This is a genomic window from Variovorax jilinensis (assembly GCF_030316885.1).
Taxonomy (GTDB): domain Bacteria; phylum Pseudomonadota; class Gammaproteobacteria; order Burkholderiales; family Burkholderiaceae_C; genus Variovorax; species Variovorax jilinensis.
In genome coordinates, this window is record NZ_JASZYQ010000002.1 from 1 (window position 1) to 115,343 (window position 115,343).

General features: G+C 67.5%; 94 protein-coding genes, 4 tRNA genes, 3 rRNA genes and 1 riboswitch (1 of these 102 running past the window's edge). Of the genes, 69 read left to right on the plus strand and 32 right to left on the minus strand.

Annotated elements, in window-relative coordinates; translation table 11 throughout:
- The 16 genes from QTH87_RS07095 to QTH87_RS07170 form a co-directional block, all read left to right on the plus strand.
- Nucleotides 1-113 (plus strand): EF-Tu C-terminal domain-related protein (locus QTH87_RS07095; protein ID WP_475539803.1); only part of this gene is annotated, 113 nt, incomplete at its 5' end.
- Nucleotides 114-129: 16 nt separating this feature from the next.
- A tRNA-Trp gene (locus QTH87_RS07100) sits at nt 130-205 on the plus strand.
- Nucleotides 206-344: 139 nt separating this feature from the next.
- Nucleotides 345-728: a preprotein translocase subunit SecE gene (secE, locus tag QTH87_RS07105; RefSeq protein WP_286608071.1), complete on the plus strand. Its 384-nt coding sequence runs from the start codon at nt 345-347 to the stop codon at nt 726-728.
- A complete protein-coding gene (gene nusG, locus QTH87_RS07110) occupies nt 728-1,330 on the plus strand; it encodes a transcription termination/antitermination protein NusG (RefSeq protein WP_286608073.1) in 603 nt (200 codons plus the stop codon). Before secE ends, nusG begins: the two co-directional genes overlap by 1 nt.
- Before the next feature lie 158 nt (nt 1,331-1,488).
- Nucleotides 1,489-1,920 (plus strand): 50S ribosomal protein L11, encoded by a 432-nt coding sequence (gene rplK / locus QTH87_RS07115; RefSeq protein WP_286608075.1) that lies wholly within the window; start codon nt 1,489-1,491, stop codon nt 1,918-1,920.
- Nucleotides 1,921-2,619 carry a 50S ribosomal protein L1 gene (gene rplA / locus QTH87_RS07120; protein WP_286608076.1) on the plus strand — a complete coding sequence of 233 codons (699 nt, stop codon included), beginning with the start codon at nt 1,921-1,923 and terminating at the stop codon, nt 2,617-2,619. It begins immediately after the preceding gene.
- A gap of 245 nt (nt 2,620-2,864) precedes the next feature.
- On the plus strand, nt 2,865-3,398 hold the full coding sequence (rplJ, locus tag QTH87_RS07125; RefSeq protein WP_286608079.1) for a 50S ribosomal protein L10: 534 nt from the start codon (nt 2,865-2,867) through the stop codon (nt 3,396-3,398).
- A 43-nt stretch (nt 3,399-3,441) separates the two neighbouring features.
- Nucleotides 3,442-3,816 (plus strand): 50S ribosomal protein L7/L12, encoded by a 375-nt coding sequence (gene rplL, locus QTH87_RS07130; protein ID WP_286608081.1) that lies wholly within the window; start codon nt 3,442-3,444, stop codon nt 3,814-3,816.
- A gap of 251 nt (nt 3,817-4,067) precedes the next feature.
- A complete protein-coding gene (rpoB, locus tag QTH87_RS07135) occupies nt 4,068-8,192 on the plus strand; it encodes a DNA-directed RNA polymerase subunit beta (RefSeq protein ID WP_286608084.1) in 4,125 nt (1,374 codons plus the stop codon).
- A 22-nt stretch (nt 8,193-8,214) separates the two neighbouring features.
- Nucleotides 8,215-12,453, plus strand: coding sequence for a DNA-directed RNA polymerase subunit beta' (gene rpoC, locus QTH87_RS07140; RefSeq protein WP_286608085.1), 4,239 nt, complete (start codon nt 8,215-8,217; stop codon nt 12,451-12,453).
- Between the two features lie 108 nt (nt 12,454-12,561).
- Entirely contained in the window at nt 12,562-13,176 is a 615-nt protein-coding gene (locus QTH87_RS07145; protein ID WP_286608087.1) for a LemA family protein, read from the plus strand.
- A 51-nt stretch (nt 13,177-13,227) separates the two neighbouring features.
- Entirely contained in the window at nt 13,228-14,574 is a 1,347-nt protein-coding gene (gene rsmB, locus QTH87_RS07150; RefSeq protein ID WP_286608090.1) for a 16S rRNA (cytosine(967)-C(5))-methyltransferase RsmB, read from the plus strand.
- Between the two features lie 25 nt (nt 14,575-14,599).
- On the plus strand, nt 14,600-15,193 hold the full coding sequence (locus tag QTH87_RS07155; protein WP_286608091.1) for a DUF4390 domain-containing protein: 594 nt from the start codon (nt 14,600-14,602) through the stop codon (nt 15,191-15,193).
- Nucleotides 15,190-17,517, plus strand: a complete 2,328-nt coding sequence (locus tag QTH87_RS07160) for a sensor histidine kinase (RefSeq protein WP_286608093.1) — start codon at nt 15,190-15,192, stop codon at nt 17,515-17,517. Before QTH87_RS07155 ends, QTH87_RS07160 begins: the two co-directional genes overlap by 4 nt.
- Before the next feature lie 76 nt (nt 17,518-17,593).
- Entirely contained in the window at nt 17,594-18,289 is a 696-nt protein-coding gene (locus tag QTH87_RS07165) for a response regulator (protein WP_286608095.1), read from the plus strand.
- Nucleotides 18,290-18,307: 18 nt separating this feature from the next.
- Nucleotides 18,308-18,383 (plus strand) — tRNA-Phe (locus tag QTH87_RS07170).
- Between the two features lie 67 nt (nt 18,384-18,450).
- Here QTH87_RS07170 and QTH87_RS07175 read toward each other — a convergent pair.
- The 4 genes from QTH87_RS07175 to QTH87_RS07190 all read right to left on the minus strand — a co-directional run bounded on the left by QTH87_RS07175 (nt 18,451) and on the right by QTH87_RS07190 (nt 22,979).
- Nucleotides 18,451-19,143 (minus strand): YceH family protein, encoded by a 693-nt coding sequence (locus QTH87_RS07175; RefSeq protein ID WP_286608096.1) that lies wholly within the window; start codon nt 19,141-19,143, stop codon nt 18,451-18,453.
- A gap of 104 nt (nt 19,144-19,247) precedes the next feature.
- Nucleotides 19,248-20,381, minus strand: a complete 1,134-nt coding sequence (locus QTH87_RS07180) for a phospholipase A (RefSeq protein ID WP_286608098.1) — start codon at nt 20,379-20,381, stop codon at nt 19,248-19,250.
- A gap of 7 nt (nt 20,382-20,388) precedes the next feature.
- On the minus strand, nt 20,389-20,880 hold the full coding sequence (locus QTH87_RS07185) for a hypothetical protein (RefSeq protein ID WP_286608099.1): 492 nt from the start codon (nt 20,878-20,880) through the stop codon (nt 20,389-20,391).
- The gene (locus QTH87_RS07190) at nt 20,877-22,979 is read right to left on the minus strand and encodes an ATP-dependent helicase (RefSeq protein ID WP_286608100.1); all 2,103 of its coding nucleotides are present in this window, start codon (nt 22,977-22,979) and stop codon (nt 20,877-20,879) included. The genes QTH87_RS07185 and QTH87_RS07190 overlap by 4 nt, the downstream gene beginning before the upstream one ends.
- A gap of 130 nt (nt 22,980-23,109) precedes the next feature.
- Here QTH87_RS07190 and QTH87_RS07195 point away from each other — a divergent pair, with 130 nt between their 5' ends.
- Entirely contained in the window at nt 23,110-24,135 is a 1,026-nt protein-coding gene (locus QTH87_RS07195; RefSeq protein WP_286609045.1) for an AEC family transporter, read from the plus strand.
- Nucleotides 24,136-24,165: 30 nt separating this feature from the next.
- Here QTH87_RS07195 and QTH87_RS07200 read toward each other — a convergent pair whose 3' ends face one another.
- Nucleotides 24,166-24,846: a hypothetical protein gene (locus QTH87_RS07200; RefSeq protein ID WP_286608101.1), complete on the minus strand. Its 681-nt coding sequence runs from the start codon at nt 24,844-24,846 to the stop codon at nt 24,166-24,168.
- 256 nt (nt 24,847-25,102) lie between these two features.
- Between QTH87_RS07200 and QTH87_RS07205 the strand changes: the two genes are divergently transcribed.
- Nucleotides 25,103-25,285, plus strand: coding sequence for a hypothetical protein (locus QTH87_RS07205; protein WP_286608102.1), 183 nt, complete (start codon nt 25,103-25,105; stop codon nt 25,283-25,285).
- 31 nt (nt 25,286-25,316) lie between these two features.
- Here QTH87_RS07205 and priA read toward each other — a convergent pair whose 3' ends face one another.
- The 5 genes from priA to QTH87_RS07230 all read right to left on the minus strand — a co-directional run bounded on the left by priA (nt 25,317) and on the right by QTH87_RS07230 (nt 32,792).
- Complete coding sequence (gene priA / locus QTH87_RS07210) at nt 25,317-27,446, minus strand: replication restart helicase PriA (protein WP_286608104.1); 2,130 nt, start codon at nt 27,444-27,446, stop codon at nt 25,317-25,319.
- A gap of 374 nt (nt 27,447-27,820) precedes the next feature.
- Nucleotides 27,821-28,924 carry a uroporphyrinogen decarboxylase gene (hemE, locus tag QTH87_RS07215; protein WP_286608105.1) on the minus strand — a complete coding sequence of 368 codons (1,104 nt, stop codon included), beginning with the start codon at nt 28,922-28,924 and terminating at the stop codon, nt 27,821-27,823.
- Nucleotides 28,925-29,051: 127 nt separating this feature from the next.
- Complete coding sequence (locus QTH87_RS07220) at nt 29,052-29,744, minus strand: thioredoxin family protein (RefSeq protein WP_286608106.1); 693 nt, start codon at nt 29,742-29,744, stop codon at nt 29,052-29,054.
- A 94-nt stretch (nt 29,745-29,838) separates the two neighbouring features.
- On the minus strand, nt 29,839-32,040 hold the full coding sequence (locus QTH87_RS07225) for a protein-disulfide reductase DsbD family protein (protein ID WP_286608107.1): 2,202 nt from the start codon (nt 32,038-32,040) through the stop codon (nt 29,839-29,841).
- Nucleotides 32,037-32,792, minus strand: a complete 756-nt coding sequence (locus tag QTH87_RS07230) for an alanyl-tRNA editing protein (protein WP_286608109.1) — start codon at nt 32,790-32,792, stop codon at nt 32,037-32,039. Before QTH87_RS07230 ends, QTH87_RS07225 begins: the two co-directional genes overlap by 4 nt.
- Before the next feature lie 157 nt (nt 32,793-32,949).
- Here QTH87_RS07230 and QTH87_RS07235 point away from each other — a divergent pair, with 157 nt between their 5' ends.
- Nucleotides 32,950-34,359 carry a PQQ-dependent sugar dehydrogenase gene (locus tag QTH87_RS07235; RefSeq protein WP_286608111.1) on the plus strand — a complete coding sequence of 470 codons (1,410 nt, stop codon included), beginning with the start codon at nt 32,950-32,952 and terminating at the stop codon, nt 34,357-34,359.
- Between the two features lie 49 nt (nt 34,360-34,408).
- On the opposite strand, the gene QTH87_RS07240 is transcribed toward QTH87_RS07235, so the two are convergent.
- Entirely contained in the window at nt 34,409-35,419 is a 1,011-nt protein-coding gene (locus tag QTH87_RS07240; RefSeq protein ID WP_286608114.1) for a zinc-binding alcohol dehydrogenase family protein, read from the minus strand.
- Between the two features lie 92 nt (nt 35,420-35,511).
- On the opposite strand from QTH87_RS07240, the gene QTH87_RS07245 reads away from it, so the two are divergent.
- Together QTH87_RS07245 and QTH87_RS07250 are read left to right on the plus strand one after the other, a co-directional pair.
- Nucleotides 35,512-36,441 (plus strand): LysR family transcriptional regulator, encoded by a 930-nt coding sequence (locus QTH87_RS07245; protein ID WP_286608115.1) that lies wholly within the window; start codon nt 35,512-35,514, stop codon nt 36,439-36,441.
- Complete coding sequence (locus QTH87_RS07250) at nt 36,438-37,256, plus strand: creatininase family protein (protein ID WP_286608116.1); 819 nt, start codon at nt 36,438-36,440, stop codon at nt 37,254-37,256. Before QTH87_RS07245 ends, QTH87_RS07250 begins: the two co-directional genes overlap by 4 nt.
- A gap of 9 nt (nt 37,257-37,265) precedes the next feature.
- Here QTH87_RS07250 and QTH87_RS07255 read toward each other — a convergent pair whose 3' ends face one another.
- On the minus strand, nt 37,266-37,895 hold the full coding sequence (locus QTH87_RS07255) for a YbhB/YbcL family Raf kinase inhibitor-like protein (protein ID WP_286608117.1): 630 nt from the start codon (nt 37,893-37,895) through the stop codon (nt 37,266-37,268).
- 130 nt (nt 37,896-38,025) lie between these two features.
- On the opposite strand from QTH87_RS07255, the gene QTH87_RS07260 reads away from it, so the two are divergent.
- Nucleotides 38,026-38,274: a GlsB/YeaQ/YmgE family stress response membrane protein gene (locus QTH87_RS07260; RefSeq protein ID WP_286608118.1), complete on the plus strand. Its 249-nt coding sequence runs from the start codon at nt 38,026-38,028 to the stop codon at nt 38,272-38,274.
- A 28-nt stretch (nt 38,275-38,302) separates the two neighbouring features.
- Nucleotides 38,303-38,644 (plus strand): hypothetical protein, encoded by a 342-nt coding sequence (locus QTH87_RS07265; protein ID WP_286608119.1) that lies wholly within the window; start codon nt 38,303-38,305, stop codon nt 38,642-38,644.
- Between the two features lie 49 nt (nt 38,645-38,693).
- Here QTH87_RS07265 and QTH87_RS07270 read toward each other — a convergent pair whose 3' ends face one another.
- Nucleotides 38,694-39,239, minus strand: coding sequence for a MarR family winged helix-turn-helix transcriptional regulator (locus tag QTH87_RS07270; RefSeq protein WP_286608121.1), 546 nt, complete (start codon nt 39,237-39,239; stop codon nt 38,694-38,696).
- Nucleotides 39,240-39,368: 129 nt separating this feature from the next.
- Nucleotides 39,369-40,043, minus strand: coding sequence for a histidine phosphatase family protein (locus QTH87_RS07275; protein WP_286608122.1), 675 nt, complete (start codon nt 40,041-40,043; stop codon nt 39,369-39,371).
- 286 nt (nt 40,044-40,329) lie between these two features.
- Here QTH87_RS07275 and QTH87_RS07280 point away from each other — a divergent pair, with 286 nt between their 5' ends.
- Nucleotides 40,330-41,196 carry a hypothetical protein gene (locus QTH87_RS07280; protein WP_286608124.1) on the plus strand — a complete coding sequence of 289 codons (867 nt, stop codon included), beginning with the start codon at nt 40,330-40,332 and terminating at the stop codon, nt 41,194-41,196.
- Nucleotides 41,197-41,249: 53 nt separating this feature from the next.
- Here the strand turns inward: QTH87_RS07280 and QTH87_RS07285 are convergent, their stop codons facing one another.
- Nucleotides 41,250-42,095: a response regulator gene (locus QTH87_RS07285; RefSeq protein ID WP_286608127.1), complete on the minus strand. Its 846-nt coding sequence runs from the start codon at nt 42,093-42,095 to the stop codon at nt 41,250-41,252.
- Nucleotides 42,096-42,124: 29 nt separating this feature from the next.
- On the opposite strand from QTH87_RS07285, the gene QTH87_RS07290 reads away from it, so the two are divergent.
- A complete protein-coding gene (locus tag QTH87_RS07290) occupies nt 42,125-45,166 on the plus strand; it encodes an ATP-binding protein (protein WP_286608129.1) in 3,042 nt (1,013 codons plus the stop codon).
- A 15-nt stretch (nt 45,167-45,181) separates the two neighbouring features.
- On the opposite strand, the gene QTH87_RS07295 is transcribed toward QTH87_RS07290, so the two are convergent.
- From QTH87_RS07295 to QTH87_RS07325, 7 genes are all read right to left on the minus strand, one after another.
- Nucleotides 45,182-45,850, minus strand: coding sequence for a response regulator (locus tag QTH87_RS07295; RefSeq protein WP_286608131.1), 669 nt, complete (start codon nt 45,848-45,850; stop codon nt 45,182-45,184).
- A gap of 35 nt (nt 45,851-45,885) precedes the next feature.
- Nucleotides 45,886-46,791, minus strand: coding sequence for a PhzF family phenazine biosynthesis protein (locus tag QTH87_RS07300; RefSeq protein ID WP_286608132.1), 906 nt, complete (start codon nt 46,789-46,791; stop codon nt 45,886-45,888).
- Between the two features lie 5 nt (nt 46,792-46,796).
- Nucleotides 46,797-47,438: a glutathione S-transferase family protein gene (locus QTH87_RS07305; RefSeq protein WP_286608133.1), complete on the minus strand. Its 642-nt coding sequence runs from the start codon at nt 47,436-47,438 to the stop codon at nt 46,797-46,799.
- A gap of 107 nt (nt 47,439-47,545) precedes the next feature.
- Complete coding sequence (locus QTH87_RS07310) at nt 47,546-48,181, minus strand: LysE family translocator (protein WP_286608135.1); 636 nt, start codon at nt 48,179-48,181, stop codon at nt 47,546-47,548.
- A 16-nt stretch (nt 48,182-48,197) separates the two neighbouring features.
- Nucleotides 48,198-49,412 carry an aminotransferase-like domain-containing protein gene (locus tag QTH87_RS07315; RefSeq protein WP_286608137.1) on the minus strand — a complete coding sequence of 405 codons (1,215 nt, stop codon included), beginning with the start codon at nt 49,410-49,412 and terminating at the stop codon, nt 48,198-48,200.
- Nucleotides 49,413-49,441: 29 nt separating this feature from the next.
- Entirely contained in the window at nt 49,442-50,371 is a 930-nt protein-coding gene (locus tag QTH87_RS07320) for a DMT family transporter (RefSeq protein ID WP_286608138.1), read from the minus strand.
- Nucleotides 50,368-50,967: a LysE family translocator gene (locus QTH87_RS07325; RefSeq protein WP_286608140.1), complete on the minus strand. Its 600-nt coding sequence runs from the start codon at nt 50,965-50,967 to the stop codon at nt 50,368-50,370. The genes QTH87_RS07320 and QTH87_RS07325 overlap by 4 nt, the downstream gene beginning before the upstream one ends.
- 103 nt (nt 50,968-51,070) lie before the next feature.
- On the opposite strand from QTH87_RS07325, the gene QTH87_RS07330 reads away from it, so the two are divergent.
- Nucleotides 51,071-52,501: an aminotransferase-like domain-containing protein gene (locus QTH87_RS07330; RefSeq protein ID WP_286608142.1), complete on the plus strand. Its 1,431-nt coding sequence runs from the start codon at nt 51,071-51,073 to the stop codon at nt 52,499-52,501.
- Between the two features lie 25 nt (nt 52,502-52,526).
- Here the strand turns inward: QTH87_RS07330 and QTH87_RS07335 are convergent, their stop codons facing one another.
- Nucleotides 52,527-54,290 (minus strand): phospholipase D family protein, encoded by a 1,764-nt coding sequence (locus QTH87_RS07335; RefSeq protein ID WP_286608144.1) that lies wholly within the window; start codon nt 54,288-54,290, stop codon nt 52,527-52,529.
- A gap of 70 nt (nt 54,291-54,360) precedes the next feature.
- The gene (locus tag QTH87_RS07340) at nt 54,361-56,274 is read right to left on the minus strand and encodes an ATP-binding cassette domain-containing protein (RefSeq protein WP_286608146.1); all 1,914 of its coding nucleotides are present in this window, start codon (nt 56,272-56,274) and stop codon (nt 54,361-54,363) included.
- Between the two features lie 694 nt (nt 56,275-56,968).
- Between QTH87_RS07340 and QTH87_RS07345 the strand changes: the two genes are divergently transcribed.
- From QTH87_RS07345 to rrf, 5 genes are all read left to right on the plus strand, one after another.
- A 16S ribosomal RNA gene (locus QTH87_RS07345) occupies nt 56,969-58,503 on the plus strand.
- Nucleotides 58,504-58,573: 70 nt separating this feature from the next.
- Nucleotides 58,574-58,650 (plus strand) — tRNA-Ile (locus tag QTH87_RS07350).
- 49 nt (nt 58,651-58,699) lie between these two features.
- Nucleotides 58,700-58,775 (plus strand) — tRNA-Ala (locus QTH87_RS07355).
- A gap of 323 nt (nt 58,776-59,098) precedes the next feature.
- Nucleotides 59,099-61,973: ribosomal RNA gene (locus QTH87_RS07360) — 23S ribosomal RNA — on the plus strand.
- 117 nt (nt 61,974-62,090) lie between these two features.
- Nucleotides 62,091-62,203 (plus strand): 5S ribosomal RNA (rrf, locus tag QTH87_RS07365).
- The 16S, 23S and 5S rRNA genes sit together here with 2 tRNA genes alongside, the layout of an rRNA operon.
- Nucleotides 62,204-62,312: 109 nt before the next feature.
- Here the strand turns inward: rrf and QTH87_RS07370 are convergent.
- On the minus strand, nt 62,313-63,239 hold the full coding sequence (locus QTH87_RS07370) for an MBL fold metallo-hydrolase (RefSeq protein ID WP_286608148.1): 927 nt from the start codon (nt 63,237-63,239) through the stop codon (nt 62,313-62,315).
- Nucleotides 63,236-64,927 carry an AMP-binding protein gene (locus QTH87_RS07375; protein ID WP_286608151.1) on the minus strand — a complete coding sequence of 564 codons (1,692 nt, stop codon included), beginning with the start codon at nt 64,925-64,927 and terminating at the stop codon, nt 63,236-63,238. Before QTH87_RS07375 ends, QTH87_RS07370 begins: the two co-directional genes overlap by 4 nt.
- Before the next feature lie 102 nt (nt 64,928-65,029).
- Here QTH87_RS07375 and QTH87_RS07380 point away from each other — a divergent pair, with 102 nt between their 5' ends.
- A complete protein-coding gene (locus QTH87_RS07380) occupies nt 65,030-65,914 on the plus strand; it encodes an esterase/lipase family protein (RefSeq protein ID WP_286608154.1) in 885 nt (294 codons plus the stop codon).
- A 45-nt stretch (nt 65,915-65,959) separates the two neighbouring features.
- On the opposite strand, the gene hppD is transcribed toward QTH87_RS07380, so the two are convergent.
- On the minus strand, nt 65,960-67,087 hold the full coding sequence (hppD, locus tag QTH87_RS07385) for a 4-hydroxyphenylpyruvate dioxygenase (protein WP_286608156.1): 1,128 nt from the start codon (nt 67,085-67,087) through the stop codon (nt 65,960-65,962).
- A gap of 153 nt (nt 67,088-67,240) precedes the next feature.
- Between hppD and QTH87_RS07390 the strand changes: the two genes are divergently transcribed.
- The 10 genes from QTH87_RS07390 to QTH87_RS07435 all read left to right on the plus strand — a co-directional run bounded on the left by QTH87_RS07390 (nt 67,241) and on the right by QTH87_RS07435 (nt 77,905).
- Nucleotides 67,241-67,714: an Lrp/AsnC family transcriptional regulator gene (locus QTH87_RS07390; protein WP_286608158.1), complete on the plus strand. Its 474-nt coding sequence runs from the start codon at nt 67,241-67,243 to the stop codon at nt 67,712-67,714.
- A gap of 109 nt (nt 67,715-67,823) precedes the next feature.
- A complete protein-coding gene (locus QTH87_RS07395) occupies nt 67,824-68,549 on the plus strand; it encodes a GNAT family N-acetyltransferase (protein WP_286608160.1) in 726 nt (241 codons plus the stop codon).
- 86 nt (nt 68,550-68,635) lie between these two features.
- Nucleotides 68,636-69,514, plus strand: a complete 879-nt coding sequence (locus tag QTH87_RS07400) for a CorC family transporter (RefSeq protein ID WP_286608162.1) — start codon at nt 68,636-68,638, stop codon at nt 69,512-69,514.
- On the plus strand, nt 69,511-71,091 hold the full coding sequence (gene lnt / locus QTH87_RS07405) for an apolipoprotein N-acyltransferase (RefSeq protein WP_286608164.1): 1,581 nt from the start codon (nt 69,511-69,513) through the stop codon (nt 71,089-71,091). Before QTH87_RS07400 ends, lnt begins: the two co-directional genes overlap by 4 nt.
- Before the next feature lie 156 nt (nt 71,092-71,247).
- Entirely contained in the window at nt 71,248-72,315 is a 1,068-nt protein-coding gene (locus tag QTH87_RS07410) for a type II asparaginase (protein WP_286608166.1), read from the plus strand.
- Nucleotides 72,316-72,542: 227 nt separating this feature from the next.
- A complete protein-coding gene (gene glyQ, locus QTH87_RS07415) occupies nt 72,543-73,448 on the plus strand; it encodes a glycine--tRNA ligase subunit alpha (RefSeq protein WP_286608167.1) in 906 nt (301 codons plus the stop codon).
- Nucleotides 73,449-73,453: 5 nt separating this feature from the next.
- Nucleotides 73,454-75,601: a glycine--tRNA ligase subunit beta gene (gene glyS / locus QTH87_RS07420; RefSeq protein WP_286608171.1), complete on the plus strand. Its 2,148-nt coding sequence runs from the start codon at nt 73,454-73,456 to the stop codon at nt 75,599-75,601.
- Nucleotides 75,602-75,614: 13 nt separating this feature from the next.
- Nucleotides 75,615-76,193, plus strand: a complete 579-nt coding sequence (gmhB, locus tag QTH87_RS07425) for a D-glycero-beta-D-manno-heptose 1,7-bisphosphate 7-phosphatase (RefSeq protein WP_286608173.1) — start codon at nt 75,615-75,617, stop codon at nt 76,191-76,193.
- A complete protein-coding gene (locus QTH87_RS07430; RefSeq protein WP_286608175.1) occupies nt 76,193-76,966 on the plus strand; it encodes a lysophospholipid acyltransferase family protein in 774 nt (257 codons plus the stop codon). The genes gmhB and QTH87_RS07430 overlap by 1 nt, the downstream gene beginning before the upstream one ends.
- Nucleotides 76,967-76,978: 12 nt before the next feature.
- A complete protein-coding gene (locus tag QTH87_RS07435) occupies nt 76,979-77,905 on the plus strand; it encodes a M48 family metallopeptidase (protein WP_286608177.1) in 927 nt (308 codons plus the stop codon).
- Nucleotides 77,906-77,917: 12 nt separating this feature from the next.
- On the opposite strand, the gene QTH87_RS07440 is transcribed toward QTH87_RS07435, so the two are convergent.
- The 4 genes from QTH87_RS07440 to QTH87_RS07455 are packed head-to-tail and all read right to left on the minus strand — an operon-like array spanning nt 77,918 to nt 82,100.
- Complete coding sequence (locus tag QTH87_RS07440; RefSeq protein ID WP_286608179.1) at nt 77,918-78,688, minus strand: SDR family oxidoreductase; 771 nt, start codon at nt 78,686-78,688, stop codon at nt 77,918-77,920.
- 58 nt (nt 78,689-78,746) lie between these two features.
- Entirely contained in the window at nt 78,747-79,649 is a 903-nt protein-coding gene (locus QTH87_RS07445) for a pseudouridine synthase (protein WP_286608181.1), read from the minus strand.
- 11 nt (nt 79,650-79,660) lie between these two features.
- On the minus strand, nt 79,661-80,983 hold the full coding sequence (locus QTH87_RS07450; RefSeq protein ID WP_286608183.1) for a leucine-rich repeat-containing protein kinase family protein: 1,323 nt from the start codon (nt 80,981-80,983) through the stop codon (nt 79,661-79,663).
- A gap of 55 nt (nt 80,984-81,038) precedes the next feature.
- Entirely contained in the window at nt 81,039-82,100 is a 1,062-nt protein-coding gene (locus QTH87_RS07455; RefSeq protein ID WP_286608185.1) for an MBL fold metallo-hydrolase, read from the minus strand.
- A gap of 95 nt (nt 82,101-82,195) precedes the next feature.
- Here QTH87_RS07455 and QTH87_RS07460 point away from each other — a divergent pair, with 95 nt between their 5' ends.
- The 12 genes from QTH87_RS07460 (at nt 82,196) to QTH87_RS07515 (ending at nt 95,633) form a co-directional block, all read left to right on the plus strand.
- Nucleotides 82,196-82,603, plus strand: a complete 408-nt coding sequence (locus QTH87_RS07460) for a MerR family transcriptional regulator (protein ID WP_286608186.1) — start codon at nt 82,196-82,198, stop codon at nt 82,601-82,603.
- 28 nt (nt 82,604-82,631) lie between these two features.
- Nucleotides 82,632-83,348, plus strand: a complete 717-nt coding sequence (gene can / locus QTH87_RS07465) for a carbonate dehydratase (RefSeq protein WP_286608188.1) — start codon at nt 82,632-82,634, stop codon at nt 83,346-83,348.
- Between the two features lie 18 nt (nt 83,349-83,366).
- The gene (aceK, locus tag QTH87_RS07470) at nt 83,367-85,178 is read left to right on the plus strand and encodes a bifunctional isocitrate dehydrogenase kinase/phosphatase (protein ID WP_286608191.1); all 1,812 of its coding nucleotides are present in this window, start codon (nt 83,367-83,369) and stop codon (nt 85,176-85,178) included.
- A gap of 34 nt (nt 85,179-85,212) precedes the next feature.
- Nucleotides 85,213-86,397: an acetyl-CoA C-acyltransferase gene (locus QTH87_RS07475; protein ID WP_286608193.1), complete on the plus strand. Its 1,185-nt coding sequence runs from the start codon at nt 85,213-85,215 to the stop codon at nt 86,395-86,397.
- A 43-nt stretch (nt 86,398-86,440) separates the two neighbouring features.
- A complete protein-coding gene (locus tag QTH87_RS07480; protein WP_286608195.1) occupies nt 86,441-87,688 on the plus strand; it encodes a glutamate carboxypeptidase in 1,248 nt (415 codons plus the stop codon).
- 25 nt (nt 87,689-87,713) lie between these two features.
- Nucleotides 87,714-88,844, plus strand: coding sequence for an acyl-CoA dehydrogenase family protein (locus QTH87_RS07485; RefSeq protein ID WP_286608197.1), 1,131 nt, complete (start codon nt 87,714-87,716; stop codon nt 88,842-88,844).
- A 79-nt stretch (nt 88,845-88,923) separates the two neighbouring features.
- Nucleotides 88,924-89,361 carry a YchJ family protein gene (locus QTH87_RS07490; RefSeq protein WP_286608199.1) on the plus strand — a complete coding sequence of 146 codons (438 nt, stop codon included), beginning with the start codon at nt 88,924-88,926 and terminating at the stop codon, nt 89,359-89,361.
- Between the two features lie 218 nt (nt 89,362-89,579).
- A complete protein-coding gene (locus tag QTH87_RS07495) occupies nt 89,580-90,410 on the plus strand; it encodes a DUF3047 domain-containing protein (protein WP_286608201.1) in 831 nt (276 codons plus the stop codon).
- A 9-nt stretch (nt 90,411-90,419) separates the two neighbouring features.
- Complete coding sequence (locus QTH87_RS07500) at nt 90,420-91,418, plus strand: VTT domain-containing protein (RefSeq protein WP_286608203.1); 999 nt, start codon at nt 90,420-90,422, stop codon at nt 91,416-91,418.
- A gap of 27 nt (nt 91,419-91,445) precedes the next feature.
- Nucleotides 91,446-91,551, plus strand: a riboswitch (TPP riboswitch).
- 85 nt (nt 91,552-91,636) lie between these two features.
- Nucleotides 91,637-93,517 (plus strand): phosphomethylpyrimidine synthase ThiC, encoded by a 1,881-nt coding sequence (thiC, locus tag QTH87_RS07505; RefSeq protein ID WP_286608205.1) that lies wholly within the window; start codon nt 91,637-91,639, stop codon nt 93,515-93,517.
- Nucleotides 93,518-93,553: 36 nt separating this feature from the next.
- The gene (locus QTH87_RS07510) at nt 93,554-94,246 is read left to right on the plus strand and encodes an HAD family hydrolase (protein WP_286608207.1); all 693 of its coding nucleotides are present in this window, start codon (nt 93,554-93,556) and stop codon (nt 94,244-94,246) included.
- A 10-nt stretch (nt 94,247-94,256) separates the two neighbouring features.
- On the plus strand, nt 94,257-95,633 hold the full coding sequence (locus tag QTH87_RS07515; RefSeq protein WP_286608209.1) for a patatin-like phospholipase family protein: 1,377 nt from the start codon (nt 94,257-94,259) through the stop codon (nt 95,631-95,633).
- On the opposite strand, the gene QTH87_RS07520 is transcribed toward QTH87_RS07515, so the two are convergent.
- A complete protein-coding gene (locus tag QTH87_RS07520) occupies nt 95,630-96,676 on the minus strand; it encodes an AraC family transcriptional regulator (protein ID WP_286608210.1) in 1,047 nt (348 codons plus the stop codon). The genes QTH87_RS07515 and QTH87_RS07520 overlap by 4 nt on opposite strands.
- A 125-nt stretch (nt 96,677-96,801) precedes the next feature.
- Here QTH87_RS07520 and QTH87_RS07525 point away from each other — a divergent pair, with 125 nt between their 5' ends.
- The 15 genes from QTH87_RS07525 to uvrA all read left to right on the plus strand — a co-directional run.
- Nucleotides 96,802-97,974: an isovaleryl-CoA dehydrogenase gene (locus tag QTH87_RS07525; protein WP_286608213.1), complete on the plus strand. Its 1,173-nt coding sequence runs from the start codon at nt 96,802-96,804 to the stop codon at nt 97,972-97,974.
- A 10-nt stretch (nt 97,975-97,984) separates the two neighbouring features.
- Nucleotides 97,985-99,688, plus strand: coding sequence for an AMP-binding protein (locus QTH87_RS07530; protein WP_286608215.1), 1,704 nt, complete (start codon nt 97,985-97,987; stop codon nt 99,686-99,688).
- Between the two features lie 82 nt (nt 99,689-99,770).
- Nucleotides 99,771-101,375, plus strand: coding sequence for a carboxyl transferase domain-containing protein (locus QTH87_RS07535; protein ID WP_286608217.1), 1,605 nt, complete (start codon nt 99,771-99,773; stop codon nt 101,373-101,375).
- Nucleotides 101,376-101,391: 16 nt separating this feature from the next.
- A complete protein-coding gene (locus QTH87_RS07540) occupies nt 101,392-101,904 on the plus strand; it encodes a DinB family protein (RefSeq protein ID WP_286608219.1) in 513 nt (170 codons plus the stop codon).
- Nucleotides 101,901-102,695: an enoyl-CoA hydratase/isomerase family protein gene (locus QTH87_RS07545; protein ID WP_286608220.1), complete on the plus strand. Its 795-nt coding sequence runs from the start codon at nt 101,901-101,903 to the stop codon at nt 102,693-102,695. Before QTH87_RS07540 ends, QTH87_RS07545 begins: the two co-directional genes overlap by 4 nt.
- 18 nt (nt 102,696-102,713) lie before the next feature.
- The gene (locus tag QTH87_RS07550; protein WP_286608221.1) at nt 102,714-103,406 is read left to right on the plus strand and encodes a DUF4126 domain-containing protein; all 693 of its coding nucleotides are present in this window, start codon (nt 102,714-102,716) and stop codon (nt 103,404-103,406) included.
- A complete protein-coding gene (locus tag QTH87_RS07555; protein ID WP_286608222.1) occupies nt 103,378-105,372 on the plus strand; it encodes an acetyl/propionyl/methylcrotonyl-CoA carboxylase subunit alpha in 1,995 nt (664 codons plus the stop codon). The genes QTH87_RS07550 and QTH87_RS07555 overlap by 29 nt, the downstream gene beginning before the upstream one ends.
- Before the next feature lie 13 nt (nt 105,373-105,385).
- Nucleotides 105,386-106,330 (plus strand): 2-hydroxyacid dehydrogenase, encoded by a 945-nt coding sequence (locus QTH87_RS07560; RefSeq protein ID WP_444812755.1) that lies wholly within the window; start codon nt 105,386-105,388, stop codon nt 106,328-106,330.
- 22 nt (nt 106,331-106,352) lie between these two features.
- Nucleotides 106,353-107,273 (plus strand): hydroxymethylglutaryl-CoA lyase, encoded by a 921-nt coding sequence (locus tag QTH87_RS07565; protein ID WP_286608224.1) that lies wholly within the window; start codon nt 106,353-106,355, stop codon nt 107,271-107,273.
- Nucleotide 107,274: 1 nt separating this feature from the next.
- Nucleotides 107,275-107,763 (plus strand): YbaK/EbsC family protein, encoded by a 489-nt coding sequence (locus QTH87_RS07570; RefSeq protein ID WP_286608226.1) that lies wholly within the window; start codon nt 107,275-107,277, stop codon nt 107,761-107,763.
- Nucleotides 107,760-108,038, plus strand: coding sequence for a DUF1289 domain-containing protein (locus tag QTH87_RS07575; RefSeq protein ID WP_444812756.1), 279 nt, complete (start codon nt 107,760-107,762; stop codon nt 108,036-108,038). The genes QTH87_RS07570 and QTH87_RS07575 overlap by 4 nt, the downstream gene beginning before the upstream one ends.
- Nucleotides 108,035-108,679: a 2-hydroxychromene-2-carboxylate isomerase gene (locus QTH87_RS07580; protein ID WP_286608228.1), complete on the plus strand. Its 645-nt coding sequence runs from the start codon at nt 108,035-108,037 to the stop codon at nt 108,677-108,679. Before QTH87_RS07575 ends, QTH87_RS07580 begins: the two co-directional genes overlap by 4 nt.
- Before the next feature lie 143 nt (nt 108,680-108,822).
- Nucleotides 108,823-110,511 (plus strand): MFS transporter, encoded by a 1,689-nt coding sequence (locus tag QTH87_RS07585; RefSeq protein ID WP_286608230.1) that lies wholly within the window; start codon nt 108,823-108,825, stop codon nt 110,509-110,511.
- Nucleotides 110,512-110,614: 103 nt separating this feature from the next.
- Nucleotides 110,615-110,785, plus strand: a complete 171-nt coding sequence (locus QTH87_RS07590) for a hypothetical protein (RefSeq protein WP_286608239.1) — start codon at nt 110,615-110,617, stop codon at nt 110,783-110,785.
- 148 nt (nt 110,786-110,933) lie between these two features.
- Nucleotides 110,934-115,343, plus strand: the 5' portion of a protein-coding gene (gene uvrA / locus QTH87_RS07595; protein ID WP_286608241.1) for an excinuclease ABC subunit UvrA. Its footprint extends 1,401 nt past the window's final position; only the first 4,410 of its 5,811 coding nucleotides appear in the window; its start codon is at nt 110,934-110,936; the stop codon falls past the right edge of the window.

Consider the following 115,343-nt stretch of genomic DNA (forward strand, 5'->3'; position numbering starts at 1 on the left):
TCACCGTGAAGCTGATCAACCCGATCGCGATGGAAGAAGGCCTGCGCTTCGCCATCCGTGAAGGCGGCCGTACCGTGGGTTCGGGCGTCGTGGCCAAGATCCTCGACATCTGAGCCAAGGAATTGACGGAGGGGTATAGCTCAATTGGCAGAGCGTCGGTCTCCAAAACCGAAGGTTGTAGGTTCGATTCCTACTGCCCCTGCCACCCAGGTGGCACCTCCCGAAAGCCGGGTCCGTCGAAGCTGACGGCAAGGCAAAAAAAGCCCGTCACAGCCTGACGGGCTTCGGCGTCTAGAAAGACGCATTGAATTGAAGGCCGCAAGGCCGCAGGAACAAAGCCCAAGATGGCCACTTCTCAAATCGAAACCGTCAGTACCAGCGCCGACAAAGCCAAGTTGGCCGTCGCCGTCGTGCTGGCGGTGGGCGCCATCGTCGCGTTCTACCTGCTCCAGCGTCAGGGCTCGGTGGTGCAGTGGGCTGCGCTGCTGGTCGGCCTCGCGGCTGCCGTGGGCGCCTTCGGAAGCTCCGAGAGTGGTCGCCAGCTCTGGGCCTTCGGCCGCGATTCGTGGCGCGAGGTCAAGAAGGTCGTCTGGCCGACCCGCAAGGAAGCGATCCAGATGACCGCCTACGTCTTCGCCTTCGTGGCGGTGATGTCGATCTTCCTTTGGCTCACCGACAAGACGCTCGAATGGGTGTTTTTCGACCTCATTCTGGGCTGGAGAAAATAATGACTGACCAAGCCGTCGAAGCAGAAGCCACACCGGAAATCAATCCGCTGCTGGCCCCCGCGAGCAACCCCGACCTTCGCTGGTACGTGGTGCACGCGTATTCGGGCATGGAAAAGGCCGTCGAACGCAACATCCTCGAGCGCATCAGCCGCGCGGGCATGCAAGCCAAGTTCGGCCGCATCCTGGTGCCGACCGAAGAAGTGGTCGAGATCAAGAACGGCCAGAAGCGCACGACCGAGCGCCGCTTCTTCCCGGGCTACGTGCTGGTCGAGATGATCATGGACGACGAGAGCTGGCACCTGGTGAAGCACACCAACAAGGTCACCGGCTTCGTCGGCGGCGCCAAGAACCGTCCGGCCCCGATTTCCCAGAAGGAAGTCGAGGACATCGTGAACCAGATGCAGCAGGGCACCGAGAAGCCGCGCCACAAGGTCGAGTTCATCGTCGGCGAGTTCGTGCGCGTCAAGGAAGGCCCGTTCACCGACTTCAACGGCACGGTCGAGGAAGTCAACTACGAGAAGAGCAAGGTGCGCGTCTCGGTCATGATCTTCGGCCGCGCGACGCCGGTGGAGCTCGAATTCAGCCAGGTCGAAAAAACCTGATGCTCTGCGGGGCAGGCCGCGCGAAGCGTGCTCTGTCCTCAACTGATTGGATGTCTTCGCGCTACCCGACTCGGCGCGAAGAGTTGCAGAAAGAGTCGTTCAACCCCGGGGAGCCGCGGCCGAAAAGCCAAGGCGCTATCACCCGCAAGGAGTAAGTCATGGCGAAAAAAATCGTCGGCTTCATCAAGCTGCAAGTGCCAGCTGGTAAGGCCAACCCGTCACCGCCCATCGGTCCCGCCCTGGGCCAGCGCGGTTTGAACATCATGGAATTCTGCAAGGCGTTCAACGCGCAGACCCAAGGCGTCGAGCCGGGCCTGCCGCTGCCGGTGGTCATCACCGCGTTCGCCGACAAGAGCTTCACCTTCATCATCAAGACGCCGCCGGCGATCACGCTGATCAAGAAGGCCATCAAGCTCGAGAAGGGTTCTGCCCGTCCGCACCTGGACAAGGTCGGCAAGATCACGCGCGCACAGCTCGAAGACATCGCCAAGGCCAAGATGAAGGACCTGACCGCTGCCGATCTGGACGCAGCCGTTCGTACCATCGCCGGCTCTGCCCGTTCGATGGGCGTGAATGTGGAGGGCGTGTAAATGGCCAAGATCACCAAGAAGCAAAAGACCCTCGTGGGCAAGGTCGACAGCAACAAGCTGTACGCCCTCGTCGATGCGATCGGTCTCGTGAAGGAAGCCGCTACCGCCAAGTTCGATGAATCGATCGACGTGGCCGTGCAGCTCGGCATCGACGCGAAGAAGTCGGACCAGGTCGTGCGTGGCGCCGTCGTGCTGCCCAACGGCACCGGCAAGACCAAGCGCGTGGCCGTGTTCGCCCAGGGCGCCAAGGCCGAAGAGGCCAAGGCTGCCGGTGCCGACATCGTCGGCATGGACGACCTGGCAGCGATGGTGAAGGCTGGCGACATGCCCTTCGACGTCGTGATCGCCGCACCTGACGCGATGCGCGTCGTCGGTACGCTCGGCCAGATCCTCGGCCCGCGCGGCATGATGCCCAACCCCAAGGTCGGCACCGTGACGCCGGACGTCGCCACCGCCGTCAAGAACGCCAAGGCTGGCCAGGTCCAGTTCCGCGTCGACAAGGCCGGCATCATCCACGGCACGATCGGCCGTCGCTCGTTCGACACCGACAAGCTGCAAGGCAACCTGGCCGCGCTGATCGAAGCGCTGGTCAAGGCCAAGCCGGCCACCAGCAAGGGTGTCTACCTGCGCAAGGTGGCGGTGTCGTCGACCATGGGTCTGGGTGTCCGCGTGGACACGCAAACCATCTCGGCGAGCTGATGAGATTGGCTCTGCCCGCAAGGGTGGGGCGAATGTGGTGGGTTGCGGCAGCCTCGGTTGCCGTGAGCCATCCAAGACCGCTGGTGTGCAGGGTGCCTGCACTTAATCGCCGGACCTTTTGTCCGGCAACCAGCGCAGATGGCGACCCCGCTGCAAGGAATTCGTTTTTGTTCCGAAACAGTTGGTCGCTGCATGAAGCGCGATTCGAGGCATCCGCCGAGAGTCGCATTGAAAAGGAGTAGACCTTGAGTCTGAATCGCAGTGAGAAAGAAGCGGTCATCAGTGATGTGACCAGCCTCGCCGCAAAAGCTCAAACGCTCGTGATGGCGGAATACCGTGGCATCACGGTGGCCGATATGACCAAACTGCGTTCCGAAGCACGCAGCAAGGGTGTGACCCTCAGCGTGTTGAAGAACACGCTGGCACGCCGTGCTGTTGCGGGTAGCGCGTTTGAGATCGTCGGCGACCAGATGACCGGTCCGCTGATCTATGGCTTCTCCGAAGACGCCGTGGCTGCCGCGAAAGTGGTGGCCGATTTCGCGAAGACCAACGACAAGTTGGTGATTCGCGGCGGTGCCTTCGGTGGCAAGGCCCTGGACGTCGACGGCGTGAGGCAACTGGCCAACATCCCTTCCAAGGAAGTGCTGCTGGCCCAGCTGCTGGGCTTGATGCAATCCCCGATCTCTCGTACCGCCCGCGTGCTCGCGGCGCTGGCCGAGAAGCGTGGTGGTGGCGAAGCACCGGCGGAAGCTCCCGCCGCAGAACCGCAGGCCGCCTGAGCCTTGCGTTTGAAACATTCAACCCAATTGTTAGGAAACAAAAATGGCATTCGATAAAGACGCATTTCTGACCGCGCTCGACAGCATGACGGTCCTGGAACTCAACGACCTGGTCAAGGCCATCGAAGAGAAGTTCGGCGTGAGCGCCGCAGCCATGTCGGCTCCCGCAGCCGCCGGTGGCGCCGCTGCTGCCGCAGTGGAAGAGCAGACCGAATTCAACGTCATGCTGATGGATGCTGGCGCGAACAAGGTGTCGGCGATCAAGGCCGTGCGCGAAATCACCGGCCTGGGCCTCAAGGAAGCCAAGGACCTGGTGGAAGCCGCTCCCAAGGCCGTCAAGGAAGGCCTGTCGAAGGCTGACGCCGAAGCCGCCAAGAAGAAGCTGGAAGATGCTGGCGCCAAGGTGGAACTGAAGTAATTCAGTCTCCCTGAAGGGCTGGAGTGTGCCGAAAGGCCCTCCAGCCTTTGCCGCTTTCAGAGCGCACCCAAAAACCGGCCCGCACGCTGTCGTTTTTTGAGTGTCTTCTGACCCCGACTGCAGAAGACCCCTTGGTTCGGGTGATGTGCAACGCATCACCGTCCGCCAGGGCTGGTAGTGGCCAGCCGCCAAGGAGAGTGGTGCTCGCGCACCTCACCACGTCGCTGAAGATCTCAAGCCCCGGAGCTCTCATGGCCCAAACGTCCACGTACAGTTACACCGAACGCAAGCGCATCCGAAAGAATTTCGGCAATCGCGACAGCGTCGTCGAAATCCCCTACCTGCTGCAGATGCAGAAGGACGCGTACACCGCGTTCCTGCAAGCCGGCATCGCCCCCCAGAAACGGACCGTGGAAGGCCTGCAGGCCGCGTTCGACGCCGCTTTCCCGATCGTCTCGCACAACGGTTTCGTCGAGATGAAGTTCCTCGAGTACAACCTCGCGAAGCCGGCCTTCGACGTGCGCGAGTGCCAGACCCGCGGCCTGACCTTCGCCTCGGCCGTGCGCGCCAAGGTGCAGCTCATCATCTATGACCGCGAGTCGTCGACCTCGCAGTCGAAGGTGGTCAAGGAAGTCAAGGAGCAGGAGGTCTACATGGGCGAAGTGCCGCTCATGACCGACAAGGGCTCGTTCATCATCAACGGTACCGAGCGCGTCATCGTGTCGCAGCTGCACCGTTCGCCGGGCGTGTTCTTCGAACACGACAAGGGCAAGACCCACAGTTCGGGCAAGCTCCTGTTCTCGGCCCGCGTGATTCCCTACCGCGGTTCGTGGCTCGACTTCGAGTTCGACCCGAAGGACATGCTGTACTTCCGCGTCGACCGCCGCCGCAAGATGCCGGTGACGATCCTGCTGAAGGCCATCGGCCTGAACCCGGAATCGATCCTCGCGAACTTCTTCGTCAACGACAACTTCCGCCTCATGGACAGCGGCGCGCAGATGGAGTTCGTCTCCGAGCGCCTGCGCGGCGAAGTGGCGCGCTTCGACATCACTGACAAGTCGGGCAAGGTCGTGGTGGCCAAGGACAAGCGGGTCACTGCGCGCCACACGCGCGAGCTCGAGCAGTCGGGCACCACCCACATCAGCGTGCCGGAAGACTTCCTGGTCGGCCGCGTGGTCGCGCGCAACATCGTCGATCCGGACACCGGCGAGATCCTGGCCAAGGCCAACGACGAGCTGACCGAAGCGCTGCTCAAGAAGCTGCGCACGGCCGGTGTGCAGGACGTGCAGGCCATCTACACCAACGAACTCGACCAGGGCGCGTACATCTCGCAGACCCTGCGCATCGACGAGACGGTCGACGAGTTCGCTGCCCGTGTCGCCATCTACCGCATGATGCGCCCCGGCGAGCCGCCGACGGAAGACGCGGTGCAGGCCCTGTTCCAGCGCCTGTTCTACAACCCCGACACCTACGATCTGTCGCGCGTCGGCCGCATGAAGTTCAACGCCAAGGTCGGCCGCGACGAATCGACCGGCCCGATGGTGCTGACCAACGAGGACATCCTGGCCGTGGTCAAGATCCTCGTCGACCTGCGCAACGGCCGCGGCGAAGTCGATGACATCGACCATCTGGGCAACCGCCGCGTGCGTTGCGTCGGCGAACTGGCCGAGAACCAGTACCGCACCGGCCTGGCCCGCATCGAGAAGGCCGTCAAGGAACGTCTGGGTCAGGCCGAGCAGGAGCCGCTGATGCCCCACGACCTGATCAACAGCAAGCCGATCTCGGCCGCGCTGAAGGAATTCTTCGGCGCCTCGCAGCTGTCGCAGTTCATGGACCAGACCAACCCGCTGTCCGAGATCACGCACAAGCGTCGCGTCTCGGCCCTCGGCCCGGGCGGTCTGACCCGCGAACGCGCAGGCTTCGAAGTGCGCGACGTGCACGTGACCCATTACGGCCGCGTCTGCCCGATCGAAACGCCCGAAGGCCCGAACATCGGCCTGATCAATTCGCTGGCCCTGTACGCCCGCCTGAACGAGTACGGCTTCATCGAGACGCCGTACCGTCGCGTGGTCGACGGCAAGGTCACGATGGACATCGACTACCTGTCGGCCATCGAGGAAGGCAAGTACGTCATCGCCCAGGCCAACGCGGCCCTGGACAAGGACGGCAAGCTGACCGGCGACCTGGTCTCGGCGCGTGAAACCGGCGAATCGATCCTGGTCGGTGCCGAGCGCGTGCAATACATGGACGTGTCGCCGGCGCAGATCGTGTCGGTTGCCGCCTCGCTCGTGCCCTTCCTCGAGCACGACGATGCGAACCGCGCGCTGATGGGCGCCAACATGCAGCGCCAGGCCGTGCCCGTGCTGCGCCCCGAGAAGCCCTTTGTCGGTACCGGCATCGAGCGCGTCTCCGCGGTCGACTCGGGCACCGTCGTCACTGCAACCCGCGGCGGCATCGTCGACTACATCGATGCGACCCGCATCGTGGTGCGCGTCAACGACGACGAAGCCACGGCCGGTGAAGTCGGCGTCGACATCTACAACCTGATCAAGTACCAGCGTTCGAACCAGAACACGAACATCCATCAGCGTCCGATCGTCAAGCGCGGCGACAAGATCGCCAAGGGCGATGTGGTGGCCGACGGCGCATCGACCGACCTCGGCGAACTGGCCCTGGGCCAGAACATGCTGATCGCGTTCATGCCCTGGAACGGCTACAACTTCGAAGACTCGATCCTGATCAGCGAACGCGTGGTCGCCGAAGACCGCTACACCTCGATCCACATCGAGGAACTGGTGGTGATGGCCCGCGACACCAAGCTCGGTGCCGAGGAAATCACGCGCGACATCCCGAACCTGGCCGAGCAGCAGCTCAACCGCCTGGACGAATCCGGGATCATCTACGTCGGCGCCGAAGTGCAGCCGGGCGACACGCTGGTGGGCAAGGTCACGCCGAAGGGCGAGACCACGCTGACGCCGGAGGAGAAGCTGCTGCGCGCGATCTTCGGCGAGAAGGCTTCGGACGTGAAGGACACCTCGCTGCGCGTCGACCAGGGCTCGCAGGGCACGGTGATCGACGTCCAGGTGTTCACGCGCGAAGGCATCACTCGCGACAAGCGCGCCCAGCAGATCATCGACGACGAGCTCAAGCGCTTCCGCCTCGACCTGAACGACCAGCTGCGCATCGTCGAGGCCGACGCCTTCGACCGGATCGAGAAGCTGCTGACCGGCCGTGTCGCCAACGGCGGCCCGAACAAGCTGGCCAAGGGCACCAAGCTCGACAAGGCGTACCTCACGTCGATCGAGAAGTTCCACTGGTTCGACATCCGTCCGGCCGAAGACGAAGTCGCGAGCCAGCTCGAGTCGATCAAGAACTCGCTCGAGCAGACCCGCCACAGCTTCGACCTCGCGTTCGAGGAAAAGCGCAAGAAGCTCACGCAGGGCGACGAGCTGCCCGCGGGCGTGCTCAAGATGGTCAAGGTCTACCTGGCCGTCAAGCGCCGCCTGCAACCCGGCGACAAGATGGCCGGCCGCCACGGCAACAAGGGTGTGGTGTCGAAGATCGTTCCGGTCGAGGACATGCCCCACATGGCCGACGGCACGCCGTGCGACATCTGCCTGAACCCGCTGGGCGTGCCTTCGCGGATGAACGTCGGCCAGGTGCTCGAAGTGCATCTGGGCTGGGCCGGCAAGGGCATCGGCCAGCGCATCGGCGACCTGCTGCAGCAAGAGGCCAAGGTGGCCGAAGTGCGCAAGTTCATGGACGAGCTCTACAACGGCTCGGGCCGCAAGGAAGACCTGAGCAAGCTCAGCGACTCCGACGTGCTCGAGATGGCGGCCAACCTGTCGGGCGGCGTGACCTTCGCGACGCCGGTGTTCGACGGTGCCTCGGAAGAGGAGATCCGCGGCATGCTGAAGCTTGCCTACCCGGACGACATCGCCAAGCTCAAGGGCCTGACCGATACCCGCACCCAGGCCTACCTGTACGACGGCCGCACCGGCGACCAGTTCGAGCGTCCGGTCACCGTCGGCTACATGCACTTCCTGAAGCTGCATCACCTGGTGGACGACAAGATGCACGCGCGTTCGACCGGTCCTTACTCGCTCGTCACGCAGCAACCGCTGGGCGGCAAGGCGCAGTTCGGCGGCCAGCGCTTCGGTGAAATGGAAGTGTGGGCACTGGAAGCCTACGGCGCTGCCTACGTGCTGCAGGAAATGCTGACCGTGAAGTCGGACGACGTGGTCGGCCGCACCAAGGTCTACGAGTCGATCGTCAAGGGCGAACACTCGATCGAAGCCGGCATGCCGGAATCGTTCAATGTGCTGGTCAAGGAAATTCGTTCCTTGGGCCTGGACATCGAACTGGAACGCTCTTAAGCAAGAAAAGGGAAAGAGTCTTATGAAATCTCTACTCGACCTGTTCAAGCAATTCACGCCCGATGAGCATTTCGATGCCATCAAGATCGGCATGGCTTCGCCCGAGAAGATCCGTTCGTGGTCCTTCGGCGAGGTGAAGAAGCCCGAGACCATCAACTACCGCACGTTCAAGCCCGAGCGCGACGGCCTGTTCTGCGCCAAGATCTTCGGCCCGATCAAGGACTACGAGTGCCTGTGCGGCAAGTACAAGCGCCTGAAGCACCGCGGCGTGATCTGCGAGAAGTGCGGCGTCGAAGTGACGCAGACCAAGGTGCGTCGCGAGCGCATGGGTCACATCGACCTGGCCGCGCCCTGCGCCCACATCTGGTTCCTGAAGTCGCTGCCGTCGCGCCTGGGCCTGGTGCTCGACATGACGCTGCGCGACATCGAACGCGTGCTGTACTTCGAAGCCTACGTGATCACCGACCCCGGCATGACCCCGCTGAAGAAGCGCGACATCATGTCCGAGGACGACTACGACGCGAAGCGCAAGGAATACGGTGACGAGTTCGTCGCCAAGATGGGCGCCGAAGGCATCAAGGACCTGCTCGAAGGCATCGAACTCGACAGCGAGATCGAGCGCCTGCGCGGCGACCTGACCGGCTCCGAAGTCAAGGTCAAGAAGAACTCCAAGCGCCTCAAGGTGCTCGAGGCCTTCCGCAAGTCGGGCATCAAGCCCAACTGGATGGTGCTCGAAGTGCTGCCCGTGCTGCCACCGGACCTGCGTCCGCTGGTGCCGCTGGATGGTGGCCGCTTCGCCACGTCCGACCTGAACGACCTGTATCGCCGCGTCATCAACCGCAACTCGCGTCTGCGCCGCCTGCTCGAACTGAAGGCGCCGGAAATCATCGCGCGCAACGAGAAGCGGATGCTGCAGGAAGCCGTCGACTCGCTGCTCGACAACGGCCGTCGCGGCAAGGCCATGACGGGCGCCAACAAGCGCGCGCTGAAGTCGCTGGCCGACATGATCAAGGGCAAGAGCGGCCGCTTCCGCCAGAACCTGCTGGGCAAGCGCGTCGACTACTCGGGCCGTTCGGTCATCGTGGTTGGCCCGACGCTCAAGCTGCACCAGTGCGGCCTGCCGAAGCTGATGGCGCTCGAGCTGTTCAAGCCCTTCATCTTCTCGCGCTTGGAAGCCATGGGCATCGCGACCACCATCAAGGCCGCGAAGAAGGAAGTCGAATCCGGCACGCCGGTGGTCTGGGACATCCTCGAAGAGGTGATCAAGGAACACCCGGTGATGCTGAACCGTGCACCCACGCTGCACCGTCTGGGCATCCAGGCCTTCGAGCCGATCCTGATCGAAGGCAAGGCGATCCAGCTGCACCCGCTGGTCTGCGCCGCCTTCAACGCCGACTTCGACGGCGACCAGATGGCCGTCCACGTGCCGCTGTCGGTGGAAGCGCAGATGGAAGCCCGCACGCTGATGCTGGCCTCCAACAACGTGCTGTTCCCGGCTTCGGGCGAACCGTCGATCGTTCCTTCGCAGGACGTGGTGCTGGGTCTGTACTACACGACCCGCGACCGCATCAACGCCAAGGGCGAAGGCCTGGTCTTCTCCGACATCGGCGAAGTCCAGCGCGCGCTCGACGCCAACGTGGTCGAGCTCACCGCGAAGGTCGCGGTCCGCATCACCGAGTACACCAAGGACAAGGAAACGAACGAGTTCGTGCCTTCGACCTCGCTGGTGGACACGACCGTGGGCCGTGCACTGCTGTCCGAGATCCTGCCCAAGGGCCTGCCGTTCTCGAACATCAACAAGGCGCTGAAGAAGAAGGAGATCTCCAAGCTCATCAACGTCTCGTTCCGCAAGTGCGGCCTGAAGGAGACCGTGGTCTTCGCCGACAAGCTGCTGCAGAACGGCTTCCGTCTCGCGACCAAGGCCGGCATCTCGATCGCCATCGACGACATGCTGGTGCCGTCCGAGAAGCACGGCATCATCGACCGCTCGGCCAAGGAAGTGAAGGAGATCGAGCAGCAGTACGTCTCGGGTCTGGTGACCTCGGGCGAGCGCTACAACAAGGTGGTCGACATCTGGGGCAAGGCCGGCGACGAAGTGTCGAAGGTCATGATGTCCAAGCTGTCGAAGGAAAAGGTCGTCGACCGTCACGGCAAGGAAGTGGACCAGGAGTCCTTCAACTCCATCTACATGATGGCCGACTCGGGTGCCCGCGGTTCCGCCGCGCAGATCCGCCAGGTGGCCGGCATGCGGGGCCTGATGGCCAAGCCCGACGGCTCGATCATCGAGACGCCGATCACCGCGAACTTCCGCGAAGGCCTGAACGTGCTGGAGTACTTCATCTCCACCCACGGCGCCCGAAAGGGTCTGGCCGACACGGCGCTCAAGACCGCGAACTCGGGCTACCTGACGCGCCGCCTTGTCGACGTGACGCAGGATCTGGTCGTGATCGAGCAGGATTGCGGCACCCACGACGGCGCCGTGATGCGCGCGATCGTCGAAGGCGGTGAAACGATCGAATCGCTGCGCGACCGTATCCTCGGCCGCACCGCCGCGGAAGACGTGCTGCACCCCGAGACCCGTGCCGTGCTGGTCAAGGCCGGCGACATGCTCGACGAGGACGTGATCGATGCCATCGAGCTCGACGGCGTCGACGAGGTCAAGGTCCGCACCGCGCTGACCTGCGCTACGCGCTTCGGCATCTGCGCCAAGTGCTACGGCCGCGACCTCGGCCGCGGCGGCCTGGTCAACAACGGCGAAGCGGTCGGCGTGATCGCGGCTCAGTCGATCGGCGAACCCGGCACCCAGCTCACGATGCGGACCTTCCACATCGGTGGCGCGGCGTCGCGTGCGGCGGTGGCCTCGAGCGTCGAAGCCAAGTCGAACGGCTCGATCGGCTTCAACGCCACGATGCGCTACGTGACCAACAGCAAGAACGAGCTGGTCGTCATCTCGCGTTCGGGCGAAATCGTGATTCACGACGAGCACGGCCGCGAGCGCGAACGCCACAAGGTGCCATACGGCGCCACGCTGGCAGTCAAGGCCGACCAGACCATCAAGGCCGGCCACGTGCTCGCCAACTGGGACCCGCTGACGCGCCCGATCATCACGGAATTCGCCGGCATGACGAAGTTCGAGAACGTCGAGGAAGGCCTCACGGTCGCCAAGCAGGTGGACGAAGTCACCGGCCTGTCGACCCTGGTCGTGATCGACCCGAAGCGCCGCGGCGCTGCCAAGGTCGTGCGTCCGCAAGTGAAGCTGATCGACGCCTCGGGCGCCGAAGTGAAGATCCCCGGCACCGATCACTCGGTGACGATCGGCTTCCCGATCGGCGCGCTGGTCCAGATCCGCGACGGTCAGGACGTGGGCCCCGGCGAGGTGCTGGCGCGCATCCCGGTCGAAGGTCAGAAGACCCGCGACATCACGGGCGGTCTGCCGCGCGTGGCCGAGCTGTTCGAGGCCCGCTCGCCGAAGGACAAGGGCATGCTGGCCGAGATGACCGGTACCGTGTCGTTCGGCAAGGAAACGAAGGGCAAGATCCGCCTGCAGATCACCGATCCCGAAGGCACGGTCTGGGAAGACCTGGTGCCGAAGGAAAAGAACATCCTGGTGCACGAAGGCCAGGTGGTGAACAAGGGCGAGAGCGTGGTCGACGGCCCGGCGGACCCGCAGGACATCCTGCGCCTGCTGGGTTCCGAAGAGCTCGCCCGCTACATCGTGGACGAGGTCCAGGACGTCTACCGCCTGCAGGGCGTGAAGATCAACGACAAGCACATCGAGGTGATCGTTCGCCAGATGCTGCGCCGCGTCGTTGTCGAGAACATCGGCGATACCAACTACATCGCCGGTGAACAGGTCGAACGCAGCGAGATGCTCAACACCAACGACGCCCTGCGCGCCGCCGGCAAGATCCCCGCCACGTTCACCAACCTGCTGCTCGGCATCACGAAGGCATCGCTTTCGACCGACAGCTTCATCAGCGCCGCATCGTTCCAGGAAACGACGCGCGTGCTGACCGAAGCCGCGATCATGGGCAAGCGCGACGAGCTGCGCGGCCTGAAGGAGAACGTCATCGTCGGCCGCCTGATTCCCGCAGGCACCGGCATGGCCTACCACCAGGCCCGCAAGGTCAAGGATGCGATGGACGAGGCCGAGCGCCGCGCCATCGCCGAAGCCGAAGCTGCCGAACTGAACGGTTCGAGCGCCTCGGCGGAAGAGACCACGACCACGGTCGACGCCAGCGAAGGCGCCGCCACCGAGTGACGCGCCGATGACGCCTTCGTGAGGCGTTAGCATCCCGGTCATGACCGGAACCCGAAGCCCCCTTTCCGCCCGCGGATCGGGGGCTTCGTCATTGGGCGCATGGAGCTCATGAGCGCCTTGCCCGACTCGCTGATGCCCTGGATCGCGCTCGCGCTGGTCCTGTTCTGGTTCGTCGGCGCCTACAACCGCCTGATGCGGCTGCGCACGGCGGCCCTGCAGGCCTACACGACGCTCGACGCCGCGCTGGTCCGCCAGCTCGAGTTCGTCCTGGCGCGCGCCCACGCTGATGCCGCCGAGGGCAGCGCGGACGAGGCGGTGCCGGGCCTGTCGTCGGGCACCTCGCTGCAGGCGGCGGCCGGTCAGCTCGCAACGCTGCTGGCCGCCACCCGGCTGCGCCCGCTGGCGCCGGCCGGCATCGCCGCGCTCGGCACCGCCCTGCACGTGCTGGTGTCGGCCTGGCAGCGGCTGCATCCCGATGCGGTTCTGAGCTTCGATGCCGACGGCACGCTGTCGCGCCCGGTGCCGCTCGGCGGCGTGGCCGAGCCGGTCCCGGCGGTCGAAGGCACCGCGCCGATCGCCTGGCCCGAACCCTCGGCCGCGGCCGAGATCGCGCGCGGCCAGTTCAATCTGGCCGTGCTGCACTACAACGACGCGATCCATCAGTTCCCGGCGCTGCTGGTGGCCTGGATCATGCAGCTTCGCCCGGCCGCTCCGCTGCGCTGACGCCCCCGCCGCGCGGCCCGCGCGCCCCCCTCGCTTACCATCGACCCCAAGTTGTCAGATCTACCAGACCCTCCTTTTGATTCGCCGCCCCTGTGGCGCCAGTTGCAGCTCACGGCCGGCGCGCTCGCTGCCATACGCAGCGGCGTCTCTGGCTCGGTGGCCTTCGACGCCGTCGAGCCGGTGCTCAGGCCCGGCGTGCAGGCCCTCGGCTTCCAGGTGCTGCGCTGGCTGGGCCGGGCCGAGGCACTGCGCCGCCAGCTCGCCAAGCGAACCCCGCCGCCGGCCGCCGATGCCCTTTTGTGCACCGCGCTCGCGCTGGCCTGGGATGCCGAGCGCTCGCCTTACGAGCCCTTCACGCTGGTCGACCAGGCGGTCGAGGCTGCCAAGCGCAACCCCGGCACCCGCGCCCAGGCCAGCTTCATCAACGCCTGCCTGCGCCGCTTCCTGCGGGAGCGCGACGATCTCGTGGCGCTCACCGACCGCGAGCCCGTGGCCCAGTGGAACCACCCGCGCTGGTGGGTCGAGCGGCTCAAGCGCCAGCATCCGCGCGAGTGGCAGCGCGTGCTCGGGGCCGACAACATGCAGGCGCCGATGACCCTGCGCGTTAACCTGCTAAAGACGAGCGTGGCGGCGATGCGCCAGGGACTGGCGGCCGCGGGCATTCCGTCGCGGCCGGTAGGCGCCGGTGGCCTGCAGCTCGAGCGTGCCCGCCCGGTGGGCCAGATCCCGGGCTTCGCCGACGGCGAATGCTCGGTGCAGGACGCCGCCGCCCAGATCGCCGCGCCGCTGCTGCTTTCGGGCCTGGACCTGCGCCCGGCAGCGGCGCTGCGGGTGCTCGATGCCTGCGCCGCGCCGGGCGGCAAGACCGCGCACCTGCTCGAGCTGGCGCCTGCGGCCGAGGTCACGGCGCTCGAGGTCGACGCCACCCGCAGCCGGCGGATCGACGACACGCTGGCGCGCCTCGGGCTGGCCGCCACGGTTCTGGTCGCGGACGCCTCTCGGCCGGCCGAATGGTGGGATGCCCGGCCCTTCGACGCCATCCTGCTCGATGCGCCATGCACCGCTTCGGGCATCGTGCGGCGCCACCCGGACGTGCGCTGGCTGCGCCGCGAGAGCGACATCGAGCAGCTGGCGCTGCAGCAGGCCATGCTGCTGGCCGCACTCTGGCCGCTGGTACGGCCGGGCGGCCGGCTCCTTTATTGCACCTGTTCGGTGTTTGTGGAGGAGGGCGCGCACCAGATCGAGGCGTTCCTTGCACACAACACCGATGCCCGTTTGCTGCCTTCCCCGGGCCATTTGCTGCCCCAAAGCGCCGTGAATGCGCGTGGCGTCCCGGACAATGCCTTGGGTGATCACGACGGATTCTTCTACGCGCTGCTCGAGAAGCTGCCCCGCTGAAAGGCGTTGGGCGGCCCGGCTGGCGTTGCCGTCGCTGCTGCTGGTCCTGGCACTGGTCCTCGGCTGGCTGCCCGGCGCCACGCGGGCGGAAGGGCGCGGCGCCGCGATCACCCAGCTGCGGCTCGAGCAGGCCGACGACGGAATCTATCTCGCAGCCCAGGTGAGCTTCGAGCTGCCGCCGCTGGTCGAGGAAGTTCTCGACAAGGGCATCGCGATCTATTTCGTGGCCGAGGCCGAGCTCTATCGGGAGCGCTGGTACTGGACCGATCTCAAGGTCGCGCAGGCTTCGCGCTACATGCGCCTGGCCTACCAGCCCCTCACGCGCCGCTGGCGACTCAACGTGTCATCCGCCCCGATCACCAACGCCGGCTTCGGCGTTTCGCTGAACCAGAACTTCGACACGCTGGCCGATGCGCTCGAGGTCGTGAGCCGCATCGGTCGCATGCGGCTCGGAGACGTCGCCGAGCTCGGTGACGACGCCACGCACCCGGTCAGCTTCAAGTTCCGGCTCGACACCTCGCAGCTGCCGAGGCCGTTCCAGATCGGCGCCGTCGGTCAGAACGACTGGAACATCTCGGTCGAGAAGAGCGTCCGCCTGCCGGTGGAGAAGACGAAATGAGCACCGATCCGCGGGCGGCGTCGCGGGCGTCGCCGGCGGCGCGGCGTTCGCGCGCCATCCGCTGGGCCATCGGCGTGGTGGCGGCGCTGGTCACCGCAATCGGCCTGGTGCTGATGTTCCTGCTGGCCCAGGCGACCAACAACCGCGACTTCTACGAGCGCAATTACGCGCGCCTGTTCGGGATCAACGTGGTGGTCGCGGCGCTGCTCGTGATCGTCATCGGCTGGGTTGCGTTCCGGCTGCTGCGGCGACTGCGGCAGGGCAAGTTTGGCAGCCGCCTGCTGATCAAGCTGGCGGCCATCTTCGCGCTGGTCGGCGTGGTGCCCGGCGTGCTGGTCTACGTCGTTTCCTACCAGTTCGTCGCGCGCTCGATCGAGAGCTGGTTCGACGTCAAGGTCGAGGGCGCGCTCGATGCCGGCCTCAACCTCGGTCGGGCGACGCTCGACTCGCTGGCCGACGACCTTGCCAACAAGACCCGGACGGCGAGCAGCCAGCTGGCCAACGTGCCCGATGCCCGGGCCGGCCTGGTGCTGGAGCGCATCCGCGACCAGCTCGGCGCCACCGATGTCATCCTCTGGACCGGCACCGGCCAGCTGGTAGCCAGCGCCGGCGCCTCGCGCTTCCAGCTGAGTCCCGAGCGGCCGACCCAGCAGCAGCTGCGCCAGGTGCGCGCCGATCGCGCAGTGGCCCACATCGAGGGCCTCGACGAAACGCCGGCCGGTGGTGCGCCGGCGCCGCCGGCCAGCGTGCGTGCGCTGGCGCTCGTGCAGAGCCAGGGTTTCGAGTTCAACACCGAGCCGCGCTTCCTGCAGGTCACGCAGCCGCTGCCGCCGGCGGTCGTCACCAACGCGCTCGCGGTTCAGGAGGCCAACCGCGAATACCAGGAGCGCGCGCTCGCGCGCGAGGGCCTGCGCCGCATGTACATCGGCACGCTCACGCTGACGCTGTTCCTCGCGGTGTTCGGCGCCGTGCTGCTCGCGGTGCTGTTCGGCACCCAGCTGGCGCGGCCGCTGCTGGTGCTGGCCGATGGCGTGCGCCAGGTGGCGGCCGGCGACCTGCGGCCCACCGCGGTGCTGCAGGGGCGCGACGAGCTCGGCGGCCTCACGCGCTCGTTCGCGGTCATGACGCAGCAGCTCGCGGACGCGCGCGGCGCGGTCGAGAAGACCATGGGCGAACTCGACGCCGCGCGCTCGAACCTGCAGACCATCCTCGACAACCTGACCTCGGGCGTGATCGTGCTCGATGCCGCGGGCTACATCCGCTCGACCAACCCGGGTGCCACGCGCGTGCTGCGTGCGCCGCTGGCGGCGTTCGAGGGCCAGCAGCTGGCCGCGGTGCCGAACCTGGCCACCTTCGCGCAGAACGTGCAGCAGCAGTTCGACGATTTCGAGGTCGAGCGGCTGCAGCATGGCCTCGATCACTGGCAGCATGCCTTCGAGCTGCATCCCGAAGGCGATTCGATCATGGGCCAGGACGCGATCAACATCGTCGCCCGGGGTGCCGAACTGCCGGGCGCCGAACGGCTGCTGGTGTTCGACGACATCTCCGAGATCGTCTCGGCCCAGCGCGCGCAGGCCTGGGGCGAGGTCGCGCGGCGGCTCGCCCACGAGATCAAGAATCCGCTCACGCCGATCCAGCTCTCGGCCGAGCGGCTCGAGATGAAGCTGTCGGGCAAGGTCGCCCAGCCGGAGCAGGCGATCCTCACCAAGTCGGTCAAGACCATCGTCGACCAAGTCGATGCGATGAAGCGGCTGGTCAACGAATTCCGCGACTACGCGCGGCTGCCCGCAGCCGACCTCAGGCCGGTCGATCTCAACGCGCTGGTGGCCGACGTGCTGCACCTGTATCCGGCCGAGAACGCGCGCGTGGCGCTCCATGCCGAGCTCGACGCGCGCTGTCCGCCGATCCGCGGCGACGAGCAGCAGATCCGGCAGGTGATTCACAACCTGTTGCAGAACGCCCAGGACGCCGCCGAGAGCCAGGCGCTGCGCACGGGGCAGCCTGCCGAGGTGACCATCCGCACGCGGCTCGGTGATTCGGGCCAGCGGGTGCGCCTCACGGTGCAGGACAGCGGCACCGGATTCGCCGACAACATCCTCAAGCGGGCCTTCGAGCCCTACGTCACGACCAAGGCCAAGGGCACCGGCCTGGGCCTTGCGGTGGTCAAGAAGATCGCCGATGAGCACGGAGCCCGGATCGAACTTTCGAATCGTGTGGTCGAAGGGGCTGTGGCGGGGGCGCAAGTCTCGTTATCATTCGCGCTTGCAGCGCAGCCGCAGGGAGCGGTCGCTCACACCGAAGATTCGAAGTCATCCATCACCTGAGCGCTCGCGCACGGCAGTGGCGGCCAAGCGAACCGATCACTCCTAACTACAAGCAACGCGCACAACTCAAGCAGACATGGCAAACATCCTCGTGGTCGACGACGAGCTGGGCATCCGGGACCTGCTCTTCGAAATTCTCAATGACGAAGGCCACAACGTGGAGCTGGCGGAGAACGCCGCCGAAGCGCGCGCAGCGCGCCAGCGTGCGCGCCCCGACCTCGTGCTGCTCGACATCTGGATGCCCGACACCGACGGCGTCACGCTGCTGAAGGAGTGGTCCGCTGCCGGCCTCCTGAGCATGCCGGTCGTGATGATGAGCGGCCACGCCACCATCGACACCGCGGTCGACGCCACGCGCATCGGCGCCTTCGCCTTCCTCGAGAAGCCGATCACGCTGCAGAAGCTGCTGAAGGCGGTGGAGCAGGGCCTGGCCCGCGAAAGCGCACGCCGCGCCGCTGCCAGCGTGGTGCCGCCCGCGAGCAGCTTCGCCGCCGTCGTGACCACGGTGGGCGACAGCACGCTGGTTCCGGCAGCGCCTTCCTTGCCGGCTGCCGACCTCGGTCCGCAGTCGACCCAGAGCTTCGATCTCGACCGCCCGCTGCGCGACGCACGCGACGGTTTCGAGAAGGCCTACTTCGAGTTCCATCTCGCGATGGAGAACGGCTCCATGACCCGCGTGGCCGAGAAGACCGGCCTCGAGCGCACCCACCTGTATCGAAAACTCAAGCAACTTGGCGTCGATCTTTCGAGAGGCCGCCGAAGCGCTGTATAATCGCAGGCTGCACACCAAGGCCCGGTAGCTCAGTTGGTAGAGCAGCGGATTGAAAATCCGCGTGTCGGTGGTTCGATTCCGCCCCAGGCCACCAAATCCAGACGCCCCAGCACCTCTTCAGGTCCTGGGGCGTTTTCGTTGGGTCGCGAGATCGAGTCCGCTCAGCGCGAGCCTCCGGCATCGATGCCCAGTTCCGAACAGACGCGCGCGAGCAGCGCATCCAGACGCGCCACTTCGCCTTCGAGTCGGGCCACGTTCGCCTTCAATGCCGCCACTTCACCGAGCGAGAAATCGGCAGCAGCGAGCGGCGTACCCGGGCCCGTCGCCGATGTCGCCGCGTCTTCTGCCGGACCGCCGCTCAGCAGATGTGCCCAGCGGCTCTCGCGCGCACCGGGCAGGCGCGCCAGCTTGACGACCAGGGCGCCGGCCGCCCGTTCCGCCATCTCTTCCAGAAAGCCTTCGACGGCCGAGATGTCCGCGAAGTTGTGCATCCGATCGCAGGCGATCCGCAGCTCGCCCGCGGTCTGCGGCCCCCGCAGCATCAGCACCGTCAGCAGGATGATCGATTGCGAAGGAATGCGCAGCACGCCGTCGATGTTGTGCGCATAGCGGAAGGTGCGCCCGCCGCTGGTTTCCGACACCAGGCTGCGGCCCTTGAGGCTGTCGAGCGTGGCCTGCGCCTCGGCGTCGCTCACCTCGAGAATCGGGTTGCGGCTGGTCTTCTGGTTGCAGCCCGCGAGCAGCGCGTTCAGCGTGAGCGGGTAGCTGTCGGGCACGGTGCGCTGCTTTTCTGCCAGTACGCCGAGGACACGGGTTTCGAGCAGGGATAGCGTGGGAAGCGGAGAGGACGTCATGGCAGCGGTCGGCCGGCACGAGGCCGGTGCGGTCGGGCAAAGCTGCATTGTCGTTGCCCGGGCCGGCCCGGCCCGGCCCGGCCCGGCCCGGCGCCGCCGCGCGACTAGAAGTCGACCAGCGCCAGCCCGATCGTGAACACGGTGCGTTTGCGGTTGTAGTCGACCAGCGTGTCGCCGTAGCCATAGAACAGCTGGGTCTGGAAGCGCAGGTTGCTGCGCACCGGGTCGCCGATGACCTTGAGCCATTCGAGCCGGATCGCGCCCTTGCCGCCGTGCACCTGGACGCCGAGCTGGTTGAAGCGGTCGACCTGCCATGCGGCCTTGACGTCGGCGTTGCCGAGATACTTGGTGATGTCCGGGTTGTCGTCGTTGGCCGCGTTCTCCGAGATGCGCTTCCAGACGCGGCCCGTGATGACGAACTTGTCGCCCATCTCGATGCCACCCATCAGGTAGACCCGGTTCCAGCTGCGCGAGTAGGGCTCGTCCTGGCCGTTCGACTGGTGCACCAGCCCCAGGCCGGTGTAACGCAGGCGCCAGCCCCACGGCAGCTTGTAGTCGAGCGGGTAGCTGTAGATGACTTCGGGCTCGTGGTCGGTGGTGCGGAAGGGCCGCGACAGTTCGCTGTTGAAGACCTGCCAGGTCGAGAACTGCGAATAGGCGAACCACAGGCCGTCCTTCTTGGAGGGGTCGTCGCCCGTGAGGATGCCCTGCGCGAGCTTGGTCCGCAGCGACAGGCCGATGCGCATGTCCTGCGCCTGGTAGGGCCGGTCCTCGCCCGTGTGGTTCGGCGCCGGTGAGGTGGGGGTCTCGGGCTCATTCGCCGCGACACCGAGGCCGACGCTCAGCGGCCGGTAGCCGCGGAAGCCGAAGGTGCCGCAGCTGCTGCCTTCCTCGAGTTCCCAGAAGCGCGACAGGTGTGAATACTGGCGGTCGCGGCAGCCGTCCTCGCTGGTGATCGTCACCACTCGCGTGGCCGGCACCGTGGCGTCCACGGGCGGCATGGTCTCGACCAGCACGGTCGGGCTCGCGGGCACCGCGGTCGCGGGCAGGGTCTGCTGCTGCGCCCAGCGGTCGAAGCAGGCCAGGCGGGCATCGTTGCCTGCGAGCTTCTGGCACTGCTGCCATGTCAGTTGCGATTCGGACAGCGGGCTCGGCGGCTTGTCCGCGGGCTGTGCCCATGCGCCCGTGGCGCCGAGGCCGGCGAAGAAGGCGGCGAGGAAGGAAGCTTGTGTATTCATCAATCTGTCAGGGTGTAGCAGGGCCGGTCTTGTCGAGCACGAAGGGTTTCAGGCTTTCGTCCGCGGCATTGCGCCAGACGCCTTTCCACTGCCGGCCGCACGAGGCGGGCTGCAGCTCGCCGAGCCAGACGCCGCTGATGCCGCGGCCATCGAGCGATTCGTCGAGGCTCAGCATGCCGTCGTCGTCGATGTCGCCAGCGAGCTGGCCCACCGAGTCGGGCTTGCCGGGTACGGCGCGCGTGATTGTGCCCCGGACGCCCGCATAGTCCGGATGTTGGTTGAGCTTGACTTTTGCGACGCCCTCGGTGCCTTCGATCCGGGCCTCCCACTGGCCGAAGAGTCTGGGCAACGGAAGCTCGGTGCCGCGCGCCGGACAGTCGGCGCTTGCCGGGGCCGGCGTCCGCGTCGCCGCGGGGGGCGGTGCGGTCTGGGCTGCTGCGGCGGCGGCCAGCACGCTCGCGGCGGCGGCGATGCCGGCCAGGCGCAGGCGCTTCGTCATGGCGCTGCCGCCGCGGCGGCTGCTGCCGCTGCCGCGTTGTCCTGGACCTTGCGCGCGAACTCGGCGCGCAGCGCCTTGAGCTTCTCGCGCGGGTCTTCCTTGGCGGTCTTCTTGTCGAGCGCCATCTCTGCGATGAAGCGGCTCGGCTGCGCCGCCACCATCTCGCGGCCCTTCTTGCGCCGCTTGGTCCAGCTCACGGCCAGGCTGCGCTGGGCCCGCGTGATGCCCACGTACATGAGCCGGCGTTCTTCCTGCAGCCGGGTCAGCGTGTCGTCGCTGATCTTTTCCTGGCGGCCGTTGTCGTCGTCGAGCTTGAACGGGAGCAGGCCCTCGGTCACGCCGACCAGCATCACGTGCGGCCATTCGAGGCCCTTGGACGCATGCAGCGTCGACAGCGTGACCACGTTCTGGTCCTGCTCGCGCTCGCTGATGGTCGACAGCAGCGAGATGGTCTGCGCCACCTCGAGCAGGCTCTTGCGTTCGCTCTCGACCGTGGCACCCGAGGCGTCGTCGATGGTGCCGCCGCAGCGCTGCGACATCCAGTCGCAGAACTCCATCACGTTGGTCCAGCGGCTGGCCGCGAGCTGCTCGCTGTCCTCGCCGTCGTAGAGGTGCTTCTCGTAGTCGATCTCCTTGAGCCATTCGGCCAGGAAGGCGCGCGCGTCCTCGGCGCCCAGCGTGCGGCGCGCGCGGTACTCGAGGTCGTTGATGTAGCGGCCGAACTCGTGCAGGCCCTCCTGCGCACGCTTGGGCATCACGCTCGGCAGCGAGGGGCTGAACAGCGCCTCGAACAGGCTCAGCTTGTACTGGCTCGCGAAGGTGCCGAGCGCGGCCAGCGTGGTGTGGCCGATGCCGCGCTTGGGCGTGGTCACGGCGCGCAGGAAGGCCGGGTCGTCGTCGTTGTTGACCCACAGCCGGAACCAGCCGCAGAGGTCCTTGATCTCGGCCCGGTCGAAGAAGCTCTGGCCGCCCGACACCTTGTAGGGAATCTGTGCCTTGCGCAGCGCCTGCTCGAACACGCGCGCCTGGTGATTGGCGCGGTAGAGGATGGCGAAGTCGCGGAACTCCTTGTGCTGCGGCCCCTGAGTGGTGGCATCGCCCGCGCGCAGGCTCTGGATGCGTGCCACGGTGCGCTCGGCCTCGTGGGCCTCGCTGTCGGCATCGACGATGCGCACCGGCTCGCCTTCGCCGAGTTCGCTGAACAGCGTCTTCGGGAACAGCTTGGGATTGGGCCCGATCACGTTGTTGGCCGCGCGCAGGATCGCGCTGGTGCTGCGGTAGTTCTGCTCGAGCTTGATGACCTTGAGGTTCGGATAGTCGACCGGCAGCTTCTTCAGGTTGTCGAGCGTGGCGCCGCGCCAGCCGTAGATCGACTGGTCGTCGTCGCCCACCGCGGTGAAGCGGCCGCGCTCGCCGACCAGCGCCTTCAGCACCTCGTACTGGGTAGCGTTGGTGTCCTGGTATTCGTCGACCAGCACGTGGCCGAGCGCGGCCTGCCACTTGGCGCGCACCGCGTCGTGCTGCTGCAGCAGCTTGAGCGGCAGGCCGATCAGGTCGTCGAAGTCGACGCTCTGGTAGGCCGCGAGGCGCTCCTCGTAGCGGCCCATGATGCGGGCCGTGATGCGCTCGTTGTCGTCCACCGCCTGGGCCTCGGCCTGGGCCGCGTCGAGGCCCATGTTCTTCCACTTGCTGATGGTCCACTGCCAGATGCGCGCGGTGGCGGCATCGGTGGTGCCGCCGGCATCCTTGAGGATCTTGGTGACGTCGTCGCTGTCGAGGATGCTGAAGGCCGGCTTCAGGCCCAGCACCGCGCCGTCTTCGCGCATCATGCGCACGCCCAGGGCGTGGAAGGTGCACACCACCACCTTCTTGGCGTCGCGCCCGATCAGTCCCTTGGCGCGCTCGCGCATCTCGGCGGCCGCCTTGTTGGTGAAGGTGATGGCCGCGATGCGGTTCGGCTCGAGCCCGGCCTGGATCAGGCGCGCGATCTTGTGGGTGATCACGCGCGTCTTGCCCGAGCCGGCCCCGGCCAGGACCAGGCAGGGACCGTGCATGTAGTTGACGGCTTCTTGTTGCGCGAGATTGAGACCGGAGGACATGAGGCAGGAGCGAGCGGGAAGCCGGAATGATACGGGGGCACCCGTGCGCGGATGCCACGCCGGGTGTGCTAGGACGCCGGTCGGTGCCGTCGGCGGACAAAGCAAGCGGCGCGCCATGGACAATGGCCGCGTGCTGCAGATCTTCCTCGTCACCGTCCCGTTCTTCGCGCTGATCGCGGCCGGTTATGCGGCGGCCCGCGGCGGCCTGCTGCCGCTGGCGGCGATTCCGGGGCTGAACGCCTTCGTTCTGTACTTCGCGCTGCCCTGCATGCTGTTCCGCTTCGGCGCCCGGGCGCCGATCGGGCAGCTTCTCGACGGCGGCGTCGCCATCGTCTGGAGCCTGGCCGCACTGACGGTGGTCGCGGCCACGGTGGCCCTGAGCCGCAATCCGCGCATCGGCTGGAACGACGCCGCCTTCGGCGCGCTGGTGGCGGCCTTCCCGAACACCGGCTTCATGGGCGTGCCGCTGCTGGTGGCGATCCTCGGCGCGGCCGCGGCCCCGACCACGATCGTCACCATGGCCTTCGACATGGTCGTCACGTCCTCGCTGTGCATCGCGCTGTCGCGGCTCGACGGGGCCGACGGCCAGGGCGCCGCCCGGGCGCTGCGGCAGGCGATGCGCGGCATCCTCTACAACCCGATGCCGTGGTCCATCCTGCTCGGCGTTCTGGCCTCGGCCACGCAGTTCACGCTGCCGGGCCCGATCGACCGCACGGTCGCGATGCTGGCGGAGGCCGCTTCTCCGGTGGCCCTGTTCACGATCGGCGCGGTGCTCGCCCGCTCGGCGCTGCTGGCGCGCGAGCACCGGGCCAGCGCGGCCGTGGCCGCCGCACTGGGCAGCGCGGCGGGCCCTTCTCCGACCGCCGCGAGGGCCCAGGCTCCGCTCGTCGACGTGCTGCCTGCGGTTCTGATCAAGCTCATCGTGCATCCGCTTTTGGTGTGGGCTCTGGCGCACGCCGTCCGCGCGCTCGGCGTGCCGCTGGGCCAGACGGCGATGGTGACGATGGTGCTGGCGGCCGCGCTGCCCAGCGCAAGCAACGTTTCGATGCTGGCCGAGCGCTTCGGCGCCGACAACGGTCGGATCGCGCGGATCATCCTGTGGACCACGGTGGGCGCCTTCTTCAGCTTTCCGCTGGCGGCGCGCTGGGTCGGGTGAGAACTCCGGCAGTCCGAAGGCGCGGGAGCGCTATGGCGTCAGCACCCCGAGCTTGACCGGATCGGCGTCGGACAGCAGCTCGCAGCGCGACAGGTCCCGCCCCTGGGTGCCATCGCAGTAGAAGCTGTTGCTCACGCGGCCGAACAGGGTCGGCGTCGAGGTGAACAGCACGCCCTGGTTGGGTTGCCAGCGATCCCGGGCAGCGGACGGCGTGGCGGCCGGGGTCCCTTCCACGGCGGGCATCAAGGCCGAAGGCGCTGCGCCTTCGCTCATCGGCGCATGCGTGCCGGCCGGCTCGATGAACTCGGCCAGCGTGCGGTTGGCGTCGTCGCCGCGCCAGCGGCTCGCGAGTTCTCCGGGCTGCGGCTTGCCTTGCACCGGGATCAGGAGCGCATGCACCTGGAAGCCATGGCCGAAGCGGTGCTCCTTGCCGGCCAGGAAGGCGAAGGCACAGGCTGCCTGGCACTGTCCCTTGGCTTCGGTGTTGACGCCCGCGTTGCGGATCGCCCGGGCAAAGACCTCGGCCACCTCGGCCGATCCTCCGAGTGCGTTCTCGAAGACGACCGTTCGCACGTGGCCCCCTGCCAGCCGCGCTTCGAATTCCTTGACGGCGCTGCCGTCGAGCACGCCGCTGACGATCAGCCGGCTGCCCTGGAGCTCGAGGTCGGCCGCCCATGCGCCCGTTGCGGCAAAAGCCAGAACGAGGCTCAACAAAGTCCCTGATCGCGTGTTCACGAGATGGCCCTTTCGCAATGCCCTGGGTGAGCCTCGCCGCCCGCATAGCTTGGACAAGGCTCGCGCGCTTCGTCAACTCATGTTGCAGAGTATTTCCTACATCGCATTCACCGCGGTACGGATAGTGTCAACTATTGCTTATTACTAATGCTTCGGTTCTAAAAAGCACTGCTAAAGTAAGTCAACGACGCGGGAGATTGGCATGACGGGCTGGATGCGCGGGGGAATCTGTTTGGTTTGGCTGGTCGCCTTGGGCTGGCTCTGGATGGTCGGTGCGCTCGGCGCCGTGGCCGTAGGCGTGGCTGCCTTGGCGGGCCTCGTCGTGCTGGCGCTGCGCCCCGGCGCCTGGCATCGGCGCCGCCGATCGGGCCTTCGCTACGTCGAGATGGGCAAGGCGCCGGTCGGCCTGCTCTGAGGGCCGTCCAGATGGGCGGCCCCCTGCGCCCTCAGATGCTCTGAGGGTCGACGTCCACCAGCCAACGGATCACGCCCTTGCCCTCGGGCGCCTTGCGCAGCCCGTGCAGCAGTGGCTGCCAGCCCGCCAGCAGCCTTTGCAAGGCCGCACGTGAACTGCTTTCGATCAGCATCTGCGCGCGCTCGACGTTCGCGATGCGTTGAATCGTCAATGGCACCGCGGGATAGCGCGTGACGAGCTCGGCGCCGGGCAGCGAGTCGGCCGCAGCGCTGGCCGCGTTGAGGAAGGCCTGCGCGGCTTCCTGCGTGCGCGCATCGGCCCGCAGCAGCGCCTGGAAAGCGAACGGCGGCATGCCGGCCGCGGCGCGCTCTTCCAGTTCGCCCTGCGCAAAGCCCGCATGGTCGTGGCGCCGCAGGGCCGCGAACAGCGGATGCTGCGGGTGGTGGGTCTGGATCCACATTTCGGCAGTGCTGCCCTGCGCTGCCAGATAGGCGGCATCGCGGCCGGCGCGGCCGGCCGACTGCATGAGCAGCGAGAACAGCCGTTCGGGTGCCCGGAAGTCGCTCGAGAACAGCGCACCGTCCGGGTTGACCGCAGCCACCAGGGTGATGCGCCGGAAGTCGTGGCCCTTGGCGATCATCTGGGTGCCGACCAGCACGTCGACCTCGCCCGCATGCACCGCGGCCAGCTGCGATTCGAGCGCACCCTGCCGCCGCGTGCTGTCGGCGTCGATGCGCGCGATGCGCACCGCGCCGCCGTCTGCATGCCTGACTGCGGCGAACAGTTCGCCCAGGTGCTCCTCGAGGCGCTCGGTGCCGCGGCCCACGGGCGCGATGTCGGGGTTGCCGCAGGCCGGACAGGCGCGTGGCACGCGTTCCGTGAAGCCGCAGTGGTGGCAGCGTAGCGTGCGGTCGATCTTGTGGAACACGCGATAGGCGCTGCAGTGCGGGCATTCGCTCTTCCAGCCGCAGTCGCCGCAGGCCAGCACGGGCGCGTAGCCGCGGCGGTTGAGGAAGATCATGCTCTGCTCGCCGCGCGCGATGCGCTGGCCGATGGCATCGAGCAGCGCGCCCGAGATCACCGTCCGTGGCGGCTGCAGGTTCATGTCGACCAGCCGCACCGCCGGCAATGCGACGGCGCCCACGCGCGAAGGCATCGCGAGTCGCAGGTAGTTGCCGCCGGCGTCGCCGGCCGTGGCGGGCCGGCTGCGGTGCCAGCTCTCGAGCGACGGCGTGGCCGAGCCGAGCACCACCTTCGCGCCTTCGCGCTGGCCGCGCCAGACCGCCAGGTCGCGCGCCGAGTAGCGGGCGCCTTCCTGCTGCTTGTAGCTCGGGTCGTGCTCCTCGTCGACCACGATCAGGCGCAGCGCGGGCATCGAGGCGAACACCGCCATCCGCGTGCCCAGCACGATGCGGGCGCTGCCGCCGTGCGCCGCGATCCAGCTGGCGAGCCGCTGCGGGTTGGTCATGCCGCTGTGCAGCGAGACCACGGCCTCGGCGCCGAAGCGGGCCTTGAAGCGGGCCTCGAGCTGCGGCGTGAGGTTGATTTCCGGCACCATCACGAGCGCCTGGGCGTCGGGTTCGCGCGCCAGCAGCGCCGCCACGCTGCGCAGGTAGACCTCGGTCTTGCCGCTGCCGGTGCTGCCGAACAGCAGGAAGGGGCCGGCCTCGGCCTCGATGCGCGCGAGTGCCTGGGCCTGCTCGGGCGTCAGGGCCACGGGGCCGGCCTCGGGCGCAGCGGCGACGCGGTCGGCGGCGGCGCTTCTGCGCTTCAATCGGCGCCCGAGCTGCACGGCCGACATGTCGCGCAATTGAGGCGGCAGGGCAGCCAGCGCGATCTCTCCGAGCGAGCGCTGGTAGTAGCGCGCAGCGAAGCCGACGAGGTCGCGCCAGGCGTCGCCGAGCGCGGGCAGGGCGTCCAGCACGCCGGCGATCGGCTTGAGATCCGGCATCGCGACGTCCAGGGCGCCTGCGCTCGCCTCGTCGGTTGCCGCTTCCTCGGGCGACCGGGCGGCCCAGACCACGCCGAGAACCTCGCGCCGGCCCAGCGGCACGCGCACCAGTGCCCCCGGCGCGACAGCGCATGGGCTCGTGTAGCTAAGTACATCCCCTAGTGCACTGTGCGCCGGAGTCTGTACGGCGACGTGGATGCACCAATTCAAGGCAGGTTCCCGGTTCGGCGGTTTGTTAAGGACAATTTGAGCAAAACCACTTAAGTCATTGATTCTTCAGTACTTTGCGAGCCATCCAGAGATTCTGTGGATAACTTTGTTGATATCGAGGTCCGGACCCGTCGCCAGCCCTTCAAAATCAAGGCTTCGGCTGGAATGCCCGCAAAAAAAGCAAAGTTCAAAACCTATAAGAATCAATGACTTAGCTTCGCTATCGCTTTGGTAGCAGGGTTTGGCGGCGAAGCGGGGCTTTTGCGCACCGCAGCAGTCGTTTTGTGCATAAGTCAGTCACTCCTTACGCTTCAGGCGCTTGACAAGCGCGTTTCGAGACGATCTCGAATGCTTACAAGTGATAACAAATGGCGTTAGGCACGCAGCATTCTCGACTGCACATGCACTGCTTCGACGAGCGCGGCCACGTGGTCGGGCGGCGTGAACTGGCTGATGCCGTGGCCGAGGTTGAAGATGTGGGTCGGGCCGGTGCCCTCGGGATCGGTGTGCGGTCGCCCGAAGCTCTGCAGCACCTTGGCCACCTCGGCCTCGATCTGCGCCGGCGGCGCGAACAGCACGTTCGGATCGATGTTGCCCTGCAGCGCCTTGCCGCGCGGGCCTTCGCCGACCCGCGTGCGGGCCTGGCCGAGGTTCACGGTCCAGTCGAGGCCCAGCACCTCGCAGTCCAGCGGCTGCATGTCCTCGAGCCACAGGCCGCCGCCCTTGGTGAAGACGATGCGCGGCACGGGCTGGCCGTCGGCCCCGTCGCGCCTGAGCTGCGAGAGCACGCGCTGCGTGTAGGCCAGGCTGAAGGCCTGGAAGGCGCCATCGGCCAGCACACCGCCCCAGCTGTCGAAGATCATCACGGCCTGCGCGCCGGCGTCGATCTGGGCATTGAGGTAGGCCGCCACCGCATCGGCGTTGACTGCCAGCAGTCGGTGCATCAGGTCGGGACGGCTGTAGAGCAGGCTCTTGACCAGCCGGTAGTCGCTCGAACCGGCACCCTCGACCATGTAGCAGGCCAGCGTCCAGGGGCTGCCAGAGAAGCCGATCAGCGGCACCCGGCCATCGAGGGCGCGCCGGATCGACGCAACCGCATCGAAGACGTAGCGCAGCTTGTCGAGGTCGGGCACGGCGAGCGCCGAGATCGCGGCCTCGTCGCGCACGGGCCGGGCGAAGCGCGGGCCTTCGCCGGCCTCGAACGACAGGCCCAGCCCCATGGCATCCGGCACCGTCAGGATGTCGGAGAACAGGATCGCCGCGTCGAGCGGGAAGCGCTCCAGGGGCTGCAGCGTGACCTCGGTGGCGTAGTCGACGTGGGTCGCCAGCCCCATGAAGCTGCCGGCCTTGGCGCGGGTGGCCAGGTATTCGGGCAGGTAGCGCCCGGCCTGGCGCATGAGCCAGACGGGCGTGTGGTCGGTGGACTGGCGCCAGCAGGCGCGCAGGAAAGAGTCGTTCTTCAGCGGGGCGAAAGGCATCCCGCCATTGTCGCAGGGGGCCGCAGAGGTTCAGCGATCAGGCCGGCGCCGGGCCGCCCCAAGGCGGCCTGCGGCCCCCTCGGGGGGGCAGCGAGCCACACGAAGTGGGGGAGCGTGGGGGCCACATTCAGGATTTGTACTTGATCGAGCAGCCGTAGGGCCGCGTGGCGGCGGCGCTGATGGCCTTGCCGCCGAAGGCTTCGCCGAGCGCCTGATTGACGTAGTTGGTCGCGGTCTTGATGTCCTCGGGCCGGGCAGAGGCGATGCTGTCGATGCCACCCGCGTACACCAGCGTGCCCTTGGGGTCGACGATGAAGATGTGCGGCGTGGTGCGGGCGCCGTAGGCGCGGCCGATGACGCCGTCCTCGTCCATCAGCACCGCGGTCGGGGCGGCCGAGCGCTCCTTCATCCAGGCGGCCAGTGCCTCCGGCTTGAGGTAGTCGCTGGCATCGCGCTCGGTGGAATTGATGGCCAGCCAGACCACGCCCTTGGCGGTGGCGGCCTTCTGGGTGGCGGGCATGTTGCCGCCGCCGTAATGCTTGTTGACGAAGGGGCAGCCCGGGTTGGTCCATTCGAGGACCACGTACTTGCCCGCGAAGTCCGACAGGCGGTGCTTCGCGCCGGTGGTGTCGACCGCGACGAAATCCGGCGCCGGCTGGCCCACCGCGGGCGCCGCCATGGCCGGCGCGTTCATGAGGAAGGTGGCGCCGAGCGCGACCGCTGCCGTCATGATGGCGCGGCGCGAGGCCCGGCTCAGCGCTGCGCGCGCGTTGCGCGCGGCACGGTAGGAACGCGAGGCGGAGGATGACGATGGGGCCATGGTCAGCTTGAACTCCTGTGACAAAAAAGGCAACAACTGCGAGAGCTTAGAACGCTTTCTTCATCCTTGCGTGACAACCCGTAAGGCCTCGGGGTCAAAGCGCCGCGAGGGCCGCGCGCAGCTCGTCCTTGCCGAGAATCTCGGTCAGCACGACGGGCGGCTTGCCGGGCGCCTGCAACAGGTAGACCGGCACGCCGCTGCGGCCCAGCGCGGTCAGCGCGGCCGTGATGGCCGGATCGCGCCGGGTCCAGTCGGCGCGCAGCAGTGCCACCTTGCGGGCGTCGAAGTCGGCCAGCACCTCGGCATCCGACAGCGTGCTGCGCTTGTTGTACTGGCAGGTCACGCACCAGGCGGCCGTGAAGTCCACGAATACCGGGCGGCCCTCGGCCGCGAGCTGGTTCGCGCGTTCGACCGACCAGGGCTGCCAGCGCTGCCCGGCAGGTGCCGCCGCGGCCACCTCGGCCTCGGCCGGGCGCACCACGTGGCCGCCGATGGCGCTCGCGAGCAGCGCGGTCAGCGCGACAGCAATCCCGGTCAGCGCGAGGCGCGTGCGGCCGCGCAGGGTCAATGCCCAGGCGATGGCTGCCAGGCACACCAGCAGCCCGAGCAGTGCGCCGGCGCCGTCGATGCCGCTCTGCTGGCCCAGCACCCAGACCAGCCAGGCGACCGTCGCGAACATCGGGAAGGCGAGCAGCCGGCGCAGCGTCTCCATCCAGGCGCCCGGGCGCGGCAGCAGTCGAGCCACCGCGGGCACGAAGCCCGCCGCCAGGTAGGGCAGCGCGAGCCCGAAGCCGAGCACGGCGAACAGCAGCAGCGCCTGCGCCGCCGGCAGCCCGATCGCGAAGCCCAGCGAGGCGCCCATGAAAGGAGCGGTGCAGGGCGAGGCCACCACCACCGCCAGCACGCCCGAGAGGAAGTCGTTGACCACAGGATGGCGCGCCTGAACCGCGCCCAGCGAGGCCGGCGCCATGCGACCGAACTCGAACACGCCGGCCAGGTTCAGGCCGATCAGCGTGAACAGCGCCGCCAGCGCGGCGACCACCGCAGGCGACTGCAGCTGGAAACCCCAGCCGAGCTGGGCGCCGGCCGCACGCAGCGCGAGCATCGCGCCGCCCAGCGCCAGGAACGAGAGGATCACGCCCGCGCTGTAGGCCAGCGCGGCCACCCGGTGGGCGCGGCGGTCGTCGGCATGGCGCGTGAAGCCCAGCACCTTGATCGCCAGCACCGGGAACACGCAGGGCATCAGGTTCAGCAGCAGCCCGCCGAGCAGCGCACCGAGCAGCGCCACGATGAAGCCGCCGCCGCCGGCCGATTGCGTCTGCTGCGGCAACGGTGCGCTGCGGTTGGATTCGAGCGCTGCCTGCAATGCCGGCGACACCTGCGCGGGCGGCGCCACCGCCGGCCAGGTGCCGGTCACGGGCGCCTCCGCGCGCCAGGCGATCGGCTGGCCGGGCTGCCGGTCGGACTCGGCGAGCGCCACCACGATCGGCATCGTCTCGGGGCTGGCGCTGCGCTGCGCCGCGAGCGGCACGGTGGCGGTCCAGACGTCGCCTTGCCAGGCCTGGGTCCAGTCCTTGCCCTGGACTGCGGCCGTGTGCACCACTTCCGGGGTTTCGGGGAAGAACTCGAGCGTCTTGCCGCGCGCCTCGGCCGGCAGGCCCTCGAGCCGGACCTGCAGCTTGTCGCCGTCGATCGTGACCTGGCCCGGACGGGCCAGCGCCACGGGCTGCGCCGCGAGCGCGGCATCGAAGTCGGCCTTGTGCAGCGCGGTCGAACCCTGCACCGGCAGCTTGAGCAGGAACTCGCCGTCCTCGGGGATGCACTCCTTGCGGCAGACCAGCCACGAGGCCCGCAGCCTGACCTCGACCTCGGAGGCGCCCGCGAGGGCCAGCGGCGGCTTGAAGTCGGGCGCCACCGTGAGCGGCACCGGCAGCAGCACCGTGTTCTCGTAGCCGTAGTTGGCCAGGTTGCCGATCGGGATCTTCTTCGGTACCGGCCAGGCGATATCGCCGCTGGAGATGCCGGCGGGCAGCGTCCAGGCCAGCTCGGTGGGCAGGCCGGAATCGCCGGCGTTCTTCCAGTAGGTGTGCCATTCCGGCTGGTGCGCGATCTGCAGGCCGACCCAGAGCGGTGCTCCCGGCGTCACGCCATCGGGCGCATGAGCCACCAGCTCGGCACGCACATGCGGCGTGGTGACCACCGGCGAGGCGCGCGATGGCAATTGGGCGGCGGCCGGCAGGCAGGCGGAGAAAGCGGCCAGTGCCGCGAACGCGGCGATCCATCCTCTCGTGCTCATGCGGCCCAGCCAAGCACCACGCGGCGGCTGTTGGCGCTCTTCTTCTCGATCTTGGTGACGATTACGGCGCCGATCTCGCGCGTGTTGGCGACGTGGGTGCCGCCGCAGGGCTGGAAGTCGATCGCCGTCTCGGAGGCCGGGTCGCCGATGCGGATCGTGCGCACCGTGCCCGTGCCGCGCGGCGGCTGCACGCTCATGCTCTTGACCAGCGCCGGGTTGGCGTCGAGCTCGGCGTCGCTGATGGCGCCGACCGCCAGCGGATGAGCCGCCTCGACCAGCCGCGCCAGGCCGGCGCCGAGGGCTTCCTTGTCGAGCGGCTCGGTCATGTGGAAGTCGAGCCGCGCGTAGTCGGGCGTGATCGAGCAGCCGTTGACCGGCTGCGGCACCAGGTGGCACAGCAGGTGGGTGGCGGTATGAAAGCGCATCAGGCGGTGGCGGCGCTCCCAGTCGATGCGGGCCGTCACGCGCTCGCCGGCCGCGAGCGCGGCCAGCAGCGTTTCCTGGCCGGGCGCCGGCACGTGGACGATGCCGGCGGTCGGCTTGCCCTCGGCATCCTTGGCCTTGCGCGTGTCGGCGATCGCGATGGCGCGGCCGTCGGCCAGCAGCAGCTCGCCGCTGTCGCCGGCCTGGCCCCCGCCCACCGGGTAGAACACGGTGCGGTCGAGCAGCACGCCGGCCTCGTCGATGCCGAGCACGCGCGCCTCGCATTCGCGCAGGTAGGCATCGGAGCGGAACAGGTCGTCGGTGGTCATCGCCCGATGGTAGCGGCGCGGCCGCGGCGGGGCGGGCCCACGCCCGAAAGCGCCCACAGCCGACACGACCTCGCCGCGACGCATGGCCAGATCGAGCCATTGCCAAGGCGGGCGCCCTCCGGCGCCGTCGCAGCCGGCCCCATCAAGGATCAGACCAATGACCGCCTTTCCCAGCTCCCGCTCCCCGGGCCTCCGCTCCCCCAGCCCCCGCTTTCCCGGCCCCCCTTATCCGCGGCTCGCGCTGTTTCTGCTGCCTATCGCCATCGCCCTGTCGCTGACCGGCTGCGGCGACACGGCCAAGCTCCCGCTCGAGGCCGAAACCGGCCCGACGCCACGCCTGCCGGCCCCGCGCTCGTCGATGATCCCCACGCTCAGCATCGCGCCCGCGGTCGGCTGGACCGACACCGCGGGTCCGACCGCGCCCGAGGGCTTCAAGGTCACGGCGCTGGCGCGCGGCCTCGACCATCCGCGCACCGTCTACACGCTGCCCAACGGCGACGTGCTGGTGGTCGAGAGCAACAAGCCGCCCAAGCCCGAGGGCAGCCAGGACGGCGGCAGCGGGCCGGTTGCCAAGGTCAAGCAGATGGTGATGGGCCTTGTCATGAAGCGGGCCGGCGCAGGCACGCCGAGCGCCAACCGCATCACCCTGCTGCGTGACGCCGACCACGACGGGGTGGCCGAGGTGAAGCAGGTCTTCATGCAGAACCTGAATTCGCCGTTCGGCGTCGCCCTGGTCGGCAACGAGCTGTTCATCGCCAACGCCGACGCGCTAGTGAAGGTGCCCTACGCAGAAGGCCAGACCGCGGTCACCGCCGCGCCGGTCAAGGTAACGGACCTGCCCGCAGGCATCAACCACCACTGGACCAAGTACGTGGTCGCGAACCGCGAGGGCACCAAGCTCTACGTGACGGTCGGCTCGAACAGCAACGTCGGCGAGAACGGCCTGGAGGCCGAGGAAGGCCGGGCCGCGATCTGGGAGGTGGACGTCAAGAGCGGCGAGAAGCGCCTGTTCGCGAGCGGCCTCCGCAACCCCACGGCGGCGGCCTGGGAGCCCGACACCAACGTGCTGTGGACCGTGGTCAACGAGCGCGACGAACTCGGCAGCGACCTGGTGCCCGACTACCTGACCTCGGTCAGGGACGGCGCCTTCTACGGCTGGCCCTGGAGCTACTACGGCGCGTACGTCGACGCGCGCGTCAATCCGCAGCGGCCCGACCTGGTGGCCAAGGCCGTCGTGCCCGACTACGCACTGGGCTCGCACCGCGCACCGCTTGGCGTCGCCTTCTCCAGCCCGCGCGGCATGCCGCCCGAATTCGCCAACGGCGCCTTCATCGGCGAGCACGGCTCCTGGAACCGCAAGCCGCTGGCCGGCTACAAGGTGGTCTTCGTGCCCTTCATCGGCGGCCGGCCCAGCGGCACGCCGGTCGATTTCCTGACCGGCTTCCTCGATGCGGACGAAAAGGCGCAGGGCCGTCCGGTCGGCGTGGCGCTCGACCGCAGCGGCGCGCTGCTGGTGGCCGACGACGTCGGCAACGCGGTATGGCGGGTCGCGAAGACCACCCAGTGAGCGTTCGCTGACGGCGCGAGCGCTCGCCTGCCGCCGTTGAGCACGGGCTTCAGAAGCCTGCCAGCACCACCTTGCCCTGCGCCGTGCCGCTCTCGATCAGCGCATGGGCACGCCGCAGATTGGCTGCATCGATGCGGCCGAAGGCCGCGTTGGCGGTGGTCCGGATGCGTCCGGCGTCGACCAGCTTCGCGACTTCGGCCAGCAGTTCGCCCTGTTGCGCCATGTCGGGCGTCTGGAACTTCGAACGCGTGAACATCAGTTCCCAGTGCAGCGAGATGCACTTGCCCTTGAGCGCCATCGCGTCGAGCACCGGCATGTCGTCGATCACCGCGAGCTGGCCTTGCGGCTTGAGGCTTTCGATGATCTGCGCGTAGTGCGTGCCGGTCTGCGTGAGGCTCGCGACCATGTCGACCTCGCCGAAGCCGCCGGCCTTCAGCTCGGCCGCCAGCGGTTTCGAATGGTCGATCACCGCATGCGCGCCCAGCTGCAGACACCAGTCGCGGGTCTGCGCGCGCGAGGCCGTGGCGATCACGCGAAGTTGCGTGAGCTGGCGCGCCAGCTGGATGAGGATCGAGCCCACGCCGCCCGCGCCGCCGACGATCAGCAGGGTCTGGCCGGCACCGCCGCCCTGCGCGACGCCGAGCCGATCGAACAGCAGTTCCCAGGCCGTGATCGTGGTGAGCGGCAGCGCGGCGGCCTCGGCATCGCCCAGGCTGCTCGGCGCGAGCGCGACGATGCGCTCGTCGACCGCGTGCAGTTCGCTGTTGGCGCCGGGCCGCACGATCGAGCCGGCGTAGTAGACGCGGTCGCCGGCCTTGAATTGGCGCACCTCGGCCCCGACCGCCTCGACCGTCCCGACCGCGTCCCAGCCCAGCACCTTGGCCTGGCCGGCCTCGGGTGCGACGTTCCTGCGCACCTTGGTGTCGACCGGATTGACCGAGATCGCCTTGACCCGCACCAGCAGGTCGCGCGGGCCCGCGGTCGGCGCAGGCAGCTCGAGGTCCTCGAGCGCGGCGGGATTGTCGATCGGGAGGGACTGGCGGTAGCCGATGGCTTTCATGGCGTGCTTTCTTGCGCGTGGAGTGGCGATGACGACAATGTAGGCCTGCAATCCAGAATTGATAAGGCTGGCACTGCAAGCTTCAATGTCAAATGAAAATTGAAAATGTCGCAGACCTTCGCGTGCTGGTCCATACGGCCCGCGGCGGCACGTTGACGGCCGCCGCCGCTGCGCTCGGCATCACGCCGGCCGCGGCCAGCGCCACGCTGAAGCGGCTCGAGGCCCAGCTCGGCACCCGGCTGTTCGAGCGCTCCACGCGCGCGATGCGCCTGACACCGCAGGGCCAGACCCTGCTCGACTACGCCGTTCGCGCCTTCGACCTGCTGGCCGAGGGCGAGTCGATGGTGCTGGCCGACCGCGGCGCGCTGGTCGGCAGCGTGCGCCTGGCCGCGCCGTCCGACCTGACCCGGGTCGCGCTGCTGCCCTGGCTCGACGAATTCCTCGACCGGCATCCGGGGCTGCAGCTCTCGCTCTCGGTCGGCGACCGGCCGCTCGACGTCACGCGGGACGAGGTCGACGTGGCGCTGCGCTACGGCCCGCTGGCCGACTCCCGGCTGGTGGCGCGGCGGCTGGCCGATTCGCGGCCGACGCTGTGCGCCGCGCCGGCCTATCTGCAGCGCCATGGCGCGCCCGCCACCCCGCACGACCTGCTGCAGCACAACTGCCTGACCTTCCACCAGCGCGGCCGGCGCCATCGGCTGTGGCGCTTCGCCCGCCTGGGCCATTGGACCGAGGTGCGGGTGGACGGCGACCGCGTCGCCGACGATGCCTCGCTGGCACGCGAATGGGCGCTCGCGGGCCGCGGCATCACGCTCAAGTCCGCGCTCGATCTCGAGCGCGACATCGCGGCCGGCCACCTGGTGCGTCTCCTGCCCGAATGGGAGACCGAGCCCTATCCGCTGCACGCGCTGCTGCCCAGCGGCCGCTTCGTGCCGGCGCGGGTACGGGCGCTGGTGGACTTCCTCGCGCTGAAGTTCGACGCCCCCGCGCGCGCCGCCACAAGCCCTAAGATTGCCGGATGACAGTCCCCGCCAGCCGTTTCTGGTCCCAGCTCACGACCCGCGATTTCGCCGCCCTCGATCCGGCCGCGACCGTCGCGGTGCTGCCGCTCGGCGCCACCGAGCAGCATGGTCCGCACCTGCCGCTCGGCGTCGATTCGGCGCTGGCCGACGGCATCGTGGCCGCCACGGTGCCGCTGCTGCCGGCCGACCTGCCGGTGCTGTTCCTGCCGACGCAGAACGTGGGCCTGAGCCCCGAGCACGCGCGCTTCGCGGGCACGCTCACGCTGTCGGCCGAAACCCTGATCCGGGTCTGGAACGAGATCGGCGCCGGCGTGGCGCGCGCGGGCGTGCGCAAGCTGGTGCTGTTCAATGCCCACGGCGGGCACTCGGGCCCGATGGACATCGTGGCGCGCGAACTGCGCGCAGCGCACGGCCTGATCGTCTTCAGCACGAGCTGGTTCAACCTCCCGCTCGGCGAGGCCGGCGCGCAGTTCAGCGCCGAAGAGCATCGCTTCGGCGTCCATGCAGGCGAAATGGAAACCTCGATGATGCTGGCGCTCGCGCCCACGCAGGTCCGCATGGAAGCCGCGGCCGACTTCGGCTCCACCTCGCGCCAGCGTGCGGCGGAGTACGAGATCCTCGGCAATGGCCGCAGCGCCAAGCTGGGCTGGGCGATGGAAGACTACAACCCCGCCGGCGCCGCCGGAAATGCCGCAGCCGCCACGGCCGAGAAAGGGCAGGCGTTGATCGATGCGGGGGCTGCCCAGCTCGCGGCGCTGCTGGCCGAGGTTTCGAGGCTGCCGCTCGCCACCGCGCACACGCAGCCGCTGCCCTGAGTCTGGCGTTCAGCCGGCGACCAGCGGGCCGCTCGGCGCGACATCGCCGATCCGGATGGAGCCGTCGGGGCGCTCGCAGGTGCCGATCAGCAGACCGCTCGCGATTGCATGCGCGCGCAGGGCCTCGAACACTTCCTCGCGCCCCGGATTGGGCGAGAAGCCAGGCGCCGCGGCGAGCGCGAACAGCTGAAAGGCATAGCGGTGCACGCCATGCCCCGGCGGCGGATCGGGCGGCAGCCAGGCTGCCTGCAGGAAGGAGTTGAGTCCGGTGTGCACGCCGGCGCCTTCGTGCTCGGCGCTCGGCAACGCGCCCTCGGGCAGCTGGCCGTCGGACGGCGGCAGGTCGACCGCGATCGCATGGACCATCGGGTGCGGCGTCGGCGAATCGGCGTCCTCGACCACCAGCACCAGCGCGGCGGCGCCGGGCGGTACCCCGATCCAGTCGATCCGCGGCGAGCGGCCGATGCCGTCGGCCGTGTAACGCTCGGGCAGCGGCGCGTGGTCGGCAAAGGCCAGACTGCTGACCTTGATCGAGGCCATGCCGGCCCGCAGGCCCAGCGTGTTGAAGAAGATTTCGTCGAGCCCGGCGCGAACGCCTTGCAAGGCGTGGCCGATGACGTCCGGGAGTTTCTCTAGCATCGAATCCTTATAGCGCTGCGTACGGCTGCTCGCGCGGGCGATGACCTACAGGCGCTGTCGGCCGCCGCCCGCTATCATGATTGCGCGCCGATTCCGACGCCGCGCCCGCCCTTCACCACCAAGGATCCGTATGAGCATCGTCTGGACCATCCTGATCGGATTCGTTGCGGGCCTCGTGGCGCGCGCCATCAAGCCGGGCGACGACTCGGCCGGTTTCATCATCACCACCCTGATCGGCATCGCCGGTTCGCTGATCGCGACCTACCTCGGCCAGGCCATGGGTTGGTACACGGCGGGCCAGGGTGCCGGCTTCATCGCTTCGGTGGTCGGCGCCATCGTGCTGCTTTTCCTCTACGGCCTCGTCAAGCGCAAGAGCTGACGAGGCGAGACCGATCGCAGCGCGCCGCATGCCGGCCCGCAAGTCCCGCAGCAGGGGCCACCACCACGTCTACGTGGTCGAGCTCGACGATCGGGTCTGGAACGTGGCCCGGTTCCGGCGCGCCAATCCCGACTGGAAGCTCGGCAAGCCCTTCGTCTATGTCGGCATGACCGGGCTCGATCCCGATGTCCGCTTCGACAAGCACAAGGCCGGTATCCAGGCCAACGGCTTCGTGCGCGACCATGGCCTGCGGCTGCTGCCGGCGCTCTATGCGATGTACAACCCGATGCCCTACGAAGCGGCGCGCGAGATGGAAGTCGAGCTCGGCATCGCGCTGCGCGAGGCGGGCTACGGCGTCTGGCAGGCATGAATCCACCCCACGCGATTCCGTGACGGGGTGCCGCGTCTGCCCTGAAGGCTCAGTGATGCCTGTCGGGCAGCGTCGACTCGTCGCCGATGCGCCGCAGCGCCTGAAGGGTCCGGTACAGCAGGGCACGCTCGCGCGGGCTGAAACGCCGGATCACCGCCGCCTGGCGCTGGCGCACCTCCGGGATGATCCGCGCGTAGAGCGCCAGGCCCGCTTCGCTGATGCGGCAGGTCTGCCACTTGCGCGCGCCTTCGTGCTCGTGATGCAGCGACAGCAGTCCGCGCGCCTCCATGAGCCGCAGCGTGCGGCTGACCTGCGCCTTGTCGGCGGCGGTACGCGCCACCACCTCCATGAACGGTAGCTGCCCGGCTTCCGCGAGCGCCGACAGCATGCGCCATTCCGAGAGGGTCAGGCCTGCCTGCTCGGCATAGGGCACGGTCATGGACCGGCGCAGCGCGTTGCTCGCGTGGCTCATCATCGTCGTGAGGAAATCCTCGCTCGTCAGGCCCTGGCCGCCGTCCTCGAGTCGCGCCCAGGGGCACTCCGCGGCGCTGCTGCCGCCGACCGGCCGCGGTTCGTGGGATGGGTTCTTGTTCATGCCGAGGTGTGACGCTGACGCAGGTTGCGAGGGGAACCATGCGGATCGTCGCACCTAAACGCGCCGGAGGCCCCCTCAGCACGCGAACCTGAATTTGTCAATGGGCCTCGGAGGCCCCCTGCTCGCAGGTCAGGCGAAGGTCACCCAGTCCTCGTAGGCGGGCCCGTCGAGGTGCGGCAGCGTGTTGTAGGTCACGAGCATGTGACGCTTGGGTGTGAATGCGAACTCGGTCACGGCGGTGTTGCGGATGCGCAGGTTGAGCTCGACCGTGGTCTCGGGGCTGGTGCCCAGCACGTGGCCGACCGCGGTGCTGATCGGCCCGCCGCTCGACACCACGAGCACCCGGGCGCCGTGGTGCCGTTCGCGCACGTGGTCGAGCGCGGTGGTCACGCCAGCCAGGAAGTCGACGTAGCTCGGCATGCCGACCGGCTCGGTGCGGCCCTGCATCCAGGCGCCCAGGCCTTCGCGCAGCAGGCGGAAGTGATGGCGGTACATCTCGGGCGAATCGGGCTTCTGGAGCTTGTCCGGATGGATCGTCGCGATGATCGCTTCGCTGTCGTATTCGTTGAGGCCGGGCCAGGGCAGCACGTCCTCGCGATCGATGCCGAGGCCTTCGGCGATGCCTTCCCAGGTCTGGCGATGGCGCTTGAGCGTGCCGGTGATGACGGCATCGAAGCGCATGCCGCGCTCGCGCCAGTGTTCGCCCAGGCGGACCGATTGCCGGCGGCCGAGTTCGCTGAGCTGGTCGTAGTCGGCGGCGCCGAAGCTGGCCTGACCGTGGCGCACGAGGTAGAGGGTTCCCATGGCGAGCGATTCTGCCAAGGGCCGGCGCCGGGCGCGGTCGCGGCGGCGACCTCCGGGGCGCTGCGTTCGGGTCTCCGGTTTCAGACGTTTCTCATTTTCTGAAACGTTTGCGATTCATACGATGGACTACGCCTGCTCGTCGAGCAGGTGCAACAAGGAACCACGTGACCCACCTGATGACCATCGCCTCTGCAGGGGCGCTCCCGACGGCAGATTCTTCACTTGATCGGCGGGGTCGCCTGCCTCGCGACGAGCGCACCCGGTCGGTTCTCGCGGCGGTGGTCTCATGACTCGCCCGACCGCCCTGTTCCAGGTGGCGGTTCTCGCCTACACCCCGCGTTCACGCGAACTGATGCGCCGTGTGCTGCGCTCCATGGGCTATGCGCCGCGCGTATTCTCCAACTTCGACGAACTGCTCCAGACGGGGCCGCGCGCCGCGCGCTTCGAAATGCTCTTCCTTGGCGACATGCCCGAGACCGACAGCCACGGTCGCACCATCCTGAAGGAACTGATGGCCGTCATCGGGCCGGCCGTTCCGGTGCTGCACGCACCGCTCAAGCGGCCCGTGCGTTCTCGGACCCGTGCCGTGTCGGTCGACGGCGTTCACCTCGCCTCACCGCTCTTCTTCGGCGATCTCGTGAAGGCGATGCTGACCTTTCTGGTCTCGCACGGATTCAGCTCGCCATCGCCGCGACTCGCATGGGGCGACTACTCGTTTCGTCCGGCAGATTGCAGCGTCGGCATCGGCGCGAGCTTCGTGCAGCTCGATCCCGTCAGCTTCGATGTCGCGCTGGAATTCTTCCACCACGCAGGCCGGGTGCTCGCCATCCGCCACCTCGAACGCATGCTTCCGTCCGGCACGCATGGCGCCTCCTGGCATCGCATCGACAACCTCGCCTGCACCATCGCCGACCTGCGCGTGGCGATGCAGCTCGATGCCGCTCTGGGCTGGGCGCTCGAAGAGGTGCAGGCCGGGAGCTACCGCCTGCAGCGTTCGGAAAGGCGGGCGGAGGCCGGCGCGGCGCCAGGGCTCCCCATTCGGCGAGGCGAACCCAAGGCGCCAGCGCGTCGCCGCCGTGCAGCGGTTGCCATGCCGGTCGCGCAGCCCGTGCAGGCCTCCCAGGACGCCCGGGTCAGTCTGGCCGGCAACTAGCTCTGCCCGCCCGCGTCATCGCGCGCGCATGGGCGCTGCGCCCGCTTCAGGCCTCAGGAAGTCAGGCCGTGCTCGTTGGCGTAGACGAAGATGTCGAGGTCGTGCTTGAGGCCGAGCTTGAGCATGGCGTCGTTCTTCTGCCGGCTCACCGTCTTGATGCTGCGCGACAGCCGCTCGGCGATCTCCGACACGGTGAGCCCGGAGGCAAACAACCGAAGCACCTCGGCCTCGCGGGGCGACAGCCGCGCCGCTTCGCCGTTCGCCTTGTCGAACTGGCTCTGCCGCAGGCCTTCCCGGAAGGTGGCGCTGACGTATTCGCGGCCTTGCGCCACCGCCCGGATCGCGAGCGCTATCTCGGCCATGCCCGCCCCCTTGTCGATCAGCCCGAGTGCACCCGACTCGATGATGCTACCGTGAACGCCCACGTTGGCTACCATCGTCAGCACGATGAGCGGCAAGGACGGATAGTCGCGGCGCACGCGCTGGATCAATGCCAGGCCGTCCGCGGCCTGGCCGCCGGGCATCGAGAAATCGGAGATCAGCAGGTCGGCGGGCGTCTCTCGCAGGATCGCCAGCAACTGGTCGGCGGACTCGGCTTCGGCCACCACGGAAAGGCCGGGGTCGTCTTCGAGCAATGTTCGGACACCCGCCCGGATCAGCGGATGGTCGTCGGCGAGAATCACGCGAAGGGTCATACCAGGAGTTCCGTCATCGATCGAGCAGGGCTGCCACGATAGCGCTGATGCGGAGAGTGTTCCAGTTTTTTCAGGGCGGCCGTCGGGCATCGCGTTGCGGTTGCCGCTTCGGCCAGGTTCTGCCCGGCCCGCGTGCATCGATTCTTGCCGCGCAGTCGGGCGGGCATCGCTGGCCGTTCGATGCCGGATCGCCTGATCTCTCATTCGGCTCCAGATATTGAAGGCAGCACGTCATGCACATCTTCGGCAACACTTCTGCGCGGGTGTTCACCTCGAGCGCCCTGACCACCGTGCTGATCTGCGTGCTCGTGGTCGCGAGCTACTTCTTCGGCCAACCGATGCCGATGGTGTACCACTGGCTCTGGCTCACGCTGCTCACGGGCTGCATGGTCGCCTTGCTGCTCGTTCAGTTCATGCGTTCGCGCATGCTGCAGCAGCGTGACGACGAGCTGCTCGGCATTCTCGATGCGGTACCGCACGTGCTGTTCTTCAAGGACAGCAGCCTGCGCTACCGCGTGGTGAACGCCGAGTTCGAACGCCACTTCGAGATCGCTCACGGCGAGGCTGTCGGCAAGACCGACATGGAACTGTTCGGTCCGTTCTGGGGAGAGCGCTTCATCTCGCAGGATCACGCGTTGCTGAGCTCGGGCGAAGCCCGGACGTTCGAGGAAACGATGTCGCACTCGGATGGCGTGCACATCATCCAGTCGAGCAAGCGCCCGGTGCGCGATCGCTGGGGTCGCTTGCGCGGCATGATCGGCGTCGCGATCGACGTCACGGCGCAGAAGGCGCTGCAGCGCGAACTCGAGGACGCGCACGATCAGCTCCGGGCCGCGCTCAAGGCCGCCCAGATGGGAACCTGGAAGCGGAACTTCGACACCGGTCACCTGCTGGTCGACGAGCGCGCGCGGCAGGTTCTCGGCCTGGCCGAGGGCGCGCGCGAAGTCGATCTCGAGACAGCCTTGCAGCGCTTTCATCCGGACGACATGGCCGAGATGCGCCGCCGACTCGCCGAGGCGCGCGAGGAGAACACGACTGCCTCCTACGACTTCCGGATCGTCGACGCTTCGGGCGCGGTGCGCTGGGCAGAGGCCTACTCGGCGCCGCCGCGAATGCAGGGCGGGCACATGGTCATGATCGGCGTCAACCGCGACATCACCGAGCGCCGACTGGCCGAGATTGCCTTGCGCGAAGCCAAGGCCAAGGCCGATCGAGCGCTCGCCGAGCTCGAGGAATCCAAGGGCAGTCTCGAACTCGCCTTGAGGACGGGCGGCCTCGATGTATGGCGCTCGGTCACGCAGGCCGGAAAGGGCGAGACGCCGGCGACGCAAGACCTGCTCGACACCGTCGTCACTCCGGATGCCGAGATTCGCGGCGCCATCGGCGTCGACGCCGGTTCCGTCGTGCGCTATCGCGACTTCTTCGATGCGGTCCATCCGGAAGACCGGGCGCGCGTGACCGACACGTTCAGCCAGGCCTTCCGGCAGCGCCTGCGCTCGTACAGCGACCAGTTCCGGGTCCGTAGCGCCGACGGGCGCCTGCGCACGATCGCCGTGCAGTGCATGCTGAAGTTCGAGCCCGATCCCTCACGGGACGCAGCCGAGCGGGTCCATTTCATCGGCATCTCCAAGGATGTCAGCAGCGAGGAAGAACTCAAGTCGCAGCTGATTGCCAAGGCCGAAGAGGCGCGCGCAGCCGTCGCGGCCCGCGGCGAATTCCTTGCCATGATGAGCCACGAGGTGCGCACGCCGCTGAACGGCGTGTTCGGCATGATCGACATGGTGCTCGACACCGATCTCGCGCCCGAGCAACGCGCCATGCTGCTTCGCAGCCGCGAGGCCTCGGTGGCACTGCTCACGATCATCAACGACATCCTCGACTTCTCGAAGATCGAGGCCCGCAAGCTCGAGATCGAGAGCCGGCCGCTGTCGCTTCACGGCCTGATCGACGACGTCTGTGCCAGCTTCACGCCCGAGATCGCGACGCGCTCGATCGACCTGCAATTCGAGATCGAGCAAGGCCTGCCGCCTTTCATCCTCGGCGACCCCGTGCGGTTGCGCCAGGTGCTGACCAACCTGATCGCCAACGCTGTCAAGTTCACGCACCACGGCGGCGTCTGGGTCTCGGCGCGTCGGGTCGACGGTGACATGTTCGAGCTCGCGGTGCGCGACAGCGGCGTGGGCATCACGGCCGAGGGTGTCGGGGCGCTGTTCCGTCCGTTCGAGCAAGGCGGACCCGCGACCAGCCGGCGCTACGGCGGTACCGGCCTCGGTCTGTCGATCGTCAAGCAATTGGTCGAACTCATGAGCGGCAGTGTGCACTGCGAAAGCGAGCCGGGCGTCGGCAGCCGCTTCGTGGTGAAGCTGCCGTTGAAGGTCTGGATGCCGAACGGCGATTCACGCGTTCAAGACGAGCCCGTTGCGTACAGCCCCGCGACTTCCTCGAGCGACGCGGCAGCCGGGCGCCTGGCGATCGGTGAGGGCCGGCGGATCCTGATCGCCGAGGACCACGAGCTGAACCGGGAGGTCGTCACCATGCAGCTGGCGAAGCTCGGCTTCGAGTGCGACTGCGCGGTGGATGGCGAGGAAGCCTGGAGGATGCTCATGGCCAGGCCCGATGCCTACCTTGCTTTGCTGACCGACTGCCAGATGCCGAGACTCGACGGCTACGGCCTGACGATGCGGCTGCGTGCGCACGAGGCCGCGAACGATCTGCCGCGCATGCCCATCGTGGCGCTGACCGCGAATGCGCTGCAAGGCGAAGCCGAGCGCTGCCTGGCGATCGGCATGGACGCCTATCTCTCGAAACCGCTGAAGGTGCCCGACCTGCGGCGAACGCTGGTTGCATTCATGGCGCAGGCGCAGCAGCGTCCTGCTGCAGTCGAACGGCCGGTTCCCGCGCCCGCGCCCGCGCCCACGCCCGGCTATGCCAGCCTGACCCAGCTGTGCGGCGGCCGTCTCGAAAAGGTCGCCATGCTGGTGCGCGTGTTCGTGCAGGCCACGCGTGCCGACCTGTCTGCGATGGACGATGCGGCTGGAAAGCGCGATTGGCACAAGCTGGGTCAGTGGGCGCATCGCTTGAGCTCGGCCTGCTTCCAGCTCGACGAGGCCGCAGCCGTGAGCGCCTTCAAGGCGGTCGAGCGCATGGCGCAGGATGAAGGGAACGAGACCGAGGCACCGGCCCTCGCTGCGCACTACGCGGCCGCGCGCGAGGAACTGATGGCCGTGCTGGCACGCGCCGATGCCTACATGCTGGCGCAGGGCGACGCGGCCTGAGGGCGCAGCAACAGCTCAGGAGTTCAGGGCCTGCGCGCGCGCGTAGACGAAGATGTCGAGGTCGCTCCGGAGGCCGAGCTTCTGCATCGCATCGGCCTTCTGGCGGCTCACCGTCTTGATGCTGCGCGACAGGCGTGCGGCGATGGCGGTCATCGTGAGGCCCGTGGCGAACAGGCGCAGCACCTCGTACTCGCGCGGCGACAGTCGTGCCGCCTCGCCTGCGTCCGCATCGAAACGGCTCTGCAGGAGGCCCTGCCTGAAGCTCGGACTGAGGTATTCGCGGCCCTGGCTCACGGCCAGGATGCCGAGCAGGATCTCGGACATGCCCGAAGACTTGTCGACCAGCCCGAGCACGCCGGCCTCGATCGCCGCGCCGTGCACGCCCGCGTTGCCGATCATGGTCAGAACGATGATGGGCAGCGCCGGATGGTCGCGCCGGATGCGCTGCAGCAGCGTGAGGCCGTCGGCAGCGGCGCCGCCGGGCATCGAGAAATCGGTGACCAGCAGGTCGCAGGGCGTGACGCGCAGCGTGGCCAGGAGGTTGTCGGGCGAGTCGGCCTCGCCCACCACTTCGATGCCGACCTGGCCATCGAGCAGCATCCGGACGCCCGCCACGATGATCGGGTGATCGTCCGCGATGATGACGCGCGTGGTCTGGGTCGTCGTCTGTTCGGGTGCGAGCACGGCGCGATTGTAGTGACGCCTTGCAGCGTCACCGCTCAGAGAGTCACGCTCCCGGTGACGCAAGTCACGGAATCGCCACCGACCCAGACCTGGCCTTCGGCATCGCGCGAGATGTGCACGCGTCCCGCGCGGCCCAGGGTCTGCCCTTGTGCTGCCACGTAGCGCTCGGGCAGGTGGCCGTCGGCGATCAGCCATTGGGCAAGGCTGGCGTTGAAGCTGCCTGTGACCGGGTCTTCCTCGACGCCGATCGGCGCCGCGAAGGCGCGCACCTCGATGTCGGCCGCCGGCTCGCCGGCCCGGGCGAAGGCGCGGGCCTCGCGGTTCGAGCGTGCGATCAGCTGCGGCGAGCCATCGGAAGACGGAAGCCCTGCGACACCGACCTTCTGGCCGAGCTCGCGCAGCGCGCGGTGGTCGGGCTTGAGCGTCAGCACGACATCGGCATCGTTGAGCAGAAGGCCCAGCCACGAAGGCCCGTTGTCGAGCAACTGGGCGGCGACGATCTGCTGTGCCCGCAGGCCCAGCGCCGCCGCGACCTTGGCCAGCAGCGTCGGGCTCGGCGCGATGCGGCGCACCGGCGGCGCGGCGAAGGCCAGGCGCTCGCCCTCGCGTCGGATCGCCACCAGTCCCACGGCGCTCTGCTGAACGATGCGTCCGGCCGCCTTCGGCTTGCCGCCGGCCTGCAGCCAGGCGTGGCAGCTGCCGAGCGTCGGATGGCCCGCGAACGGCAGCTCGCCGCCCGGCGTGAAGATGCGCACGCAATAGTCGGCCGAGGGCTCGGTCGGCGGCAGCAGGAAGGTGGTTTCCGAAAGATTGGTCCAGCAGGCGAAGCGCTGCATGGCGGCGCTGTCGATGCCGTCGCCGTCGAGCACCACCGCGAGCGGGTTGCCGAGATAGGGGGTCGACGTGAACACGTCGACCTGCTTGAAGGGGCGTTGGATCATCGTTGTCATTCGAGGGCGAGGTCGAGCACGCCGCGAGCCCCTGCGCGCGCGCGCAGATCGGCGAACCAGCGCTCGACGTGGGGCCACGCGGGCCGTGTGTATTCGGTCTGCGGCAGGCCGAACCAGCGATGGGCCTCGCAGCCGAGTGGAATGTCGGCCATGGTGAACTGGTCGCCGAGCATGAACTGGCGGCTGGCCAGGTGGGCGTCGAGCAGAGCGAACAGCGGTTCGGTCGACTGCACCGAGTAGGCGATCAGCTCGGGCTGGCGCTGCGCGGCCGGTGTGCGAACCCATTGGCGGAAGGCGCCGCCGCTGACGGGGTTCAGCGTGGTCTGCTGCCAGTCCATCCAGCGCTCGGCGTCGAAGCGAGCCGCGAGCGGCTCGGGATAGAGCGTGCCCGGTGCATGCCGGGCGCACAGGTAGCGCACGATGACGTTCGATTCCCAGAGCACCACGCGGTCGTCGCCTTCGCCGTCGTCGATGACCGGCACCATGGCATTCGGATTGAGCGCCAGGTATTCGGGCGTCTGCACGACGCCGAACTTGCCGCCGGCCTCGGTGCGCTGGAAGTCGAGGCCGAGTTCCTGCGCGCACCACACCACCTTGCGGACGTTGATCGAACTGATGCGACCCCAGATGTTGAGCATGGATGAATTTCCTTCTTGTCTTTCGATGACTCAGGCCGGCATGCGTGGCATCGCCATGTTGCCGGGCGCTGCGATATTCAGGAGCTGCACGATGCCTTCCTGCGCCTTCAGCGTGGCGCGGGCCGGTCGAGCAGGAGCAGGCGCACGGCCAGCCCCAGCATCACGGCGGCGAGCAGCCGGCTCTGGAGCCTGGCGGCGCCCGGGCGGCCCTGCAGCCAGCGTCCGACCTGTCCGCTGCAGGCGCCGAGCAGCGTGTTGAAGGCCAGCGCAGCCGCCGACAGCACGACGCCGAGCTGCACCAGTTGCAGCGGCACGCTGCCGCGCGCGGGATCGACGAACTGCGGCAGGAAGACCATGAAGAACAGCAGCGCCTTCGGGTTCACGAGGTTGTTGAGCCAGGCCATGCGAACGACACGCGCGAAGCTCGATGCGCCGGCCGCATCGAATGAGCTCGTGCCGCTGAGGCGCCATGCCTGCCACGCGAGCCCGACGAGGTAGAGCGCGCCGGCCCAGCGCAGCAGGTCGAAGGCCGGCGGCCAGGCGGCCACCAGCGCCGTGATGCCCGTGGCCGCGCACAGCGTGTGGACCAGGTCGGCCGCCGCAATGCCGAGCGCGGCCGCAAGCCCGGCCCGCGGACCGCTCGCGATCGCGTGCGAGACCACGAACGCCATGTTCGGCCCGGGCGCGAGGAACAGCGCCAGCACGGCGAGCAGGAACAGCGCGAGGGTGCTGCCGGCGATCATGGCGCTCGAACCTGCCTCAGGTGGTGCTGGCGGCCAGCTGGCGCTGCACCTCGGCGGCCGCGTTGTGGGCGAGTTGCTCGCGGACCGCCTCGGCCAGCGCCGCGATCGCGGTGTCGATCTCGTCCACGCTCGCGGTCACGAAGGACAGCCGCAGCGTGCGCGGATCGCCCACGCCCGCATAGAACGGAATGCCCGGCACGAAGGCCACGCCGCGTTCCACTGCCTTCGGCAGCAGCGCGGTGGCATCCATCCCGGCCGGCAGGCGCAGCCACAGGAACATGCCGCCGACCGGCTTGTTGAACTCGACGCCGAGGCCCTTCATCTCGCGGCCGAGCGCGGCATGCATCGCGTCGCGCTGGCGCTTGTAGAGCGCGCGGATGGTCGGCACGTGGCGCTCGAGGAAGCCGTCCTTCATGACCTCCGACACCATGCGCTGGTTGAAGCTGGGCGTGTGAAGGTCGGCGGCCTGCTTGGCCTGCAGCAGCTTCGGGAAGATCGCCTTGGGCGCCACCAGGAAGCCCAGCCGCAGGCCCGGCGCCAGCACCTTCGAGAACGAGCCCAGGTAGATGCAGCCCTCGGGATTGCGTGCGGTCAGCGGCAGCGGCGGTGCTTCGTCGAACCACAGCTCGCCGTAGGGGTTGTCCTCGACGATCGGCAGGCCGGCCTTGGCGGCTGCGGCCGAGACCGCGGCGCGGCGCGCCTCGTCCATCGTGCGGCCGGTCGGGTTCTGGAAGTTGGGCAGCAGGTAGATGAAGCGTGCATCGCTGGCCTTGGCGATCAGGTCGTCCACCAGCACGCCGCCCTCGTCGCTCGCGACGCTCACGGGCTCGGGCTCCATCGGCGAGAAGGCCTGCAGCGCGCCCAGGTAGGTCGGCGTCTCGACCAGCACCTTGCTGCCCGGGTCGAGCAGCACCTTGGCGACCAGGTCCAGCCCCTGCTGCGATCCGGTGGTGATCAGCACCTGGTCCGGATCGACCTGCCACGGCAGCATCGCGGCGACCGCTTCACGCAGCGGCGCATAGCCTTCGCTGGCTGCGTACTGCAGCGCACCCTGGCCGTCCTTGCGCAACACCTCGGCGCAGGCCTCGGCAAAGGCGGCGATCGGGAAGGTCTTGGGCGAGGGCAGGCCGCCGGCCAGGCTGATGATGTCGGGACGTTCGGTGACCTTGAGGATTTCACGGATCGCCGAGGGATTCATCTTTTCGGCGCGGGCAGCGAGTTTCCAGTTCATTGTTGTGCTCCTTGGGGAATAGGCGATTTTCAGCGAGAGACGGCCGCGATGGTGGCGGGGATGCGTGGCTGGGACAGCTTCTTGCCTGCCAGCACCGTGGCCACCACGGCGGCCGCAAAGCCGAGCGTGACCACGTCGAGCGGTTCGCCGAGCAGCGGCACGGCCGCCAGGATCGAGAGAAAGGGTTGCAGCAGCTGCGTCTGGCTCACCCGCAGCGCACCGCCCAATGCGAGGCCGCGGTACCAGGCGAAGAACCCGATCCACATCGAGAACACGCCGACGTAGACGAAGCCGAACCAGGCCGACGTGTCGACCGGCTGCTGCGGCCAGAGCCAGAGCGTGCCCGGTAGCGTGAGCGGCAGCGCCATGACGCAGACCCAGCAGATCACCCGCTCCGCGCCCAGTGCGGGCGTCACCTGGGCGCCGTAGATGTAGCCCAGCGAGGCGGCGAAGACCGCGCCGACCAGCAGCAGGTCGGCCCATTCGAAGCCGAAGCCGCCGCCATGGCTGCCGGCGCGCAGCAGAGAGAACACGATCACCAGCGCACTGCCCGCGAGCGCGCAGAGCCAGAAACCGAGCCGCGCGCGCTGATGCAGGACCCAGGCCGCGCAGGCGGCGGTCACCAGAGGCAGCAGCGCAGTGATCACCGCCGCATGGCTCGCGCTGACCACGCGCAGCGCATAGCCCAGCAGCAGCGGGTAGCCGATCGCATTCCCGAGCACCGCCATGCCGAGCGGCCGCCATTGGGGCCGGCGCGGCAGCGGCGAACGCGTCGCCAGCAGGAAGCCCACCGACAGCACGCCTGCGAGGGCGGCCCGTCCGAGCGTCACGAACCACGGCGAAAGCTGTGGCGCCGCCTGCGTGCCGGTGGCCAGCCGCGTGGCCGGCAGCGTGATCGCGAAGATCACGACGCCGAGTACGCCGAGCCACATGCCCAGGGTTTCGTCGCGCAGCTTCATACCTTGACCATCCACCAGGCGGTGAGCACCAGCACCAGGGCCATCAGGCGGTTGAACCACAGCAGCCGGCGGCCCTGGGCGAGCCAGTGGCGCAGCAGCGCGCCCGCGAGCGCATAGACGAAATTGCTGGCGAAGGCGTAAACCACCATCACGGGGGCCACGATCGCGAAACGCCGCAACGCATCGGGCTGGCCGGCGATCCATCCCGCGACGAGGGTGAGCGCGAGCAGCCAGGCCTTGATGTTGAGGAACTGCAGCATCACGCCCTGCTTGAATCCCACCTGAAGCTGTGCGCCGTCGGCCTGCGCCATCGAGGCGCTGCCGCTGAGCTTCCAGGCCAGCCACAGCAGATAGGCGATGCCGAGTGCCTTGATGGCCCAGCGCAGCGAGGGCATGGCGACCACCAGGGCGCCGATGCCGGCCGCGCACAGGACGAGCAGCAGGGTCCAGCCGACCGGCACCGCGAAGACGAAGCGCATGGCGCGCGGCAGGCCGCCGTTGGCCGCGAGCGCGGTCGACAGCGTGGTGTTGGGGCCGGGCGAGAAACTCATCGCGGTGGCCAGCACCAGCAACGCGGTGAATTCTTGCCAGTTCATGGAACACACTTTAAACTGATGACCATTACAGTACCAATACAGATGGCCGGACATGAGTCCTATCTGTATTGGTCAAATGGGCTACACAGAGTCTTCCTGGCGCATGCTGACACGAACTTCCACCCAGTCGCTGACCGAGCAACTCGCCGAGCGTTTCTCCGAGCGCATACGCAACCGCCTGCTGGCGCCGGGCGCACGGCTGCCTTCGGTGCGCGAATGCGCCAAGCAGCAGGGCGTGAGCCCGCACACCGTGGTCGCGGCCTACGACCAGTTGCTGGCGCAAGGGCTGGTGGAGGCACGACGTCAGCGCGGCTTCTTCGTGCGAGATGCGGTCTCGCCGCAGTCCGGTCTCGGCGCGACGACCACCGCCGGGCATGTGGCGGTGCAGGCACCGGTGCATCCGGTCGCGGCCGATGCCAGTGCGCTGATCCGCGGCATGTTCCATCGCCCGAGCGACAAGCCGCAGCCCGGCATGGGCGTGTTTCCGCCCGACTGGCTCGAGTCGACCTTCATGCCGGCCGCAGTGCGCCGCGTCACGAACACCAAGGCCTTGCAGGAGTTCTCGCTGCAGTACGGCGAGCCGGCCGGGTACGGCGGCCTCCGGCGAAGTCTTTCGGCCAAGCTCGCGAGCATCAACGTGCCGGCCGGCCCCGAGCAGATCGTGACCACGGTCGGCGCCACCCATGCGCTCGACATCGTGAGCCGCACGCTGCTGCGGCCCGGCGATCCCGTGATGGTCGAGGAGCCCGGCTGGGCGCTCGAGTTCGCGCGGCTCGAAGCGCTCGGCATGCGCATCCTGCCGGTACCGCGCCGCGCCGACGGACCCGACCTCGACGTCATGGCGCGCTACTGCAGCGCGGGCGATGGCCACAAGCCGAAATTGTTCGTGAGCGTGAGCGTGCTGCACAACCCGACCGGATACAGCCTCACGCCCGGTAGCGCGCACCGCGTGCTGCAACTCGCGAATCAGCACGACTTCCACATCGTCGAGGACGACACCTACAGCCACCTGGCGCCCGAGCATGCGACGCGCCTGAGCGCGCTCGACGGGCTGCAGCGCACCATCTACGTGAGCGGCTTCGCCAAGATCCTGGCGCCCAACTGGCGCATCGGCTTCCTCGCTGCCTCGCCCGCACTGGTCGGTCGCCTGCTCGAGACCAAGCTGATCGCCACGCTCACCACGCCTTCGCTCTTCGAGCGCGCGCTGGCCTGGTGCATCGACCAGGGCCAGTTGCGCCGCCATGCGGAGCGCATCCGCCTGCGGCTCGACGGCGCGCGCGGACGCACCGTCAAGCTGGCACTGGCCTCGGGCTGCAAGCTGGCCTCGGAGCCGGCGGGCCTGTTCGGCTGGGTCGACACCGGCGTCGACACCGATGCGCTCACGCAGCGCATGCTCGACGAGGGCTACCTGATCGCGCCCGGTTCGCTGTTCCACGCTCGGCGGCCACCCGGCACGCTGATGCGGATCAACTTCGCGACCGCGCAGGACGCGACCTTCTGGAAAGTCTTCGCGAAGGTGCGCGCGAAGATCTGAGGCGAGACCCGCGCGCGGGAGCCGGTCAAAGCAACCGGTCGGGCGCCAGCGGTCCGAAGACCTTCAGCAGCAGCCGCAGGCCGGCGCTGGTGTCGGGCTCGGTGCTGCTGTCGGACAGCTTGCTCCCCTGCGGCGCGCGCCACACCAGGCTGCCGTTGCCCTGCTGCTCGACGCGCCATGCGCCTTCACGCATGGCCTCCTCGATCTTCTCGCCCGCGATGCGCGAGAGGGTGTCGCTGCGGATCAGCAGCGCGATCTCGGTGTTCTGCAGTTGCGAGCGCAGGTCCAGGTTCATCGAGCCGACCACCAGCAGGCGTCCGTCCATCACCAGCGCCTTCGAGTGCAGCATCGAGCGCGATTCGCCCGAGATGCTGCGGCCCGAACCGCCGAACGCGCTGCCCATCCCCGCCTGCTCGCTGCGCAGCTCGTAGAGCTCCACGCCCATCGCCAGAAGCGCCTCGCGATGGCGCGCGTACCCCACATGGGCCACCGGTGCGTCGTTCGAGGCCAGCGAATTGGTGAGCACGCGAACCTTCACGCCCCGCGCCCGCGCCGCCGCGAAAGCCTGCTTCATGTCATCACCGGGCACGAAGTAGGGAGAGATGATGAGCAGGTCGCGCTGCGCCATGCCGATCAGCTGCAGCAGGCCTTCGACCACGTCCTCGCCTTCGGCTGCCGCACCTGCCGCGGCATGCAACGAACGGTTGCCGTCGCCCGTGCCCGCAGCACCGGCGCCCTGCCGCGATACCGTGAGGCCGGGCGCCTTGCCCGCCTGCGGGCTGGCGCCGTTGCCATCGGCCGCGATCTTGGCGGGCTTGTCCGCCAGCACCACGGCGGGCGCCCAGGTGAAATCGATGGTGCGCAGGTCCATCGCCTTCTCGTCCCAGGTGCGGGCACGCTGCTCGGCGGTCATCGGTGCGGCGTCGGGCGGCGCGGAAGATGGCGACTGCGCCTCCTCCTGTTTCTTCTGCGCCGCCTCGACCGCGTCGCGTGCCTTGGCACGGATCTCCTCAAGCTCCTTGCGCGAGACCAGCGACTGCACGGGATACGCGCGCTCGTTGTTCCAGTAGCTGTCGAAGCTGCGCGACAGATCCTGCACCAGCGGGCCCGCCACCAGCACGTCGAGATCGACGAAGTTGCCCTTGTCGTCGCGCCCGAAATAGGCATCGCCGAGGTTGCGCCCGCCGGTCACGGCGAGCACGTTGTCGGCGATGAACAGCTTGTTGTGCATGCGCTGCTGGATGCGCCCGGCATCGTCAATCGAACTGAGCAGCCGGCTCATCGTCGAGTCGCGGCTGCCAGCGAGCGGATTGAACATCCGCATCTCGACGTTGGGCACGAAGGCCATCGCCATCACGAGGGCGTCGTGGCCGGTGCTGTGGAAGTCGTCGAGCAGGATGCGCACGCGTACGCCGCGCGCTGCAGCGTCGCGCACGGCGCGCAGCAGGAGGGCGGTGCTGGCGTCGGCATGGATCGCGTAGTACTGGAGGTCGAGCGTCCGGGTCGCGCCTTCGACCAGGGCGAGCCGACTTCCGTAGGCAGCCGGCGGGCCGTCGAGCAGCAGGAAGCCGCTGTCGTGGCGCCCCGCGGCGGCGTCGCGTCGCTGCTTCACGATCGAGGCCAACGGCGTCCCGGAGACGGCGCTGGTCGTCAGCGCGTTCGACACGGGCCGGTCGACGTTCTTCGGCAGCTCCGCGCAGGCGCCCAGGCCGAGCGCGATGCCGATGACCGCGACGCAGCGGCGCAGCAGCGAGGCCGGGCGGCCCAGGACCTGGAGAAACAGTGACATGCGCGAGGGGAAGAGCCAGAGGTCGCCCTGTATACCGCGGCGCCCCTCCCCTGCACGTCGGACAAGGACCCTACGCGGTGCGCGCCGCGCCCAGTTCTTCCTGTCGCTCCAGCGCGGCCAGCAGTTCGTCGTCGATGCGGGCGTGTCGCTCGCCGAGTTCGGCAGCGCGCGACGCATCGGTCGCATAGATGGCGCCGCCATCGAGGGCGAGCACATCGCTGATGCGCTGCTGCTCTTCCTCGAGTTCGGCGATCTGCGCCGGCAGGGTTTCGAGCTCGCGCTGTTCCTTGTAGCTGAGCTTCTTGCGCGGCGCGGCGCGCGAGGCGTTGGCCTCGGTGGGCGCGGGAGCCACAGGCGCGGGCGCCGGAGCCGGTGCGGGCGGCGCGGCGGCCGCGCGCTGCAGCGCGATCTCGCGCGAGCGCTTCGACTGGATCAGCCAGTCCTGCACGCTGCCTTCGTACTCGCGCCAGCGGCCCTCGCCCTCGTAGGCAATGGTGCTGGTCACGACGTTGTCGAGGAAGGTCCGGTCATGGCTCACGAGGAACACCGTGCCGTCGTAGTTCTGCAGCAGGTCCTCGAGCAGCTCCAGCGTGTCGATGTCGAGATCGTTGGTCGGCTCGTCGAGCACCAGCACGTTGGCCGGCCGCGCGAACAGGCGTGCCAGCAGCAGCCGGTTGCGTTCGCCGCCGCTCAGCGACCGCACCGGCGAATGAGCGCGCGCGGGCGAGAAGAGGAAGTCGGCCAGGTAGCTCTTCACGTGCTTGCGCTGGCTGCCGATCTCGATCCATTCGCTGCCCGGACTGATGAAGTCCTCCAGCGTGGCATCGAGGTTGAGCGCGTTGCGCATCTGGTCGAAATACGCCACCTGCAGGTTAGCGCCGCGACGGATCTTGCCGCCATCGGGCTCGAGTTCGCCGAGGATCAGCTTGAGGAGCGTGGTCTTGCCGGCACCGTTGGGCCCGATCAGGCCGACCTTGTCGCCGCGCAGGATCGTGCCGGTGAAGCCTCGAATCACGGTCTTGTCGCCGAAGGACTTCGATGCCTCGGTCAGCTCGGCCACGATCTTGCCGCTGGCCTGGCCCTGCGCCACGTCCATGTTCACGCTGCCCTGCACGTCGCGTCGCGCCGCACGATTCGCGCGCATCTCCTGCAGCCGGCCGATGCGACTCTGGCTGCGCGTGCGGCGCGCCTCGACGCCCTTGCGGATCCAGATCTCTTCCTGTGCCAGCAGCTTGTCGGCCTTGGCATTGATCACCGCCTCCTGGGCCAGCTGCTCTTCCTTCTGCAGCACGTACTGCTCGAAGTTGCCGGGATACGAGCTGAGCTTGCCGCGGTCGAGCTCGACGATGCGCGTCGCGACGCGGTTCAGGAAGCTTCGGTCGTGGGTGATGGTCACGACGCTGCCTTTGAAATCGATCAGCAGCTGTTCGAGCCACTCGATCGAGTCGAGGTCCAGGTGATTGGTCGGCTCGTCGAGCAGCAGCACGTCGGGAGCGGCCACCAGCGCCTGCGCCAGCGCCACCCGCTTGCGCGTGCCGCCCGAGAGCGAGCCGATGAGGGCCGAGCCGTCCAGGTGCAGGCGGTGCAAGGTCTCCTCCACCCGCTGCTCCCAGTTCCAGGCGTCGTAGGCCTCGATCTGGGACTGCAGCGCGTCGAGGTCGAGCCCCGCCGCGCCCGAGAGGTACTGGTCGCGGATCGCTATCACCTCGCCGAGGCCCGCGCTGGCCGCGGTAAAGACATCCGCATCCATGTCGAGCACGGGCTCTTGCGCTACATAAGTGACGCGCACACCCTGCTGGATCTGGAGCGTGCCGTCGTCCGGCTTCTCGAAGCCCGCCAATATCTTGAGCATCGAGGACTTGCCGGCACCGTTGCGACCGATGAGCCCGATGCGTTCCGATTCGATGAGAGAGAAGTCCGCATGATCGAGCAGCGGGACGTGACCGAACGCGAGTTGCGCGTCGAGAAGTGTGATGAGTGCCATGTGCCTCGATTATCGGAGCGAAGCGCCGGAGGCGGCTTCAAAATGGCATATACTCGTGGGCTCGGCTGATGACGCGAAGGCAACTTCGGAGAAATGAGTCGAGAGGCTGGGGTCGACAAGGTCGAACCCAGTCGAAGCCGAAAGATGGTTGACCAGGTCGTAAAAAACAGGTCATAATCGACGGCTCAGCTGCAGCGAAGCAGTGATCGAGGCCTCTCTGGGGTTGTTGATTGCGGGTTCGGTGGAGCGGAAGAAAAAAGCCTCTTGAGGTTGACGAGATCAAAAAATCTGTGTCATAATCGAAGGCTCCGCTCAGCGCGGTGACTGCAACGGTTCTGAAGGGTTTTGCCTGGAGGGGTCGAGTGGGAATCGAAGAGGGTGGCTTTGTGGGATTCGCTGGTTTGTCTGGTGAGTTCGGCGAAGGAAGAAAAAATAGTTTGCCGGTTCTATTAAAACCGTGCTAGAATCGAAGGCTTCGCTGATCACAGCGAGTCGGCAAAAACAGTCAGATGTTTTTGCGAGGATCCTTAAAAATATACAGCCGATAAGCGTGGGCGTTTGAGGCGAATGGCTAAGTTCTTCGGAACAAAGTCTTCAAGACTTTAAACGCTCATGAGAATAGAAGTGAAGTTCACTTCAATTTCTTTTTTTATGAGTTTTGTTTGACCGCGAGGTCAGACGCAAAATCAAGATCGAACTATAGAGTTTGATCCTGGCTCAGATTGAACGCTGGCGGCATGCCTTACACATGCAAGTCGAACGGCAGCGCGGGAGCAATCCTGGCGGCGAGTGGCGAACGGGTGAGTAATACATCGGAACGTGCCCAATCGTGGGGGATAACGCAGCGAAAGCTGTGCTAATACCGCATAAGATCTACGGATGAAAGCAGGGGATCGCAAGACCTTGCGCGAATGGAGCGGCCGATGGCAGATTAGGTAGTTGGTGAGGTAAAGGCTCACCAAGCCTTCGATCTGTAGCTGGTCTGAGAGGACGACCAGCCACACTGGGACTGAGACACGGCCCAGACTCCTACGGGAGGCAGCAGTGGGGAATTTTGGACAATGGGCGCAAGCCTGATCCAGCCATGCCGCGTGCAGGATGAAGGCCTTCGGGTTGTAAACTGCTTTTGTACGGAACGAAAAGGTTCTTTCTAATAAAGAGAGCTCATGACGGTACCGTAAGAATAAGCACCGGCTAACTACGTGCCAGCAGCCGCGGTAATACGTAGGGTGCAAGCGTTAATCGGAATTACTGGGCGTAAAGCGTGCGCAGGCGGTTATGTAAGACAGTTGTGAAATCCCCGGGCTCAACCTGGGAACTGCATCTGTGACTGCATAGCTAGAGTACGGTAGAGGGGGATGGAATTCCGCGTGTAGCAGTGAAATGCGTAGATATGCGGAGGAACACCGATGGCGAAGGCAATCCCCTGGACCTGTACTGACGCTCATGCACGAAAGCGTGGGGAGCAAACAGGATTAGATACCCTGGTAGTCCACGCCCTAAACGATGTCAACTGGTTGTTGGGTCTTCACTGACTCAGTAACGAAGCTAACGCGTGAAGTTGACCGCCTGGGGAGTACGGCCGCAAGGTTGAAACTCAAAGGAATTGACGGGGACCCGCACAAGCGGTGGATGATGTGGTTTAATTCGATGCAACGCGAAAAACCTTACCCACCTTTGACATGTACGGAATTTGCCAGAGATGGCTTAGTGCTCGAAAGAGAACCGTAACACAGGTGCTGCATGGCTGTCGTCAGCTCGTGTCGTGAGATGTTGGGTTAAGTCCCGCAACGAGCGCAACCCTTGTCATTAGTTGCTACATTTAGTTGGGCACTCTAGTGAGACTGCCGGTGACAAACCGGAGGAAGGTGGGGATGACGTCAAGTCCTCATGGCCCTTATAGGTGGGGCTACACACGTCATACAATGGCTGGTACAAAGGGTTGCCAACCCGCGAGGGGGAGCTAATCCCATAAAACCAGTCGTAGTCCGGATCGCAGTCTGCAACTCGACTGCGTGAAGTCGGAATCGCTAGTAATCGTGGATCAGAATGTCACGGTGAATACGTTCCCGGGTCTTGTACACACCGCCCGTCACACCATGGGAGCGGGTTCTGCCAGAAGTAGTTAGCTTAACCGCAAGGAGGGCGATTACCACGGCAGGGTTCGTGACTGGGGTGAAGTCGTAACAAGGTAGCCGTATCGGAAGGTGCGGCTGGATCACCTCCTTTCTGGAAATAAAGCTGTTCAAGCTGAACGCCCACACTTATCGGTTGTTGGATGAAGTCGAGTGATCGACATGGGTCTGTAGCTCAGCTGGTTAGAGCACCGTCTTGATAAGGCGGGGGTCGTTGGTTCGAGCCCAACTAGACCCACCAAATTCTTCCAATGGTCATGGTGCCGTCTCGGTGCCGGATGTGAGGACCCGGGGGATTAGCTCAGCTGGGAGAGCACCTGCTTTGCAAGCAGGGGGTCGTCGGTTCGATCCCGTCATCCTCCACCAATCCGTACAACGAAAAACAAGTAGAAAATCAACACCAAAGCTGCTTTGCAAGAGGCATCTTTGTTGTTGATCGAGATCTCTCGATCAATCGGCTGTTCTTTAAAAATTCATAGAGTCGAATTAGCGTCGCTGGTGGAAACCGCACATTCGTAAAGGTTTAGTGCGGACCGTGCCATCAGCGACATGAATTTTTGATTGCGTCAAATATGAACTTCAATTTCGAGGAAACTTGAAAGTATGAAGAACGGCATAACGCGACAGGTGAGAGACCTGTCAATTCCTTGATTGATTTTGGTTTCCGTGAGGAAACGTCAAAGTTATAGGGTCAAGTGAATAAGAGCACGTGGTGGATGCCTTGGCGATGATAGGCGACGAAGGACGTGATAGCCTGCGAAAAGCTTCGGGGAGCTGGCAAATTAGCTTTGATCCGGAGATATCCGAATGGGGAAACCCACCTGCAAAGGTATCGCATGCTGAATACATAGGCATGCGAGGCGAACCGGGTGAACTGAAACATCTCAGTAGCTCGAGGAAAAGACATCAACCGAGATTCCGAAAGTAGTGGCGAGCGAAATCGGAAGAGCCTGTTAGTGATAGCACAAGACTTAACGGAACAGTTTGGAAAGACTGGCCATAGTGGGTGACAGCCCCGTACGTGAAAAGACCTGTGTGGTACTGAGCTAACGAAAAGTAGGGCGGGACACGAGAAATCCTGTCTGAATATGGGGGGACCATCCTCCAAGGCTAAATACTCATCATCGACCGATAGTGAACTAGTACCGTGAGGGAAAGGCGAAAAGAACCCCGGGAGGGGAGTGAAATAGATCCTGAAACCGCGTGCTTACAAAAAGTAGGAGCCTCGTAAGGGGTGACTGCGTACCTTTTGTATAATGGGTCAGCGACTTACATTCAGTGGCAAGGTTAACCGAATAGGGAAGCCGTAGAGAAATCGAGTCCGAATAGGGCGATCAGTCGCTGGGTGTAGACCCGAAACCAAGTGATCTATCCATGGCCAGGATGAAGGTGCCGTAACAGGTACTGGAGGTCCGAACCGACTAGTGTTGCAAAACTAGCGGATGAGCTGTGGATAGGGGTGAAAGGCTAAACAAACTTGGAAATAGCTGGTTCTCTCCGAAAACTATTTAGGTAGTGCCTCAAGTATTACCGTCGGGGGTAGAGCACTGTTTTGGCTAGGGGGTCATGGCGACTTACCAAACCAAGGCAAACTCCGAATACCGACGAGTACAGCTTGGGAGACAGAGCACCGGGTGCTAACGTCCGGACTCAAGAGGGAAACAACCCAGACCGCCAGCTAAGGTCCCTAAAATTGGCTAAGTGGGAAACGAAGTGGGAAGGCTAAAACAGTCAGGATGTTGGCTTAGAAGCAGCCATCATTTAAAGAAAGCGTAATAGCTCACTGATCGAGTCGTCCTGCGCGGAAGATGTAACGGGGCTAAGCCAGTTACCGAAGCTGCGGATTTGCAATTTATTGCAAGTGGTAGGAGAGCGTTCTGTAAGCCTGTGAAGGTGCGTTGTAAAGCGTGCTGGAGGTATCAGAAGTGCGAATGCTGACATGAGTAGCGTTAAAGGGGGTGAAAAGCCCCCTCGCCGTAAGCGCAAGGTTTTCTACGCAACGTTCATCGGCGTAGAGTGAGTCGGCCCCTAAGGCGAGGCAGAGATGCGTAGCTGATGGGAAACAGGTCAATATTCCTGTACCGATGTGTAGTGCGATGTGGGGACGGATCTTAATAGGTCATCCGGGTGTTGGATATCCCGGTTTAGTGGGAAGTAGGCGTACGTTAGGCAAATCCGGCGTACATATACCGAGGCCCATGATCGAGCGAGCTTGCTCGCGAAGTGACTGAACGAGGTTCCAGGAAAAGCCACTAAGCTTCAGCTACACACGACCGTACCGCAAACCGACACTGGTGCGCGAGATGAGTATTCTAAGGCGCTTGAGAGAACTCAGGAGAAGGAACTCGGCAAATTGACACCGTAACTTCGGAAGAAGGTGTGCCCTATTAGTGTGAAGTGAACAACGGAGCATGAATGGGTTGCAAAAAATCGGTGGCTGCGACTGTTTATTAAAAACACAGCACTCTGCAAACACGAAAGTGGACGTATAGGGTGTGACGCCTGCCCGGTGCTGGAAGATTAAATGATGGGGTGCAAGCTCTTGATTGAAGTCCCAGTAAACGGCGGCCGTAACTATAACGGTCCTAAGGTAGCGAAATTCCTTGTCGGGTAAGTTCCGACCTGCACGAATGGCGTAACGATGGCCACACTGTCTCCTCCTGAGACTCAGCGAAGTTGAAATGTTTGTGATGATGCAATCTCCCCGCGGAAAGACGGAAAGACCCCATGAACCTTTACTGTAGCTTTGTATTGGACTTTGAACAGATCTGTGTAGGATAGGTGGGAGGCTTTGAAGCAGGGTCGCTAGATCTTGTGGAGCCAACGTTGAAATACCACCCTGGTGTGTTTGAGGTTCTAACCTAGGTCCATTATCTGGATCGGGGACAGTGCATGGTAGGCAGTTTGACTGGGGCGGTCTCCTCCCAAAGCGTAACGGAGGAGTTCGAAGGTACGCTAGTTACGGTCGGACATCGTGACGATAGTGCAATGGCATAAGCGTGCTTAACTGCGAGACTGACAAGTCGAGCAGATGCGAAAGCAGGACATAGTGATCCGGTGGTTCTGTATGGAAGGGCCATCGCTCAACGGATAAAAGGTACTCTGGGGATAACAGGCTGATACCGCCCAAGAGTTCATATCGACGGCGGTGTTTGGCACCTCGATGTCGGCTCATCTCATCCTGGGGCTGTAGCCGGTCCCAAGGGTATGGCTGTTCGCCATTTAAAGAGGTACGTGAGCTGGGTTTAAAACGTCGTGAGACAGTTTGGTCCCTATCTTCCGTGGGCGCTGCAGATTTGAGGAAGCCTGCTCCTAGTACGAGAGGACCGGAGTGGACACACCTCTGGTGTATCGGTTGTCACGCCAGTGGCATTGCCGAGTAGCTAAGTGTGGAAGAGATAACCGCTGAAAGCATCTAAGCGGGAAACTCGTTTCAAGATGAGATCTGCCGGGGCCTTGAGCCCCCTAAAGAGTCGTTCAAGACCAGGACGTTGATAGGTCAGGTGTGGAAGCGCAGTAATGCGTTAAGCTAACTGATACTAATTGCTCGTGCGGCTTGACCCTATAACTTTGATCTACGATCAAGGTGTTATGCCAAGTTGACGCATTCAAAACATAAAAGCTAATTCCAGACTCTATGAATTCGTTGCCTTGACTCAGTCAAGGTGACAACCCTTTATGCCTGATGACCATAGCGAGGTGGTCCCACTCCTTCCCATCCCGAACAGGACAGTGAAACGCCTCAGCGCCGATGATAGTGCGGGTTCCCGTGTGAAAGTAGGTCATCGTCAGGCTCTTACAGCCCAAATCGCCCAGCCCCTCAAAAGGCTGGGCGCTTTGCTTTGGGGAAATGAATCGGCAATAGCGCAATGAGGTGCCCGTCGAGCGCGGAATTGAGGCGCCTCAGCTGTTCAAGATCTTCGCGCCGTCGACCTTCGCGGCTCCGACAGCGGCCAGCTCCGCGATGATTTCCTTCGACAGTTCCTCAAGTGTCGAGGCGGCAAAGAATCTGCGCTGGATCTGCCCGGCGTAAGGTGTCTTCCTCACCCATTCCAACAGGTCTTCGAGCGGCCAGGTCTGCAACTCCATCAGCTTGAACTTCAGCAGCACCTTGAAGCCATGCCGCGCATGCTTGAGCGGGTCCTGCTGGAAGCCTTGCAGGCGTCGCCGGGCCTTGACTAGCGCACCCGCGCAGTCGTGGAAGATGCCACCGTGGCCCGGCACCACGTGCAATGGCGCCAGCTGCTCGATCATGTCCAGGGTCGCCGCAACCTCGTCGAAGGCGTCCCCGCCGTGCAACTCGGGAAAGACGACCCCGAATCCGTTCTCCCAAAGGGCATCGGCCGACAATAAGGTTTTCGATCGTGGCTCGAACAGCACGATCGAATGAGGATCGTGGCCTCGGGCGGCATGGATCTGCCAGGGTCGGTCACCGAGGACGATCTCGCGTCCCGGCTCGAGCAGACCGTCGAAGCCGAAGCGCTCGCACAGTTCTCCCGTGGCGTCGAAGCTGAGGGCGGCCGAGTCCCAATCACGCACGGCTGCAGATTCGCCTGGCGGAATCAGCGTGCGCGCGTCGGGATAGCGGCGGCGCAGGGCGGCGTTGCCGCCGCAATGGTCGCTGTGCAGATGGGTGTTGAGCACGAGGTCGAGCGGCCTTCCAGCGAGCGCCAACTCGATGAGTGCGACCGTCTGCGCGGCGTGCGTCACATAGCCGGTGTCGACCACCGCCGTCTGGTCGCGGCCCCTGAAGACGATGTTGTTGGCCGACAGCCAGCCGCGCTCGATGACCTCGAGTTCCGCCGGCAGGCCTTCGGCCGTCGTCTTCAAGACACTGCGTCCGGACGAAGCTGGCGGCGCAGGATCTTGCCGACGTTGGTCTTGGGCAGCGCGTCGCGGAACTCGATCTGCTTCGGTCGCTTGTAGCCCGTCAGCTGGTCGTGGCAATAGCGCAGCACGGCCTCTTCGGTGAGCGCGGGATCGTTGCGAACCACGAACACGCGGATCGCCTCGCCCTGCTTCTCGTCCGGAAAGCCGATCGCGGCGCATTCGAGCACGCCGGGGCACAGCGAGATGACGTTCTCGAGTTCGTTCGGATAGACGTTGAACCCGCTCACGATGATCATGTCCTTCTTGCGGTCGACGATCCGGCTGTAGCCGTCCTCCTGCATGATGGCGACGTCGCCGGTGCGCATGAAGCCGTCCGCGGTGAAGGCCGCAGCGGTTTCGGCGGGCTGGTTGTAGTAGCCGACCATCACGTTCGGGCCCTTGATGCAGAGTTCGCCAGCCTCGCCCGCGGGCAGCGTACGGCCCTCGTCGTCCTTGATCGCGATCTCGATGCCGGGCAGGGGCAGGCCGATGTTGCCGGTGTACTTCGTGTTCGACACCGGGTTGTTGGTGCCGATCGCGCAGGTCTCGCTCATGCCCCAGCCTTCGATCATCGGGCAGCGCGTGACCTCGAACCACTTGCGCGCCGTGCCCTCGGAGGCGGCCATGCCGCCTGCCTGCGAGACGAACAGGCTCGAGAAATCGAGGGTCTTGAATTCGGGATGCGACAGCAGCCCGTTGAAGAGCGTGTTCACCGCCGGCAGCATGTGGAAGGGCCGCTTCTTCAGCACCGCGATGAACTTGTCCATGTCGCGCGGATTGGGGATCAGCGTGAGGTGCGAACCCTGCCGTATCGCGAGCAGGCACAGCGTCAGCGCGAAGATGTGATAGAGCGGCAGCGCCGCGATGCTGTTGACCTTGGCCAGGTCGCCCGCCCGAGCGAGCGCCGGCGTGAACCAGGCTTCGGCCTGCAGCGTGGCGGCGACGATGTTGCGATGGGTGAGCACTGCGCCCTTCGACAGGCCCGTGGTGCCGCCCGTGTATTGCAGGAAGGCGATCGAGTCGAGCGTGCTCGGATCGGCTGCCAGCTTGCGGCCACGGCCGGCGTCGATCGCCTTCGCAAATGGCGTGACCGTGCGGCCACCCGAGAGCGCGATCTTGTAGGCAGGCACCATCTTCGCGAGATGCCGCACCGCGAACGTGATCCAGGCGCCATAGGCGCCGCCGAGCAGGTCGCCCATCGAGGTCACGCACACGTGCTTGATCGCGGTCTTGTCGATGACCTGCTCCAGCGTCGTGGCAAAGTTCTCGAGGATGATGATCGCGGTGGCGCCGGAGTCTTTCAGCTGGTGCTCGAGCTCGCGGGCCGTGTAGAGCGGATTGACGTTGACGCAGGTGTAGCCCGCGCGCAGCACGCCGCAGATCGTGACCGCGAACTGCGGCACGTTCGGCAACATCACTGCTACGCGCGCACCGGGTTCGAGGCCGAGCGATTGAAGCCAGGCGCCCATCGCGGTCGACAACGTGTCGAGTTCGCCATAGGACATCCAGCGTTCCATGCAGACCGAAAACGGGCGCTCTGCAAAGCGCTTGAACGACTCGTCGAACAGTTGACCCAGCGACCGGTACTGCTCAGGATGGACTTCGTGCGGCACGCCGGCCGGATAGTTCTGAAGCACTGATGTCTGCATTCGATCTCCTTTGGCGCGGATTGTCGGAGCGGGGCACTCCCTGCCGCCAGCGGGCTTGTCCTAGGGTGAGGCCGTCGATGTCGCGCGTGCGATAGTCGACGCATGGTCGCACGCGCACAAAGATGGCTGGTCTTCGGTTGGTTGTTGCTCGTGGTCGGATGGTCCGCCTACTGGTGGACGCGTTCGGCCACGGTCGCGATTGCCGGGGTGCTGGTGCTCTGCGGCGCCCATGCGCTGTTCCTCGCGGTCGAGTTTGCGCTGAGCTGGATCGTCGGCGGCACTGATCCGCTGCCGCGCGCGAGCCTCGTGCAATGCTTCAAGGCCTGGCTGGCCGAGAGCGGCCTCGCGCCGCGCGTGTTCTGCTGGTACCAGCCCTTTCGCTGGCAGGCGGTGCCCGATCAGCTGCCGCGCACCGATCGCCGCGGAGTCGTGCTGATTCACGGCTTCGTCTGCAACCGCGCGTTCTGGAACCCCTGGCTCGGCGAGTTGCGGGCGGACGGGCGGGCCTTCGTGGCGGTCGACCTCGAGCCGGTGTTCGGCTCGATCGATCGCTACGTCGAGATCATCGACGCCGCGATCGTGCGCGTGACGGCGGCTACCGGCCGGCCGCCGGTGCTGATCTGCCACAGCATGGGCGGGCTGGCGGCGCGGGCCTGGCTGCGCGAATCGGATGCCGGCCGCGTGCATCGAATCGTCACGATCGGCACGCCGCACAGCGGCACCTGGCTCGCGCGCTTCGGTCGCACGACCAACGGGCGCCAGATGCGAATGGGCGGGCAATGGTTGCAGCGCATCGAGGGCGAGCGCACGAGCGCGCGCGAGGTGCGCTTCACCTGCTGGCATTCGAACTGCGACAACATCGTGTTCCCGACGTCGGTGGCCACGCTGCCGGGCGCCGACAACCGCCTGGCGGCGGGGCGCGGCCATGTGCAGATGGCCTTCGATGCGCAGATCCGCGCCGAGGCGCTGGCGCTCATCGACGAGTAATCCCGTCCCCGTGCTCCCCGCCTCGTGCGGGTCGATGCCGGGCGCCTACAGCGCGGCGCTCAGCACGCCGCGGCGGATCTGGTCGAGTTCGATGCTCTCGAACAGCGCCTTGAAGTTGCCTTCGCCGAAACCGTCGTCGCCCTTGCGCTGGATGAACTCGAAGAAGATCGGCCCGAGCTGGTTCTCGCTGAAGATCTGAAGCAGCAGCGCGCCCTTCTTGCCGTCGACGAGGATCTTGCGCTTCTTGAGTTCGGCGACGTCTTCGCCGTGGCCCGGGATGCGCTTGTCGATCAGCTCGTAGTAGGTGTCGATGGTGTCGAGCAGCGTCACGCCGGACGCGCGCAGCGCATCGACCGAATGCGGGAGGTCGCGCGAGCCCATGGCGATGTGCTGGATGCCCTCGCCGTGGTAGCTGTCGAGGTATTCCTGGATCTGGCCGGCCTTCTCGTTGCCTTCCTCGTTGATCGGGATGCGGATCTTGCCGCAGGGGCTGGTCATGGCCTTGCTCTTGACGCCCGTGACCTGGCCTTCGATGTCGAAGTAGCGGATCTCGCGGAAGTTGAACAGGCGCTCGTAGAAGTCGGCCCATTCCTTGAGGCGGCCGCGGTGCACGTTGTGCGTGAGATGGTCGATGTAGGTGAGGCCGTGGCCTTCGGGCGCCAGCGCCTCGGTGGCCGTGAGGCCCGGCAGGGCCTCGAAGTCGACGTCGTAGAAGCCGATGTTGCCGATGTCGCCGGGCTGCGCGCCGTTCTTGCCGCGCCAGCGGTCGACGAAGTAGATCAGGCTGTCGCCGATGCCCTTGATGGCCGGAATGTTGAGTTCGCCCGGGCCGGCACCGGGTGCGAAGCCCCAGGCGCCGAGACCGATGGCGCGTTCGTAGGCGGCCTTGGCGTCCTGCACGCGAAAGGCAATGGCGCAGATGCTCGGGCCATGCTGGCGCGCGAAGCGCTGGGCAAAGGAGTCGGGCTCGGCATTGACGATGAAATTGATCGTCCCCTGGCGATAGAGCAGCACGTTCTTGTGGCGGTGGCGCGCGATCGGCTTGAAACCCATCTGTTCGAAGACGCGGCCCATCGCCGCCGGATCGGGCGCCGCGTACTCGATGAATTCGAAGCCGTCGGTGCCCATGGGGTTCTCCCAGGGCGTGAAGGCGGCGGTGTCGGTGGTGCTCATGTCGGCGGTCTCCGGTCGGTGCGGGGGTGTTTCAGTGTGCAGGCGCGCATCGGCGCCGTCCGTATGGAACTGTAAAAGCGCGAGGGATCATGATTTCTGCGTTTTCATTCTCAGTTGCATTGGTTGGCGCAGGAAAAGTGCAAGAATTCAGAAATGGATGCACTCGACAAGATAGATCGCGCGCTTTTGCGCACCCTGCAGGCGGACGGTCGCGCCACCTACGACCAGCTGGCCGAAGAGGTGAGCCTGTCCCCCAGCGCCGTTCTGCGGCGCGTCAAGCGGCTCGAGGAGAACCGTGTCATCGATCGGTACGTCGCGCTCGTGAAGCCTGAAGTGGTCGGGCTCGGCCTCACGGCCTACCTCAACGTGCGGCTCGAGAAGCTCACCGAAAGCCACAAGCGAAACCCGATGGACTTGTTCCGCGCCAGCGTGCAGACTTGGCCCGAAGTGGTCGAATGTGCCGCGCTCACGGGCGAGATGGATTACCTGCTGCGCGTGGTGGTTGCCGACATGGCCCACTACAGCCGCTTCATCATGAACACGCTGCTCAAGCATCCGAGCGTCCAGGACTGCAAGACCAGCTTCGTTCTGGACCGGGTGAAGGCCACGACGGCGGTGCCGTTGTGAGTGCTTGCTCTTGTTGTTAATCAGGAAAATCGGCATTTCTCCACCAGACGCTTGTTCAATCAATCTCCCGAGGGATTGAAGGTCTAGGGAAAACCCTTATATTCCATGCATGCTCAACGCCAAGGCCCTCTTTCTTGCCTCGCTCGGCGTCGGTTCGTTCCTGAAGGCGCCGATGGTTGAGGCGCAGCCCCGGTCCGCAGCGGCCACCCCGGTGATGGTGCCGATCCGCTCGATCGGCCCGCGCGAGCGCGATCGCATCGCGCAGCATCTTCTTGCGCTTCCCGCGCACGACCGTTACCTGCGCTTCGGCTACGCGGCCTCCGACGAGCAGGTCCGGCGCTATGTCGACGGCCTCGATTTCGAGCGCGACGAGCTTTTCGGCATCTACAACCGCCGCCTCGACCTGATCGCGATGGCGCACCTGGCCTTCGCGCCGGCCGAGCAGCAGCAGGACTGCGCCGAGTTCGGCGTCTCGGTCTCGGTGCATGCGCGCGGACGCGGCTACGGCGCGCGCCTGTTCGAACGCGCCGTGGTGGTGGCGCGCAACGAGGGCGTGGGCATGCTGTTCATCCACGCACTGAGCGAAAACGCCGCGATGCTCAAGATCGCACGCAACGCAGGCGCCACCGTGGTGCGCAGCGGTTCCGAATCGGAAGCCCACCTCGAACTGCCCGCCGCCACCTTCGACAGCCGCATGAGCGAAATCGCGCTCAACCACTTCGCGCAGGTCGACTACCAGCTCAAGACCCGCGCCAAGCAGTTCTGGGCCTTCCTGGGCGAGCTGCAGGAGATCCGCAGCGGCGTGCGCGCCGCGCGCGACCGCTCGGCGCAGTAGCAGGCTGCGCCCCTTGGCCACAGGCTCCAGCGTGGGTTGGCCGGGGGTGAGTTATCCTTCTCTTCCCCCAACTCCGCCCTCCCGCAGTGGCCGACCCTCATCCTGATCGCGCGCCCGTCGAACGCGAAGACAAGCGCGGCTTTCTGCAGAAGCTCGCCGAATTCATCCATCCCGGGCCCGATTCACGCGACGAGCTGATCGAGACTCTGGCCGACGCGGAGGACAACGACGTCATCGGCGCCGAGTCGCGCGTCATGCTCGAAGGCGTGCTGCGCATGGCCGACATGACCGCCGGCGACGTCATGGTCGCCGCGCCGCGCATGGACCTGGTCAACATCGATGCGCCCTACGACGCGTTGCTGCACCTCGTGATCGACACCGCGCACTCGCGCTTCCCCGTGTACGAAGGCGAGAAGGAAAACATCATCGGCATCCTGCTCGCGAAGGACCTGCTCAAGCTGCAGCGCGCGCCGGGGCTCAACATCCGCGCGCTGCTGCGGCCGCCGACCTTCGTGCCCGAGAGCAAGGGCCTGAACGATCTGCTGCGCGAGTTCCGCGGCAATCGCAACCACCTGGCGGTGGTGATCGACGAGTTCGGCCGCGTGGCCGGACTGATCACGATCGAGGACGTGCTCGAGCAGATCGTCGGCGAGATCGAGGACGAGTTCGACATCGCCGAGGACGAGGGCGACATCTTCGGCCTGGCCGACCACACCTACCGGGTCTCGGGCGACACGCCGATCGAGCGCGTGGCCGAGGCCTTCGGCATCAGCTTCGACGACAAGGCGCTCGGCGAGACCTTCGACACCATCGGCGGCCTGATCGCGCACGAGATGGGCCACGTGCCCAAGCGCGGGGAGCACTACGCGATCGGTGCCTTCGACTTCGTCGTGCTGCACACCAAGGGCGGCGCGGTGCGCTGGTTCAAGGTCTCGCCGGCACGCGGCGACGACGCCGCGGATTGAAAACGCTTCTGCGCGCGCTGGGCTTCGGGCTCGCGGGACTGGCCCAGGCGGCGTCGATCGCCGCGCCATGGAACGGCCAGCCGCAGTGGTGGCTTCAACTGCTGTCGCTCGCGGCGCTGGTCTGGCAGCTCGACGCGCTGCGGCCGATCGGCGACGGAGCCGGCGAGCGCCGGCCGTGGCGCACCGCGGGGCTGTGGGGCTGGTTGTTCGCCACCGCCTGGCTCTGCGGCACCTTCTGGTGGCTCTTCATTTCGCTGCATACCTATGGCGGTCTGGCGGCACCGCTGGCCGCGTTGGCCGTCTTCGCGCTGGCCGCTGCGCTGGCGCTCTACTACGCGCTGGCCTGCGCGGTCTACGTGGCCTTCGCGCCCCCGAGTCCGCTGCGCGCGGCCGCCTTCTTCGCTTCGCTTTGGACCATCGCCGAGCTGCTGCGCGGCAGCTGGTTCACGGGCTTTCCATGGGGCGCGGGCGGCTATGCCCACGTGGAGGGGCCGCTCGCGGTCTACGCGCCGTGGGTCGGCGTCTACGGCATCGGCGCGATCGCCGCCGGCATCGCGACCCTGGTGCCGCTGGCGTTTCGCCATGCGCGCGGGCGGGCCTTCGCCTGGCCGGTCGGGTTGGCGCTGGTCCTGTTCTGCGTGCCGGCGCTGATCGACCTCGCGCGCGGTGCGCGCACCGACGACGCTTCACGCTCGGGCGGCCGCCTCGGCGTGGCGCTGCTCCAGGGCAACATCCCGCAGGACGAGAAGTTCGTGCCCGGCGGCGGCGTCGCGACCGCACTCCAGTGGTACGGCGAGCAGCTGCGCAATGCCGATGCATCGCTCGTGATCACGCCCGAGACCGCGCTGCCGCTGCTGCCGGCGCAGATGCCGCCCGACTACCTGAACGCGATCGCGGCGCGCTACGCGAGCGGCCGGCAGGCTGCGATCGTGGGGCTGCCGCTCGGCGATGGCCGGAACTACAGCAACTCGGTACTGGGGTTCCGGCCGGGTGCGGGTGATCTCTACCGCTACGACAAGCACCATCTGGTGCCGTTCGGCGAGTTCATTCCGGGCCTGTTCCGGTGGTTCACCGACATGATGAACATCCCGCTCGGCGACTTCGCGAGCGGCGGGCTGGCGCAGGCGCCCTTCGTCTGGCAGGGGCAGCGCATCGCACCGAACATCTGCTACGAGGACCTGTTCGGCGACGAGATCGGCGCCAACTTCCGCAGCGCCGACACATCGCCCACGATGCTGCTCAACATCAGCAACATCGCATGGTTCGGCGATTCGATCGCGATCGACCAGCATCTGGCGATCTCCCGCATGCGCGCGCTGGAGTTCCAGCGGCCGATGGTGCGCGCGACCAACACCGGCGCCACCGTCGTCATCGACCACCGGGGCCGCGTGACGCACGAACTGCCCCGCCTCACGCGCGGCGTGCTCGAGGCCGAGGTCGAGGGCCGCACGGGGCGCACGCCGTTCGCGGTCTGGGTCTCGCGCTTCGGACTCTGGCCGCTGTGGGGGCTGGCACTGGCCGTGGTTGCGGCAACGGTGCTGCTGCAGCGCCGCACCCTGCGCCGCAACGTTTCGTAGCACGGCGCGCTCGCGGCTTGCCCGGATCTTGCTGAGGGCGCATGCTGGGTGCCCACGCATGGGCGCATGCGCACCCGGCATCGCGGGCATGCACCGCGACGGGCTGCATTCGGTATCTTCACGCCCCTTCTTCCCTCACTCTCCACAGGAGTTCCCATGTACATCGCATCCCGATTCCGCAATCTGGCGGGCGCGGCCGCACTGCTGGCCGCCAGCGCCATCGCGCAGGCCCAGGCGCTGCCCAACGTCATGATCCTCGCGACCGGCGGCACCATCGCGGGCGCCGGCGCCTCGGCCGCCAACAGCGCCACCTACTCGGCAGCCAAGGTGCCGGTCGACAAGCTCATCGCGGGCCTGCCCGAACTGTCGAAGCTGGCCAACGTGCGCGGCGAGCAGGTGTTCCAGGTGGCATCGGAAAGCCTCACGAACGACAACCTGCTCACGCTCGCCAAGCGCGTCTCGGCGCTGGCCAAGCAGTCCGACGTCGATGGCATCGTGATCACGCACGGCACCGACACGCTCGAGGAGACGGCCTACTTCCTGAACCTCACGGTGCGCACCGACAAGCCGATCGTCGTGGTGGGCTCGATGCGCCCGAGCACCGCGCTCTCGGCCGACGGCCCGCTCAATCTGCTGAACGCGGTGAGCGTTGCCGCCAGCAAGGATGCGCGCGGCAAGGGCGTGCTGGTGACGATGAACGACGAGATCCAGAGCGGCCGCGACGTCAGCAAGGCGGTCAACATCAAGACCGAGGCCTTCAAGAGCCAGTGGGGCGCGCTCGGCATGGTGGTCGAGGGTCGCAACTACTGGTTCCGCGCTCCCGTGAAGCGCCACACGATGCAGTCCGAGTTCGATATCGACCGCATCGACACGCTGCCGCCGGTCGAGATCGCGATGGGCTACGAGGGCGTGGCGCCGACCGCGATCACGGCGCTGGCCGGCAGCGGCATCAAGGCGCTGGTGCACGGCGGCACCGGCAACGGCTCGGTGGCCGACCGGATCGTGCCGGTGCTGCAGAAGGTGCGCGGCGACGGCGTGATCGTGGTGCGCAGCTCGCGGGTGCCGGACGGCTTCGTGATCCGCAACGCCGAGCAGCCCGACGACAAGTACGACTGGGTGGTGGCGCACGACCTCAAGCCGCAGAAGGCGCGCATCCTCGCGATGGTGGCGCTGACCAAGACCAGCGACACCAAGGAACTGCAGCGGATCTTCTGGGAGTATTGACTCGCCCCCCAGCCTCGTTCACTCGCTGCGCTCGTGTAGCTCGGGCACCCCCTGCCGGGGGGCAACACCTGCGGCCCGGCAGAGCCGGTTCCGCGGCGTTTCCCGAACATGCCCCGGCTGGCGCGGGGCGACGCATGGAAGGCGGTTCTGGCTCTCGGGTTCTGCCTCTTAAAATGGCCGGTTCGCCGCGCCGGGGATGTTCGTCCCCTGCGGCCACCAGGCCCACCATGCTGACCTTCCAACAAATCATTCTCAAGCTCCAAGCCTACTGGGACGCCCAGGGCTGCGCGCTCCTGCAGCCGTACGACATGGAGGTCGGCGCCGGCACCTCGCACACCGCGACCTTCCTGCGCGCGCTCGGCCCGGAGCCCTGGAAGGCGGCCTACGTGCAGCCGAGCCGGCGCCCCAAGGACGGCCGCTACGGCGAGAACCCGAACCGGCTGCAGCACTACTACCAGTACCAGGTCGTGCTGAAGCCTGCGCCGAGCAACATCCTCGAGCTGTACCTCGGGTCGCTCGAGGCCCTGGGCTTCGACCTGAAGAAGAATGACATCCGCTTCGTCGAGGACGACTGGGAGAACCCCACGCTGGGCGCCTGGGGCCTGGGCTGGGAGGTCTGGCTCAACGGCATGGAGGTGACGCAGTTCACTTACTTCCAACAGGTCGGCGGCATCGACTGCCGGCCGATCACGGGCGAGATCACCTACGGCCTCGAGCGCCTCGCGATGTACCTGCAGGGCGTGGACAACGTCTACAACCTCGAATGGACGCCGGGCCTGAGCTATGGCGACGTCTTCAAGCAGAACGAGATCGAGCAGTCGACCTACAACTTCGAGCACAGCGATGCCGAGTTCCTGTTCACCGCCTTCGCCGCGCACGAGAAGCAGGCGAAGCACCTGATGGAGGCGCAGCTCGCGCTGCCGGCCTACGAGCAGGTGCTCAAGGCGGCCCACAGCTTCAACCTGCTCGATGCGCGCGGCGCGATCAGCGTGACCGAGCGCGCGGCCTACATCGGCCGCATCCGCAACCTGGCGCGCTCCGTCGCGCAGAGCTACTACGAGAGCCGCGAGCGCCTCGGATTCCCGATGGCACCGCGCGAATGGGTCGCGCAGATGACGAAGAAGGCGGCCTGAGCGACATGACGACCCCGAACCACAACAACCTGCTCGTCGAGCTGTTCGTCGAGGAACTGCCGCCCAAGGCGCTCAGGAAGCTCGGCGATGCCTTCGCTTCCGTGCTGCGCGACCAGCTGGTCGCGCAAGGGCTGGCCGATGCCGGCTCGGTGCTGACGGCCTATGCCTCGCCGCGCCGGCTCGCAGCACACCTCACGGGCGTGCTGCCGCAGGCGGCCGACAAGGCCGTGTCGCAGAAGCTGATGCCCGTGACGGTCGGCCTCGACGCCGCCGGCAACGCCACACCGGCCCTGCAGAAGCGACTGGCGGCGCTGGGTGCCGATGCGAGCGCGGTGCCGACGCTGCGGCGCGCAATGGACGGCAAGGCCGAGGCCCTGTTCTTCGAGAGCATCGCCAAGGGCGCGACGCTGGCTGAAGGCCTGCAGAAGGCGCTGGCCGAGGCGATCGCCAGGCTGCCGATTCCGAAGGTCATGAGCTATCAGCTCGAATCCGGCTGCGAGCTGCCGGGCTGGAGCAGCGTGAGCTTCGTGCGTCCTGCGCACGGCCTGGTGGCGCTGCATGGCGATGCGGTGGTCCAGGTTGGCGCGCTCGGCCTCACGGCCGGCCGCGAGACGCACGGCCATCGCTTCGAGGCCGCGGTCGATCCGATCGCGCTCGGCGATGCCGACAGCTACGCCGAGCAGTTGCGCGAGCAGGGCGCGGTGATCGCGGGCTTCGATGCGCGCCGCAACGAGATCGCGCGCCAGCTCGCCGCAGCGGCCGCGCAGGTCGGCGGCGGCGCCCAGGCCATCCACGACGACGCGCTGCTCGACGAGGTGACGGCGCTGGTCGAACGCCCGAACGTGCTGGTCTGTGCCTTCGAGCCCGAGTTCCTCGAGGTGCCGCAGGAATGCCTGATCCTCACGATGAAGGCCAACCAGAAGTACTTCCCGCTGCTCGATGCCGCGGGCAAGCTCACCAACCGCTTCCTCGTGGTGAGCAACATCAGTCCCGCCGACGCCAGCGCGGTCATCGGCGGCAACGAGCGCGTGGTGCGCCCGCGGCTGGCCGACGCCAAGTTCTTCTTCGACCAGGACCGCAAGAAGTCGCTGGCCTCGCGCGTCGAGTCGCTGGCCAAGGTGGTCTATCACAACAAGCTGGGCACGCAGGGCGAGCGCGTCAAGCGCGTGATGGCGATCGCGCGCCTGATCGGCGAGCAGCTCGGCGCCGCCTCGGGCGATGCCAGGCTGGCCGCGCACGCGGTGCAGGCTGCGCAGCTCGCCAAGGCCGATCTCGTGACCGACATGGTGGGCGAGTTCCCCGAACTGCAAGGCACGATGGGCCGCTACTACGCGCTGCACGACGGGCTGGACGGGACGGTCGCCGACGCCATCGAGGACCACTACAAGCCGCGCTTCGCGGGCGACACGCTGCCGCGCGACCAGGTCGGCGTGGCGGTGGCGCTGGCCGACAAGCTCGAGACCCTGGTGGGCATGTTCGGCATCGGCAACCTGCCTACCGGCGACCGCGATCCCTTCGCGCTGCGCCGCCATGCGCTCGGCGTGGTCCGCATGCTGATCGAGGGCGCGCTGCCGCTGCAGTTCCACGAGCTCACGCGGCAGGCCTTCGGCGTCTTCGCTCCGGGCCTGCTGGAAGACCGCAGCGTGGAGCTCGACGAATTCCTGATCGAGCGCCTCAAGAGCTACTTCAAGGACGAAGGCTACTCGGCGGTCGAGATCGACGCCGCGGTCTACGTGCGCAGGCTCGGCGCCTGGGCCACGATCCCAAAGCGGCTCGACGCGGTGCGTGCCTTCGCCTCGCTGCCCGAGGCGCCGGCGCTGGCCGCGGCCAACAAGCGCATCGGCAACATCCTCAAGAAGTCGCCCGAGGCCGATGCCCACGTCAGCGAACTGCTGCTGCAGGAGCCGGCCGAGCAGGCGCTCCATGCCGCGATGCAGCGCATCGTGCCGCTGGCCGACGCCCAGTTCGACAAGGGCGACTACACGGCCTCGCTGCAGACGCTGGCGGCGCTGCGCGAGCCGGTCGACGCCTTCTTCGACGGCGTGATGGTGAACGCCGAACAGGTCGACCTGCGGCTCAACCGGCTCGGCCTGCTGATGCTTCTGCATGCGGCCATGAACCGCGTGGCGCAGCTCGAACGGCTGGCCGCCTGAACGGCGCCCTCCTATGAAACTCGTCATCCTCGACCGCAACGGCACGCTCAACGTCCACCGCGAGGACTTCGTCAAGAGCGACATCGAGTGGACACCGCTGCCGGGCGCGCTCGAGGCGGTGGCGCGTCTCAACCATGCGGGCTGGCACGTGGTCATCGCCTCCAACCAGTCGGGCCTCGGCCGCGGCCTGTTCGACGTCGCCTCGCTCAACGCGATGCACGCCAAGATGCACAAGATGCTGGCGGCGGTCGGCGGCCGGGTCGACGCGGTCTTCTACTGCCCGCACAGTCCCGACGAGGGCTGCGACTGCCGCAAGCCGCGGCCGGGCCTGTTCGTGCAGATCGGCGAGCGCTACGGCGTCGACCTGGCCAACGTGCCGACCGCGGGCGACAGCCTGCGCGATCTGCAGGCCGGCGCCGCCGCGGGCTGCGAGCCGCACCTGCTGCTGACCGGCATGGGCCAGGCCTGCCGCGGCGTGTCGCCGCTGCCGCCCGAGTACCCGCCGAACACACGGGTCCACGACGACCTCGCGGCATTCGTCGATTTCCTGCTGGCCCGCGAAGAGCGCGCCACGCTCAAGGTAGCTGTCTGATGGCTTTCATACGTTCCGTGATCCACGCGCTGTGGATGCTGGTCACCGTGGTTCCGTGGGGAATCATCATGTGCGTGAGCTCGCTCTGGAAGCGCGGCATTCCGCTCTACTGGATGGCCGTGACCTGGCTCAGCTGGGCCATCGGCGGCGCCCGCGTGCTGCTGGGCATCCGTACGCGCGTCACCGGCATGGAGAACCTGCCGACCGACAAGCTCGCGGGCTGCATCCTGCTCGTGAAGCACCAGTCGACCTACGAGACCTTCCTGATGCCCACGCTGATGCCGCATCCGCTGGCCTTCGTGTTCAAGAAGGAGCTGATCTACGTGCCCTTCTTCGGCTGGGCCATGGCACGCCTCGACATGATCCACATCGATCGCAGCCAACGAACGCAGGCCTTCAACAAGGTCGTGGTGCAGGGCCGCAAGCTGCTCGAGCAGGGCATCTGGATCATCATGTTCCCGGAGGGCACGCGGATTCCGCGCGGCCAGAAGGGCACCTACAAGAGCGGTGGCACGCGGCTGGCCTGCGAGACCGGCGTGCCGGTGGTGCCGATCGCCGTGACCTCGGCCAAGGTCTGGCCGCGCAAGGCCTTCGTCAAGCGGCCCGGCGTGGTCGACGTCTCGATCGGCCCGGCCATTCCGAGCGTCGGACGCAAGCCCGACGAGCTGATGCGCGAGGTCGAGGCCTGGATCGAGGCCGAGATGCATCGCCTCGACCCCGAGGCCTACGCGCCCGCCACCGTGGCCGCCGACTCGACGACCACGACCGCCTGAAGCGCACGCATCATGCGCGGCCTGCTGCAGTTCACGCTCGACCTGTTCGACACGGCTGCCGATCCGCCGCGCGCAGGGCCTTCGGCGCCGCTGACGCCGCTGACGCCCGTTCTGCCGCGGCCGGACTCATCGAACGACGACCTGCCTTCGCCGGCCACGCCCGGCGATGCGCCGCTCGGCCTCGCGAGCTTCGTTCATCCGCGCGCCTCGCGCGAGATCCGGCTCGGCGATGCGCGCATCGCGTTCGAGTTCACGCGCGGCAAGCGTCGCACCATCGGCTTCGTGGTCGGCGCCGAGGGCCTTTCGGTGCGCGCGCCGCAATGGGTGGCGCTGCGCGACGTCGATGCCGCGGTGCGCGAGAAGGGCGACTGGATCCTGCGCAAGCTGGCCGAGACGCAGCAGCGCCATGCTCGGCTCGAATCGGCGCGCATCGAGTGGCAGGACGGTGTCGTCTTTCCGTTCCTCGGCCGCCAGGTGAGCGTGAAGCTCGACCCCGCGCACGGCTTCCAGGGCGTGGGTGCAGTGCTCGATGCCGGTTTGGCTGGCGAGAACCCGGTGCTGCGGCTGGCGCTCGCCAACAACGCCACGCCGGCGCAGATCCGCGATGCGGCGCAGGCCTGGCTGATGCGGCAGGCGCGGCGCATCTTCATCGAGCGGCTCGATCATTTCGCGCCGCGCCTGGGCGTGCGCTGGCACAAGCTGTCGCTGTCGAACGCGTCCACGCGCTGGGGCAGCGCGAGCGCCGACGGCGCGATCCGGCTGCACTGGCGGCTGGTGCATTTCCGCATGCCCGTCATCGACTACGTGGTGGCGCACGAGCTGAGCCACCTGCGCGTGATGGATCACAGCCCGCGCTTCTGGGAGACGGTCGAGAGCGTGATGCCCGACTATGCCCAGCTGCGGCGGCAGCTCAAGGACGAGCCGGTGCCGCGCTGGTAGCAGGCGGCCGGTTCAGCGGGCGTGCGTGACGCCGCCGTCGACCACCAGGGTCGAACCCATCACGTAGTCGCCAGCGCGCGAAGCCAGGTAGATCGCGGCGGCCGCCATGTCCTCGGGCTCGCCGATGCGACCGGCCGGAATGCGCGCCTTGACTTCGTCGCCGTGGTCGCGCGCGTCCTTGTTCATGTCGGAAGCGAAGGCGCCCGGTGCGATCGCGCTGACCACGATGCGGTCCTGCGCGAGGCGCAGTGCCATGCGGCGCGTGAGCTGGATCAGGCCGGCCTTGCTGGCCGCGTACGAATACGTCTCCTGCGGATTGACCGAGATGCCGTCGATCGATGCGATGTTGATCACCTTCGCCAGATGGTCGGTCGCGGCCTTCTTGAGCATCGGCGTCAGTGCCTGGGTCAGGAAGAAGGGCGTCTTCAGGTTCAGGTCGACCACCTTGTCCCAGCCGCTCTCGGGGAAGTCGTCGTAGGGCGCACCCCAGGCCGCGCCGGCGTTGTTCACGAGGATGTCGAGCGAGCCTTCGTGCTTTGCGTAGGCCGCGACCAGTGCCTGCGCGCCTTCGAGGGTCGAGACGTCGGCCGGCAGCGAGACGCAGTGGCCGAAGGCCGACAGCTCCTTGGCGGTCTGGTCGCAGGCCGCGGCCTTGCGCGCGGAGATGTAGACGCGGGCGCCCTGGGCGAGAAAGCCCTCGGCGATCATGCGGCCGATGCCGCGCGAGCCGCCCGTGATCAGTGCGGTGCGGCCTTCGAGCGAAAAGAGTCGGGTGGTGTCCATGCGGCGTGTCTCCTGGGTGGTTTTCGGCGAGCTTAGTGCGAGACGCACCGGCTTCGCGTCACCTTGGTGCCAGCACCAGCGTGCGCGCGCTCGTGAAGCTGCGTTCGGCGCCAGTCACGGGATCGCGAAAGGCGATGGCCTTGGCCAGCAGCTGCAGGGGCCGATCGAAGTCGTCCGCGCCCTCGGGCCGCAGCACCGGGTAGATCGCGTCGTTGCAGATCGCAAGGCCCAGCGCCGCGCAGTGCACGCGCAACTGATGGCGGCGCCCCGTGACCGGCGACAGGCCGAGCCTCGCCTGGCCGTCGCGCGCCTCGAGCAGCGTGAAGCGGGTCTCGGCATTCGGTTCGCCCTCGACCTCGGCCATGCGCATGAAGTGGCTGTCGGGCGCGAGCCGGCTGCGGCGGATGGAGGGCAGCGCATGCCGGCCGTCCCAGTGCACGATGGCCTCGTAGTGCTTGTGGATCGCGCGCTCGGCGAACAGCGCGCTATAGCCTGCGCGGTCGGCCGGCTGCACCGAGAACAGCACGATGCCCGCCGTCTCGCGGTCGATGCGGTGCAGCGGTGCCAGGTGGTCGAGGCCCAGCTTGCGCCTGAGCCGCACCAGCAGGCTCTGCTGCACGTATTTGCCGACCGGCGTCACCGGCAGGAAATGCGGCTTGTCGACCACCAGCAGATGCTCGTCGCGGAACAGCACCTGCTCCTCGAACGGAATCGCGGGCTCGGTCTCGAGCGCGCGGTAGTAGTAGACGCGCAGGCGCGGCTGGTAGGCACGCTGCGGTGTCACCGGCACGCCGTGCTCGTCGACCACGTCGCCGGCCGCGATGCGTGCCGCCCAGGTTGCGGGCGCAATGGCCGCGAAGCGCTCGACGAGGAAGTCGGCGATGGTCGGCCAGTTGCCAGCCGGCAGCGACACGCAGCTCGGGCCCACGCCGTCGCGAACGGGCAGCGGGAGCGAATCCATCGCCGGCCTTCTCAGGCGCCGAGGCTGCGCACGATGTCGGCGAACAGCGGTCGGTCGGTGGGCTCGGCGGCCAGGCAGCGCGACTTCAGCCGCGTCATTCCGGCCAGGTCGGTCGCGGTGGCATCGGTCGGATCGCAATGCGCGAGCAACTCCTCGAGCAGGCAGCCGAAGGCGCGCACCTCGATGCGCTGCAGGGCCTGCGACCGGTCTTCGTCGTCGCGCGGCAGGAAGGACGCGGCGCCGAAGTCGCCGAGCAGGCAGTCGCCCTGGCCGTTCCAGAGGATGTTGTGGGCGTAGAGGTCGCCGTGCAGGATGCCGCGCGCGTGCAGCTGCACGACGGCCGAGGCGATGCCGCGCGCCATGGCCAGCGCCGTGCCGGTCGACCAGCGCGCATCGGCCGGGTAGACGTCGCGCGTGCAGCTCTCGAGGCTCGGCGGGCCGGCCAGGCTGGTGAATGCGGGGTCGACCAGCGAGAGCACCAGGCCTTCGACTCCTTCCGGATGGCCGACGATGCGGCCGAGCACCGGGATCAGGTTCGGATGGCCGCCGGCGCCGAGGCAGGCCGCCATCTCGCTGTGCGGCCAGCCATCGCTGGTGACCGCGCCCTTGAAGCGCTTGACCGCCACCGGGCGCAAGCTGCCGTCGGGCTGCTGCCAGTCGGCCTGGTGGATCACGCCCGATGCGCCCTCGCCAAGCCTGGGGCCGAGCGCGAGCCGATGCCAGTCGATCGCTGCGGTCGCCTGTGCCTGCACCGTGCGGGCTTCGGGCGTCTCGTCGAAGGGATTGCCCGCGAAGGCGAGCCATGAAAGTCGCGGCAGCTGCGCGAGCCCGTCTGGCAAGGCCTCGAAGCGGTTGGCCGAGATGCGCAGCAGCTCGAGCGCGCCGCTGCCGGCGGCCATCGAGGCCGGCAGGGCCCGCAGCCGGTTGCCGGCCAGCATCAGCTTCTGCAGCCGGGGCCGCTGGCCCAGCGCCTCGGGCAGCGTCTCGATGCGGTTGTCGGTGAGGATCAGCCAGCGCAGCGCAGGTGGCAGCGACGCGGTGGCCACCCGTTCGATGCGGTTGGCCTTGAAGCCGACCATCTCGAGCCGCTCGCAGCGACCGAGGGCCTCGGGCAGCTCGGTGAACCGATTGTCGGAGCAGAACAGCACGCGCAGCCGGTGCAGCCGGTGCAGGTCGGCAGGCAGCGAGGAAAGCGCATTGCCCGAGAGGTTGAGCACCTCGAGCGTGTCCGCGAGCCCGAAGATCTCGGGCGGAAATTCCGCGAGGCCGGCCGACAGGTCGAGCCGCTGCGTCCCGACGAGCTCGCCCGCACGCAGTCGCTCGAGCATGGTCATCGGCCTGGCTTCGCGCAGCAGTGCTCGGCCGTCGTCTGCCCAGCGGCCGGGCGACTCAAGCGAAGACGCCGAAGCGCAGGACGCCGTCCGCGCCGAGCCGGCGCTGCAGCTGGCCCGAGAAGTACAGCAGGTGCAGGTGGGCCACGGTCTCGCCCATCGCGAAGGTCATCTGGTGCACGTCGAGCTGGCGCTTGAACAGGATGGGCAGGCCTTCCGCCGCGCTGTGCGGACGCGCGGTGCAGGCCTCGAGAAGCTCGGCCAGGCGGTCGCGGTGGTGCTCCTTGAGCTGCTCGACGCGCCGGTGGATGCCCGTGAAGGGCTTGCCGTGCGCGGGCAGCCCCAGCGTGTCGGCCGGCAGCGACTTGAAGCGCTCGATGCTGTCGAGGAAGAGGCGCAGCGAATTGGCCTCGGGCTCACCCGCATGCACGCTCACGTTGGTCGAGATGCGCGGCAGCATCATGTCGCCGCCCAGCAGCACCTTGATCTCGTCGCAGTAGAGCGCGATGTGCTCGGGCGCGTGGCCGTAGCCGCTGATGCAGCGCCAGTCTCGCCCGCCGATGCGAACCGTGTCGCCGTCCATCATGCGCACGAAGCTCTCGGGCAGTGCCGGCACCATGTCGGCGTAGTAGTTGTTGCGCTTGCGGATCGTGGCCAGCGTGGCCGGGTCCGCGAGGCCGTGTCGCATGAAGAAATCGGCCGCGGCATCGCCGCCGGCCAGCGTGTCGCCTGCGCTCGTGAGCACGCGCGCCACGTGGTAGTCGGTGGCGCTGATCCAGAGCGGGACGTTCCAGCGCCTGCACAGCCAGTCGGCCAGGCCGATGTGGTCGGGGTGCATGTGGGTCACGATCACGCGCAGGATCGGGAGGCCCTCGAGCTGGGTCTCGAAGATCTGCTCCCACTGGGCGCGCGAGGCCTCGTGCGAGATGCAGCAGTCGACCACGCTCCAGCCCTCGACGCCGTCGATGGTGTCGCGCAGCAGCCAGAGGTTGATGTGGTCGAGCGCGAAGGGCAGCGCCATGCGGATCCAGCGCACGCCCGCGGCCACCTCGACAGTCTCGCCGGGAGCCGGCAGGGTGTCGCCGAGGGGGTAGTGGAGTTCGCGTTCGAGGATGTTCATGTACGATTGACGTTAACGTAAACGTCATGGCTTGAAGCCACCATTGTAGGCAGTGCCGTCCCGGCGTGCTGTCGCCACCGTTCAGACCCTCGAACATGCCTTCGCAGACCTTCACCATCGGCGAACTCGCCAAGGAGTTCGACCTCACCACGCGAGCGATCCGCTTCTACGAGGACATGGGCCTGCTGGCGCCGCGCCGCGCGGGCCTGCAGCGCATCTACACCTCGCGCGACCGGGCCCGGCTCACGCTCACGCTGCGGGCCAAGCGGCTCGGCCTCAAGCTGACCGAGGCGCGCGAGATCCTCGACATGTACGACAGCCCGCGCGACACCGCGGTGCAGCTAGAGCGCTTCCTCGGCGTACTGGGCAGCCACCGCGAGCAGCTCGAGAACCAGCTGGTCGAGCTGCAGGCCAACCTTGCCGAGGTGCGCGCCCAGGAAAAGCAGGCGCGTGCCGCACTGGCCCGCACCGCCCGGCCCAAGCCGCGCCGCGCCACCGCCTGAATCCATCCACTCCACCCCACCGACGACCATGGAAAAACTCCCCGACACCCTCGACGACCTGTTCGCCCACAACCGCACCTGGTCGGCGCGAATGGAACGCGATCGTCCCGGTTTCTTCACCAGCCTGGTGAAGCAGCAGACACCCAAGTACATGTGGATCGGATGCTCCGACAGCCGCGTGCCCGCGAACCAGATCACCGGCCTCGAGCCGGGCGAGGTCTTCGTGCACCGCAACGTGGCGAATATCGTGGTGCATTCCGACCTCAACGCGCTGTCGGCGATCCAGTTCGCGGTCGAGCGACTCAAGGTGCGCCACATCATGGTGGTCGGCCACTACGGCTGCTCGGGCGTGCAGGCCGCGCTGGAAGGCGCGCGCATCGGCATCGCCGACAACTGGCTGCGCCACATCCAGGATGTGCGCGACCGCCACCGCGTGATGCTCGAGACCATCCCCGAGGAAAGCCGCGCCAACGCGTTGTGCGAGCTCAACGTCGCCGAACAGGTGGTCAACGTCGCGGTCAGCACCGTGATGTGCGATGCCTGGAGCCGCGGCCAGGAAGTGACCATCCATGGCTGGGCCTTCGGCGTCAACGACGGCCTGCTGCAGGACCTCGGCATCACGGCCGACGGCTCCAAGCCGCTCGAGTCGCAGTACCGCGCCGCGGTGCAGCGCATCCGCTACAAGTGGAGCAAGCCCGCGGAGGGCAGCGCGAGCGCGGTCGAGACGATCGGGTCGCCCAAGTAGGCCTGCCGCGCCGGCCCCATGTTCCCGCAGCGCCTCGATTCGCCGCTCGCCTACGACGTCGCACGCGCGATGCGCGACGGCTTCGATCGGCACTACCGGCTGTTCCGGGCCGAGTCGGCGCGCGCCAAGCACCGCTTCGAGACCGCCGACTGGACCGGCCAGCAGCGGGCGCAGCGCGAGCGCATCGAGTTCTACGACCTGCGCGTGAGCGAGGCCGTGAAGCGCCTCGAGAAGGAGTTCAAGGCCGGCGAGCAGCCGATGGACGTCTGGCACCAGATCAAGCTGCACTTCATCGGCCTGCTGGTCGGGCACCACCAGCCCGAGCTGGCCGAGAGCTTCTTCAACTCGGTGACGACCAAGATCCTGCATCGCGCCTACTTCCAGAACGACTTCATCTTCGTGCGGCCGGCGATCAGCACCGAATACCTCGAGCCGCACGACGCGCCCACCTACCGCGCCTACTACCCGGCGCGCGAGACGCTGGCCGACACGGTCGAGCGCATGCTCTCCGACTACGCGCTGCAGGGCCGCTGGACGGACCGGCGGCGCGACGCCGAACGCGTCGCGGCCGCGATCCTCGGGCGCTTCCACCAGGTCAAGCTGCGGGCCAACTTCCAGCTGCAGGTGCTGTCGGGCCTGTTCTTCCGCAACAAGGGCGCCTACGTGGTCGGCAAGATCAACAACGGCTTCATCGAACTGCCGTTCGCACTGCCGATCCTGCACGACGCCTCGGGCCGCTTCCATGTCGATGCGGCGCTGTTCGGCGAGGACGACCTGCAGATGCTGTTCAGCTTCGCTCGCGCCTACTTCATGGTCGACATGGAGGTGCCCTCGGCCTATGTGCAGTTCCTGCGCTCGCTGATGCCGCGCAAGCCGCGCGCCGAGATCTACAGCGCGCTGGGCCTGGCCAAGCAGGGCAAGACGCTGTTCTACCGCGACTTCCTCTACCACCTGGCCTATTCGAGCGACCGCTTCCGCATCGCGCCCGGCATCAAGGGCATGGTGATGCTGGTGTTCGACCTGCCGTCGTTTCCCTACGTGTTCAAGGTCATCAAGGACTTCTACCCGCCGCAGAAGGACACCACGCGCGAGCAGATCAAGGCCAAGTACCAGCTCGTGAAGCAGCACGACCGCGTGGGCCGCATGGCCGACACGCTCGAATACAGCGACGTCGGCTTTCCGCTCGACCGCTTCGAGCCCGAACTGGTCGAGGAGATCCGCCGTTTCGCGCCGAGCCAGCTCGAGATCGGCGACCGCGACGGCAACGGGGAGATGGAGCTGGTGCTCAAGCACGTCTACATCGAGCGACGCATGATCCCGCTGAACCTGTTCCTGCAGGAATCCTTCGACCTGCTGGCCCAGCCCGAGCATGCGCGCCGGGCCGGCAAGCAGCTCGAACGGGCGGTGATCGAGTACGGCAATGCGATCAAGGACATGGTGGCGGCCAACATCTTCCCGGGCGACATGCTGTGGAAGAACTTCGGCGTCACGCGCGGCGGCAAGGTGGTGTTCTACGACTACGACGAGATCGAATACCTCACCGACTGCAACTTCCGCAAGGTGCCCGCGCCGCGCAACGAGGAGGAAGAGATGAGCGGCGAGATCTGGTATTCGGTCGGTCCGAAGGACGTGTTTCCCGAGACCTTCGAGCCCTTCCTGCTCGGCAACCCGGCCGTGCGCGAGGCCTTCATGGCGCACCATGCCGACCTGCTCGACGCCACCTTTTGGCAGAGCCACAAGCAGCGCATCCAGGCCGGCCAGATGCTCGACGTCTTCCCCTACGACGAGTCGCAGCGCTTCCAGCACGACAACCCGACTCCCTATTTCTGACAGACAACCACACAACCACTGAAGGAGCATTTCCATGAGCGAATCGATCGTGATCGTCGGCGCCGCCCGCACCCCGATGGGCGGCTTCCAGGGCGACTTTTCCTCCCTTGCGGCGCACGACCTCGGCGGCGTGGCGATCAAGGCCGCGGTCGAGCGTGCCGGCATAACGGCCGACAGCGTCGGCGAGGTGCTGTTCGGCAACTGCCTGATGGCCGGCCAGGGCCAGGCGCCCGCGCGCCAGGCGGCCTACAAGGGCGGCCTGCCCGACAGCGCCGGTGCGGTGACGCTCAGCAAGATGTGCGGCTCGGCGATGAAGGCGGCCATGCTGGCGCACGACATGCTGCTGGCCGGCACCCACGAGGTGATGGTCGCGGGCGGCATGGAAAGCATGACCAACGCGCCCTACCTGATGCTCAAGGGCCGCGGTGGCTACCGCATGGGCCACGACCGCATCTTCGACCACATGATGCTCGACGGCCTCGAGGACGCCTACCAGCCGGGCCGCTCGATGGGCACCTTCGGCGAGGACTGCGCGGCCAAGTACAAGTTCACGCGCGAGCAGCAGGACGCCTTCGCCATCGCCAGCGTCGAGCGCGCCAAGGCCGCCACCGCCTCGGGCGCCTTCAAGGCCGAGATCGCGGCGGTCACCGTCAAGGGCCGCAACGGCGAGACCGTGATCGACATCGACGAAGGCCCGGGCAAGGTCAAGCTCGACAAGATCCCGACCCTCAAGCCGGCCTTCAAGAAGGACGGCGGCACCATCACCGCGGCCTCCAGCTCGTCGATCAACGACGGCGCCGCCGCGCTGGTCATGATGACCGAGAGCACCGCGAAGAAGTACGGCGCGAAGCCGATCGCGCGCCTGGTCGGCCATGCCACGCATGCGCAGCAGCCCGAGTGGTTCTCGACCGCGCCGGTCGGTGCCGTCGCCAAGCTGTTCAAGAAGACCGGCTGGGGCGTCAAGGACGTCGACCTGTGGGAGGTCAACGAGGCCTTCGCGGTGGTGCCGATGGCGCTGATGCACGAGCTGAACGTGGCGCACGACATCGTCAACGTGCACGGCGGCGCCTGCGCGCTGGGCCATCCGATCGGCGCCAGCGGCGCGCGCATCATGGTCACGCTGATCCATGCGCTGCAGCAGCGCGGCAAGAAGCGCGGTGTGGCCACGCTCTGCATCGGCGGCGGCGAAGGCACCGCGGTCGCGATCGAGCTGCTCTGATAAGTTCGCAGGTCCTACCCAACCCTTGGAGTTCTTCGTTTTGATGCATCCGGTTTTCCATCGCAACGCCATCGCCGCCCTGCTGGTCGGCGCCTTCATCGCCCCCGCCGCCTGGAGCCAGTCGCGCGACCAGGCCCTGTTCGCCGCCGCCACCGCCGAGAAGCCGGCAGTGATCAAGACGCTCGAGGAACTCGTCAACATCGAGACCGGCACCGGTGACGCCGAAGGCATGGCCGCCGCGGGCAGCTACCTCGAGGCGCAGCTCAAGGCGCTCGGATTCACGGTCACGCGCAGCAAGTCGGCCGGCATCGTGGTGGGCGACAACATCGTCGGCAAGCTCAAGGGCAAGGGCGGCAAGAACCTGCTGCTGCTCTCGCACATGGACACGGTCTACCCGAAGGGCATCCTGGCCAAGGCGCCTTTCCGCGTCGAGGGCGACAAGGCCTACGGTCCCGGCATCGCCGACGACAAGGGTGGCAATGCGGTGATCGTGCACGCGCTGCGGCTGCTCAAGCAGCGCGGCTTCGATGACTTCGGCACGATCACGGTGCTGTTCAACACCGACGAGGAAAAAGGCTCCTTCGGCTCGCGCGACCTGATCCAGGAGGAAGCCGCCAAGGCCGACTACGTGCTCTCGTTCGAGCCCACGGGCGCGGGCAAGGAAGACCTCTCGCTCGGCACCTCGGGCATCGCCTACGTGCAGGTCAACATCACGGGCAAGGCCTCGCACGCGGGCGCGGCGCCGGAGCTCGGGGTCAACGCGCTGGTCGAGGCTTCCGACCTGGTGCTGCGAACGCTCGACATCGACGACAAGGCCAAGGGCCTGCGCTTCAACTGGACCATCGGCAAGGCGGGCGCGGTGTCCAACATCATCCCGGCCAGCGCCACGCTGAATGCCGATGTGCGCTACGCGAAGAACGAGGACTTCGACGCCGCGATGAAGACGCTCGAGCAACGGGCGCAGCAGAAGAAGCTAGCCGATGCCGAGGTCAAGGTGCTCGTGACGCGCGGCCGGCCGGCCTTCAACGCGGGCGAGGGCGGCCGCAAGCTGGTCGACAAGGCGGTCGCCTACTACAAGGAAGCCGGCGGCGAGCTCGGCGTGGTCGAGCGCACGGGCGGCGGCACCGACGCAGCCTACGCGGCGCTGGCCGGCAAGCCGGTGATCGAGAGCCTGGGCCTGCCCGGTTTCGGCTATCACAGCGACAAGGCCGAATACGTGGACATCAGCGCCATTCCGCGCCGCCTCTACATGGCGAGCAAGCTGATCATGGACCTCGGCGCATCGAAGTAGAAAAAGAGACAAGGACGCCATCACCATGCTGCTCAGCGCCGACCAGGAAGCCATCCGCGATGCGGTGCGCGAATTCGCCCAGGCCGAACTCTGGCCGCGCGCGCCTCAGTGGGACCGCGACCACAGCTTCCCCAAGGAGGCCCATGCCGGCCTCGCGGCGCTGGGCGCCTACGGCATCTGCGTACCCGAGGAAGACGGAGGCGCCGGCCTCGACTACCTCACGCTGGCGCTGGTGCTCGAGGAGATCGCGGCCGGCGACGGCGGCACCAGCACCGCGATCAGCGTCACCAACTGCCCGGTCAACGCGATCCTCATGCGCTACGGCAACGTGCAGCAGAAGAAGCAGTGGCTGCAGCCGCTCGCGCAGGGGCAGATGCTCGGTGCCTTCTGCCTGACCGAGCCGCAGGCCGGCAGCGACGCTTCGTCGCTGCGCACCACCGCGCGCAAGGACGGCGAGGGCTGGGTGATCGACGGCGTCAAGCAGTTCATCACGAGCGGCAAGAACGGCCAGGTCGCGATCGTGATCGCGGTCACGGACAAGGGCGCCGGCAAGCGAGGGATGAGCGCCTTCATCGTGCCGACCGATGCGCCCGGCTACCACGTGGCGCGGCTCGAGGACAAGCTCGGCCAGCATTCGAGCGACACCGCGCAGATCAACTTCGACGGCTGCCGCATTCCGCGCGAGAACCTGATCGGCCAGGAAGGCGAGGGCTACAAGATCGCGCTCGGCGCGCTCGAGGGCGGCCGCATCGGCATCGCGGCGCAGAGCGTGGGCATGGCGCGCAGCGCCTTCGACGTGGCACTGGCGTATGCCAAGGAGCGCCAGGCCTTCGGCGGCAGCATCTTCGAGCAGCAGGCGGTGGGTTTTCGCCTCGCCGAATGCGCGACCCAGCTCGAGGCCGCGCGCCAGCTGATCTGGCATGCGGCGAGCCTGCGCGATGCCGGTCGCCCCTGCCTCAAGGAGGCCGCCATGGCCAAGCTGTTCGCCAGCGAGATGGCCGAGCGCGTCTGCAGCGCCGCGATCCAGACGCTGGGCGGCTACGGCTACGTCAACGATTTCCCGCTCGAGCGCATCTACCGCGACGTGCGCGTCTGCCAGATCTACGAAGGCACGTCGGACATCCAGAAGCTGCTGATCCAGCGCGCCCTGGCCTGAGGCCGCGGCGTCCCCGGTCGGGGGTTTGTACGGGGGCCGGCACAATACGCGCTGGATTCCCGCCGCTTCACGCCTCTCCATGTCCGCCAACTCCTCCAGCATCGCCCGTGTTTCCTGCCCCTGCGGGCGTCGCGACCGGCGCGAGCTGCCGCTGGCCTTCACGCAGTGCTGCGGGCGCTTCGTCGACGACTTCGCGAACACGCCGGCGCCCGACGCCGAGTCGCTCATGCGCTCGCGCTACACCGCCTTCGTGCACCAGCGTGCGGACTACCTGCTGGCCACCTGGCATCGCTCGACACGGCCGGCCGCGCTCGACTTCGAGCCCGACGTCAAATGGCTGGGTCTGGACCTGCGGTCGCGCTCGGTGCTCGATGCCGACCATGCCGAGGTCGAGTTCGTGGCGCGCCAGCGCAATGGTGCGGGCGTCGCGAGCCGGCTGCACGAGCGCAGCCGGTTCGTGCGCGAGGAGGACGGCGTTCTCCATCGCTGGTACTACGTCGACGGCGATCTGCGCTGAGACCTTAAAAAGCCGCAGCGGGCCAATACGGGCCTGATGTCCGCGCTATTCATTTCATAGTGCCGAGCGCATTGTGTCCATCCTGGGGACACTGCGATTCCTTTTGGCCTATTTATCTTGCGGGCTTGCGGCCTCACACTTCGCATCGGTCGGTAGTGCGCGCAGCGCCGCCCGATCCTCCAAGATCAATTCCAACACCCAGGACCGAGAGGCCAACCATGAATGCCCGTACGCATCGTCTTGCAGGCTCGAGAGGCTGGTTCGCGCGCTCGACCGGACTGGCTCTGTCCGCGTTGCTGTGGGCCGCGGCTCCGGCGGCGCATGCCGAGGAGGCGCCAGCCCTGGTGCCCTTCTCGAGCGCCTCGAGCGGGCAGGCGCCCGCTCCCTGGCGCTTCACGACGCTGCCGAACAAGACCGCCACGAGCTTCGAGGTGGTCGCGCTCGACGGCCAGCGGGTGCTCAAGGTGGAGGCCGACCGCTCCTACGGCAACCTCGTCCATCCCACCAGGACGCCGCTGAATGCCGCCACCACGCTGGCCTGGCGCTGGCGTGTCGACGAGTTCGTGGAGAACGCCGACCTGCGCACGCGCTCGGGCGACGACGGTGCGGCCAAGGTCTGCGTGTTCTTCGATTTCCCGACCGACAAGCTGCCGGTCTCGGAGCGCACCCGCCTCGCGCTGGCACGCAGCGCCACCGGCGAGCAGGTGCCGAGCGAAGCCCTGTGCTACGTCTGGGACGGCAAGGAGCCCAAGGGCAGCGCGCTGATCAACGCCTTCACCAAGCGGGTGCGCATGGTGGTGCTGGAGTCCGGACCGGCCACGCGCCCGGGCACCTGGATGGCCGAGCGTCGCAACCTGCTGGCCGACTACAAGCGCGCCTTCGGCGACGAGGCCGGCGACGCCATGCCCGACGTGGTCGCGGTCGCGATCTCGGCCGACGCGGACAACACCCAGGGCCACGGCATCGCCTACTTCTCGGACGTGATGCTGCTCGGCGGCCCGAACGCCCAGCAGGCTGCGACGACGGTGCCGCCGGCCAAGGGGCAGTAGCCGCCAGCCATGGACGACTTCTCCGCACTCCTCGCCAGCCAGGGCGCCGTCCTGGTCTTCGTGGCCACCCTGGCGACGCGCCTCGGCGCGCCGGTGCCCGCGGTGCCGTTCCTGATCGTCGCGGGCGGCCTCACGGTGGGCGGCCAGCTGTCGTTTGCCGCCGTGGTGGCGGCCGCAATGCTCGGCAACATCCTCGGCGACGGCGTCTGGTTCCTGGCCGGTCGCCGTTGGGGCTACAGCGTCATGCGTCTGCTGTGCCGGATCTCGCTGTCGGCCGACTCCTGCGTCAAGCGCAGCGAATCGATCCTCACGCGCTGGGGCGGGCTGTCGCTGATCGCGGCCAAGTTCGTCCCAGGGGTGTCGGTGGTGGCGCCGCCGATGGCGGGCGCGCTCGGCATGTCGAACCTGCGCTTCCTGGCCTACGAGACGCTCGCCGCGCTGATCTGGACGCTGGGCTTCCTGTTCGTCGGCCGGATCTTCCATTCGGCCATCCAGGACGTCATCGCCGTGATCTCGAACATCGGCCTCGGTGCGCTCGCGATCGGCGTGCTCGCGCTCGCGGCCTTCGTGGCCTGGCGCTATCGCCAGCGGCGCCTCGCGCTTCGTGCCGACGACATCGAGCACATCCAGGTCGAGGCCCTGCGCGACGCGCTGGCCGCGGCCGTGGCGCCGACCGTGATCGACGTGCGTTCCGACGAGGCCCGCGCGCTCGACCCGCGTGCCATACCCGGTGCGATCGGCATCGCGCTCAAGCAGCTGCCCAAGCATGTGGTCGGCTTCTCCGACGGCCGCGAGCTGGTGGTCTTCTGCGACTGCCCCGACGATGCCTCGGCGATCGCGGCTGCGCGCCTGCTCAAGGGCGCCGGCCTGCAGCGCGTGCGCGTTCTCGCGGGCGGCCTGGATGCCTGGGTCGCGCTCGGCGCGGTGCGCGCCCCCGCGGCCGACGCCGCGGCCGGCGATCCGCCGCGTGATGCGGTTGCGCCGCTGGCTGCCGCGGGCCAGGCTTGAGGCGGGCGCCTTCCCCGGCCTAGAATCGTCCCCGCTCCGGGGTGCACGCAGTTGCGTGCTGAGATGGCCAAGCGGCCGAACCCGCGAACTTGATCTGGTTCATACCAGCGTAAGAAGAGCTGCGACTCCCCGGCATTCCCTCCATTTTTCGTTGGGGGGCGATGCCGTCCCGGAGCGATCGCGGAGCACCCGTTGAACCTCAACCCGGAGTGCCCCGCATGAATGCCGCAGACAAGTTCTCTTCCCTCCTCGCGCTCACGCGCGAGCCCTTTCCCGCTTCCGCCAAGAGCCACATCGCTGGCAGCCGCCCCGACCTGCAGGTGCCGGTGCGCGAGGTGCGGCTGACCAACGGCGAGCGGATCTCGCTCTACGACACCTCGGGGCCCTACACCGACCCTGCGGCCGAGATCGACGTGCGCCGCGGCCTGCCCGGCGTTCGCACGGCCTGGATCGCGGAGCGCGCCGACACCGAGGCCTACGAAGGGCGCCTGCACCTGGCGCTCGACGACGGCGCCACCCATGCCGACCGGGACGCCCGGCGCATCGCCGAACTGCGCGCGGGCGCCGCCGGCCTGCAGCGCCGGCCGCGCCGTGCCAGGGCCGGTGCCAACGTCACGCAGATGCACTACGCGCGCCGCGGCATCGTCACGCCCGAGATGGAATACGTCGCGCTGCGGGAGAACGGAAGGCGCGAATGGATGGCCGAATACACGGCCGATGCGGCGCGCGAGCAGCGCCTGGCCGGCAACCCGATGGGCGCCACGATCCCGAAGCGCATCACGCCCGAATTCGTGCGCGACGAGGTGGCGCGCGGCCGCGCGATCATCCCGGCCAACATCAACCATCCCGAGGTCGAGCCGATGGCCATCGGGCGCAACTTCAAGGTCAAGATCAACGCCAACATCGGCAACTCGGCCGTGACCTCGAGCATCGAGGAAGAGGTCGAAAAGCTCGTGTGGGCGATCCGCTGGGGCGCGGACAACGTCATGGACCTCTCGACCGGCCGCAACATCCACACCACGCGCGACTGGATCGTGCGCAACAGTCCGGTGCCGATCGGCACGGTGCCGATCTACCAGGCGCTCGAGAAGGTGGGCGGCGTGGCGGAAGACCTCACCTGGGCGATCTACCGCGACACGCTGATCGAACAGGCCGAGCAGGGCGTCGACTACTTCACCATCCATGCGGGGCTGCGCCTGCCCTTCATCCACCTGACGGCCGACCGCCGCACCGGCATCGTCTCGCGCGGCGGCTCGATCATGGCCAAGTGGTGCATCTCGCATCACCAGGAGAGCTTCCTCTATACGCACTTCGAGGACATCTGCGACATCATGAAGGCCTACGACGTGAGCTTCTCGCTCGGCGACGGCTTGCGCCCGGGCTGCGCCTCGGACGCCAACGACGAGGCCCAGTTCGCCGAGCTGCGCACCCTGGGCGAGCTCACGCAGATCGCCTGGAAGCACGACGTGCAGACCATGATCGAAGGCCCCGGCCACGTGCCGATGCACCTGATCCAGGCCAACATGGACGAGCAGCTGCGGCACTGCCACGAGGCGCCGTTCTACACGCTGGGCCCCCTGACCATCGACATCGCGCCGGGCTACGACCACATCGCGAGCGCGATCGGCGCCGCGATGATCGGCTGGGCCGGCACCGCGATGCTGTGCTACGTGACGCCCAAGGAGCACCTGGGCCTGCCCGACCGCGACGACGTCAAGCAGGGAATCATCGCCTACAAGATCGCGGCGCATGCGGCCGACGTCGCCAAGGGCCACGCGGGCGCCCGCGCGCGCGACGATGCGCTCTCCAAGGCGCGCTTCGAGTTCCGCTGGCAGGACCAGTTCAACCTCGGCCTCGATCCCGACACCGCCCGCGAGTTCCATGACGAGACGCTGCCCAAGGATGCAGCCAAGGTGGCGCACTTCTGCTCGATGTGCGGTCCCAAGTTCTGCTCGATGAAGATCACGCAGGAGGTGCGCGAGTTCGCGGCCCGCAGCGGCGTGGCGGAGACTGCGGCACTCGAGGTCGGCATGGCCGGCAAGTCGGCGGAGTTCAAGGCCGCCGGGGGCGAGATCTACATCCCCCTGAAGCCCGCCTGACACGGCGGCGAAGGGGTGGGTTGGTACGATGCCCCCATGCAAACCTTCCCCTTCGACGCCGTCCTGTTCGACTGCGACGGCGTCCTGGTCGACTCCGAACCCATCACCAACCGCGTGCTCGCCGAGATGCTCGGCGAGCTGGGCTGGGCGCTCAGCACCGAGGAATCGATGCGCCTCTTCACGGGTAAGGCGGTCAAGGACGAGGCCGCGCTGATCGAGTCGAAGACCGGCTTCGCGATCACGCCCGAGTGGCTGCACGGCTTTCGCGGCCGCCGCAACGAGGCGCTCGAGCGCGACCTGGTCGCCATTCCGAACGCGGCCACGGCGGTGCGCGCGCTGCATGCGGCGCTCGGCGGCCGCATCGCCTGTGCCTCGGGCGCGGACCGCTTTAAGGTCGAGCTGCAGCTCGCGAAGATCGGCATCCTCGACTGCTTCGAGGGCCGCATCTTCAGCGGTCACGAGACGCCGCGTTCCAAGCCTTTCCCGGACGTGTACCTGGCAGCCGCCGCCGCGCTTGGCGTCGATCCGGCGCGCTGCGCGGTGATCGAGGACACGGTCACGGGCGCCAGGGCGGGCGTGGCCGCAGGCGCCACCGTCTTCGGCTACAGCCCGGCCGACCTGGGCCACAGCGGGCCCGACGAATTGCGTGCGGTCGGCGTCGCGGACGTCTTCACCGACATGGCCGGGCTGCCCGCGCTGCTGGCTGCCTGGCGGCCGGCCTTCGCCTGAGGGCCGGCCCATGCACGGCCTGCGCGCACTCTGCGGCCTGCTGATCGCGGCCTGCCTGGCGGGCTGCTCGTCACTCAGGCCCTGGGTCAACGAGCCGCTGGCGGCCGCTGCGCCGTCGCCGGCCGCCATCATGGCGCCCGAGTCGGGCCGCGACCCGACCATCCTCGTGGCCGTCGCCCTCTCGGGCGGCGGTGCGCGCGCGGCCGCCTTCGGCTACGGCGTGCTCGAGGAACTGCGACGCACCAAGTTCCAGCTGAACGGCCGCAATTCCGATCTGCTCGATGCCACCGACGTCATCAGCGGCGTCTCGGGCGGCAGCATCCTGGCGGCCTACTACGCGGCCTTCGGCGCCGACAAGCTGCCCGATTTCGAGCGCGACTTCCTGCGCCAGAACTTCCAGAACAGCCTGATCCTGCAGGCGCTCCGCCCCGGCAGCCTCTATGACCTGACCTCCCCCTGGTACGGCCGCACGCACCTGCTGGCGCGCCGGCTCGACGAGATCTACGAGGGCAAGACCTACGCCGACATCGAACGCAACACGCGCCATCCGCAGCTGGTGATCGCGGCCACCGACATGTCGCTGGGCACGCCCTTCGAATTCACGTCCGACCAGTTCGAGCTGATCTGCTCCGACCTGCAGAGCGTGCCGCTGTCGTTCGCGGTGGCCGCCTCGTCCGCGGTGCCGATCCTGCTGAGCCCGCTGACGCTCAAGAACTACTCGCAGGACTGCCGCGACCGCGGCATCGTGCCGCGGCTCGCGATGCGCGGCGGCGACAACTACCGCGCCCGCATGTTCCGCATGCAGGCCAACAGCTATCTCGATTCCCAGGCCCGTCCGTTCATCCACCTGGTCGACGGCGGCGTGGCCGACAACCTCGCGGTGCGGCGGCTGCTCGACCGCGCGCTGGTCGGCGGCGGGCTGCGCGAGAGCTTCGAGGAGGTGGGCATCCCGCGCGGCAGCGTGCAGAAGCTGATCGTGATCAGCGTCAATGCGGCCCGCGACCCGGCTCAGAACATCGACCAGAGTGGCCGCGTGCCCGGCATCCGGAGCGTGGCCGACACGTTGCTGTTCGGCGCCGGCGCCCGCTCGACGCTCGAGACCCAGGAGTTCCTGCTCGACACCGCGCGGCAATGGCGCGAGGACCTGAAGACCCGCAGCCCCGAGGGCTTCGACGCCTTCGCCTCCGATGCGCAGATCCACGTGGTGCAGGTCAATCTGCGCGATGCGGCCGAGGGCGAGCTGCGCCTGCGCCTGATGCAGGTGCCGACCGCGTTCTCGATCACCGAAGACGAGGTGACGCGCCTGATCGCGGCCGGCCGCAGCGTGCTGCAGCGCTCGCCCGATTTCCTGGCCCTCAAGAAAGCGCTCGGCGCAAAGCCCGACTAGGGTGCGTCGCTGGGTGCGGCCGCGCGCTGGCGCCGGAAGGCCCCGGGCGCCAGGCCGGACCAGGCCCGGAACGCGCGCGAGAAGCTCTTCTCGTTGCGAAAGCCCACGGCCAGTGCGATCTGCTTGATCGGCCGGTCGGTGCGGCGCAGCTGCTCGGCTGCCGCCTCGTGCCGGATCTCGTCCTTGAGCGCCTGCAGCGACAGGCCTTCTTCCTGCAACTGCCGGTGCAGCGTGCGGCTCGACAGGTTCAGCAGGGTGGCCAGTCCCTCTGCGGTCGCGGCCTCGGTGCCGCGCGTGCGCAGCAGCTCGCGCACGCGCTGGCCGAGCAGGCGGTCGCGCCGGTACTGCAGCACCGTGAGCGGCAGCGCGCGCCGAAGCATGGTGCGCAGCGCCGCCTCGTCGCGCCGCAGCGGCATCGCGAGGTAGCGCGGATCGAAGCTGTAGCTGGCCCGGGCGGCGCCGAAGCGCACCTGCTCGCCGAACATCAGCGGGTAGGCCTCGCGGTGCGGCGGCGCATCGAACGGAAAGGCGGCGTCCATCAGCGAGACGCGCGAATCGATGGCCCAGCTGGCATAGCCATGCAGAAAGCGCAGGTTCGAAACCAGGCAGAACTCCCGGAAGTCGCCGAGGGCTCGGTGCTCGGCGATGGACACGGTGGCGCGTCCGTTCGCCACCGCCAGGTCGAGCGTGATGTCGCCGACCAGCAGCCGCAGGTGGCGGCACCAGCGCCTGATCGCCACGCCGAGGTCGGGTGCGCCGAGCGAGGCCCGGCACAGCATGCCGTAGCTGCCCCAGGGCAGCCGGCGCGAAAACCATCCGAGCGCCTCGTCGTCGAGCTGCTGCATCGCGAAGCCCGACAGCAGCTCGAACTGCAAGGCCGTGACGCGTGCCTGTGGATCGGCGAGATCGCGCGGCGCGATCTGTGCCTGCGCGAGGGCCTCTGCCGGGTTCACGCCGTAGCGCTCGTACCCCCGCACGATCGCCTGGACGAAGGCCATCGGGGTGGCGGCACGGCGGCTGCTGCGCAAGGGGGATGTCGTCATCGTCTGTGGTTTGACTGGCGCGATTTGCAACCATTGTGGCGCCAATTGAACCGGCACACGGCGTAAGCTGCGCTTTCCGCGCGGCCGAATGGCGCCGCCGCCCGACGACCCAGGAGACAAAACCCATGCACGATCCCGGCCTGAACTTCGACCTCGGCGAGACCATCGATTCGCTGCGCCATGCCATCCAGGACTTCGTTGCCGACGAGATTGCGCCGCGCGCCGCCGACATCGACAGCGACAACCTGTTCCCGGCCGACCTCTGGAAGAAGCTCGGCGACCTCGGCCTGCACGGCATGACCGTGAAGGAGGAATACGGCGGCACCGAGCTCGGCTACCTCGCTCACATCGTCGCGATGGAGGAGGTCTCGCGCGCCTCCGCCTCGGTCGGGCTCTCGTACGGCGCCCACTCCAACCTGTGCGTGAACCAGATCCACCGCAACGGCAGCGAGGCGCAGAAGGCGAAGTACCTGCCCAAGCTGGTGAGCGGCGAGCACGTCGGCGCGCTCGCCATGAGCGAGCCCAATGCCGGCTCCGATGTCGTGAGCATGAAGCTGCGCGCCGAGAAGAAGGGCGACCGCTACGTGCTCAACGGCGGCAAGATGTGGATCACCAACGGCGGCGATGCCGACACGCTGGTCATCTACGCCAAGACCGAGCCCGAGATGGGCGCGCGCGGCATGACGGCCTTCATCGTCGAGAAGGGCTTCAAGGGCTTCTCGGCCGGCACCAAGCTCGACAAGCTCGGCATGCGCGGCTCCAACACCTATCCGCTGTTCTTCGACAACTGCGAGGTGCCCGAGGAAAACGTGCTGGGCGGCGAGGGCCTGGGTGCCAAGGTGCTCATGAGCGGCCTCGACTTCGAACGCGCGGTGCTCTCGGGCGGCCCGCTCGGCATCATGGCGGCCTGCATGGACGCGGTGCTGCCCTTCGTGCACGAGCGCCAGCAGTTCGGCCAGAGCATCGGCGAGTTCCAGCTCATGCAGGGCAAGCTGGCCGACATGTACTCGACCTGGCAGGCCACGCGGGCCTACGTCTACGCGGTCGGCAAGGCCTGCGACCGCAACGACCATGCGCGCACCTTCCGCAAGGATGCGGCCGGCGCCATCCTGTATTCGGCCGAGAAGGCGACCTGGATGGCCGGCGAGGCGATCCAGGCGCTCGGCGGCGTGGGCTACACCAAGGACTTTCCGGTCGAACGCCTGTGGCGCGACGCCAAGCTCTACGAGATCGGCGCCGGCACCAGCGAGATCCGCCGCATGCTGATCGGCCGCGAGCTCTACAACGAGACGGCCTGAGGACCGCGCCATGACCGCGATGCCGAGCCAGGCGCAGGGCGCCACCGACGTGCCGCTGATCGAGCAGACCATCGGCGACTTCTTCGACGACATGGCGGCCCGCCAGGGCGATCACGAGGCGCTCGTGAGCGTGCACGAAGGCAAGCGCTACAGCTACCGCGAACTGCAGCGCGAGGCCGACCGCCTGGCCAGCGCGCTGCTGGGCCTGGGCCTGGCGCCCGGTGATCGCGTGGGCATCTGGTCGCACAACAACGCGCCCTGGGTGCTGATGCAGCTGGCCACGGCCAAGGTCGGCATCGTCCTGGTCAACATCAACCCGGCCTACCGCACCTCCGAGCTCGAATACGCGCTCAACAAGGTCGCTTGCAAGGCGCTGGTGACGATGAAGCACTTCAAGACCAGCGACTACGTCGGCATGCTGCGCGAACTGGCACCCGAGCTGGCCGCGGCCACGCCCGGCGCGCTGGAGGCGGCGCGCCTGCCGCACCTGCGCACGGTGGCCTGGATCGACACGCCGGCCGACAGCGGCGAGCTGCCGGGCCTGCTGCGCTTCTCGAGCCTGCTCGAGAGCGGCAACGCCGACGACCCGCAGGTCGGCGCGATCGCGAAGACGCTCAAGGCCACCGACCCGGTCAACATCCAGTTCACCAGCGGCACCACGGGCTTTCCGAAGGGCGCGACGCTCACGCACCGCAACATCCTCAACAACGGCTTCTTCATCGGCGAGTGCATGAAGCTCACGGCGGTCGACCGGCTCTGCATCCCGGTGCCGCTCTACCACTGCTTCGGCATGGTGCTGGGCAACCTTGCCTGCCTCACGCACGGCGCCACCATCGTCTATCCGAACGACGGCTTCGACCCGCTGACCGTGATGCAGACGGTGCAGGACGAGAAATGCACCGGCCTGCACGGCGTGCCCACCATGTTCATCGCCGAGCTTGACCATCCGCGCTTCGCCGAGTTCGACTTCAGCACGCTGCGCACCGGCATCATGGCCGGCTCGCCGTGCCCGACCGAGGTCATGAAGCGGGTGGTCGATCAGATGCACCTCGGCGAAATCACGATCGCCTACGGCATGACCGAGACCAGCCCGGTGAGCTGCCAGAGCTCGACCGACACGCCGCTGGCCAAGCGCGTCTCCACCGTCGGCACGGTGCAGCCGCACCTGGAGATCAAGATCATCGATCCGGTCACGGGCGAGCTCGTGCCCCGCGGTGCCTCGGGCGAGTTCTGCACCCGCGGCTATTCGGTGATGCACGGCTATTGGGAAGACGAGGCGCGCACGCGCGAGGCGATCGATGCCGATGGCTGGATGCACACCGGCGACCTCGCGACCATGGACGACGAGGGCTACGTCAACATCGTCGGCCGCATCAAGGACCTGGTGATCCGCGGCGGCGAGAACATCTACCCGCGCGAGATCGAGGAATTCCTCTACCGCCACCCCAAGGTGCAGGACGTGCAGGTGGTCGGCCTGCCCGACAGGAAGTACGGCGAGGAGCTGTGCGCCTGGATCATCGCCAAGCCGGGCCAGAGCGTGAGCGCCGACGAGGTGCGCGACTTCTGCAAGGGCCAGATCGCGCACTACAAGGTGCCGCGCTACATCGAGTTCGTGACCGAGTTCCCGATGACGGTCACGGGCAAGATCCAGAAGTTCAGGATTCGTGAAGCAATGAAACACCAGCTCGGGCTGGACGAGGACAAGACCGCATGAACGCAGCGCAGAACCGCTTCAAGCAAGTTCGCGCCCCTTCGGGGGGCAGCGAGGACACGACAGTGCCGAGCGTGGGGGCCCCATGAAGCTGGAAAGCAAACTCAACGCCCGCTCGGCGGATTTCCAGGCCAACGCGAGCGCCATGCGCGCGCTGGTCGACGACCTGCACCAGCAGTTCGCGAAGGTGGAGGCCGGCGGCGGCGAGGCCGCGCGCAGCAAGCACACGGCCCGCGGCAAGCTGCTGCCGCGCGACCGCGTGGCGCAGCTGCTCGACCCGGGCACGCCCTTCCTCGAGGTGGCGCCGCTCGCCGCGCATGCCATGTACCACGGCGCCGCGCCCGGTGCCGGCCTGATCGCGGGCATCGGCCGGGTCAGCGGAGTCGACTGCATGATCGTCTGCAACGACGCCACCGTGAAGGGCGGCACCTACTACCCGGTCACGGTGAAGAAGCACCTGCGGGCGCAGGAGATCGCCGAGCAGAACCGCCTGCCCTGCATCTACCTGGTCGATTCCGGCGGTGCCAACCTGCCGAACCAGGACGAGGTCTTCCCGGACCGGGACCATTTCGGCCGCATCTTCTACAACCAGGCCAACATGAGCGCGCAGGGCATCGCCCAGATCGCGGTCGTGATGGGTTCGTGCACCGCGGGCGGCGCCTACGTGCCGGCGATGAGCGACGAAAGCATCATCGTGAAGAACCAGGGCACGATCTTCCTGGGCGGCCCGCCGCTCGTGAAGGCAGCCACCGGCGAGGTCGTCACGGCCGAAGACCTGGGCGGCGGCGACGTCCACACGCGGCTGTCGGGCGTGGCCGACCACCTGGCGCAGAACGACCTGCACGCGCTCGCGCTGGCGCGGGCGGCGGTGGCGAACCTCAACGCACCGAAGGCTCCCGCAGCACCGGCCGCCTCCGTGCGCGCCCCGGCCCTCCCGGCCGAGGAGCTCTACGGCGTGATCCCCACCGACACGCGCAAGCCCTTCGACGTGCGCGAGATCATCGCGCGCGTGGTCGACGGCAGCGAGTTCCACGAGTTCAAGTCGCGCTTCGGCAGCACGCTGGTCTGCGGCTTCGCCGAGATCGAGGGCATGCCGGTCGGCATCGTCGCCAACAACGGCATCCTGTTCAGCGAATCGGCGCAGAAGGGCGCGCACTTCATCGAGCTGTGCTGCCAGCGCAAGACGCCGCTGGTGTTCCTGCAGAACATCACGGGCTTCATGGTCGGGCGCAAGTACGAGAACGAAGGCATCGCGCGCCACGGCGCCAAGATGGTGACCGCGGTTGCCACGGCCAACGTGCCCAAGTTCACGATCATCATCGGCGGCAGCTTCGGCGCCGGCAACTACGGCATGTGCGGCCGGGCCTACTCGCCGCGCTTTCTCTGGATGTGGCCCAACGCGCGCATCAGCGTGATGGGCGGCGAGCAGGCGGCCAGCGTGCTGGCCACGGTCAAGCGCGACGGCATCGAGGCCAAGGGCGGGCAGTGGAGCGCCGACGAGGAAGAAGCCTTCAAGTCGCCGATCCGCCAGCAGTACGAGGTCCAGGGCCATCCCTACTACGCCACCGCGCGGCTGTGGGACGACGGCATCATCGATCCGGCCGACACGCGGCGCGTGCTCGCGCTGGGCCTGGCGGCATCGCGCAACGCGCCGATCCCCGAGCCGAAGTTCGGCATCTTCCGCATGTGAGGAAAGGACCGCCGCGATGTCGCTGCCGAACTACTTTGCGAGCCTGGCGCGCTATCACGTCTGGGCGACGCAGAAGCTGATCGCCTCCAATCTCGCGACCGTGTCGGACGCCGACTGGCATCGCGACTGCGGCCTGTTCTTCCATTCGGTGCACCGCACGGTCAACCACCTGCTGCTGACCGACGACATCTGGTTCGCGCGCTTTGCCGAGGGCCGATCGCTGAGGCTGCCGCTCGACACCGAACTGCACGTCGACCGCGCCACGGTCTGCGAGGCGCTCGGCGTGGCGGTCACGCGCTGGAGCCCATGGCTCGAAACGCTGCCGGCCGGGCGCTACGACGGCGAGCTTTGCTACACGCGCAACAACGGCGAAGAAGTGCGGATTCCGTTCGCGCCCGCACTCGGCCATGTCTTCAACCACGCGACCCACCACCGCGGCCAGCTGACCGCCGCGCTGACCGCGATGGTGCTGCCCGGCGCCGAGCTGGACTGGGTCCAATTGCTGCAACAGGAAGCCCGAAGCCGATGAGCACGCCCTTCAACACGCTGACGCTGTCCGTCGAGGGTGCGGTCGCGCGCATCTGGCTCGACCAGCCCGACGCCCGCAATGCCTTCGACGACACGGTGATCGCCGAACTGACGCGCGCCTTCACCGAAGCCGGTGCGGCGCCGCAGGTGCGGGCGATCGTGCTGGGGGCCAACGGCCCGGCCTTCTGCGCCGGCGCCAACCTCAACTGGATGCGGCGCATGGCCGACTACACGCGCGACGAGAACGTCGCCGACGCCGGCAAGCTGGCCGCGATGCTGCGCACCATCGCCGACTGCCCCAAGCCGACCATCGCGCGCGTGCAGGGCGACGTCTATGCGGGCGGCATGGGGTTGGTCGCGGCCTGCGACATCGCGGTCAGCGTCGACACGGCCTGGTACTGCCTGAGCGAAGTCCGCATCGGCCTGGTGCCGGCCACGATCAGTCCCTATGTATTGCGTGCGATGGGCACGCGCGCCGCGCAGCGCTGGTTCCTCACGGCCGAGCGCTTCGGCGCCGTCGAGGCGCACCGCATCGGCTTCGTGCACGAGGTGGTGGCTGCCGACGCGCTCGACGCCAAGGTGGCCGAGATCGTCAAGGCGCTGACCGGCGCCAGCCCGGCCGCGGTGCGCGCCTGCAAGTCCCTCATCGCCGACGTGGCCGGCCGCGAGATCGACGATGCGCTGGTCGCGAAGACGGTCGAGGGCATCGCCGACATCCGCGCCAGCGACGAGGGCCGCGAAGGCGTGCAGTCGTTCCTGCAGAAGCGCAAGCCGAACTGGCTGACGAGCTGAGCCCGCAAGGCGCCGACGATGAACGCTCTCGACATGCCGCAACTGCTCGCGCTGGCCGCGGCATTGGGCTGGGCGAGCGGCGTGCGGCTCTACCTCGTGGTGCTGCTGGTCGGCCTGGCGGGCTACCTGGGCTGGATGCCGCTGCCGGCCGGCCTGCAGCTGCTGGCGCATCCGCTGGTGCTGGGGGTCAGCGGCTTCATGGTCTTCGTCGAGTTCTTCGCCGACAAGATCCCGGGCCTCGATTCGATCTGGGACATGGTCCACACCGTGATCCGCATCCCGGCCGGTGCCGCGCTCGCGGCCGGTGTGTTCGGCGCCGACCATGCGGCGATGGCGCTGGTGGCGGCGCTGCTCGGCGGCGGCTTCGCGGCCACGGCCCATGCGGCCAAGGCGACCACGCGCGCCGCGATCAACACCTCGCCAGAGCCCTTCAGCAACGTCGGCGCCTCGCTGGTCGAGGACACGGCCGTGCCTGTCGGCCTGTGGCTCGCGGTCGCGCATCCGCTGGCCTTCGGCCTGCTGTTCGTCGCCGTGCTCGCGCTCAGCGTCTGGCTGATCGGCAAGAGCTGGCGCTTCCTCAGATCCCTGTTCGGCCGCCTGGCACGCATCTTCAGCGGCCGCCCCGATCCTGGCGTGGTCTCCGCGTTCCGGCTCAAGAAGAATCCTCCTGGAGACTCATCGAATGTTCAAGAAAATCCTGATCGCCAATAGAGGTGAAATCGCCTGCCGCGTGGCCGCCACCGCGCGCCGCATGGCGATCCGCACGGTCGCCGTGTACTCCGATGCCGACGCGCACGCCAACCACGTTCGCGCCTGCGACGAGTCGGTGCACCTCGGCGGCAGCGCGCCGAAGGAAAGCTACCTGCGCTGGGAGAAGATCCTCGAGGCTGCCAAGGCCTCCGGCGCCGAGGCGGTGCATCCGGGCTACGGCTTCCTGAGCGAGAACGAGGAGTTCGCGCAGGCCTGCGCCGACGCCGGACTGGTGTTCATCGGCCCGCCGCCTTCGGCGATCAAGGCCATGGGCCTCAAGGCCGAATCGAAGCAGCTCATGGAGAAGGCCCGCGTGCCGCTGGTGCCCGGCTACCACGGCAGCGACCAGGACCCGGCCCTGCTGCAGCGCGAGGCCGACCGCATCGGCTACCCGGTGCTGATCAAGGCCAGCGCCGGTGGGGGTGGCAAGGGCATGCGCGTGGTCGAGCAGTCGGCCGACTTCGCCGCCGCACTCGCCTCGTGCCAGCGCGAGGCGATCAACAGCTTCGGCGACGATGCGGTGCTGATCGAGAAGTACGTGCAGCGGCCGCGCCACATCGAGATCCAGGTCTTCGGCGACACGCAGGGCAACTACGTCTACCTGTTCGAGCGCGACTGCTCGGTGCAGCGGCGCCACCAGAAGGTGCTCGAGGAAGCGCCGGCGCCCGGCATGACCGAGGCCATGCGCCGGCAGATGGGCGAGGCCGCGGTGGCTGCAGCACGTGCCGTGAACTACGTCGGCGCAGGCACGGTGGAATTCATCGTCGAGCAGCGCGGCAGCGACGAGATGAATTTCTTCTTCATGGAGATGAACACGCGCTTGCAGGTGGAGCATCCCGTGACCGAAGCCATCACCGGCCTCGACCTCGTGGAATGGCAATTGCGCGTGGCCTCCGGCGAGGCGCTGCCCCTGAAGCAGGACCAGTTGCAGATCCACGGCCATGCGATCGAGGCGCGCATCTGCGCCGAGAACCCCGACAACAACTTCCTGCCCGCCACCGGCACGCTGCGCATCTATCGCAAGCCGCAGGCCACGGCCTTCCAGCGCAGCCGCGTGCGGATCGACGACGGCGTGCGCGAGGGCGGCGTGATCTCGCCGTTCTACGACTCGATGATCGCCAAGCTGATCGTGCACGGCGCCACGCGCGAGGAAGCGCTGGCCCGGCTCGACCTGGCGCTGGCCCAGACCCACATCGTCGGCGTCGCGACCAACGTCCAGTTCCTGCGCGGCGTGCTGCGCACCGATTCGTTCGCGAATGCGAAGCTCGACACCGCGCTGATCGAGCGCGAGCGCGCCGTGCTGTTCGACCAGGAGCCGCTGGGCCTGCCGCTCGCGGCCGCGGCTTCGATCGCCCGCACGCTGCTGGCCGAGGCGGCCACTGCCACGGCCGATCCGTTCAGCCGCCGCGACGGCTGGCAGTCGCATGGCGTCGCGACCCGGCCCTTTGAATTCGAGTTCCGCGGCCAGGCCGAGAAGGCCGAACTTCGCTACCTGCACGACGGCGCGCTGTGGCTGCAGGTCGGCGAAGTCAGCGGCCCGCTCATCATCGGCGCCTTCGCGGACGGCGAACTCGAGCTGCAATTCGACGGCAAGCGCCATACGCTCACGGTCTACCAGGACGAGGATACGGCCCACGTGTTCGGTGCCGCCGGTGCGACCCGCATCGTCGCCATCGACCGCCTCGCGCACGCCGGCGAGACCCAGGCCGAAGGCGGCCGGCTCACCGCGCCGATGCCCGGGAAGGTGGTCTCCTTCGCGGTCAAGGCCGGCGACAAGGTCAGCCGCGGCCAGCCGCTCGCGGTGATGGAGGCGATGAAGATGGAGCACACGATCGCGGCCCCCGCCGACGGCACGGTCGAGGAGCTTCTTTACGCGCCCGGCGACCAGGTGACCGAGGGCTCGGAGCTGTTGCGCATCGCCGTTTAACTAAGTTTGCGGCATGACGACATCACGCCTGCGCATCCTCACCTGCCTGACCGACACCCGCGCCGAGCCCTGGGTCCGGGGCCTGCGCGCCGCGCTGCCCGAGGCAGAGGTCGAAGACTGGGCGCCGGGTGCCGCGCCAGCCGACCACGCGGTGGTGTGGGCGCCGCCCCAGGCCTTCATCGACGAGCAACCCGGTCTGCGCGGCCTCTTCAACATCGGCGCGGGCGTCGACGCGCTGCTCCGGCTGCGCCTGCCACCGGCCACCCGCGTGGTGCGGCTCGACGACGCCGGCATGTCGGTGCAGATGGCCGAGTACGTCTGCCATTTCCTGATCCGCCATTTCCGCGAATTCGATGCCTACGAGTCGGAGTCGCGCGCCGGGCGATGGAGCTACCGCAAGCCGCGCGAGCGCAAGGATTTCGCGGTCGGCGTGATGGGACTCGGCGTGCTCGGCGAGCGCGTGGCCAGGGCGGTCGCGCAGTTCGAATTTCCCGTGAACGGCTGGAGCCGCTCGCCCAAGCGGATCGATGGCGTGCGCGGCTTCGCGGGCGCCGCGCAGTTCGACGACTTCCTGTCCGCGAGCCGCGTGCTCGTGAACCTGCTGCCGCTGACCGACGAGACGCACGGCATCCTGAACGGCGGCACGCTGTCGAAGCTGAACGACGGACGTCCGGGCGGCTACCTGATCAACGTCGCGCGCGGCGCGCACCTGGTCGACGACGACCTGATCCCGCTGCTCGACAGCGGCCAGCTCGCGGGCGCGACGCTCGACGTCTTCGATGTCGAGCCGCTGCCCGCGGGCCATGCGTTCTGGTCGCACCCGAAGATCGCGGTGACGCCGCACGGCTCGGCCCGCACCGAGCGCGACACCTCGATCGCGCAGATCGCGACCAAGATCCGGGCGCTCGATCGCGGAGAGCCCGTGGCTGGTGTGGTCGATGCGAAACGCGGATACTGATTCCTTCCCCAGAGAGACGGACATGAAACTCCCCCCACGCGTCAGGATCGTCGACGTCGGCCCGCGCGACGGCCTCCAGAACGAGAAGCAGCCGGTCTCGGCCGAGATCAAGATCGGACTCGTGCACCGCCTGCAGGATGCGGGCCTGACGGAGATCGAGGTCACGAGCTTCGTCTCGCCCAAGTGGGTGCCGCAGATGGCCGACAACGCCGAGGTGATGCACGGCATCCGGCGCAAGGCCGGCGTGCGCTACTCGGTGCTGACGCCCAACATGAAGGGCCTCGAAGCCGCGCTGGCTGCGCCGCGCGCCGAGTGGCCCGACGAGATCGTGGTCTTCGGCGCCGCCAGCGAGGCCTTCAGCCAGAAGAACATCAACTGCTCGATCGCCGAGAGCATCGAGCGCTTCGCGCCGGTGGTGGCGGCGGCGCGCGAGCAGGGCATTGCGGTGCGTGGCGCCATGTCGTGCACGGTGGGATGTCCCTACGAGGGCGAGATCGCACCCGAGCGCGTCGGCATGCTGGCCAGGCTGATGAAGGACATCGGCGTGCAGCGGGTGGACGTGGCCGACACCATCGGCGTCGGCACGCCGCGCAAGGTGCGGGCTGCCATGGAGGCCACGCTGGCGCACTTCGAGGTGGACCGCGTCTCGGGCCACTTCCACGACACCTACGGGCAGGCGCTGGTCAACACGCTGGCCTCGCTCGAGCTGGGGGTCTGGAACTTCCAGTCCTCGTCCGCCGGGCTGGGTGGCTGCCCCTACGCCAAGGGGGCCACCGGGAACGTGGCGACCGAGGACGTGGTCTACATGCTGCAGGGCATGGGCATCGAGACCGGCATCGATCTCGATCGGCTGATCGATGCCGGCGTCTACATCAGCGAGGCGCTCGGGCGCGAGCCCAATTCGCGCGCCTCGAAGGCGATCCGCAACAAGCGCCTCGGCTGACATGTGCGGCGCCGAACTGACATCCCTGCCCGAAGGCGTGCAGCGCGTCGCGCGTCTGCTGCATCAACGCGGCCATGCGCACGCGCCGCAGATGCTCGACGACGCTGCCCGCACCGCGCAGCAGGCGGCCGATGCGCTCGGCATCGCGCTGGGCCAGATCGCCAAGAGCATCGTCTTCCGCCGCAAGGCGGACGATGTCGCGGTGCTGGTCGTGACCTCGGGCGACCGCCGTGTCGACGAGAAGAAGGTCGAGGCACTGGTCGGCCGCCTGGGCCGTGCCGATGCCGATTTCGTCAAGGCGCGCACCGGCTTCTCGATCGGCGGCGTCTCGCCCTTCGCGCATGCCACGCCGCCCGTGATGCTGATCGACCGCGAGCTGTTCCGCTTCGATGACGTCTGGGCTGCGGCCGGGCATCCGCATGCCGTGGTGCGGCTGCGGCCGCAGGACCTCGAAGGCCTGACCGGCGCACCGGTCGCGGACGTGGTGTGAACGCCGCGAGCGCCTTCAGGACCGGCCTGCAGCCGCTCGAACTGGCCCGGCGCGCGGCAGCTGCACGCTCGCTGGCGGCCGACCTGCCGTCGCCCTGCATCTCGATCTGCCGCATGGACGCGGCGAGCGGATTCTGCGAAGGCTGCCTGCGCACCCTGCCCGAGATCGCGGGCTGGGGCCGCATGGACGATGCCGGCAAGCGCAGCGTCTGGCGCGCCATCGAACTGCGCGCCGCGGCCGGCTTCGGCGCCGCCATCGACCAGGAACCCGCATGAAGCACCTGACCTTCCATCTCGACTTCATCTCGCCCTACGCCTACCTGGCCTTCGAACGCCTGCCGCAGGCACTCGAGGGCCTCAGCTACAGCGTCGCCTACCGGCCGCTGCTGCTGGGCGCACTGCTCAAGCACCATGGCCAGCTCGGTCCGGCCGAGATTCCCTCCAAGCGCAGCTGGACCTACCGGCATGCGCTGTGGCTCGGCCATGCGCACGGCATTCCGATCCGCATGCCGGCCAGCCATCCCTACAACCCGCTGCCGCACCTGCGGCTCGCGCTCGCCACCACCGACGATGGCGACATCAGCCGGCACGTGGCCGAGCGCATCTTCGGCGACGTCTGGCAAAGCGCGGGCGAAGCAGGCGATGCGGCGCGCCTGGCCGCGCTGGCGGCTTCGCTGCAACTGCTGCGCGATCCTGCAGGCGATGAGGTCAAGGCCCAGCTCCGGGCCAATGTCGATGAAGCAGTCGCGCGCGGCGTCTTCGGCGTGCCGGCCATCGAGGTCGACGGACGGGTCTTCTGGGGCTTCGACGGCCTGCCGATGCTGCGCGGCTTCCTGCAGGGCGATCCGTGGTTCGACGGGCCCGATTGGGAGGGCGCCGACCAGCGACCTTCACTGCTGCGCAGCAACATTCGGTAGTTTTCTTACAATCCGAAACGTCGTCCGCGGGTTTGACCTTAATCCGTCAGCAACGGTTCAGTTTCGCGACAGCCTCGGGTCAGTCGTCACTCCAAGAATGCGTCAGCCCACGCCGTGGGTGGATATTTCTTACAGGAGACGACATGGCAGCCACACTAGATTCGCGGGGAGCGGCAGTTCCCCGGCCCATGACCCCGGAGGAGAAGAAGGTCATCTTCGCCTCGTCGCTCGGGACCGTATTCGAGTGGTACGACTTCTACCTCTACGGCTCGCTCGCCGCGGTCATCGCGCGCCAGTTCTTCAGCGGCCTGGACGCGGGTGCGGCCTTCATCTTCGCGCTGCTGGCCTTCGCGGCCGGTTTCCTGGTGCGTCCGTTCGGTGCCATCGTGTTCGGCCGCCTCGGCGACATGATCGGTCGCAAGTACACCTTCCTCGTGACCATCCTGATCATGGGCCTGTCGACCTTCATCGTCGGCCTGCTGCCCAGCTACGCGACCATCGGCGTCGCGGCGCCCGTGATCCTGATCGCGCTGCGCATGCTGCAGGGCCTCGCGCTCGGCGGCGAGTACGGCGGTGCAGCCACCTACGTGGCCGAGCATTCGCCGCACGGCAAGCGCGGCGCCTACACCTCGTGGATCCAGACCACCGCCACGCTCGGCCTGTTCCTGAGCCTGCTGGTGATCCTGGGCGTGCGTGAAGGCCTCGGTGAAGCCGCCTTCGCCGAGTGGGGCTGGCGCATTCCGTTCCTGGTCTCGATCCTGCTGCTCGCCATCTCGGTGTGGATCCGCCTCTCGCTGTCCGAATCGCCGGCCTTCCAGAAGATGAAGGCCGAGGGCAAGACCTCGAAGGCACCGCTGTCCGAATCCTTCGGCGAGTGGAAGAACCTCAAGATCGTGATCCTGGCGCTGGTGGGCCTGACCGCCGGCCAGGCCGTGGTCTGGTACACGGGCCAGTTCTACGCGCTGTTCTTCCTGACGCAACAGCTCAAGGTCGATGCGACCACCGCCAACCTGATGATCGCTGCCGCGCTGCTGCTCGGCACGCCGTTCTTCGTGGTCTTCGGCACGCTGTCGGACAAGATCGGCCGCAAGCCCATCATCATGGCCGGCTGCCTGCTGGCCATCGTGACCTATTTCCCGGTATTCAAGATGCTGACCGAGAACGCCAACCCCGCACTGGCCCGCGCGCAGGCCACGGCCGGCGTCACGGTGACCGCCGATCCGCGTTCCTGCTCGTTCCAGGGCAACCCGGTGGCTCGCGAGATCGACTTCAGCAGCTCCTGCGACATCGCCAAGCGCTACCTGGTGCAGAACTCGGTGAGCTACGAGCGCGCCGACGGTCCTGCCGGCTCGCCCGCCGTCGTCAAGATCGGTTCCGCGACCATCACGGCGCCTACCGGCAACGTGGTCAACAGCAAGTTCGACGAGGCTTCGGCCAAGGAGATCGCGGCCTTCAAGAAGAACGTGGCCGAGCAGCTCAAGGCCGCTGGCTACCCGACCAAGGCCGACCCGGCGCAGATCAACAAGGTCATGACCGTGGTGCTTCTGTTCTGGCTGGTGCTGCTGGTGACCATGGTCTACGGCCCGATCGCCGCCATGCTGGTCGAACTGTTCCCGACCCGCATCCGCTACACCTCGATGAGCCTGCCGTACCACATCGGCAACGGCTGGTTCGGCGGCCTGCTGCCCACCACCGCCTTCGCGATCGTGGCCAGCACCGGTAACATGTACAACGGCCTCTGGTACCCGATCGTGATCGCCGCGATCACGCTGGTGGTCGGTACCATCTTCATCCGCGAGACCAAGGACGTCGACATCTACGCCAACGACTGACCGTCTGCACGAACGAGGGCCATCCGGCCCTCGGTTCAACAAAGAGGCTTCGCGCCCCCGCGGCGCGAGGCCTTTTTCTTGAACAATTCAGGAGACTTGAAACATGTGGAAGATCATCGTCGGCTTCGTCATCTTCGCGGCCATCGTGATGTACGTGCTGAGCAAGGCCGGCGGCAGCGTCGACATGTCGGGCGAGAAGCACGGGGGCGACGCCCTGCATGCGCCGGCCGAGGCGCCCGCCGCGGCCCCGGCGGCGCCAGCCCCGGCCAAGTAAGAGGCGTCAGGCGCGCTGCGGCGCGCTCCTGTTTCCTCTTGTAAGCGTGCGCCCCTGCGAAGTCCCTGCGCTGCGCTGGAGCATCCGGTAGCGCACCGGCCTGTCACGCCGGTGTTCCTAGAATGTCTGCCCCACCCCCAAGGCATTCATGACACAGGGCTCCATCCGGATACGCGGTGCGCGTCAGCACAATCTCCAGAATCTCGACCTCGACATCCGCACCGGCGAGATGACGGTGGTCACGGGCCCGAGCGGCTCGGGCAAGTCGAGCCTGGTGTTCGACACGCTTTACGCCGAAGGCCAGCGCCGCTACGTCGAGACCTTCTCGGCCTACGCGCGCCAGTTCCTCGACCGCATGGACAAGCCCGCGGTCGACAAGGTGGAGGGCGTTCCGCCCGCGATCGCGATCGACCAGACCAACCCGGTGCGCTCGTCGCGCTCGACGGTCGGCACGATGACGGAGCTCAACGACCACCTGAAGCTGCTGTTCGCGCGCGCCGGCCGGCTGTTCGACCGCGAGACCGCGCTGCCGGTTCGGCACGACTCGCCCGATTCGATCTATGCCGAACTGCTGGCGCGTGCCGCGGCCGCCGGCGATCCCCGCGTGGTGCTGACCTTCCCGGTCGAACTGCCGGCCAGCACCTCGGCCGACGAGGTGACGCAGTGGCTGTCGGCTAGCGGCTTCACGCGCGTGCAGGCCGAGCGCGAGATCGCGACGCCGACCGGCCCGCGCAAGGTGCTCGACGTGGTGGCCGACCGCTTCCGCATGGCGAACGCCGAGCGCGCACGCGTGATCGAGGCGATCGAGGTGGCGTTGAAGCGCGGCAGCGGACGGCTCACGGTCCATGCGGTGCCGGCCCAGGAAGGGGGGGCAACCGAAGTCTGGAAGTTCTCCACCGGCCTGCACTGCCCCGAGAGCGACATCCGCTATGCCGACCCGATTCCCTCGATGTTCTCGTTCAATTCGGCGGTCGGTGCCTGCGAGACCTGCCGCGGCTTCGGTCGCGTGATCGGCGTCGATCTCGGCCTGGTGATTCCGAATGACCGGCTCACCCTGCGCGCCGGCGCGATCAAGACCATCCAGACGCCAGCCTGGAAGGAGGCCCAGGACGACCTCATGCGCCATGCCGAGGCGGCCGGCATTCCGCGCGACACGCCATGGAACAAGCTCACGCCCGAGCAGCAGCACTGGGTGATCGAGGGCTCGCCGAACTGGAAGGGCAAGTGGAACCAGCAGTGGTATGGCGTGCGCCGCTTCTTCGGCTACCTCGAAAGCAAGGCCTACAAAATGCACATCCGCGTGCTCTTGTCGAAGTACCGCAGCTACACGCCGTGCCCGGCGTGCGCGGGCGCCCGGCTCAAGCCAGAGAGCCTGCAGTGGCGCATCGGCAGCAAGGAAGACGCCGATGCGGTGCTGGCACCCGCGAAGCGCTTCATGCCGGTCGGCATGAAGTGGAGCCGCGCGCAGCTCGAGGCGCTGCCGGGCCTGTGCCTTCACGACCTGATGCTGCTGCCGATCGAGCGGCTGCGGCGCCTGTTCGACGGCATCGAGAGCCATGGCAACGACAGCGGCGCCAGCGAAGGCGAGCTGCAGGCGCTCAAGCTGCTGTTCGAGGAGATCACGACCCGGCTGCGCTACCTGCACGACGTCGGCATCGGCTACCTCACGCTCGACCGCCAGAGCCGCACGCTGTCGGGCGGCGAGGTGCAGCGCATCAATCTGACGACCGCGCTCGGCACTTCGCTCGTCAACACGCTGTTCGTGCTCGACGAGCCCAGCATCGGCCTGCATCCGCGCGACATGAACCGCATCACCGAGGCGATGCTGCGGCTGCGCGATGCCGGCAACACGCTGGTGGTTGTCGAGCACGATCCGGCCGTGATGCTGGCCGCCGACCGCGTGATCGACATGGGCCCCGGCCCCGGCATACGGGGCGGCCAGATCGTGTTCGACGGCAGCACCGATGCGCTGCGCGATGCCGACACGCTCACCGGCCAGTACCTGGGCGGACGCAAGCAGATCGGCATGGGCTTTCGACGCATGGTGAGCGACAACACGCCGCGCCTGATCCTCGAGGGCGCGCGCGAGCACAACCTGCAGGACGTCACGGTCGAGCTGCCGCTGTCGCGGCTGGTCTGCATCACGGGCGTCAGCGGTTCGGGCAAGTCGACGCTGGTGCAGGACGTGCTGGCGCCCGCGCTGATGCGCCACTTCGGCAAGGCCACCGAGACGCCGGGCGCACACGACCGCCTGCTGGGCGCCGATCACCTGAGCGACGTGGTCTTCGTCGACCAGTCGCCGATCGGCAAGACCGCACGCTCGAACCCCGCCAGCTACGTCGGTGCCTGGGACGCGATCCGCGAGATCTTCGCCACCGCGGCACTGGCGCGCCAGCGTGGCTACACGGCCTCGAAGTTCAGCTTCAACAGCGGCGACGGCCGCTGCCCGACCTGCGGCGGCTCGGGCTTCGAGCACGTGGAGATGCAGTTCCTCTCGGACGTCTACCTGCGCTGCCCCGATTGCGACGGCCAGCGCTACCGGCCCGAGATCCTCGAGGTGACGATCGAGCGCGCCGGCCGCCAGCTCAACGTGGCCGCCGTGCTCGACCTCACCGTGGCCGAGGCGGCCGAGGCCTTCGGTGCCGACCGCGAGGTGCTGCGCGTGCTGCAGCCGATCGTCGACGTCGGTCTCGACTACGTGAAGCTGGGACAGCCGGTGCCGACCCTGAGCGGCGGCGAGGCGCAGCGCCTGAAGCTGGCCGGCTTCCTGGCCGAGGCGGCCAAGAGCGGCAGCAGCAGCAAGCAGCCGCTGGCGCGCAAGGGCACGCTGTTCCTGTTCGACGAACCGACCACCGGCCTGCATTTCGACGACATCGCGCGCCTCATGCGGGCGCTGCGCAAGCTGCTCGACGCCGGCCATTCGCTGGTCGTGATCGAGCACAACCTCGACGTCATCCGCGCCAGCGACTGGATCGTCGACCTCGGCCCCGAAGGCGGCGAGGGCGGCGGCCGGGTGGTCGCGGTCGGCACGCCCGAGCAGGTGCGCGAGAACCCCGACTCGCTCACGGGCGCGGCATTGGCCGACTACGAACTGGCGATCGGCCCCGGCGCCTACAAGGTCGCCGAGCGCGCCGCGCGTTCGTACGCGGCGCGTGCGGTGCCCGGGCCGGGCAGGGAGGCGATCCAGATCGTCAACGCCCGCGAGCACAACCTCAAGAACCTGTCGGTCGACATTCCGCGCGGCAAGTTCAGCGTGGTCACGGGCGTCAGCGGCTCGGGCAAGTCGACGCTGGCCTTCGACATCCTGTTCAACGAAGGCCAGCGCCGCTATCTCGAATCGCTCAACGCCTACGCGCGCAGCATCGTGCAGCCCGCGGGCCGGCCCGAGGTCGATGCGGTCTACGGCATTCCGCCCACGGTGGCGATCGAGCAGCGCCTGTCGCGCGGCGGCCGCAAGAGCACGGTCGGCACCACCACCGAGGTCTGGCACTTCCTGCGCCTGCTCTACGTCAAGCTCGGCATCCAGCACTGCATCCACGACGGCGCCGCGGTGCAGCCGCAGACGCCCGACAGCATCGCGGCCCAGCTGCTGAAGAGCTTCAAGGGCCAGCACATCGGCCTCCTGGCGCCGCTGGTCAGCAACCGCAAGGGCGTCTACACCGAGCTGGCCGACTGGGCGCGGCCGCGCGGCTACACCCATCTGCGGGTCGATGGCGAGTTCCTGCCGACCACCGGCTTCCCGCGCATCGACCGCTTCAAGGAGCACAGCATCGAGCTGCCGGTGGCGAGCCTCGACGTGCTGCCTTCGAACGAGACCGCGCTGCGCGAAGCGCTGACGCGCGCGCTCGAGCATGGCAAGGGCGTGGTGCACGTGATGAGCGATCTCACGGGCCTGCGCGCCGCGATGATGGCCGGCGCACCGACGCTGGGCATCGGGCACGCCCATGTGTTCTCGACGCTGCGTGCCTGCCCGATCTGCAGCACCAGCTATGCCGAGCTCGATCCGCGGCTGTTCTCCTACAACAGCAAGCACGGCTGGTGCCCCGATTGCGTGGGCACCGGCGTCAAGCTCACGAAGGACCAGCGCAAGGTCTACGACGACTCGGTGCTGGCGGCCGACCAGAAGGGGCGCGAGCAGACCTTCGCCGAGCCCGAGGCCGAGGACGTCGGCGATGTCGCGTGCCCGACCTGCGAGGGCACGCGGCTCAACGCGACCGCGCGCGCCGTCTCCTTCGGCCGGATCGACGAAGCGGCGGGCGACGGCGGCATCGGCATCACCGAGCTCGCGCGCATGAGCGTGACCGACATCCGCATCTGGTTCGAAGGCCTGATGCTCGAAGGCCGACAGGCCGAGATCGCGCGCGACCTGGTGCCCGAGATCCGGAGCCGGCTCGAGTTCCTCGAGGAAGTGGGCCTGGGCTACCTCACGCTCGACCGCGGCGCACCGACGCTCTCGGGCGGCGAGGCGCAGCGCATCCGGCTCGCGGCGCAGCTCGGCAGCAACCTGCAGGGCGTCTGCTACGTGCTCGACGAGCCGACCATCGGCCTGCATGCGCGC

Excerpts from the sequence above, each read along its gene's own strand:
- QTH87_RS07255 (WP_286608117.1), bottom strand. The coding sequence starts at position 37,895 with ATGCTAGAGAAACTCCCGGACGTCATCGGCCACGCCTTGCAAGGCGTT.
- QTH87_RS07475 (WP_286608193.1), top strand. The coding sequence starts at position 85,213 with ATGAGCGAATCGATCGTGATCGTCGGCGCCGCCCGCACCCCGATGGGC.
- QTH87_RS07590 (WP_286608239.1), top strand. The coding sequence starts at position 110,615 with ATGTGGAAGATCATCGTCGGCTTCGTCATCTTCGCGGCCATCGTGATG.
- can (WP_286608188.1), top strand. The coding sequence starts at position 82,632 with ATGGAAAAACTCCCCGACACCCTCGACGACCTGTTCGCCCACAACCGC.
- QTH87_RS07565 (WP_286608224.1), top strand. The coding sequence starts at position 106,353 with ATGAAACTCCCCCCACGCGTCAGGATCGTCGACGTCGGCCCGCGCGAC.
- QTH87_RS07530 (WP_286608215.1), top strand. The coding sequence starts at position 97,985 with ATGACCGCGATGCCGAGCCAGGCGCAGGGCGCCACCGACGTGCCGCTG.
- secE (WP_286608071.1), top strand. The coding sequence starts at position 345 with ATGGCCACTTCTCAAATCGAAACCGTCAGTACCAGCGCCGACAAAGCC.
- QTH87_RS07225 (WP_286608107.1), bottom strand. The coding sequence starts at position 32,040 with ATGAGCACGAGAGGATGGATCGCCGCGTTCGCGGCACTGGCCGCTTTC.
- QTH87_RS07570 (WP_286608226.1), top strand. The coding sequence starts at position 107,275 with ATGTGCGGCGCCGAACTGACATCCCTGCCCGAAGGCGTGCAGCGCGTC.
- QTH87_RS07560 (WP_444812755.1), top strand. The coding sequence starts at position 105,386 with ATGACGACATCACGCCTGCGCATCCTCACCTGCCTGACCGACACCCGC.
- QTH87_RS07185 (WP_286608099.1), bottom strand. The coding sequence starts at position 20,880 with ATGACGAAGCGCCTGCGCCTGGCCGGCATCGCCGCCGCCGCGAGCGTG.
- QTH87_RS07245 (WP_286608115.1), top strand. The coding sequence starts at position 35,512 with ATGAAAATTGAAAATGTCGCAGACCTTCGCGTGCTGGTCCATACGGCC.
- QTH87_RS07335 (WP_286608144.1), bottom strand. The coding sequence starts at position 54,290 with ATGTCACTGTTTCTCCAGGTCCTGGGCCGCCCGGCCTCGCTGCTGCGC.
- gmhB (WP_286608173.1), top strand. The coding sequence starts at position 75,615 with ATGAAACTCGTCATCCTCGACCGCAACGGCACGCTCAACGTCCACCGC.
- QTH87_RS07485 (WP_286608197.1), top strand. The coding sequence starts at position 87,714 with ATGCTGCTCAGCGCCGACCAGGAAGCCATCCGCGATGCGGTGCGCGAA.
- QTH87_RS07275 (WP_286608122.1), bottom strand. The coding sequence starts at position 40,043 with ATGGGAACCCTCTACCTCGTGCGCCACGGTCAGGCCAGCTTCGGCGCC.
- QTH87_RS07260 (WP_286608118.1), top strand. The coding sequence starts at position 38,026 with ATGAGCATCGTCTGGACCATCCTGATCGGATTCGTTGCGGGCCTCGTG.
- QTH87_RS07520 (WP_286608210.1), bottom strand. The coding sequence starts at position 96,676 with ATGACGACATCCCCCTTGCGCAGCAGCCGCCGTGCCGCCACCCCGATG.
- QTH87_RS07585 (WP_286608230.1), top strand. The coding sequence starts at position 108,823 with ATGGCAGCCACACTAGATTCGCGGGGAGCGGCAGTTCCCCGGCCCATG.
- QTH87_RS07460 (WP_286608186.1), top strand. The coding sequence starts at position 82,196 with ATGCCTTCGCAGACCTTCACCATCGGCGAACTCGCCAAGGAGTTCGAC.
- QTH87_RS07320 (WP_286608138.1), bottom strand. The coding sequence starts at position 50,371 with ATGAAGCTGCGCGACGAAACCCTGGGCATGTGGCTCGGCGTACTCGGC.
- QTH87_RS07545 (WP_286608220.1), top strand. The coding sequence starts at position 101,901 with ATGAGCACGCCCTTCAACACGCTGACGCTGTCCGTCGAGGGTGCGGTC.
- QTH87_RS07180 (WP_286608098.1), bottom strand. The coding sequence starts at position 20,381 with ATGAATACACAAGCTTCCTTCCTCGCCGCCTTCTTCGCCGGCCTCGGC.
- QTH87_RS07175 (WP_286608096.1), bottom strand. The coding sequence starts at position 19,143 with ATGACGTCCTCTCCGCTTCCCACGCTATCCCTGCTCGAAACCCGTGTC.
- QTH87_RS07410 (WP_286608166.1), top strand. The coding sequence starts at position 71,248 with ATGTACATCGCATCCCGATTCCGCAATCTGGCGGGCGCGGCCGCACTG.
- QTH87_RS07395 (WP_286608160.1), top strand. The coding sequence starts at position 67,824 with ATGCTCAACGCCAAGGCCCTCTTTCTTGCCTCGCTCGGCGTCGGTTCG.
- QTH87_RS07300 (WP_286608132.1), bottom strand. The coding sequence starts at position 46,791 with ATGATCCAACGCCCCTTCAAGCAGGTCGACGTGTTCACGTCGACCCCC.
- hppD (WP_286608156.1), bottom strand. The coding sequence starts at position 67,087 with ATGAGCACCACCGACACCGCCGCCTTCACGCCCTGGGAGAACCCCATG.
- QTH87_RS07480 (WP_286608195.1), top strand. The coding sequence starts at position 86,441 with ATGCATCCGGTTTTCCATCGCAACGCCATCGCCGCCCTGCTGGTCGGC.
- thiC (WP_286608205.1), top strand. The coding sequence starts at position 91,637 with ATGAATGCCGCAGACAAGTTCTCTTCCCTCCTCGCGCTCACGCGCGAG.
- QTH87_RS07455 (WP_286608185.1), bottom strand. The coding sequence starts at position 82,100 with ATGAACATCCTCGAACGCGAACTCCACTACCCCCTCGGCGACACCCTG.
- QTH87_RS07325 (WP_286608140.1), bottom strand. The coding sequence starts at position 50,967 with ATGAACTGGCAAGAATTCACCGCGTTGCTGGTGCTGGCCACCGCGATG.
- QTH87_RS07525 (WP_286608213.1), top strand. The coding sequence starts at position 96,802 with ATGCACGATCCCGGCCTGAACTTCGACCTCGGCGAGACCATCGATTCG.
- QTH87_RS07375 (WP_286608151.1), bottom strand. The coding sequence starts at position 64,927 with ATGCAGACATCAGTGCTTCAGAACTATCCGGCCGGCGTGCCGCACGAA.
- QTH87_RS07445 (WP_286608181.1), bottom strand. The coding sequence starts at position 79,649 with ATGGATTCGCTCCCGCTGCCCGTTCGCGACGGCGTGGGCCCGAGCTGC.
- QTH87_RS07510 (WP_286608207.1), top strand. The coding sequence starts at position 93,554 with ATGCAAACCTTCCCCTTCGACGCCGTCCTGTTCGACTGCGACGGCGTC.
- QTH87_RS07535 (WP_286608217.1), top strand. The coding sequence starts at position 99,771 with ATGAAGCTGGAAAGCAAACTCAACGCCCGCTCGGCGGATTTCCAGGCC.
- QTH87_RS07240 (WP_286608114.1), bottom strand. The coding sequence starts at position 35,419 with ATGAAAGCCATCGGCTACCGCCAGTCCCTCCCGATCGACAATCCCGCC.
- rplA (WP_286608076.1), top strand. The coding sequence starts at position 1,921 with ATGGCCAAGATCACCAAGAAGCAAAAGACCCTCGTGGGCAAGGTCGAC.
- QTH87_RS07495 (WP_286608201.1), top strand. The coding sequence starts at position 89,580 with ATGAATGCCCGTACGCATCGTCTTGCAGGCTCGAGAGGCTGGTTCGCG.
- rplK (WP_286608075.1), top strand. The coding sequence starts at position 1,489 with ATGGCGAAAAAAATCGTCGGCTTCATCAAGCTGCAAGTGCCAGCTGGT.
- QTH87_RS07190 (WP_286608100.1), bottom strand. The coding sequence starts at position 22,979 with ATGTCCTCCGGTCTCAATCTCGCGCAACAAGAAGCCGTCAACTACATG.
- QTH87_RS07230 (WP_286608109.1), bottom strand. The coding sequence starts at position 32,792 with ATGACCACCGACGACCTGTTCCGCTCCGATGCCTACCTGCGCGAATGC.
- QTH87_RS07285 (WP_286608127.1), bottom strand. The coding sequence starts at position 42,095 with ATGAGAGATCAGGCGATCCGGCATCGAACGGCCAGCGATGCCCGCCCG.
- QTH87_RS07580 (WP_286608228.1), top strand. The coding sequence starts at position 108,035 with ATGAAGCACCTGACCTTCCATCTCGACTTCATCTCGCCCTACGCCTAC.
- QTH87_RS07490 (WP_286608199.1), top strand. The coding sequence starts at position 88,924 with ATGTCCGCCAACTCCTCCAGCATCGCCCGTGTTTCCTGCCCCTGCGGG.
- QTH87_RS07435 (WP_286608177.1), top strand. The coding sequence starts at position 76,979 with ATGCGCGGCCTGCTGCAGTTCACGCTCGACCTGTTCGACACGGCTGCC.
- QTH87_RS07315 (WP_286608137.1), bottom strand. The coding sequence starts at position 49,412 with ATGAACTGGAAACTCGCTGCCCGCGCCGAAAAGATGAATCCCTCGGCG.
- rplL (WP_286608081.1), top strand. The coding sequence starts at position 3,442 with ATGGCATTCGATAAAGACGCATTTCTGACCGCGCTCGACAGCATGACG.
- aceK (WP_286608191.1), top strand. The coding sequence starts at position 83,367 with ATGTTCCCGCAGCGCCTCGATTCGCCGCTCGCCTACGACGTCGCACGC.
- QTH87_RS07430 (WP_286608175.1), top strand. The coding sequence starts at position 76,193 with ATGGCTTTCATACGTTCCGTGATCCACGCGCTGTGGATGCTGGTCACC.
- QTH87_RS07265 (WP_286608119.1), top strand. The coding sequence starts at position 38,303 with ATGCCGGCCCGCAAGTCCCGCAGCAGGGGCCACCACCACGTCTACGTG.
- QTH87_RS07450 (WP_286608183.1), bottom strand. The coding sequence starts at position 80,983 with ATGACCATGCTCGAGCGACTGCGTGCGGGCGAGCTCGTCGGGACGCAG.
- QTH87_RS07220 (WP_286608106.1), bottom strand. The coding sequence starts at position 29,744 with ATGGCCCCATCGTCATCCTCCGCCTCGCGTTCCTACCGTGCCGCGCGC.
- QTH87_RS07440 (WP_286608179.1), bottom strand. The coding sequence starts at position 78,688 with ATGGACACCACCCGACTCTTTTCGCTCGAAGGCCGCACCGCACTGATC.
- QTH87_RS07550 (WP_286608221.1), top strand. The coding sequence starts at position 102,714 with ATGAACGCTCTCGACATGCCGCAACTGCTCGCGCTGGCCGCGGCATTG.
- QTH87_RS07310 (WP_286608135.1), bottom strand. The coding sequence starts at position 48,181 with ATGATCGCCGGCAGCACCCTCGCGCTGTTCCTGCTCGCCGTGCTGGCG.
- QTH87_RS07555 (WP_286608222.1), top strand. The coding sequence starts at position 103,378 with ATGTTCAAGAAAATCCTGATCGCCAATAGAGGTGAAATCGCCTGCCGC.
- glyQ (WP_286608167.1), top strand. The coding sequence starts at position 72,543 with ATGCTGACCTTCCAACAAATCATTCTCAAGCTCCAAGCCTACTGGGAC.
- hemE (WP_286608105.1), bottom strand. The coding sequence starts at position 28,924 with ATGCCTTTCGCCCCGCTGAAGAACGACTCTTTCCTGCGCGCCTGCTGG.
- glyS (WP_286608171.1), top strand. The coding sequence starts at position 73,454 with ATGACGACCCCGAACCACAACAACCTGCTCGTCGAGCTGTTCGTCGAG.
- QTH87_RS07290 (WP_286608129.1), top strand. The coding sequence starts at position 42,125 with ATGCACATCTTCGGCAACACTTCTGCGCGGGTGTTCACCTCGAGCGCC.
- QTH87_RS07250 (WP_286608116.1), top strand. The coding sequence starts at position 36,438 with ATGACAGTCCCCGCCAGCCGTTTCTGGTCCCAGCTCACGACCCGCGAT.
- QTH87_RS07340 (WP_286608146.1), bottom strand. The coding sequence starts at position 56,274 with ATGGCACTCATCACACTTCTCGACGCGCAACTCGCGTTCGGTCACGTC.
- rpoB (WP_286608084.1), top strand. The coding sequence starts at position 4,068 with ATGGCCCAAACGTCCACGTACAGTTACACCGAACGCAAGCGCATCCGA.
- QTH87_RS07330 (WP_286608142.1), top strand. The coding sequence starts at position 51,071 with ATGCTGACACGAACTTCCACCCAGTCGCTGACCGAGCAACTCGCCGAG.
- QTH87_RS07390 (WP_286608158.1), top strand. The coding sequence starts at position 67,241 with ATGGATGCACTCGACAAGATAGATCGCGCGCTTTTGCGCACCCTGCAG.
- QTH87_RS07280 (WP_286608124.1), top strand. The coding sequence starts at position 40,330 with ATGACTCGCCCGACCGCCCTGTTCCAGGTGGCGGTTCTCGCCTACACC.
- QTH87_RS07165 (WP_286608095.1), top strand. The coding sequence starts at position 17,594 with ATGGCAAACATCCTCGTGGTCGACGACGAGCTGGGCATCCGGGACCTG.
- nusG (WP_286608073.1), top strand. The coding sequence starts at position 728 with ATGACTGACCAAGCCGTCGAAGCAGAAGCCACACCGGAAATCAATCCG.
- QTH87_RS07235 (WP_286608111.1), top strand. The coding sequence starts at position 32,950 with ATGACCGCCTTTCCCAGCTCCCGCTCCCCGGGCCTCCGCTCCCCCAGC.
- rpoC (WP_286608085.1), top strand. The coding sequence starts at position 8,215 with ATGAAATCTCTACTCGACCTGTTCAAGCAATTCACGCCCGATGAGCAT.
- QTH87_RS07305 (WP_286608133.1), bottom strand. The coding sequence starts at position 47,438 with ATGCTCAACATCTGGGGTCGCATCAGTTCGATCAACGTCCGCAAGGTG.
- QTH87_RS07540 (WP_286608219.1), top strand. The coding sequence starts at position 101,392 with ATGTCGCTGCCGAACTACTTTGCGAGCCTGGCGCGCTATCACGTCTGG.
- QTH87_RS07515 (WP_286608209.1), top strand. The coding sequence starts at position 94,257 with ATGCACGGCCTGCGCGCACTCTGCGGCCTGCTGATCGCGGCCTGCCTG.
- QTH87_RS07500 (WP_286608203.1), top strand. The coding sequence starts at position 90,420 with ATGGACGACTTCTCCGCACTCCTCGCCAGCCAGGGCGCCGTCCTGGTC.
- QTH87_RS07145 (WP_286608087.1), top strand. The coding sequence starts at position 12,562 with ATGAGCGCCTTGCCCGACTCGCTGATGCCCTGGATCGCGCTCGCGCTG.
- QTH87_RS07160 (WP_286608093.1), top strand. The coding sequence starts at position 15,190 with ATGAGCACCGATCCGCGGGCGGCGTCGCGGGCGTCGCCGGCGGCGCGG.
- QTH87_RS07380 (WP_286608154.1), top strand. The coding sequence starts at position 65,030 with ATGGTCGCACGCGCACAAAGATGGCTGGTCTTCGGTTGGTTGTTGCTC.
- QTH87_RS07270 (WP_286608121.1), bottom strand. The coding sequence starts at position 39,239 with ATGAACAAGAACCCATCCCACGAACCGCGGCCGGTCGGCGGCAGCAGC.